This window comes from Bradyrhizobium sp. BRP56 (genome assembly GCF_020194035.1).
In the GTDB taxonomy this organism is placed as follows: Bacteria; Pseudomonadota; Alphaproteobacteria; order Rhizobiales; family Xanthobacteraceae; genus Bradyrhizobium; species Bradyrhizobium australafricanum.
Genome location: NZ_JADYVV010000002.1, coordinates 1 through 111,359 on the forward strand (window position 1 = coordinate 1; position 111,359 = coordinate 111,359).

The window sequence follows — 111,359 nt, forward strand, 5'->3', positions numbered from 1 at the left end:
ACAACTTCGGCCTGCTCCTGCGATGGCTCGCACAACTCCTGTGTGCCATCATCCGGGCCATCGCCGAAACTGTCCCGGCTCAAAAGATCGCTTAAATCAGCGCTCGTCCGCGTTCTTCACGGCGGACCATTGCACCGCGCCTTCGGCCGCGATCCAGTCCGAGCAGCCGGGGCCGCAGGCATCAGGCGCACCATGCGCGACGTAGAAGATCATGGCGCCGGGCGCCGAATTGACGCCGCCGACCGGCGGTCGGGTCTGTGCCTGCGCCCCAGCCGCGGCCAGCAGCGCGATGCCAAGAACAATGCCTTGCCTGAAGTAATGGTTCATTCCGATCGCCCTTGAAAGGCGCGATCATCCATGCGTCGCGAGCGTGGCGCAAGCATCCGGCCGCACAGATGAGGCCGAGCCCTCATTACAGGCTCGCATCCTCTCTGCGCATGAACCGTTTCACACTTTTCCGGTCCGGTCTCAGACCGCGATGTTGTCGATCAGGCGCGTGCTGCCGAGCTTTGCCGCCACCAGCATCCGCATCGGGCCGTCCTTCAGCGAGCCGATCGGCGCCAGGGAGGCGGCGTGGCGCACTTCGAGATAATCGAGCACGAAGCCGGCCCTGGTGATCGCCGCGGCGCCGTCAGCCATTGCGGTCGCGGTATCCTCGCCGGCGCGCAGGCGGCCGGCCGTTTGCTTCATCACCCGATGAAGCTCGGGGGCGGCGTGCCGTTCCTCCGGCGAGAGGTAGACGTTGCGTGACGACATCGCGAGACCGTCGCGCTCGCGCACCGTTTTGGACCCGATCACCTTGACCCCGAGGTCGAGGTCCGCGGCCATCTGGGTGACGACCCGGAGCTGCTGAAAGTCCTTCTCGCCGAAGATCGCGACGTCGGGCCGGACCTGGGTGAACAGCTTGCCGACCACGGTTGCGACGCCGCCGAAGAAATGCGGCCGGAAACGATCCTCGAGCCCGGCGGTGGCCGGCCCCTCCGGCACGATCCTGGTGGCGAAGCCGTCCGGGTACATCGCCTTCACCTCGGGATGCCAGATCAGGTCGACGCCCTCGGCGGCGAGCTTGGCGACGTCGGTTTTCCAGGTGCGCGGATAGGAGCCGAAATCTTCGGTCGGCGCGAACTGGGTCGGGTTGACGAAGATCGAGACGACGACCCGCTTGGCGCGGCGCTTGGCGAGCCGCACCAGCGACACATGGCCGTCATGGAGCGCTCCCATGGTTGGGACCAGCGCGACGGTTGCCTTCTTGGCGCGCAGCGTGTCGACGGCGCGACGAAGGGCGGGGACGGTACGGACGACGGTGGGATTTCTCGGCATCTGGTCTCGGCTCGTGGGGCAATCCGGGTGGGAACGAATCTGGGCGGGACGGGTTGGCGTTCGGCAGGTCACGCAGCTTACCAAGTCCGAACCACGATCGGCAAACCGGCCGATAAGCCTTACACGATCTCGAACGCGCACGGATCAAAGGCGCGATCGACGCAGCAGTCTCGCTTGATCGATTCATCGGCACGGCCGCAATTGATTTCCTGTCGCAGCGATGCATTTCACTTGACCGCAGCGGCGCTCGCTTTGAAGATCATTGCGGGGATTTGAATCATGTTGGTGCAGGCTCGTCAGGGTCAATCCGGCTCCGCACATGTCATCGTGCTGGGCAACGAGAAGGGTGGATCGGGAAAGTCGACCACCGCCCTGCATATCGCCGTCGCGCTGCTGAAGGCCGGGCAGCGCGTCGCCAGCATCGATCTCGACTGCCGCCAGCAGAGCTTCACCCGCTACATCAGCAATCGCCAGGCCTGGGCGCGACGCACCGGGCTCGACCTCGAACTCCCGGCACACCACTGCATCAAGTACGGCGAGACGATGCAGATCGAGGAGAACGAGAACGCGGAATTCCAGCAGTTCATGGCCGCGGTGAGCGCGGTGGAACGCGCCTATGATTTCATCGTCATCGATACCCCGGGCGCGGACAGCTACCTGATGCGGCTCGCGCATTCGATGGCCGACACTTTGGTGACCCCGATCAACGACAGCTTCCTCGATTTCGACGTGCTCGGCACCGTCGATCCCGCGACCTACGCGGTGACCGGCGAGAGCCATTATGCGGAGATGGTGCGCGACACCAGGCGCAAGCGCCGCCAGCTCGATGGCGCCTCGACCGACTGGATCGTGGTGCGCAACCGCCTGTCGATGCTCGGCTCGCGCAACAAGCAGCTGGTCGCCGACGGCTTGAAACAGCTGTCGCTGCGGCTCGGGTTCCGTGCGGTCGACGGCTTTGCCGAGCGGGTGGTCTATCGCGAATTCTTCCCGCGCGGGCTGACGGCGCTCGACGACATCGACGAGGCGACGCTCGGCACCCGTCCGAGCCTCGGCCACGTCACCGCCCGTGAGGAGGTGATGAGCCTGCTGCGCCAGCTCAAGCTGCCGCTCGACGAGCGCGGCCGCCGCAGGGCGGCCAACCGGGCCGAATGGTTCAGTCAGGTCGACAAGCCGCTGGAAGTCGACGACATCATCGGCAGCTAGGCCGCCGGGCACTCCCTGGGGCAGGTTCCAGGCGGCAGGCGCGCAGCAGGTGACGATAGTCACTTCCTGGACCGTGCAGAAGCACGGTAGTCTTGCGGGTTTTCGGCCACTCCGTCGCCAATATGCCGGAACAAAGCTGGCCAGATCCGGTTTTCCCAAGCCAGCCGCGTTTCCGCTCCCCGTCGGCTGGTCTTGAGGTATTATCGTGCCGCAGAGCCATGGCGCCAGAAGCGAATGCACAAAGGTTGTGTGCACCGCACAATGAACGTGCTGCGAAGTCCCAACTTTTAGACTTCCTGTCACAGCGCTGTGACATATATTCTCAAAAGGAGGCCGAAGAGTCTCCGGCCAAGAATAGCCCTGAAAAGGCGGGCACCTCGAGGACGTCATGAAGCGTGGAATTCTCGTTCTGCTTTCTCTCTCCGTGGTGATCACGGCGGCCTATTTCACCGCGAGCAAGTGGGCGATCCGTCACGAAACTCTCATGTTCAAGGACCCGACGCGCGATGAGCGGCCGGTCGCGGTCGACGTTGCCGTGCGCTTCGACAAGGAGATGCAGGCCGACGCTGGCATGATCACGCTGCCGGTTGCGATCCTCAATCATGGCAATACCGTCAAATTCACCGAATATTCCTTCCTCGCAAACGTGTTCGCGGCGCGCGGCTATCTGACCATCAGCATTCAGAACGACCTGCCGTCGGACGGACCGATGGTGACCAAGGTCGGCGAGCTCTATGTCGGCCGCCTGCCGCAGTACCAGCGCGGCATCACCAACATCAAGTTCGCGATCGAGGAGATGAAGAAGCGCCAGCCGAACGCGGACTACAGCAAGCTGACGATGGTCGGCCATTCCAATGGCGGCGATATCGCGATGTATTTCGCCAAGCAATATCCGGACGAGATCAAGAAGGTGGTGACGCTGGACAATCTGCGCGTGCCGTTCATGACTGACGGCAAGTTCAAGATTCTTTCATTCCGGTCTCACGATTCGCAGTTCAAGCCGGATCCGGGAGTCGTTCCCGATGCCGACGAATGCGAGAAGGCCGGCATCACCGTGGTGAACACCAACTTCCAGCACAACGACATGCGTGACACCGGGCCCGAGAAGGCCAAGGACTCGATCCAGGCCATGCTCGATAAATTCCTGGCCGATACCGACAGCGCTGTCGCGCCGGTCGACACCAGGAATGCGCCGCCGAAGATTCTGGAGCCCGGTCCCGTCTCGCTCTACGTGCCGGTCGAGAAGCCTCAGACCTTGACCGATAAGCTCAAGAAGTCGCTCTCGCTGACCAAGACCGAGACGAAGAAGGATCCGTCAGTCACGAATTGACCGGGCGGCCCGCGGTCCAGGCTGGCCTCTCACGTTGACCAATCCACTGCCGCGGCCCACATAGTGTTTGCTGTACGAGGCAAGCGCTGATGGCCGGCAAGACGATCAAACCGACATCCGGAAGCGATGTACGCCCGGCCCACGCGCCTGGCGTGCCGGCATCCAGCGCCAACGACATCGCGGCATTCGTCGCCAAGGCGCGGGCGATGTCGCCGCATCGCGCCGGCGCCCGCGGAAGGCTGGTGTTCGCGCTCGACGCCACGATGAGCCGGCAGCCGACATGGGACATGGCGTGCACGCTGCAGGCGGACATGTTCCGCGAGGCCGGCGCGCTCGGCAGTCTCGATATCCGCCTCGTCTATTATCGCGGCTTCAATGAGTGCCGTGCGTCGGGCTGGATCTCCGACAGCGCGCAGCTCGCGCGGCTGATGAGCAAGATCGATTGCCAGGGCGGCAATACCCAGATCGGCAAGGTGCTGTCCGAGACGCGTCGCGAAGCGGTCGAGGCAGGGGTGCGCGCCTTGGTGTTCGTCGGCGACGCGATGGAGGAGAGCGCCGACGATCTCTGCGCCAAAGCCGGCGAGCTCGGCCTGCTCAAGGTGCCGGTCTTCATGTTCCAGGAGGGCAGGGATGCGACCGCCGAGCAAACGTTTCGCGAGATCGCGCGGCTGACCGGTGGGGCATGGTGCAGGTTCGATCCCGGCGCGGCCGCGCAACTCCGCGAATTGCTGCGTGCCGCCGCAGCCTATGCCGCCGGCGGACGCGAGGCGCTGCTGCAACTGGCGAAGACGACGAGCGGCGCGGCGAAGCTGATCGGTCAGATGAAATAGCGCCGCGTCGCGTCAGGCTCCGCCTGATGCCGGTGAGACGAAGCTTCGCATGCTTTTTGCCGCCGGGCCGCCTATATTCCGGACATGCCAACCCTGATCGCTGGCGTCGTCGCCGTTGTCGTCCTTTATTCCGCGCTGCAGATGTTTCGTGCGGCCAATCCCGCCGTGCTTGCGCGCGCGATCAAGATCGGTGGCGGGGTGCTCGCGCTGGCGGTCGCGGCCTTTACCGGCGTGCGGGGCGAACTGGCGGTGGCAATTCCGCTCGGCATTTTCGGCGCCGGACTGCTCGGCTGGTCGCCGTTCGGAAGCACCGGATTTCCCAATCTCGGCGGCATGTTCGGCGGTTCGCGCAGCCAGGGACAAAGCTCGCGGGTGCGCTCGCAATATCTCGATATGACTCTCGATCACGGCAGCGGCGTGCTCAGGGGCCAGATCGTGGCCGGACCGCAGGCCGGCCACATGCTCGATGAGTTCGACCTGTCGCAGCTATTGGCGATGGTCCCGAGCTTCGACGCCGAGAGCGTCGCGCTACTTGAAAGCTATCTGGACCGCCGCTTTCCCGCCTGGCGTCAGGACGCACAGGGCGACCGGGCACGGGGGCAGGGCCGTGCGGCGTCGGGCGGCAAAATGACGAACGAGGAGGCCTATCAGATCCTTGGCCTGCAGCCGGGAGCGTCGCGCGACGACATCAGCCGGGCTCACCGAACCCTGATGAAGAAACTCCATCCCGACCAGGGGGGCTCGACGTACCTCGCGGCCCGTGTGAACGAGGCCAAGGACACTCTGCTTCGCACGCATCTCTAACTCCGGCTACGCTACCAACGCCACAGCCGAGAGCTGCCTTCCGTTTCTGATTGATGCCCCGTCTGGCCCGCCGCTGTCCGGCGTGGCCGATCGCTCTTTCGGGAAAACTTAACCGTAAAAGCTTGACGAGAAGTTTCATGGTTGCGCCGCGCTCTGACGGCCGGCCGTTTCCGCGGCGGCAAAAACAAAACGGCCGGCGCTTGCGGCGCCGGCCGTTCGAAATCAGAAGATGCTGACGATCAGTTTCGAACGGTGATGCAGGAGATCTCGGCGCGCTTCAGCGTCTTGCAGGCCGCCTCGGCCTGATCGCGCTCGAGGCCGGCAAAGCGGGCGCGATAGAGCTTGCGATTGTCCTTGGCGACCACCTCGGTGAACGGATCCGCCTTGCTGAGCAGGCCGCGGGCCGAGCTGCGCGCCAGGTCGATACGCTTGTTGGCCTCGCCCTCGGACTCCAGCGCGCCAACCTGGATGATCCAGCCGGTATGCGCGGCGCCCGGCCTTGCTGAGCTGGTCGGCGGAGCGGCCTGCACGCTGCGGGTTGCGGGTTCGATCGACGCCACGGCCTGTGGCGCCGGGGCAGCGGGTGCATGCACGGCCGAGGCCGGCAGCACGCCGAGGATGCCGTTGCCGGTGCCGAAATTGGCCGGCTGCGGCGGCATTTCCGGCCTCGAGGTCTCGGCGGCCCGCGCCATCATCGCATTGGAGGTCTCGGGGACTTCGCCGCGCGAGGGGATCGTGTTGGTGATCGGAGGCGCGGACTGCGCCGGGCCGGCCGCGGCGAGCTTGATCTGGCCGGCCTTGACCTGCACCGTCTTCACCTTGACCGGCTTCATCGGTTCGGCCGAGCCGGGGATCGCGGCGATCGGCTGGGTCTGGATCACGCCTGAGGTCAGCGGCGCCGGCTCGGGCTTGGCCTGCGGCTCCGGCTTGGCCGGAAGCGGCGGCAGCGCGGCGGCGGCGGCCGCCATCAGCGAGGGTTTGCTGGCCGGGCGCGGCGCCTGGATCGCGGCAGCTGCAGCGGCGGGCTCCGATGCCGCGACCGGCGAAGTGTCCGGCGCGCGCGCATTATCCGCGTCGGCGACCTCCACATTGGCATCGGCCGGATTGCGTTCGGTGATAGCGGCGGCAGTGCGGGTGGTCGCGGCCTTCCCGACGTTCTCGGCGAGCAGGTTGCGCATGATGGCGTCACGCGAGCCGCCGCTGCGGCCGCCTAGCACCACGCCGACCAGGAAGCGATTGCCGCGGCGCATCGAGGTCACGAGGTTGAAGCCGGAGGCGCGCGTGTAGCCGGTCTTGATACCGTCAACGCCCTCGACGTTGCCGAGCAGATGGTTGTGGTTGCGGATCGATTGGCCGCGGAAGTTAAACACCGAGGTCGAGAAGTAGCGGTAATAGCGCGGGAAGCGGTCCTGGATCGCGCGGCCGAGGGTCGATTGATCGCGCGCCGTCGTCACCTGCTCATCGTTGGGCAGGCCGGAGGCGTTGCGATAAACGGTTCGGCTCATGCCGAGCGCACGGGCCTTGCGGGTCATCATCCGGGCGAAATCGTCTTCGCTGCCGCCGATCGCCTCGGCGATCACGACCGCGGCGTCATTGGCGGAGCGGGTGACCAGGCCCTTGATGGCGTCTTCGACCTTGATGGTCGAGCCGGGCCGCAGGCCGAGCTTGGTCGGGTCCTGTTCGGAGGCGTGCTCGGACACCGGCATTTCGGTGTCGAGCTTCATCTTTCCGGAATCGAGGCGCTCGAACAGCAGATAGAGCGTCATGATCTTGGTCAGCGAGGCGGGGTGGCGCAAGCCGTCGGGACTGGTGGCGGTGAGCACCGAACCGGTGTTGCCGTCGACGATGATCGAAGCGAATTGCGGGCTGTAGCTCTCGCGCGCTTCCTGGCTGTGGTGGTGACGGGCGTAGTGGCGCCGGTGACGGCGCGCCTCGGCGCTATCACTCGTGATCAGGATCGCCGTCGTGACGGTAACGAGCCCAAGTACGCCAACTCGCAGCGCCCGCGAGGAGGCCAAGGTTGTTCGAAGCATCTACTTCCCCGTCCCAATTTCTATCTAGATCACTGGCTCGTGAGGCGAAATTGTGCCCGGCGGCCATCGATCCTTGCCTGCGCAACAAACCACTTCGGGCAGAACCATCGGCCGAGGTGGCGGCTCAGGTCGCTCTTCTAGCTAAGGTGTTGTTCACAAACAGCTTTCGAGGCTGTCTGTCGGAAGGCGAACAAAGTCCGGGAATCAGGTTAGGCGGACCGAGTTTCCAAAAGATTAAGCAACCGTTGCGTAGTCCCCCGGGGTTTATCGCAAATGCCGGAGATTCGGGGTTGTGTGATTGTGCGATGCACAATATTCATTGACTCTATTGTGCGATGCGATATGGCTATCGGCGTCAGGGGGCCGGGAGCTTCCCGGCAATGGGAATTTGCGCCTTCAAGTCTGGGAAAAGGAATTCCATCCATGGTCAAGATCGAAGACATTCAGAACTACGGCAAAGAGCATTTCGAGTCGGTCACCGCGTCGGCGAACAACCTGCAGAGCGGCGTTCAGGCCATCGCCACCGCCTATGGCGACTATGCCAAGAAGTCCTTTGAGGACACCAAGTCGTTCGTCGAGAAGCTGTCGGGCGTGAAGTCGCTGGACAAGGCGCTCGAGGCGCAGACCGAGTACCTGCGCTCGTCCTACGAGACCTTCGTCGCGGAATCGCAGAAGATCGCCGGCCTGTACAGCGACTGCGCCAAGCAGACCTTCAAGCCCTATGAGGGTCTGGTCTCCAAGTTCGCGCCCGCTGCTCAGTAAGCGCAGCCGAACAAAGACAAGCGAAAAGCCCGGCCGTTTGGCCGGGCTTTTTTTGTTGTGCCTGAAGCGGGCGGCTATTTGGCCAACCGCAGCTTGCTGAGGGCGGTTCCGATCGTGTTGAACGTCGTCAGGATCTGGGTCGAACTGGTCAGCATGAAGAATTTGTCGGGCGTGCTGGCGCAGTTCTTCAGGACGGTCGAGGTCGGATCGGCGGGCGAGTGCGTGTTCACCTGGATCGTGTAGATCGTGTACAGCGGCTGGCCGCTTGAGTCCTTCGCGGCCTGCAGATTCTGGCACAGCAGGGCCTGCCTGGCGTCGATCGGGTTGCCGGAGGCCTGCGTGCGGCCGTCGCCGTATTCGGGCCAGCGGTCCTCGGTGTTCAGACCGTCGGACAAGAGAATGATGACCCGGTTGTAGGTCGTGTTGGAGTCCTCCGCCGGCGTGCTCAACGGGCCGCCCACCAGCAGCGACTGCCATGCCCACGCCAGGCCGACCGCCTGGTTGGTGCCGCCGGTCGGCTGCATCGCGTTGACCGCATTTTTGAGCGCGGTCCAGTTGTAGCTCAGCGGAATGATCGGCTCGAGTTGCGGCGAGGAGTTGCTGCTGCAGTAGGAGTAGCCGTTCTCAAAGAGCTCGTTGGCCGGGAACAGCGTGGTGACGTCGGACGACGCCGGCAGCACGCCGGTCGCATCGTTCGGCTGGGTGCGGTCGGCGATGCAACCCGTCCAGTTGCCGATCGGGTTGGTGGACGCTTGCCGCCAGTCGTTCTTCACGGTGGGGATCTGGTTGGTCGAGGTCCATTGATTGTTGGTCCATCCGACGACGGCGTTGACCCGGGGCTGGCCCTGATTGTCGGCGGTGTCGTTGGGGCCGGGCTGCGTCCAGTCGTGGGTGTACAGCTTGCCGGTGCATTGATAGACGCCGCCGGAGGTGCCGCAACTGCAGCCGGAGACATCGTTACCGGAAGAATTCTTCGGACAGCTGCACGACGTCGAACCGCTGCAGAACACGCCGGTGCCGACCTGCGTGCTCACCCAGCAGCCATTGTAGCGCGTGTAGGAGTTCGCATCGACGCTGGGGCAGATGTAGCCTGAATAGGTCCCGCTCGAGGGGATGTAGTTCGCGTTGCCGGTATTGGTCGGGCTCTTCTGGCAGGTGAAGCCGCCATTGCTGGTTGTCCACGGGCATCGCGCACCGGGTCCGACCGCGTGCCAGTTCATCGGCAGACTTGCCTGCATCGTGCCGTTGGCGGGCTGCGTGGTCGGCGGGTTGAGCCAGTCGGTCCAGTCGATCCAGCTCTGGCCGACATTGCTGCTGCCGACATTGACGACCTTCTCGAACGGAATGATGGAGATATAGACGTCACCATTGTTCTTGCTCAGCGCGCTGAGCTGGTCGATCAGTCCGCCGGTTCCGGCCACCGCGTTGCGCAGCGCGGTGATCTTGTTGTCGTCCGACATCGATCCCGTGTTGTCGAGGGCGAGGGCGACGCGCATCTTGACGTTGCCCCAAGTGGTGGTCGTCGAGCTCTTGAAACCCAGCGTCGGAAAACCGGCCAGCTGCATGAAATCGGATTTGATGTGGCCGGATCCGCCCAGCAGGATGGTGGCCGCTGCGCTCGAGGTCGGGGTGGTATAGTTGGCCGTGACGGAAATGCCCTGGCCGTCCTTGTTGGTGTAAAGCGCGGTGAAATAGGTCTGCGCCTTGCTCGGGATCTCCGCAGCCGTGATGTTGCCCATGGTCAGATCCTTGGACAGCATCAGCGCGGTCGAATCGAGCGCCGCCTGCATCGCGGAGCGGGCGTTGTTGGCGCGGGTATAGTCGATCGCGGCTCCCACGAAAGCGAGGAGGGGCAGCATCGCGAAGGTGAAGATCACCGCGACATTGCCGTTATTTGCCCTGGAAAACCGGCGAGCAACCGCGCAGACGCGATCGGAAATGGCTGAACCAAGCATGGCACTCTCGTCGAAATGAATTGCGGTGGCATCTCGACCGGCGCCGCTAAACAGATGGTGAATCGGGCGCCGGAAACCCGGCAGGGCGGCGTGGGGCAGGCTCAAAAGCCGGGCAAAAGCGCTCGCTATCCTCAATGACGTCTAAATTGGCGGCCCGACTCCTTTGTCAAATCGGGCAGAAATGATTAACCTTCCGAGGGTTGCCGCGCCGGGAATCGGACCGGTGGGCCGCGCCGGGTCTGCGCTTGCGGCAGGACCTCGCGAGGCCCATATTCGGGAAGTCGATCCGGCCGCCGGATCGGACCGGGAGCGGCAATCTGGAAAGCATTGCTGGGGGTTCCGCGATCAGTCTTGCGGCAATCGCGACCACCATCCAATTGCCATCCGGTTTCCCGCCATCCGGTTTCCCTTGGGGAATTCGAACGCCTGAGCCATGTTGCGATCCACGTTGACAGTCCCGATTTCCGAGCCGGTTTCGTCGATGCCGGCGGTGGCCGCCGCGCCGGCGCCGAAAATGAACAATGATGACAACCGCAATGGGACGGGCAACGGCCCGTCGACCTCGGTCATCACCAAGGTCAAGCCGAAGACCAAGCGCCCGAACCTGTACCGCGTCCTGATCCTGAACGACGACTACACGCCGATGGAGTTCGTCGTTCACGTGCTGGAACGATTCTTCAACAAGGACGCCGAGGCGGCGACCAAGATCATGCTGCACGTTCATCATCACGGGATCGGCGAGTGCGGCGTTTTTACCTACGAGATCGCCGAGACCAAGGTGACGCAAGTCATGGACTTCGCGCGCAAGCACCAGCATCCACTGCAGTGCGTGATGGAAAAGAAATAGGTCGCTGGAACGACTGACCCGGCGCGAGGCGCGGAACGGGTCTTGCATCGCGGTTTTTGACGGTGGTGAACGGCGTTCCCGTACGATCACGGGCGTCGCCGCGCGACGCCCCGATGCCCCGAATTTAGAAGAAAACCATCATCGCGGGACCGGTCTTTCGCCACGATCCGTCGTAACTATATCAAAGGCGATCACGAAGGTTGTTATTGCCTGACCCGGTAATGGCGATCATGATGGCAGGGGGCCATAGAGGACGCGAATGCCAACTTTTTCCCAAAGCCTTGAACAGTCGCTGCACCGTGCATTGGCGATCGCAAACGAGCGTCACCATCAATACGCGACGCTCGAACATCTGCTGCTGTCGCTGATCGATGACTCGGATGCGGCGGCTGTGATGCGGGCCTGCAGCGTCGATCTCGACAAGCTCAGGACCAGCCTCGTTAATTATCTCGAGACCGAATTCGAAAACCTGGTGACTGACGGCGCCGATGACGCGAAGCCGACCGCCGGGTTCCAGCGCGTGATCCAGCGCGCGGTGATTCACGTCCAGTCGTCCGGTCGCGAGGAAGTGACCGGCGCCAACGTCCTGATCGCGATCTTCGCCGAGCGCGAGAGCCATGCCGCGTACTTCCTGCAGGAGCAGGACATGACGCGCTACGACGCCGTCAACTACATCAGCCACGGCATCGCCAAGCGGCCCGGCGTGTCCGAGGCGCGGCCGGTGCGCGGCGTCGACGAGGAAACCGAGACCAAGGGCAACGAGGACGCCAAGAAGAAGGGCGAGGCGCTCGAGACCTATTGCGTCAACCTCAACAAGAAGGCGCGCGACGGCAAGATCGATCCGGTGATCGGCCGCAATGCCGAGATCAACCGTGCGATCCAGGTGCTGTGCCGCCGCCAGAAGAACAACCCGCTGTTCGTCGGCGAAGCCGGCGTCGGCAAGACCGCGATCGCCGAAGGCCTCGCCAAGCGCATCGTCGACAGCGATGTGCCGGAAGTGCTGGCGGCCGCGACCGTGTTCTCGCTCGACATGGGCACGCTGCTTGCGGGCACCCGCTATCGCGGTGATTTCGAGGAGCGGCTCAAGCAGGTCCTGAAGGAGCTGGAGGCGCATCCGAACGCCATCCTGTTCATCGACGAGATCCACACCGTGATCGGCGCCGGCGCCACCTCCGGCGGCGCGATGGATGCGTCCAATCTGCTGAAGCCGGCGCTGGCCTCGGGCACGATCCGCTGCATGGGCTCGACCACGTACAAGGAGTACCGTCAGCACTTCGAGAAGGATCGCGCATTGGTGCGGCGCTTCCAGAAGATCGACGTCAACGAGCCGACGGTGGAAGACGCGATAGCGATCCTCAAGGGCCTGAAGCCCTATTTCGAGGATTACCATCGGCTGAAATACACCAATGAGGCGATCGAGGCGGCGGTGCAGCTGTCGTCGCGCTACATCCACGACCGCAAGCTGCCCGACAAGGCGATCGACGTGATCGACGAGTCCGGCGCGGCGCAGATGCTGGTCGCCGAGAGCAAGCGCAAGAAGACGATCGGCATCAAGGAGATCGAGACCACGATCGCGACCATGGCGCGGATCCCGCCGAAGAGCGTGTCGAAGGACGATGCCGAGGTGCTGAAGCATCTCGAGCAGACCCTGAAGCGCACGGTGTTCGGCCAGGACAAGGCGATCGAGTCGCTGGCGGCGTCGATCAAGCTGGCGCGAGCCGGCCTGCGCGAGCCGGAGAAGCCGATCGGCAGCTATTTGTTCTCGGGTCCGACCGGCGTCGGCAAGACCGAGGTGGCCAAGCAACTGGCGGCGTCGCTCGGTGTCGAGCTGCTGCGCTTCGACATGTCCGAATACATGGAGCGGCACACCGTGTCGCGCCTGATCGGCGCGCCTCCCGGCTATGTCGGCTTCGACCAGGGCGGCCTGCTCACCGATGGCGTGGACCAGCATCCGCATTGTGTCGTGCTGCTCGACGAAATCGAGAAGGCGCACCCGGATCTCTACAACGTGCTGCTGCAGATCATGGATCATGGCCGGCTCACCGACCACAACGGCAAGCAGGTCAACTTCCGCAACGTGATCCTGATCATGACCACGAATGCCGGCGCGGCCGATCTTGCGCGGCAGGCCTTCGGCTTCACCCGCTCGAAGCGGGAAGGCGACGATCACGAGGCGATCAATCGCCAGTTCGCGCCGGAGTTCCGCAACCGGCTGGATGCGATCGTCTCGTTCTCGCACCTCAATGCCGAGGTGATCGGCATGGTGGTCGAGAAGTTCGTGCTGCAGCTCGAGGCGCAACTCGCCGACCGCGACGTCACGATCGAGCTGTCCGAGCCTGCAAAGGCCTGGCTGATCGAGCACGGCTATGACGAGCAGATGGGCGCACGTCCGATGGCGCGCATCATCCAGGAACACATCAAGAAGCCGCTCGCGGATGAGGTGCTGTTCGGTCAGCTCAAGGGCGGCGGACACGTCCGCGTCATCCTGGTCAAGGACGAGGCGACCGCCAAGGACAAGATCGGGTTCGAATATGTCGAGGGCCCGGTCACGCCGAAGCCCGAGAACCTGCCGCCGCGCAAGCGCAAGCCGCCGAAGGGTGGTCCCAATGGTGGCGGAGGCGGCACCAAGGGGCCGGCCTCAAAGGGGCCGATGGTCAAGGTCTGAGGCGCGAGCGAACAACCAAACGAAAAGGCCGGCTGAACAGCCGGCCTTTTTGTTTCTGGCGGTGGGCGGCGCGTCTCCGCGCCTTCACTCGCCCTTCAGCCGCTGACCCTCCTGGACCCGCACCCGGTCGGCGCCGCGGCTGCCGGCGGAGGACAGCCGGAGCGTGCTGAGCACAGCCCCCACCACGGCAAAGCCGACGCCGACCATCAGCGAGATCCGGGTGCCGTCAGCCGGATAGCGCGCCAGCAGCATCGCCACCAGAGCGGCGCCGATGGTCTGTCCGAGCAGGCGCGCGGTCCCTAGCATGCCGCTGGCGCCGCCCGAGCGCTCGCGCGGGGCGGCGGCGATCATGGTGCGGTTGTTCGGGGTCTGGAACAGGCCGAAGCCGGCGCCGGCGAGCGCCATGCGCCAGATCACGTCGATTGGCGTCGCGTTGGCCGGCATCAAGGCCAGCGTGCCCAATCCCGTCGCGAACAGTAGCAGGCCGATGCCGCCAAGCAGGCCGGCCGGATAGCGTTCCACCAGCCAGCCCGCGAGCGGGGCGGCGAACGCGACCGCGATCGGCCACGGCGTGATCAACAGGCCGATCTGAACCGCCGAATATCCGAAATGGTTTTCCAGATAGAACGGCATCGCGACAAAGGCCAGCATCTGGCCGCAGAACGAGGCGATCGAGGTGCCGATCGAGAGCGCGAAGATCGGAATTCGCAGCAGGTCGACGGGCAGCAGCGGCGAGGGCAGATGCTGCTGCCGCCGGTACAGCAAATGCGAGGCGACCGCGGCGACCGCGAACTCCAATGCGCAGAGATACAGCGACCCGCCATGGCCGGCGCTATCGATCGCGCTGATGCCGAATCCGAACGCGATGGCGCTCAGCGCGGCGCTCTGCCAGTCGAAGGCGTGAACCGCCGGCTTGGTGTGCGGCAGGAAGCGCCCACCCAGCGCCAGCGTGACAATGCCGAGCGGGACATTGATGGCGAACAGATACGGCCAGGTCCCCACCGCCAGGATGAACGAGGCGATGGTCGGACCGACCGCGGCAGAGATCGCGACCACCAGCGCGTTGACGCCGATGCCGCGGCCGAGCAGCGAATGCGGATAGATGAAGCGGACCAGCGCGGTGTTGACGCTGAGGATTCCGGCAGCGCCAAACCCCTGCAGGATGCGGGCGACCGTCAGCAGCGGCAGCGTGTGCGACAGCGCGCAGAACAGCGAGGCCAGCGTAAACAGCAACAGCCCCGCCAGATAGACGCGGCGATAGCCGATGATTTCGCCGAGCGAGGCCAGCGGTAGCAGCGAGATCGTGATCGCCAATTGATAGCCGTTGACGATCCAGATCGAAAACGCCGGGCTGGCGTTCAGATCCCGGGCAATGGTCGGCAGCGCAACGTTGGCGATCGAGCCGTCGACGACGGCCATCACGAGGCCGAGCGCGATCGTGAGAATGGCCCAATTGCGCTGCGGCTGCGGCAGCCCGTCGGGATGCTCAATGATCGCGGACGACATGTCGTGGAGTGGCTCTCGGTTCCGGCGTTGCGGGGGTTACCGCATGCTGGATTAGCCCGGCCTTTGCAACCCCGAATGCCGGATGCCGGCCGCGACTGGAACGAGGGCTCCGAGCCGAGATGGCTCAGCCTTGGCCGAGCAATTCATTGATGCGCCGCTGAAGCTGCCGCTTCTTGATCTCGCTGCGGCGGACCCGCTCGTCGAGATCGCTGAGCGGCGTGTCGGAGGTCATGATCCGGAAGGCGAGGCCGACCTTGTTAGCCTGGCGCCAGATCAGGCGGGCCAGGAACGAGCGGCCCTTGCGTGCGACGCTGAGATTCATCTCTTCGGGCAAGTGCGCGGCATCGCTAAATTCAACGCAGGCACCGCCTTCGCTGATATTGCGGACGACGCAATCCATCGTCGAGCCGCGTCCATTGATCTCCGCAACCGCACCATAGAACACCTTCTCGCGTACGTTCTGGCGCCGGTCCTGCATGGGAAATCCTCCAAATGAACGGCACGACTGTACCGGTCCGCCCCAGCGAAAAGAAGGGCGCCGGGGAACCCGTTGCAGTTAGTGTAAATATTTGCATCCGTGAGGGCGTGGATTCCCGGCTATTTTGCGCCGCAAGAGACCTATGGCTTCCCTCAAAAGCTTTAGTTCGGCAGCTGGCTTTGCCGCCAGTCGCGCGGCGACAGGCCGTAGTGGTCGCGGAACACGCGGCCGAAATGCGAGAGATCGTTAAAGCCCCAGGCGAATGCAATCTCGCCGATGTGGCGATGCGCGTGCGCCGGTGAGGCGAGGTCGCGCTTGCAGCGCTCCAGCCGCTGCGCCAGCACGAAGCGCTGGAACGAGGTGTCTTCGTCGGCCAAAAGGCTGTTGACGTAGCGCGGCGAGATGCCGAGCGCGGCGGCGGTCTCGGTGAGGTTGAGCTCGGGGTTCGGCAGATGCGCAAGCACATGCGCCTTCAGCCGGTAGAGCAGCGCGGAGCGGTGGGTCGAGGCGGGCAGCGCGGCGCCGCCGAGTCGCTCGCTCATCGCCATCGCCAGCAGGTCGGCGGCCTGGTCGGCAAGGCGGATCGCGTTGTCAGGATCGAGCTTGTCGGCGATCTCGGAGAGCCCCGCGATGAACTGCCAGGCGAGCCGCTGCACGGGACGATCCGATGTGAACGTGGTCGCAGTTAAGCCCTGGGTGCCGGCAAAGCGCCGGTGCAGCATGGCGCGCGGCACCTGGAAGATGGTCTGCGTGAAGTCGGCGTTGAAGCGCAGCTCATAGGGCCGGGTGGTGTCGTAGAATGCGAACTCGCCGGGCTGGATCACGGTCTCGCGGCCGTCCTGCAGCACGGCGCCCGCGCCACTCCGGCCGAGGGCGAACAGAACAAAATCCTCGCTGGCGCGAGCGATCCGCGACGGCGTACGCAGCACCCGTTGCTGGCTCGACGAGACAGCGGAGCATTTCACCGCGCCCAGCTGCGCGCTGGTGATGGCGCCGTGGAAGGCGGTGCCGAGATCGGACTTGCAGTCGAGCTGCACGAACACGTCGCAGACGATGTCCTGCCAGAGCGCAAGGCGCCGATGGGTGGGCGCGTCTTCCGTGGTGAACAGGGCCGGCATGATTTCCTCCCTTCACGAGTGCAAACGCTGGCCACGAAAACAAAGCAAGCTTCATACCGGGGACGGCTGGGGAATCTCCTCCGCAGTCGAATTTTCCTTCCGTCCTGGTCGAACGGCGTGCCCGGTCCCGGGGCAGCATGATGTCAGAGGCCGCCATGGCCGATCAAGCACGAACCGGCCGCAAGCGTCGGCCGCGAGGAGGACATCATGGGCATCGAACATCCGAAATACCGCGTTGCGGTGGTGCAGGCGGCACCTGCCTGGCTCGACCTCGACGCCTCCATCGCCAAGTCCATCGCGCTGATCGAGGAGGCCGCCGCCAAAGGAGCGAAGCTGATCGCGTTTCCCGAGGCCTTCATCCCCGGCTATCCCTGGTACATCTGGCTGGACTCGCCGGCCTGGGCGATCGGGCGCGGCTTCGTGCAGCGCTATTTCGACAACTCGCTGAGCTACGACAGCCCGCAGGCCGAGAAGCTGCGGCTCGCGGTGAAGAAGGCCGGCATGACCGCGGTGCTCGGCCTGTCCGAGCGCGATGGCGGCAGTCTCTATCTCGCGCAATGGTTGATCGGGCTCGACGGCGAGACCATTGCGAAGCGGCGCAAGCTGCGGCCGACCCATGCCGAGCGCACCGTCTATGGCGAGGGCGACGGCAGCGACCTTGCGGTGCATGACCGTCCCGGCATCGGCCGGCTCGGCGCGCTGTGCTGCTGGGAGCATCTGCAGCCGCTGTCGAAATACGCGATGTACGCCCAGAACGAGCAGGTCCATGTCGCGGCCTGGCCGAGCTTCTCGCTGTATGATCCGTTCGCGCCGGCGCTCGGCTGGGAGGTCAACAACGCGGCCTCGCGGGTCTATGCGGTCGAGGGCTCGTGCTTCGTGCTGGCGCCCTGCGCCACGGTCTCGCAGGCGATGGTCGACGAGATGTGCGACCGCGACGACAAGCACGCGCTGCTGCATGTCGGCGGCGGACATGCCGCGATCTACGGGCCGGACGGCAGCTCGATCGCCGAGAAGCTGCCGCCCGAGCAGGAGGGCCTGCTGCTCGCCGATATCGATCTCGGCGCGATCGGGATCGCCAAGAACGCCGCCGATCCGGCCGGGCACTATTCGCGCCCCGATGTCACGCGTCTGCTGCTGAACAAGAAGCCCTCGAAGCGCGTCGAGCATTTCGCGCTGCCGCTCGACAGCCTTGAGGAGATCGACGCGGCCGCGAGCTGAACAGACTACGGGCATGATCTTTTCGGAAAACCGCTTCGCACTTTTCCGGATCATGCCTTGGGCGACATCCAACCGGAGGCGACTGCCATGGAATCCGCCATTCCTTCTCATCTGCAGACAGCCCGATCGCGTCATCGGCGTGTGCCCGACGATTACGCGCCGCCTTATCCGTCCTTCGTTGCGCGCCACAAGCCCGCGATCACGCGCGTGATCATGGCCTATTTCGGCGTGCAATATCGCGGTGAGCGGAGCGCGGCGGCGACCGACGCGCTGGCATCGATCGCAAAACGCTTTGCCGGCGAGAACGGCCCGACGCATTGGGACCGCGCGCAATATGTCGATCAGGCCGGCTACACCAACGTCGTCTCGGTCGCCTATTGGGACGACGCCGGGCGTTTCGACGCCTGGTTCGACGGCGCGCGCGAGGCCTGGACCGGCAGTGGCGCCACTGAGGGCGTCGGCCGCTTCATCGAGGTGCTGCGGCCGCATGTTGCGCGCTACGAGACGCTGTTCTCGTCGCTCGGCCGTCCGGAGGGCGTCGCGGTGCTTGCCGACGGCATGAGCGGAGAGGTGCAGGAGCACGCCTATTGGGGTGGCATGCGCGACCGCATCCCGCTGTCGCAGACCGACGCGATGACGCCGGGCGGCGAGCCGCGCGTGATCCGCGACGGCGCACGCATCCGTGTGGTCGCGCATGACAATCTCTGCCTGATCCGTTCCGGACAGGACTGGAGCGATACCGAGGCAGCGGAACGCAAGATGTATCTCGACGATGTCGAGCCGGTGCTGCGCGAGGGCATGGATTTCCTGCGCGACGACGGCGTGCCGATCGGCTGCTATGCGAACCGCTACATGCGCGTTGTCGATGCGGAGGGCAGGCCAACCGAAAAGTCCTACGGCCAGAGCTGGTGGAAGAGCCTTGCGGCACTTGAGCGCTGGGCGGAATCGCACCCGACCCATGTCAGGATTTTTGGCGCGGCGATGAAGTATCTCTCGACCTTGGGGCCGAACGCCAAGCTCAGGCTGTATCACGAGGTCACGGTGGCTGCCGCCGACGAGCAGTTCTTCGAATATCTCGGCTGCCATGAACGGACCGGCATGCTCACCGCCATACAGGTCGCGGCGGCGCCATCCGCCTGAGAGCTCGCCTCAACATTGCTCCGTCATGGCCGGGCTTGTTCGCGCCATGCCAGCACGCCGCGGCTTCTCCGTGACTGACTGATGTCTCTGGAATACCGGATCGCCCGGTCGAGCCGAGCGACGACGCCTTGAGTTGGCTAAGTGCTCGTGTCTAGCGCCGAGCCTTACGCCACGCGCTCGCGCAGGCCCTTGGCGACTTCCTTCTGCGCGTCGAACTCGCGGCGCAGGCGGGCCAGCTCCTCGGCGCTGAGCGCATCGGCGTTGCTGTAGTCGCGCTTCCAGGAAGCATCCTCGCTCCAGCGCAGCGGTGACTGCACGGTGGTCTGCGGACCGGGCGCCTGCTCAAGCACGCGCAGCGCCAGCTCCAGCGTGAACGCCTGCGAGGCGACGTCCTGCGGCTTGCCGGCGGAATTGCCGAGCGGGAAATCGGAGAACAGGAAACGCGGCACCGCGGCATGCTCGACGATATCCTTGGCGCAGCCCATCACGACCGTGGAAATCCCGTTGGCCTCGAGATGCCGCGCCACCAGGCTGACGGTCTGGTGGCAGACCGGGCAGTTCGGCACCAGCACCGCGGCGTCGACCTTGTCGTCACGGCAACGCTTGAGGATTTCGGGCGCGTCGGTCTCGATGGTGACGCGGTGGCTGCGGTTGGTCGGGGCGCCGAAGAAGCGCGGCGCGACGTCGCCGATCGTGCCGGCCGCGGCGAGGCGCTTCAGCTGTGCCAGCGGGAACCAGGTGCCGTTGTCGGTCGCCGTGGTGTGGGTGCGGTCATAGGCGATGTGCGAAATCCGCAGATCGTGCTGCTTTGACGTGTCGCCGTCATAGACCGCATAGAACTTGGCCCCGCCGTTGTATTTCGCGCCGGGACCCTGGTCGCCCCGTGCCGGATCGAACGGCGCCGCGGTCGTGATGATGGCGACCCGGGACTGGTTCAGCGGCTTCTTCAGGGGCTGGAACGGGGCGGAGGTGTAATGCGCCCAGCGGTAGGGGGTGGTGTAGCCGATCGCCGCGTAATAATCGCGGGTTCGCTTCATATAGCCGATCGGGGCGTCGTCATCGGGGGCAAAGCCGAGTTGATCGTCGGATGCTGCGGCCATTTTGCGCTCCCTTTTGCGCGCCATCATTTCAGTCCATAGCTAGACCACGAGCTTGCGGTGTCAAGCCGCGCCCGCACGGGAACAGAATTGCCATGCGAACCGGTCGTTGCGCCGCATTGGTCATGCTTGTGCTGCTGGTGCCGCCGGCCGGGGTCGGCGCGGAGGACGCTCCGGCCGCGGCTCCGGCGCCGCCGCGAGGCGCCGAGCAGCCGGCAGCGCCGCCCCCGGACAAGCCCGCTGAGCAGCCTGCGGCCGCGCCGGGGGAGCCGCCTGCGCCACCGCCGGGAGAGCAGGCCGCGCCATCGGCCGAGAAACCTGCCGCGCCCCCGGCGGATACGCCCGCGGCGGCAACTGACAAGCCCGCGGATGATGCGCGCGAGAGCGATCCCCGCGAGGCGATGTGCCTGATGATCGAGTCGGCGGCGCGGGCCAACGATCTGCCGCTCGAATTCTTCGCGCGCGTGATCTGGCAGGAGAGCCGCTTCCAGGCCGATGCGGTTGGTCCGATGACCCGCAACGGCCAGCGCGCGCAGGGCATCGCGCAATTCATGCCGGGCACCGCGAACGAGCGCGGGCTGCTCGATCCATTCAATCCGGTGCAGGCGCTGCCGAAGTCGGCCGAGTTCCTCAGTGAGCTGCGCAACCAGTTCGGCAATCTCGGCCTCGCGGCGGCGGCCTACAATGCTGGCCCGCGCCGGGTCCAGGACTGGCTCGCCGGCTCCGGATACGTGCCGCAGGAGACGCGCAATTACGTCTCCGCGATCACCGGCTCTAGCGTCGATGACTGGGCCGCCGCCGGGCGCAACGGCAAGATGCCACAGCGCGCGCCGACCAAGAGCTGCCGCGAGCTGATGGCGTTGCTGAAGCGCGCGCCCAACCCGTTCGTCGCAGGGCTCGAGCAGCACGTCACGCTGTCGGCGGCCAAGGTGTGGGGCGTCCAGCTCGCCGCCGGCTTCAGCCGCGACAAGGCGCTCGCGATGTATGCCCGCGCCATCAAGCGGCTGTCGAACGTGATCGGCGATCAGGATCCGAGCCTGCTTTCTTCGCGGCTGCGCACCCGCGGCAGCGCGACCTTTTACCAGGTGCGCATCGGCGCCGACACGCGCCCCGAGGCCGACGGCCTATGCAACCGCATTCGCAAGGCGGGCGGGGCGTGTTTCGTGCTGAAGAACAGGGCGTGATTGCTTTGATCCCGTAGCCCGGATGAAGCGAAGCGCAATCCGGGACAGCTCTCGCCGGTTGCAAAAGCGGCCCCGGATTTCGCTGGCGCTTCATCCGGGCTACCGAGGCGCATACCGGACCTGTGCCGTCTCTTGCTTGACCCTGCGTTGTCAGCGCCCTAAGCCGCCGCGATTGCAAAACCATCCGGTTCCCCGTGGCGCTTCCTCCGCTCGATTCTCCGCAATGGCACACCTCGTTCCGCGCCTTCCTTTGGGGCGCGCGGTCGATCGGCGCGACCGTGCTGACCCTGGTGCTGTTTGCGACCTATCTCGGCATCGGCGCGCTGGCGCATGATTCCGGCTTCTCGCTGGGCTGGACGCTGGCGAGCACGGCGTTCGTCTGGGCTGGCCCTGCGCAGATCATCGTGATCACGACACTCGGCTCCGGCGCCACCGTGCTGCAATCGGCAATCGCGGTCACCGTCAGCGCGATCCGCCTGTTCCCGATGGTGGTCTCGGTGTTGCCGATGATGCGCACCGAACAGACCAAGCGGCGGCATCTGATCCTGGTGGCGCATCTCACCGCCGTCACGCTGTGGGTCGAGTGCTTCCGCTTCCTGCCGCAGGTGCCGCGCAACCGGCGGATCGCCTTCATCCACGGGCTCGGCTGCGGGCTGGTCACGGTCTGCCTGATTGCCAACACGATCGGGTACATGCTCGCGGCCAACCTCACGCCGCTGTTCGCCGCCGGAATGCTGATGCTGACGCCGCTCGCCTTCCTGTTCTCCACGGCGCGCAATTGCCGCGAGCTCGCCGATGTCATCGCGCTGGTGCTTGGCCTATTGCTGTTCCCGCTGGCGGCGATGCTGAACAGCGGCGTCGACATCCTGGTCAGCGGGGTCGTCGCGGGCACCATCGCCTATGCCGTGCACCGGGCGAGGGCAGGCATCGTCGGGGCGCGCGCATGAGTACCTTTATCGGCGACTGGCACGCACTGGCGATCCTGTTCGTCGCGGGCGTCATTCCGAACCAGATCTGGCGCATGCTCGGCCTGTGGTTCGGCGGCGGCATCGACGAGAACTCCGAACTCTTGGTCTGGGTGAGGGCGGTCGCCACCGCGATCCTCGCCGGAATCATCGCGCAGATCGTGGTGCAGCCGCCGGGCGCGCTCGCCAGCGTGCCGGACTGGCTGCGTTACGGCGCGGTCGCCGCGGGCTTTGTCGTGTTCATGCTGGCGAGGAAATCGATCTTCGCCGGCGTGATCGCGGGCGAAGTCGTCATGATCGCAGGCAAATACTGGCTCGGCTGATTGCGGCGTCCGCATTATCCGCTACTCTCGCTCCCCAAGAACAAGACAACGGGGAAACGGCATGCAGCGGCGCGCATCATCGCTATTCATTGTTGCTCTGATGGCGTTGCTGGCGGCGACGCTGCCGGCGCGTACCGCGGATTATCCAACGCGGCCGATCAAGCTCGTGGTGCCGTATGCCGCGGGCGGGCCGACTGACGTGCTTGGCCGCATCGTCGGCGAATATCTCGGGCGCGATCTCAAGCAGGTGGTCGTGGTCGAGAACAAGGCCGGTGCGCAGGGTGCGATCGGTGCCGAGGCGGTGGCGCGCTCCGATCCCGACGGCTACACGCTGTTCGTGACGGCCGCCTCGATCTTCGTGCTCAATCCGCTGCTCTACAAGAAGCTGCCCTACGATCCGGCCAGGGATTTTCGCCTGCTGTCCGTCGTCACGGACGCGCCGATGATCATGGAGGTGCATCCCTCCGTGCCGGCAAAGTCGATCGCGGAGTTCGTCGCCTACGCGAAGAAGAATCCCGGAAAACTCAATTTCGGGTCGGCGGGCACCGGCGGCACGGTTCATCTCGCCGGCGAGATGTTCAAGCAGATGGCCGGCGTCGAGATGACCCACGTGCCCTACAAGGGCGCGGGTCCGGCGCTGACCGACCTGCTGTCAGGCAACATCCAGCTGATGTTCGACACGCTCGGCACCGCGCTGCCGCCGGTCAAATCGGGCATGCTGCGGCCGCTCGGCGTCAGCTCGACGGAGCGCATCCCCGATCTGCCCGATCTGCCGACGATCGCCGAGAGCGGTTATCCCGATTATGCGGTCAGCGTCTGGTATGGTATCGCAGCGCCGTCGAAAGTGCCTGACGACGTCGCCGACAAGATCAAGGCTAGCCTCGACCGGGCCTTGAACGACGAAGCGTTCCGCGCTTCGCTGCTCAAGATCGGCTTCCCGCCGCTGCGCGCGAAGAGCCAGGCCGAGATCGACAAGTTCGTGAATACCGATCGCGCGCGATGGGCGGGCGTGGTCAAGGCGCTGAACATATCGCTGGATTGAGACATGGTACGTGAAATGGAACTGCGCCAGGGCGAGGTGGCCGTCGACATGCCGACGGCGCGCGATGCCGGGCTGGTCTTCATCGGCCGTATCCGCACGCCCTGGACCTCGCGGCTGGCGACGCCCCGGCAGGGGCGCCATGACGGCCCGGTGTGCCGGCTCGAGATTTTCGAGCCCTGGGTCGCCGCGATCAAGGGCGTCGATTTCTATTCAAATCTCGAGGTGCTGTACTGGCTGCACCAGTCGCGCCGCGACATCGTGCTGCAAAGCCCGAAGAACAACGGCACCACCCGCGGCACCTTCTCGCTGCGCTCGCCGGTGCGCCCCAATCCGATCGGCACCGCGATCGTCAAGCTGGTCGGCGTCGAGCGCAACGTCATTTTGGTGCGCGGCCTCGACTGCCTCGACGAAACGCCGCTGATCGACGTCAAGCCCGACCGTTGCGAGTTCACCCCGCTCGCCCCGCCGCAGGCCGGGGACTTCGAGACGGAGTAGAATCTCTCAACCGTCATTCCGGGGCGATGCGAAGCATCGAACCCGGAATCTCGAGATTCCGGGTTCGCGCTCCGCACGCCCCGGAATGACAGCGGTGGGATTACTTCAACGCTGCGCTCAGCTTTGCCGCGCTCGCCTCCAGCACCTTGCCATCTTCCTTGTGGCTCGCAGGCGGCAGCAGTGCGACGCCGTCCTTGCGTGGCATGACATGCATGTGCAGATGGAATACGACCTGGCCACCGGCGGGCTCGTTGAATTGCTGCACCGTGATGCCGTCGGCTTCGAACGCCTTCATCGCGGCGGCGGCGATCTTGTGCGAGGCGCGCGCGACATGGGCGTAGTCGTCGGGCTTGATGTCGAGGATGTTACGGGCAGGGGCCTTCGGAATGACGAGCGTATGCCCCGGCGAGCGCGGCATGATGTCGAGGAAGGCGAACACGTGCTCGTCTTCATAGACCTTGTAGCAGGGCAGCTCGCCGCGCAGGATCTTTGCGAAGATGTTGTTGCTGTCGTAGGCGGCGGGCATGGTGGCGGCTCCTCGATGATGCTGCTTTTATTGCCTAGGTGGCGGCGGAGACGTCAAGCGTCGTCGTCGACCGTCTTGCGAAACGGGCCGGCCTCGGCGAGCTCACGGCCGACCTCGGCGACATAGTCGCGCTCGCGCTTGAGGTAATCGGCGATCGCCCGGCGCAGTCCGGGGTCGGCGATGAAATGCGCCGAATAGGTAGTCTGCGGCAGGTAGCCGCGCGCCAGCTTGTGCTCGCCCTGCGCGCCGGCCTCGACCACCTTGAGCCCGCGCTGAACCGCGAAATCGATCGCCTGGTAGTAGCAGACCTCGAAATGCAGGAACGGATGGTGCTCGATGGCGCCCCAGTTGCGGCCGAACAGTGTGTCCGAGCCGATGAAGTTGATCGCACCGGCGATCCAGCGGCCGTTGCGCTTGGCCATCACCAGCAGCACGTCGCGGCTCATGGTCTCGCCGATCAGCGAGAAGAATTCTCGGGTCAGATACGGCCGGCCCCATTTGCGCGAGCCGGTCTCCATATAGAACTCGAAGAACGCATCCCAGGCGTCCTCGGTGATGTCCGAGCCGGTGAGCCAGTGGATGGTGATCCCGGCGGCGACCGCCTCGCGGCGCTCGCGCTTGATGCCCTTGCGGTGGCGCGAGTTCAGCGAGCCGAGAAAGTCGTCGAAGGTCTTGTAGCCCTGATTGTGCCAGTGGAACTGCTGGTCGGTCCGCTGCAGGAAACCGTGGGCGCCGAGGAACCTGGCCTCGTCCTCGCGGGCGAACGTCACATGCACGGAGGAGGCCTCGGTGGCGTTGCAGAGTGCCCGCAGGCCTCGCGCCAGCGCCGAGCCGATCACCTCGCGGTCGACGCCGCCGCGGATCAACAGACGCGGCCCGGTCGCGGGCGTGAAGGGGACGGACACCTGAAGCTTCGGGTAATAGCTGCCGCCGGCGCGATGATAGGCCTCGGCCCAGCCGCGATCGAACACGTATTCGCCCTGCGAGTGCGATTTCAGATAGCAGGGCACGACGCCAACGATCCGGCCATCGAGCTTCGCGATCAGATGCCGCGGACCCCAGCCGGTTCGCGGGCAGGCCGAATTGGAGGCTTCGGCGGCGGCGAAAAAGGCGTGGGAAACGAATGGGTTATAGCTCGAACTTGCGGCGGTCTGGCAATCCTTTGCGGAACCGGGCGAGGCCAGCGTGTCGAGGTGATGGATGCTGTCCGCATCCGCCTTGGGATTGGCGCAGGCGTCCCATTCGGCGGCCGGAATGCCGCCGACGTCAGCCACCGCCTCTAGGGTGATTTCAGAAGACGCCATCGAGAATGAAGACCGGTGCCTCGTTTGAGCATGATCTTTCCGGAACAGCTGGCTCCACTTCCGGATCATGCCCCGCATTCCGCCATCGCCGATGACGACCAACCCTCGCCAACATCGTGCGTCGCTGCGATGAGTTCAAGACTGCAAGGGGCATGTCTCGGACATGTCAGGTTCCCGGCACGAACCCCTCGAAAATCATCTGGTCGGCGTAGCGCGCCGCGCGCTCGCGCTGTTCCACCGTCCGCACGGTCCAGGCCAGCAGCGGACAGCCGAACACGTTGCGGGCGATCCACGGCTCCGGCGCCGGCAGCTGGTTGACCCAATAGGCGACGAAATGCGGCTCGGTCGTAAAGCCGTGCCGCAGGTAGAGCATGCTGTCGCGCTGCGCCGGCGTCAGCTTGTCCCAATGGCCGTCGTCATAGGTGCGCTGGGCTGTGATGCCGCGCGGCAGGTTCGGCATGATCTCGCGCAGCGCCAGCACCTGGTCGGGATCGAAGGACATGCCGACCACCGGGCCGGAATAGGACGCCAGCACCTCGGCCATCCGCCGCACCAGCTTGCGGTCGCCGTCGAAATGGCTCTTCACCTCGACCACCAGCGGCACGCGGCCGGCGACCAGCGCGCAGAGATCGCCGAGCGTCATCATCTGCTCGGCGGTGTCCTTGAACTTGACGGCCTTCAGCTCGGCCGCGGTCCTGGTTGCCAGCAGGCCCGACCCCTCGGTGAGGCGGCCGAGCGCATCGTCGTGATGCACCATCGCCTCGCCGTCGGCGGTGAGCTGGATATCGCACTCGATGGCAAAGTTGCCGGCGACCGCGGCGGTGGCCGCGGCCGGCATGTTCTCGATGATGCCGCGCGCGGCATCATGCAGGCCGCGATGGGCGACCGGCCGTTTCGTCAGCCAATCAGGAGCGCGCATCGATCAGGCGACTTCGAACACGCCTTCGACTTCGACCGCAGCGTCCGCGGGCAGCGAGGCGACGCCGACGGTGGTGCGGGCATGGCGGCCCTTGTCGCCGAATGCTTCGACCATCAGGTCGGAGGCGCCGTTCAGCACCTTCGGCCCGTCGAAGAAGTCGGGCGCCGAATTGATGAAGCCGCCGAGCCGCACCACGCGGACGACCTTATCGAGGTCGCCAAGCGCGGCCTTGATCTGGGCCAGCAGGTTGATTGCGCAGCCGCGCGCGGCAGCGGCGCCCTGTTCGAGCGTGACGCCGGCGCCGAGCTTGCCCTTGGCGATCAGCTTGCCCTCGGCGTTGAAGCAGACCTGGCCCGACACGAACAGCAGGTTTCCGCTGCGGACGAAGGGGACATAGTTTGCGACCGGGGAGGTCGGCTCGGGAAGTGTGATGCCCTGTGACGCCAGTTTTTGTTCGACGGTACCCGCCATCTTTTGGTCCCCCAATTGGATTGCACGAAGCCTGAAACGCGGTCAGGGCCAAGTTTGTTTCGATTGTTTCGCGCATCGTGCCGCCGGTTGCAAGCGACGGTGAGGTGAGGACAACGCGGCCATGAGGTGCCGAATCGCACGGAAAGCTGCTGAAAATGACGGCATTTTCGCTGCGTACATTGCCATTTTGTCAGACTTGCCCCAGTTGCGGCGCAATACCACCGTCACTATTGTGGCGAATCCCTGCCTTGAGGAAACCATATGACCCTGCCGTTCCGGACTCCGTCGCGTGCCCTGGTGTTTGCGATCGCCGTTGCCGCAGGATCCGACTTGGTTCAGGGGTCCGCGGTCGCTGCGGCAAGCGGGCCGTTTCTCGCGCATCAGGCGCTCTATGACCTCAGCCTGGTGAAATCGCGCGGCTCCAACTCGGTCAGCGATGCGCGCGGGCGCATCCTCTACAATTTCTCCGGCAACTCCTGCGAAGGCTATACCTCCGAATTCCGCCAGGTGTCCGAGCTCGACAGCGGCGAGGGCAAGGTGACGCTGTCCGATCTTCGCTCCACGTCCTGGGAGGACGCGTCGGGCAAAAGCTACCGCTTCAAGATCGATACGCGGATGAACGACAGCGAATCGTCGCCGGTCGACGGCATCGCCGAGCGGGTCGGCGATCATATCACCGTGAAGCTGACCCAGCCGGTCAAGAAGACGTTCAATATCGACGGCAAGATCGTGTTCCCGACAGAGCAAATCCAGCACATCATCGCTGCCGCCCGCGACGGCAAGTCGGTGCTCGAGCAGACCGTCTATGACGGCTCCGACAACGGCGAGAAGATCTACAACACGCTGACCGTGATCGGCCGGCCGATCGCAGGCGACCGCGCGCCGTCATCGCCCGATCCGTCGACGGCGAGCAATGCGATGAGGGCCATGACGCGCTGGCCGGTGACGGTGAGCTACTACGACAGCGACGCGCGCGCGAAGGACGGCGAGCAGACGCCGGTCTACGCGATGTCGTTCGAGCTGTACGAGAACGGCGTCTCCCGCGCGCTGGTACTGGACTACAACGATTTCGTGATCTCGGGCGCGCTGGACAAATTCGACGTCAGGGATTCCAAGCCCTGCAAGTGAGGGCTGGCTATCGCCACCCACTCAGCGTCGTCCCGGGCAAGCGAAGCGCGACCCGGGACCCATAACCACAGGGTTGAGTTGTTGAAGGGGGCTGTGGCCCCAGCGTCGCACAACAATCACCTTCGGTGGTTATGGGTCCCGGCTTTCGTCGGGACGACGGCGGAGCAAGCCCGAGCACTCCACGACACCGCACTGGCCGGAACCGTCCGACACGAGTAGGCTTCCCACAAACACGCGTGTCAGGGAGGCACCTCATGAGCGAGCTCAACCACCTTCGCCCCAGCGGCCTGCATCACAATCCGGCTTACTCCCACGTCGTCGTCGCCTCCGGCGCGCGCACGATCTACATTTCGGGACAGGTGTCGGTCGACGAGGAGGGCCGCGTGGTCGGCGCCGGCGATCTTGCCGCGCAGACGACGCAGGTGATGCAGAACCTCGGCATGGCGCTGAAGGCCGCCGGGGCCAGCTATTCCAATATCGTGAAGATCACGACCTTTGTCGTCGGCTACAAGCCGGAGCTCCGTCCCATCATCGGCAAGGCACGTTCGGCGTTCTTTGAGGGCATGCAGCCGCCGGCCTCTACGCTGGTCGGCGTCACCGCGCTCGCGGCGCCGGAATGGCTGATCGAGATCGAGGCGGTTGCGGTCACGGATTGAAGGGCTGCGCAGTCGTCATGCGCGGGCTTGACCCGCGCATCCATCGCTTTTCAAAGAGTCCTTGTTGATGGATGGCCGGGTCAAGCCCGGCCATGACGACCGATTACTCCTCCGCGTTTTTCTGCGGCCCCTCATAGGCAATGCCCCTGATCACGGCGGCATTGCCGAATTTCCTGCGCAGATTGTCCATCGCGCGTTCGGCGTGCGCCGAGCGGCGGTCGAGCATGTCGGAATCGTTGGCCTGCGCGCCCGGGCGCAGCGCGCTGACGCCGGTGCCCATCAGGCGGAAGGCGGTGCCGTCGATCTCCTTCGCGAGCATCTCGCGCGACACCGCAAAGATCTTGGCGGCAAGCTGGGTCGGGGTCTGGATCGATTGCGAACGGGTGCGCTGGCGGAAGTCCGCGGTCTTCAGCTTCAGCGTGATGGTGCAGCCCGAGAGCTCGCTGGTCTTCAGCCGCGCCGAGACTTTCTCCGACAATTTCCAGAGCAGTCTTTCCAGCGTTGCGAAGTCGCGGATGTCGGTCTCGAACGTGGTCTCGCTCGAGATCGTCTTGGCGCCGCGATCGGCCACCACGCTGCGGTCGTCGATGCCGCGCGCGAGCCGCCACAGCCGGCGGCCTTCGCTCGCGAACTGCTTCATCAATTCGTTCTCGTCGGCGCGCTGCAGGTCGGCGATGATGCGAAAGCCGCGCTGCACCAGCTTCTCCTGGGTCGCAGGGCCGACGCCGTAGATGAAGCCGACCGGTTTGCTGGCGAGCATCTCGCGCGCCTCGTCCTGGTCGAGCGCGGCAAAGCCCCTGGGCTTGTCGAGGTCGGAGGCGATCTTGGCGAGGAACTTGTTGCAGGACAGGCCGACCGACACCGTGATGCCGATGTCGCGTTCGACATCGCGGGCGAATTTGGCGAGCACCTTGGCCGGGATCATGCCGTGGACGCGCTGCGTGCCGGCGAGATCGAGGAAGGCTTCGTCGATCGACAGCGGCTCGACCAGCGGCGTCAACGCCTGCATCGCCTGCCGCACCTCGCGTCCGACCCGGACATACTTCGCCATGTCCGGCGGGATCACGGTCGCGTCCGGGCAGAGTTCCAGCGCCTTGAACATAGGCATCGCGGAGCGGACGCCGTAGGTGCGGGCGATATAGCAGGCGGCCGACACCACGCCGCGCTTGCCGCCGCCGATGATGACCGGGCGATCGGCGATCTCGGGATTGTCGCGCTTCTCGACGGTGGCATAGAACGCGTCGCAGTCGATATGCGCCAGCGCCAGCGCGGGCAGGGCGCGATGACGCACCAGCCGCGGCGAGCCGCAATGGCTGCACCGCTTCACCTTGATATCGAGATCGCCGAGGCAGTCTCGGCAGAAACTGAGGGGGCCGTCGGAAGCTGCAGCTGCCGTCGTCACGGCACGTCGCGCTCCCATTTCGGGTCGCCCAGCGCCTGACGGGCGGCGGCGATGTTGGTCGGGTGCAGTTCCGAGGCCTTGGCAAACGCCTTCACAGTGGCGTCGTCGCGCATCACGAAATCGAGCACGCTCGCAAGAAATTGAGGATCGGACGCGGCGTTCCGCAGCGTCTCTGGACCGATTCCGGTTTCGGCCAGGAACAGGCCCAGCCGCTCGGGATCGCCGGCAATGAAACCGAGCGCCTGAATCGCAACGATTTCAGCAACTTCCCGGGGGTTGTGAACAGGCTTTTTCAACGCGCCGGTTTGCCTTTCCGTTAACTTATGGTCTCTATTGAGAGGCCCATCATGCCCGAGTCTTCCGCATGTGTTCAAGCAACGGAAACCACGCTGCGGAAGTTGGACTTCGGGTTAACGGGTTAGAGCGATTCTGGCGCTAGTTTGAATTCACATTTTCGACGCGCCCCGAGCGCGGTGCGTGAGGTACCGCAGCCGGGCCCGTCTCCTGGGTTTGGGAGGGACGGGATGGCCAAAACCGTCCTGATCGTGGAGGACAACGAGCTCAACATGAAGCTCTTTCGCGATCTGTTGGAAGCGCACGGCTATCAGACTTCGGGCACCAGCAATGGCTTCGAAGCGCTCGACCTTGTCCGCAAGCTGCGCCCCGACCTCATCCTGATGGACATCCAGCTACCCCAGGTTTCCGGCCTGGAGGTCACGCGCTGGATCAAGGACGATCCCGATCTGCGCGCGATTCCGGTGGTCGCGGTCACCGCCTTCGCCATGAAGGGCGACGAAGAACGCATCCGCGAGGGCGGGTGCGAAGCCTATTTGTCCAAGCCGATCTCGGTCGGCAAATTTATTGAGACTGTCCGACGCTTTATCGGATAGGGGAGTTGTGGTGCAATGTCCGCGCGTATCCTCGTGGTCGATGACGTTCCGGCGAACGTCAAGTTGTTGGAAGCCCGTCTGTCAGCCGAATATTTCGATGTGCTGACCGCCTCCAACGGGAGCGAGGCACTGGAAATCTGCGCACGCGCCGAATGCGACATCATCCTGCTCGACGTCATGATGCCCGACATGGACGGCTTCGAGGTCTGCCGCCGGCTGAAGTCGAATCCGGCGACCCATTTCATTCCGGTCGTCATCGTCACCGCGCTCGACAGCCCGGCCGATCGCGTGCGCGGCCTTGAAGCCGGCGCCGATGACTTCCTGACCAAGCCGGTGTCCGACGTCGTGCTGATCGCGCGCGTGCGCTCGCTGACGCGGCTGAAGATGATGACCGACGAACTGCGCATGCGCGCCATCACCTCGCTCGAGATCGGCATGCAGGCGCCCGAGCGCAGCGCAATCGCCGACAAGGGCACCGGCGGCCGCATCCTTCTGGTCGACGACCGGCCGTCGTCCTACGAGAAGCTGGCGCCGATCCTCTCAGCCGAACACACCGTCGACGTCGAGATCAATCCGTCGGAAGCCTTGTTCCACGCCGCCGAGGGCAATTACGACTTGCTGATCGTGTCGCTCAGCCTCGACAATTACGACGGCCTGCGGCTGTGCAGCCAGGCCCGCTCGCTGGAGCGCACGCGCCAGGTCCCGATCCTCGCCATCTCGGATGCCGACAACAACACGCGGCTGATGCGCGGGCTCGAGATCGGCGTCAACGACTACCTGCTGCGTCCGGTCGACAAGAACGAGCTCCTGGCGCGGGCACGCACCCAGATCCGCCGCCGCCGCTACACCGATCATCTGCGCGACAATGTGCAGAACTCGATCGAGATGGCGATCACGGATGCGCTGACCGGTCTCAATAACCGGCGCTACATGGAAAGCCACCTCGCGACACTGGCGGAGCAGGCCTCGATCCGCGGCAAGCCGCTGGCGCTGATGATCCTCGACATCGACTACTTCAAGGCGATCAACGACACCTACGGCCACGATGCCGGCGACGACGTGCTGCGCGAATTCGCCGTCCGCATCCGCAAGTCGATCCGCGGCATTGATCTCGCCTGCCGCTATGGCGGCGAGGAGTTCGTCATCGTGATGCCCGAGACCGACCTGCATGTCGCCGGCATGGTCGCCGAGCGGCTGCGCCGCTCGATCGCGGGCGAGCCCTTCACCGTCGACAAGGGCGGCAAGCGGATCACCGTCACGATCTCGATCGGTCTCACCACGCTGGAGCGCAAGGGCGAGCAGGTCACCGATGTGCTCAAGCGCGCCGACACCGCGCTCTATCGCGCCAAGCACGACGGCCGTAACCGCGTGGTGTCTGCGGCAGCGTAGCGCGATCTCGTAGCCCGGATGCAGCGAAGCGCAATCCGGGGTATCGCGCCGCTTGCACCAGCTTCCCGGATTTCGCTGCGCTCCATCCGGGCTACGAAGTGCCCTTAGCGGCCGCGCTTCACCGTGTCATACGCCATCCGCTTGAACTCGAACGAGAACGGATGGACGAACGCCATCTGGCGCTGCGCCATCATGACGCCGGCGATGCCCGTTTTGGGCGAAATCCACCACTGCGTGCCTGCGACACCGCCCCAATAGAGTTCGCCGGCGGCGTCGGGATGATCGATCGAGGAGGGGTTGAGGATCAATCCGCCGGCGAGACCGTAGGTCTTGCCGGGCTGCTCGCCCATCATCGCAAAGCGGATCCATTGGCCCGGTGTGAGTTGGTTGGTCATCGCCTCTGCGATCGTCTCCGGCTTCAGCAGCGTCGGCCCGCCGGGCAGCAGGCTGCGGATCAGCGCGACCATGTCATGCAGCGTCGAGACGAGGCCGCCGCCGCCATTGAAGCGCGGCACCGGGCGCAGATAGGCGCCCGGATAGGGCGCGTTGTCGGTGCGCGTCAGGCCCGGCTTCATCGGATCCATCAGATCAGCGCCGGCGTAATAGGCGACGAGCCGGTTGTGGTCCTTATCGGGAACATGGAAGCCGGAGTCGACCATGCCGAGCGGATCGAGGATCCGCACCTTGATGAACTTGTCGAACGGTTGGCCGCTCACCACCTCGACCAACCGTGCGACCACGTCGATGGCAACGGAATATTCCCATGACGAGCCGGGATGGAACACCAGCGGCAGATCGGACAGACCGTCGACCATGTCGGCGAGCGTCGTCATCGGATTGAGGATCTTGCGCTCGCTGTAGGCCTTGAAGATCGGTGTGCCCGGATCGAACAGACCGTAGCTGAGGCCGGCCGAGTGACTCAGCAGATGGCGAATGGTGATCGACCGCTGCGCCGGTTCGGTGTCGTCGATCGACGTCGCGCCCGGCCGCAGCACCTTCCGGTTTCTGAGTTGCGGGATGAAGGTCTCGATCGGATCGTCGAGCCGGAAGCGGCCTTCCTCGACCAGCAGCAGCGCCGCGCAGGAGGTGATCAGCTTGGTGTTGGAGAAGACGCGGAAGATGTGATCGGTGCGCAGCGGAATCTGCGCTTCCTTGTCGGCCCATCCGACGCAGCCCGTGTCAGCGATGTCGCGCCCGACCAGAACCGTCCAGGAGATGCCGGACAGGAGATCGTTGTCGATGTAGCGCTGCATGGCCGCGCGCGCCGGCGCGAAATCATAGCCGGTGGCCGTCACCTTCAGATCTTCCATGGTCGTTTCCCCTGTTGTGCCGCAGATCTTCTGTGTCGCAGGTCGTCGCGCGGTCGCTGTCAATCTCGCCGGACGGAATATCCAACCGGGAATACCGTGGCCTGCGGTCGGTGTTAACAACCAAACCTGACTTCCGCACGCAACCGGATTTATCCGGCGCGTTTCTTGCCCGCGGGGGCGGGGCTGCTAACCTTGACGCCTGCATTTGCCAGCAACACGCGCGCGGCTTCCCTGGCCGCGCGCGCCATCGCCGGATCGTCGCGCACCAGATCCTGCGCGATCGAGCCATCGACCAGCAGCGTGAGCTGGGTCGCAAGTCCCTCGGCATCGGCGACGCCGAGCTGTCGCAGCAGATCGCGAAACCAGAGCCGGCGGCTTTCCTTGAAGGCGATTGCGATGTTCCTGAAGGTGCGATCCTCGTCCTCCGGCCCGAGCTCGGCCACCGCGTTCACGAACGGGCAGCCGCGAAAATCCTTCGCCGAGAAGCGCCGCTCCAGCGAATCGAAGGTTGCAAGAATCTGCTCGGCCGGCGGCTTGTCGGAGGGACGCGGCTGCACGAAGCGGCGTTGCAGATAGGCTTCGATCAGCGCGTCCTTCGACGGGAAGTGGTTGTAGAGCGTGCGCTTGCTGATGCCGATCTCGGCCGCGATGGTGTCGACGCCGATGGCGCGAATGCCTTGCAGGTAGAACAGTCTGTCAGCGGTCTCGAGGATCCGCTCCTTCATGGTCTGTTTGGGAGGCGGGGAAGCCATGCGCCAGCCGTGATCCTCTTCGCTTGACAGTCAGCCCCCTGTATAGCCTAAGTACACAGGTCTGTGTAACCAAAACATGCATGAATCGCAGGCCACGGCACGCGTGCCGTGCCGTTACGGGAGAACAAGAACAATGCCCCTGTTGCAGGTCCTGCGTCCCACGCTTCCCATCCTGATCGGCGCCTCCATCATGCTCACGCTGAGCATGGGGCTGCGGCAGAGCCTCGGCATCTTCATGCAGCCGCTGACGCACGACATCGGCATCTCGATATCCCATTTCACGCTGGCGCTTGCGGTGCAGAACCTCGCCTGGGGCTTTCTGCAGCCGGTCGCCGGCGCGATGACGGTGCGTTACGGCTTCCGCCCGATCATGGTGGTCGGCGCGCTGGCCTACATCGCGGGCCTCGTGCTGATGACGACGGCGCATGGGCTCGTTGCCATCATGATCGGCGCCGGCGTCCTGATCGGCCTTTCGCTCGCCTGCACCGCGAATGCGATCGCAATGTCGGTCTCGGCGCGCGCGGTGCCCGAGACGGTACGCTCGACCGTGCTCGGCATGGTCTCCGCCGCGGGCTCGCTCGGCGCGCTGCTGTCGGCGCCGATCGGCCAGATCCTCAATGAAGGTTTCGGCTGGCGCGTCGGGCTTGCCGGTTTTGTCATTCTCTCGATCTTCATGATCCCGGCGGCGTTGTACGCCGGGCGCGTCGACAAGATTCCGCTGCCGAAGCCCGCTGGCGACGACATCGGCAACGCCACCGCGACGACTGCGGCGAAGACCGCGTTCAGCAACGCAGCCTTCGTGGTGATGACCTGCGCCTACATGGTCTGCGGCATGCAGCTCGTCTTCCTCACCACGCATCTGCCGTCGTATCTGGCGATCTGCGGGCTCGATCCGATGCTGAGCGCGCAGACGCTCGGCATGATCGGCGGCTTCAACGTGCTGGGCTCGCTGTTCTTCGGCTGGGCCGGCCAGCGCTGGAACAAGCTGGCGCTGCTCGGCGCGATCTACATCCTGCGCTCGCTGGCGCTCGCCTGGTACTTCATGCTGCCGGCAACGCCCGGCTCGACGCTGCTGTTCGGCGCCATCATGGGCTTTCTCTGGATGGGCGTCGGTCCGCTGGTCGCGGGTGCGGTGGCCGAGATGTTCGGCTTGCGCTGGCAGGCGATGATCCAGGGCCTCGCCTTCATGAGCCACCAGGTCGGCAGCTTCCTCGGCGCTTACGGAGGAGGGCTGATCTACGACTCGCTCGGCTCCTACACCATGGCCTGGCGCATCGGCGTCGCGCTGGGCCTCGCCGGCGGCATCATCCAGCTCGCCTTCGCGCTGATCCGGCCCGCGCAACCGCCACTGCTCAAGGCCGCTTAGCTTTCAGAATCCCTGCGAAGCTGGCGGCTGCTCCTTGCGAGGGCAGTCGCCAGATGCTGCCTAGTTTTTGACCGGCCACTTGCCGCAAGAGCGTGCAATGGAGCGCGATGCGGTTCCGGCTGCGGATCGAAGCGATAGCGTTTTCAAAGTGTTACGCGGCGCGCAGTGGTGGCACGCATCTTGTTTCAATTTGGCTAGAAATCGTGCCGGAAACCCTCGCTGAGGTTCCGGCCTGGGGACCTCTGGGAAGGGCTGGCCGCGATGGGGCTAGTCGCCGTCATTCTCCAGCCATCCGCGCACCACGGCCTTTGCCGCGCCGCCGAGCAGGAGGCCCTTGTGCCCTGCGTCGGGCCTGATGCCGCTGCGACTTCGCTGCATCCCGCCACCCGCACCGCGGCACTTCGAGACATCCCGATAGCCGGACGCGCGCTGTCCTTCGGCGCTCACGCTGCGAACGCGCCGCGCCCATTCGGAACGCCAGCATTTCTTTTGTGATGGGAGGTCGATGATGGAGTCTGCGACACACACGCGCCAGAAGCTCGTGAGAATCGTGGTTGCCTTGTTGGGCGTGGCGTTCCTTTGCCTGCTGTTCACCGATCTTGCGCTGGCCGAGGATGCGGCGGCGCCGCCTGCCTGTGGCGGCAAGATTCTCGAGAAGTGCACGCCGAATTCTGGCGACACCGCCTGGATGCTCACGTCAGTCGCGCTCGTCCTGATGATGACGATCCCGGGGCTCGGCCTGTTCTATGGCGGCATGGTGCGCAAGAAGAATGTCGGCGATACCGTGATGACCAGCTTCGCGGTCACCTGCCTGGTCACGATCCTGTTTGCCGTCCTCACCTACAGTCTGGCATTTCGTGCCGGCACGCCGTTCATCGGCGGCCTCGATCGCCTGTTCCTCAAGGACATCCTGAGCGACATCGGCAAGGGGGGCATCGGCAATCCCAATCCACTCGCCGCGACCATTCCTGAGTCCGTTTACATCTGCTTCCAGATGACGTTCGCCATCATCACGCCGGCGCTGATTGCCGGCGCGTTTGCCGAGCGGATGAAGTTCTCCGCGATGCTCTGGTTCATCGGGCTGTGGGCGATCTTCGTCTATGCGCCGATCGCGCACTGGGTCTGGGGCCCTGACGGGATCTTCTCGGCGGGTAACGACGCTGCGTATGTCAAAGTTCTCGATTTCGCCGGCGGCACCGTTGTGCACATCAATGCCGGCGTGGCCGGCCTGATGTGCGCCATCATGCTAGGCAAGCGCGTCGAGACGGGACCGGCGCACAATATGGTGCTGACCTTCATTGGCGCCTCGCTGCTGTGGGTCGGCTGGTTCGGCTTCAATGCCGGCTCCGCCGTCACGGCCGGAATGCAGGCGGGCATGGCCATGCTGGTGACCCAGATCGCAACGGCTGTGGCAGGCTTCACCTGGATGCTGGTGGAATGGGCGTTGAAGGGCAAGCCGACCGTCGTCGGCATCTGCTCAGGTGCCGTCGCCGGTCTCGTTGCGATCACGCCGGCCTCCGGTTTCGTCGGGCCGGTCGGCGCTTTCGCGATCGGCATCGCCGCCGGCGTCTGCTGCTACTGGGGATGCACCGGCTTGAAGCGCATGTTCAGCTACGATGATGCGCTGGACTGCTTCGGTGTCCATGCCCTTGGCGGCATCGTCGGGGCGCTGCTGACCGGGGTGTTCGCGGTCGAGCAGTATGGTGGAACGGCAGGTGTTCTGGAAGGAAATCCCGGGCAGTTCCTCAATCAATGCATCGGCGTTGCGACGGTTTTCGTGTATGATGCCGTGGTGAGCCTGATCATCCTGTTCGTGATCAATCTCTTCGTCGGGCTTCGCGTGACGCGGGACATCGAGCGCGAAGGGTTGGATCTTGCACTGCACGGCGAGGTCGTGCAGTAGACTTTGGCGGCATTCCGCGCAGCTGGCGATCTTCGCCCGCTGGCGCGGATCTAAGCTGTTCGAGGTGATCCGATGAACTGGTTCTATTGGAACACAGCGTGGTCGCTGTTCTTCAGCCTCATTTGGTTCATGACGATCACACACAATCCGGATGCAGAGATCGCAGACGCGCATCTGCGTGACGAGGCGTTCAAGGGTTAGCTCCGGTAGTAACGCCACATCCTGAGGAACGTCCGGTGGATCTCGTCGGGCGTCCGGTCGAATGGCTCCAGATTGACGCGGACCACGCCACGATGGTCCATGCGCCACGGCAGGCGCATCAACAGCCGGTAGGCCGGCCGCTTGCGCCAATCGGCCACCAGCGAGCTGCCGAGCGGTCCGTTAAGCGCGATCTGCAACTCGTGAACCGTCATCGCGCGCTCAGCGATCTCGACGAGGTCGATGCGCGTGATGGCGCGCCAGCGGATCAGCCCGAAGGCCTGGATGAAGATGCCGTACTGGTTGGCCCCGATCGTCGGACGACCAGCCTCCAGCAGGGGGATGTTGTAATAGGTGAAGCCGCCCGCTGCCGCTGCCGGCGCCAGCCAATAGATCGCGCCCGTGATCCAGGTCGCGGTCAGAAAGATCGCGGCGAGGGCTGCCGTGACATAGACCGGAAAGTAGATGTCCTCGCGGCCGTAAGCTACCGAGTAGCCGCCGACGTTTCCCTCGTCCAAGGTTGCGATCATCTGAGCCCTGCGCCCGGGACTGCTCCGGGAATCATGAGGGATGACGCAAGCCTAGAAAGCAAAAACGGGGCCGCGAGGGCCCCGTTTGAAACGTCGGAAGCAGCCGATCTTACTTGATCTTGGCTTCCTTGAACTCGACGTGCTTGCGCGCGACCGGGTCGTACTTCTTCTTGACCAGCTTGTCGGTCATGGTGCGCGAATTCTTCTTGGCAACGTAATAGAAGCCGGTGTCGGCCGTCGACACGAGCTTGACCTTGATGGTGACCGCCTTGGCCATGTGCAAAACCTCGAAAATCGGGGGAATTCGGGAGCCGGCCAAATCGGCCCGCGTTTGGCCGGGAAACTAGCCAGAAACAGCCCAAAGTCAAGGATTTCTCAGTCAAGATCATCCCGATTCCGGGCCTATTACCCCTCGAAGAACTGATTTTTCGGCCGCGGCAGGCCCAAATTCTCGCGCAAGGTCCGCCCCTCATACTCTGTGCGGAAAATCCCGCGCTTTTGCAGTTCCGGCGCCACCTTATCGACGAACTCGAACAGGCCCTGCGGCAGATAGGGGAACATGATGTTGAAGCCGTCGCTGCCCCGGCCGGTCAACCATTCCTCCATCTGGTCGGCGATGGTCTGCGGCGTGCCGACGAAGGCGAGCCCGCCATAGCCGCCGACGCGCTGCGCGAGCTGACGCACGGTGAGCTTGTCGCGCGCCGCGACATCGACAAGGCGCTGCCGGCCGCTCTTGCTGGCATTGGTTTCGGGGATCGGCGGCAACTGTCCGTCAGGATCAAAGCCGGACGCATCGGTGCCGAGGATCACCGACAGTGAGGCGATCGCGCTGTCGTAATGCACGCGGCTGTCGAGCAGTGCGCGCTTCTCCTTGGCTTCCTCAACGCTGTCGCCGACGACGACGAAGGCGCCGGGCAGGATCTTCAGATGCTCGGGATCGCGGCCGATCTTCTCCATGCGGCTCTTGATGTCGGCATAGAGCTTCTGTCCGTCGGCCAAGCTGCCGCCGCCGGTGAACACGGCTTCCGCGGTCTCGGCCGCCAGCTGCCTGCCGTCATCGGAAGCGCCGGCCTGCACGATGATAGGCCAGCCCTGCACGGGGCGGGCGATGTTCAGCGGGCCGCGCACCGAGAGATATTTGCCCTTGTGATTGAGCACATGCATCTTGTCGGGATCGACGAACAGGCCTGACTCGACGTCGCGCACGAACGCATCGTCGGCGAAGGAATCCCACAGGCCGGTGACGACGTCGTAGAACTCGCGGGCGCGCCTGTAGCGCTCGGCGTGCTCCATGTGATCGTCGAGGCCGAAATTCAGCGCCGCGTCCGGATTCGACGTGGTGACGATATTCCAGCCGGCGCGGCCGCCCGAGATGTGGTCGAGCGAGGCGAAGCGCCGCGCGACGTGATAGGGCTCGTCGAAGGTGGTCGAGCCGGTCGCGATCAGGCCGATGTTTTCGGTTACGGCCGCGAGTGCCGACAGCAGCGTGAACGGCTCGAACGATGTCACGGTGTGGCTGCGCTTCAGCGCGTTGATCGGCATGTTCAGCACGGCCAGATGGTCGGCCATGAAGAAGGCGTCGAACTTGCCGGCCTCGAGCTTGCGGATCAGCGTCTTGATGTGGTCGAAGTTGAAATTGGCGTCGGGCCAGGCCCCGGGATAGCGCCAGGCACCGGTGTGAATGCTGATCGGCCGCATGAACGCGCCGAGCTTGAGTTGACGCTTCGCCATTGCCCCGTTCCGTCCTTGATGTCGTTAGCGGAACAGATAGGGAGGTGTTTCGCGGCGCGCCATCGGGAAGATTATTTTGTTTTTGGCCGCTCTCTCGACAGTGTCATTCCGGGGCATCGCGCAGCGATGAACCCGGAATCTCGCGCCGCAATATCTCGGGATTCCGGGTTCGATGCTGCGCATCGCCTCGGAATGACGAGGATCATACTACGCCCCCAGCACGTCCTTCTGCATCTTGCCGCCGTAGAAATGGAAGAACGGCACCGGCGCGTCGTGGCGGAGCGGGCCGGTGGCGAGACGGCGGTCGAGCTCGGCGAGCACGTTCTTGGTCATGGCATGCGCGTCGGCGAGCGGCTCGGAGCCGATCTCGACCCAGACCAGCTCGACCAACTCGGCATCGGCATGCACCACGCCCTCGACACGATGCGCGATGGTCGTGGCGTCGGCAGTGAAGAAGCGCGTATCGAAGCGGCGGACGCGGCCGGGCGGGGTGATCGCACGCGCGATCAGGAACAGGCCGGACGGATCGGGCAACAGACCTGCATCGGCGAACGGCGCCCAGGGGCCGTCGAGCTTGTGCGGCTTCTCGACCTTGCGGCCGAGGCAGAGCCCGGTCTCTTCGCACGCCTCGCGGATCGCGGCGTTGGCAAGCGCACGCGCGCGGCCGGGCGTGATCTTCGGGCTGCCCTTCAACAGATTGGCTTCGAGCTCCGGCGTGATCGGCGCTGCGACCGGCACGCGGTTGTCGGCCTTGTCGACGCGGCCGCCCGGGAAAACAAATTTGCCGGGCATGAACACGACCTTGTCGTGACGCTTGCCGACCAGCACCTTCGGCTTGGCGCCGGAGCGATCGATCAGGATCAGCGTCGCGGCATCCTTCGGCCGGAAATACGCATGATGATCGGCTTCTTTTTCGCCTTGGTGGACGACAGCGGCGGGGGCGGCAGCTTCAGTCATTTCATCCCTTTCATTTCTTCTTGCGGCCCGGTTTAGCTAGACCGGCGGGATGTCGCTAGGGGGATTCTCGTCAAAGCCATGCATGCGCAGGGCCCATTCCAAGCCGATCACGGCTCCCTTCACCGGCTGCAACAGCGCCAGCGATGCGAACAGCGTGAACGGCAGATAGATCGCAAGTTGCAGCCACACCGGCGGCGAATAATTGGTCTCGATCCACAGCGCCATCGGTACCACGATATGGCCGACGATAACGATGACGAGATAGGCAGGCAGATCGTCGGCGCGATGCGGCGTGAAGTCGAGGTCGCAGACCGGGCAATGGCCGTCGCATTTGAGAAACTTGCGGAACAGTCTGCCTTTTCCGCAGCGCGGACAACGGCTGCGGAACCCGCGCTTCATCGCGCTCCACACGTCGCGCTTCTCGGGCTCGGCCGCCTCGCGAGTCCAGACCACCGTCGGCGGTGTCACTTCCATGACTTGCCTCGCTTCGATTTGCCGGACTTCTGCTGCGCCGGCTTGCGATCCTTCTTGTTGCGCGATTTCCGCTCCTTGTGTGCCTTCTTGCCCGATCCTTTTGGTTCCTTGCCAAATCCGGCGGCACGGCGCTCGGCCCTTACGCCGTCGCGTTTTCTGCCGCGCGGAATTGCCTGACCATCGGATAATAACTCAAACCGCAGCGCGCCCGCTATCGGCGCGGCCTCCACCAGACGCACATCGACGACGTCGCCGAGCCGATAGATGGTGTTGCTGCGCGTGCCGATCAGCGCGTGGCGGGTTTCGTCGTAGTTGAAATATTCGCTGCCGATGGTGCGGATCGGGATCAGACCGTCGGCGCCGGTGTCGTCGAGCTTCACGAACAGGCCGGATCGCGTCACGCCGGAAATGCGGCCCTGAAACGAGGCGCCGACCTTATCGGCAAGGAAATGCGCGATCAGGCGGTCGGTGGTCTCGCGCTCCGCCTTCATCGCGCGGCGCTCGGTGACGGAAATCTGCGCGGCGATCTCGGCGAGCGTCTCCACGGTTTCATCGGTCGGCAAGGCGCCTTCGCCAAGCCCGAGCGCGCGGATCAGCGCGCGATGCACGATCAGATCGGCATAGCGACGGATCGGCGAGGTGAAGTGCGCGTAGCGGCGCAGGTTCAAGCCGAAATGGCCGTAGTTCTCGGCGGAGTATTCGGCCTGCGCCTGCGAACGCAGCACCACCTCGTTGACCAGCGGTTCGTAGTCCTCGCCGGCAACCTGCGCCAGCACGCGGTTGAATTGGGTGGGACGCAGCGCGCCCTGCTTGGTGAAGGGCAGGTCGAGCGTCTTCAGGAATTCCTGCAGGTTGTGCACCTTCTCCTGGCTCGGCTCGTCGTGCACGCGGTAGATCAGCGGCAGCGCCTTCTTCTCCAGCATCTCGGCCGCGGCGACGTTGGCGAGGATCATAAATTCCTCGATCAGCCGGTGCGCGTCGAGCCGCTGCGGCACGATCACCCGATCGACGGTGCCGTCGGCTTTCAGCAGGATCTTGCGCTCGGGCAGATCGAGATCGAGCGGATCACGCTCGTTGCGTGCAAGCTTGACCAGCTCGTAGGCCGACCACAGCGGCTTGAGGACCGGATCGAGGATAGGGCCCGTCGTGTCATCGGGCCCGCCGTCGATCGCGGCCTGCGCCTGCGCGTAATGGAGCTTTGCGGCCGAGCGCATCAGCACGCGGTGGAAGGTATGCGAGCGCTTGCGGCCGTCGGCGCCGATCACCATGCGCACCGCGAGCGCGCCGCGCGGCTCGCCCGGCACCAGCGAACAGAGATCGTTGGAGATGCGCTCGGGCAGCATCGGTACGACGCGATCAGGGAAATACACCGAGTTGCCGCGCTGCAACGCGTCGCGGTCAAGCGCCGAACCGGGCCGCACATAGAAGGCGACGTCGGCGATCGCGACATGGACGATGAAGCCGCCCTTGTTGTTGGGATCGGGATCGACTTCCGCATGCACGGCGTCGTCGTGATCCTTGGCGTCAGGCGGATCGATGGTGACGAGCGGCACGTCACGCCAGTCCTCGCGGCCCTGCAAGGTTGCGGGCTTGGCGTCTTCAGCCTCGCGCAGCGCGGAAGTGGAGAACACCTGCGGGATATCGTGGGTGTCGATCGCGATCAGGCTGATCGCCTTTTCACTGGCAATCGAGCCAAGCCGCTCCTTGACGCGGGCGGAGGCGAGGCCATAGCCGCGGGTGCGGATCAGGTCGACGCTGATGAGATCGCCGTCCTCAGCGCCGCCGCTGTCGGCCTTGGCGATGTTGAGCTCGCGGCCGGCCTGCTTCTTGTCGACCGGGATCAGGCGCCCGCCGCCATCGGGATTGCGGCGGAAGATGCCGAGGATCCGGGTGCGCCCGTGATCGATCACCTTGATGACGCGGCCGCGATAGGGCGTACCGTCTTGCTCGTCCGTGACTTCGACGCGCAGCAGCGCGCGGTCGCCGACGCCGGCGGTGGTGCCGGGCTTCGGCCGCCGCGGCGTCTCGATGCGGATTTTCGGGGCGGTGCCGTTCTCGTCCGAATCCCACTCGGCGGGCGTGGCGATCAGCTCGCCGTCGCTGTCGCGGCCGGTGATGTCGGCCAGCACGGTCGGCGGCAGCGCCGCCGGCTCGTGGATCTTGCGGCCGCGCTTGGCAATCGTGCCGTCGTCGGCGAGCTCACGGAGGATCCGCTTCAGCTCGACGCGGTCGGCGTTCTTCAGGCCGAACTCGCGCGCGATCTCGCGGGTGCCGACCTTGCCTGGATTGGCGCGGATGAAGGCGACGATGGCATCCCGGCCCGGAAAGCCATTGTCGGGTTTTCGTTTCACTTATCCTCGTGCCTTGCCGGCGCTTTTCTTCGCGGGCGCTTTCGCTGGTGCCGATGATTTCGCAGGCGACGTCTTGGCACCGGAGGCGACCGGCGCGCGCGCCTTGCTGGTCGCATCCGTCTTCGGCTTCGCCGCGGCTTTCTTCGACGCAGCCTTCTTGGCGGGCTTGGCGTCGGCGTCGCCGTCGGCATCTTCAGCCTTTGCTGCCTTGGCCTTCGTGGCCTTGGCAGGCTTTTCCGCCTTCGCCTTCTTGGCCTTCTTGCCGCCGCCCTTGGCCGCGCGCTCGTCGATCAGCGCGATTGCCTCCGCGAGCGTGATCTGGTCGGGCGTGCGGTCGCTCGGGATCGTCGCGTTGACGCCGCCGGCCGCGACATAGGCACCGTAGCGGCCGTTCTTCAGCGCGACCGCGCCGAGCGTCGGGTGATCGCCGAGCGGCTTGCCGGGGTCGGCGCCGAAGCGTCGACCGCTCGGGCCCTTGGCAATCTTCTCCGCGATCAGCGTGACCGCGCGGTTCAAACCGATGTCGAACACCTCGTCGCCGGCCTCGAGGCTGGCATAGGTCTTCTCGTGCTTCACGAACGGCCCGAACCGGCCGAGGCCGGCGGTGATCGGCTGCCCGGTTTCCGGATGCTTGCCGATCTCGCGCGGCAGCGACAGCAGCTTCAGCGCCAGTTCGAGGTCGACATCGGCCGGCGAGGTGCCCTTCGGAATGCCCGCGCGCTTCGGCTTCTCGCCTTCGGCGTAATCCTTCTGCTCGCCGAGCTGGATGTAGGGGCCGAAGCGGCCGGCCTTCACCGTGACATCGAAGCCGGTGTCGGGATCGGTGCCGAGCACGCGGTCGGCGCTCTCGGCGCTGTCGGCCGCGAGCGGACGGGTGTAGCGGCATTCCGGATAGTTCGAGCAGCCGACGAAGGCGCCGAACTTGCCGGCCTTGAGGTTGAGCCGGCCGGTGCCGCAGGTCGGGCATTGCCTGACATCGCCGCCATCCGCGCGCGGCGGATAGATGTGCGGGCCGAGCATCTCGTCGAGCGCGTCGAGTACCTCGGCGACGCGCAGGTCCTTGATGTCGTTGACCGCGCCGATGAAGCCGCGCCAGAAGTCCTGCAGCACCTGCTGCCAGGCGATCTCGTTGTTGGAGATGCGGTCGAGCTGCTCCTCGAGATCGGCGGTGAAGTCGTATTCGACATAGCGCGAGAAGAAGTTCTCCAGGAACGCGACCACGACGCGGCCTTTGTCTTCGCCGTGCAGCCGCTTCTTCTCGAGCTTGACATAGCCGCGGTCCTTCAGGACCTGCAGGATCGAGGCGTAGGTCGAGGGGCGGCCGATGCCGAGCTCTTCCATCCGCTTCACCAGCGAGGCTTCCGAGAAGCGCGGCGGCGGCTCGGTGAAATGCTGGGTGACGGCGAGGCTCCGGCGCTTCACGGCCTCGCCCTCGCTCATCGCGGGCAGGCGGCGCGAATCCTCGTCCTCCTCGTCGTCGCGGCTTTCCTGATAGAGCGCGAGGAAGCCGTCGAACTTGATGACCTGGCCGGAGGCGCGCAGGTCCAGCACGCGTGAGCCGGCCTTGGCCTCGATGTCGACGGTGGTGCGCTCGAGCTCGGCCGACTCCATCTGGCTCGCAATGGTGCGCTTCCAGATCAATTCATAGAGCCGCGCCTGATCGGCATCGAGCCTGCGGCCGATGGTGGCCGGGCGACGCGACAGATCGGTCGGGCGGATCGCTTCGTGGGCTTCCTGCGCGTTCTTGGCCTTGGCCTGGTACTGGCGCGGGGCGTCCGGCACGTAGGCGTTGCCATAGTCCTCGCCGATCACCTTGCGCGCCTGCGTGATCGCTTCGGGCGCGATCTGCACGCCGTCGGTTCGCATATAGGTGATGAGGCCGGTGGTCTCGCCGCCGATGTCGATGCCCTCATAGAGCCGCTGCGCGATGCGCATGGTGTGCGCCGGCGCGAAGCCGAGCTTGCGGCTCGCTTCCTGCTGCAGGGTCGAGGTGGTGAAGGGCGCCTGCGGATTGCGCCGCGCCGGCTTGGCCTCGACGGTCGCAACCTTGAACAGCGCGGCCTCGATTGCCTTCTTGAAATCCTCGGCTTCCGCGCCGGAGCCGATGTCGAGCCGTGCGATCTTCTTGCCGTCGGCGCCGACCAGCCGCGCCTCGAAAGCGTCGCCGCGCGGCGTCAGCAGCGTCGCGACCAGCGACCAGTACTCCTTAGGCACGAACTTCTCGATCTCGAGCTCGCGGTCGCAGACCAGCCGCAGCGCGACCGACTGCACGCGGCCGGCGGAGCGGGCGCCGGGCAGCTTGCGCCACAGCACGGGAGAGAGGGTGAAGCCGACCAGATAGTCCAGCGCACGACGCGCCATATAGGCGTCGACCAGCGCGCCATCGATCTGGCGCGGCGCCTTCATCGCCTCGGAGACGGCCTGCTTGGTGATGGCGTTGAACACCACGCGCTCGACCTTCTGGTCCTTCAGCGCGCGCTTCTCCTTCATCACCTCCAGTACGTGCCAAGAGATCGCCTCGCCCTCGCGATCGGGGTCGGTTGCGAGGATCAGTCGGTCGGCCCCCTTGAGCGCCTTGGCGATGTCGTTAAGCCGGCTCGCGGCCTTGGCATCGACCTCCCAGATCATCTGGAAATTGGCGTCGGGATCGACGGAACCATTCTTGGCCGGGAGGTCGCGAACATGGCCGAACGACGCCAGGACCTCATAGGAGGACCCCAGATATTTGTTGATCGTCTTGGCCTTGGCCGGCGACTCCACAATGACGATATTCATGTCATTCCAATAGCTTACGGGAAAACTTGAAGGTGGGTTCCGCTAGACTCGCGGCCCGCCATGTCGGGGCGAACATGGGTGCTGGGGCGGTCCCTGTCAAATCGCCAGATATTGAAGGGACGCGCCAAGCTGTGGAGTTTCTATCCCAGGGGTTGCAAAATGCGTCCTAGAGTTGCGGCCGGAAAGGGCGTATCACTTTATATATAGGGTCGGAATCGGATTAGGCCTTTTGAGCAGCACAGGGGGCGGCCGAAAGCGCAAGGTGTCCGGCCGGCAGCGACCGGCGGACGACGAGACAGCTGGGGAGGGCGGCCCGGACGACGCCCTCGTCCTGATCGCAGCAGCCGCGACCGAACTCGCCAAACTCGCCCGGCGCCACAAATTCGAAGTCCTCAAGCGCCTGTTCGCGATGGCCCGCCTGGAGGCCGACGAGCAACTGCGTTCGCGCAGCCGGAGGAAGCTGTCGTAAGGGGCGTCGCGGGATGCAGGGGCGCCTATGAGGACTCATAACCACCGCAGTCGGTGATGAACGGGATCGCGGCCCCAGCGTCGCGCAACAACTCTCATTTTGGGTAATGGGTCCTGGCTTTCGCCAGGACGACGGTGGGGATGGATCGCAATTCAAGATGTCAAACAGCGCGGTGCGGCGAAACAGAAGTCGTGATTTGCGACCCTTCCTGGAGAAAGGAAGAACGCTAGCTCGCGCCACATCCACCGCCGTCGTCCCGGCGAAGGCCAGGACCCATACGCCGCGGCGGGTGTTGAGAACGGGACTCGTCGTCTCAGCATCGTTCAACAACCGGCATTTGTGGTTATGGGTCCCTGCTTTCGTGTTTGGTCCCTGCAGATTGGTTGGATGGAATCGGTGTAGAACGAGGCGTGGCCTTTTGCGCAGGGACGACACCCAATATGGGTCGTCGTATGTGAGTCATACATCCGCATCCTCGCGACGCGAGGCATATTCGGATAAAGCGAAATATTTTCGCAGGCGAGGATTGACAAGTTTTTGGTGAGTTGCCCGTCGTGTCGCATCAGCAACACCCATCCTACGCACTCGCGAGGCGCCGCGCGCGCTTCGCTACACGCCGCGGCTTCAGCGCCGTGTCGGCCGCGCCAAGCACGCGTCCATCCTGCGAATAGAGCGTGAGCTTCTTCACCGGCTTGCCCTTGTCGCGGTCGACCAGGATGGTCGCGATCTCGTCCGGATGCTCGTCGAATTCCTCGGTCCATTGCCGCAGCGCGACCAGGATCGGAAAGATGCCGTGGCCCTTCGGCGTCAGCACATATTCCTGATAGGCGCTGCCGTCGGAGGCGGGGACCGTCTTCAGGATGCCGCGCTCGACCAGCGTGCGCAGCCGTGTGGCAAGGATGTTCTTGGCAAGCCCGAGGCTCGCCTGGAATTCGCCGAAGCGGCGCCGGCCGAGGCTGGCGTCGCGGATGATCAGGAGCGACCACCAGTCGCCGAACACGTCGAGCGCGCGTGCGACGGGACAGCTGTCGCCTGCAAGGCTGGTTCGTTTCACCGGCTGTCTCCAGGAGTTTGGGCCATCACGACCTTGTGTGGTTGCAATATTAAACCGTATGCCCTAGCTAGGCAACGAAGTTTAATAATGCAACCAACTGGAGGCGGACATGAGACTGGCGAACAAGACGGCGTTGATCACCGGCGGCAACAGCGGCATCGGGCTCGCGACAGCGAAGCTGTTCGTGGCGGAGGGCGCCAAGATCGTCATCACCGGGCGCAACAAGGAGACGCTTGCGGCGGCATCCAGGGAGCTCGGGCCGAACGCGCTCGCGGTGGCGGCTGATGCCACCGACGTCGCGGCGCTGGAAGCCGCGGTGAAGCAGGGCGCCGAGAAGTTCGGCAAGTATGACGTGCTGTTCGCCAATGCCGGCATTCCCGGCCAGACGCCGGTGGGCGGCACCACGCTGGCCGCATTCGAGAATGTGATCCGGACCAATCTCACCGGCGTGTTCTTCACGGTGCAGGCGGTCGCGCCGTACCTCAACGACGGCGCATCGATCATTCTCAACGGCTCGGTGATCTCCGTGCTCGGCAATCCCGGCTACTCGGCCTATGCCGCGAGCAAGGCCGGCGTGCGCGCGATGGCGCGGGTGATGGCGTCAGAATTCTCGCCGCGCAACATCCGCGTCAACGTGGTGGCGCCGGGCGCGGTGCGCACGCCGATCTGGGGCGCGGCGATCGCGACGCCCGAGGCCGAGAAGATCTTCGAGCAGCGGATCGGCAAGACCACGCCGCTCGGGCGGATCGGCGAGCCCGATCACATTTCAAAGACCGTGCTGTTCCTGGCGTCCGACGACGCCGCGCATGTGCAAGGGCAGGAGCTGTTCATCGATGGCGGTGCAACGGCATCACCGGCGGGCGCACCGATCTATCGCGGATAGAGCCTTTCCGTTCCGATTAAATCGGAACGCGGCTCTGGTTTTATTCTGACGCGTTTTCTTCACGCGAACCGGTATCCACTTCGCTCGAAAACGCTCTGGTTTGTTTCTCATTGTATCGAACGGCCGGTGTGAAGCGTTTCATACCGGCCGGTTTCGCTTGCGACTATCATCGCGCGCATTGAACCTTTGGCGTACTGCCCGGACTCCTGATTGGGCGGGGAATTTTTCACCACGGAATCATTTGGAGTGCCGCCATGCCGAAAGCAGCCCGCATTTCGACGTCGATCCCGGTTTCGCCCGCATCCGAAAGTTCAGATACGACGCAGTTCGTGACGGTCGCGCTGTTCTCCGGCATCGGCCTGTTGATTTCGCTGGTCGCCGTCATCCTCGGCATACAGGGCGTCTGGTTCTGAGTTCCTCCACCTGAACGGCCTGCCGCCGCCAAGCGACGGCAGGCGCTTTGAATCACATCAGGCTGCGTTCAGATTGCCGGCGGCCTGCAGCGCGCCCGCAACCGCCTTTTCGCGATGCTCGGGGCCGACCTGGATGCCGTCGGCGGGGATGAACTCAACATTCCTGACGCCGATGAAGCCGAACACGCCACGCAGGTAGGTCTCGAGGTGCTCGAGCGCGGCCATCGGCGTGTCGGCGCCGTAATAGCCGCCGCGCGAGATCGCGATGATGACGCGCTTGTTGCCGGCCAGTCCCTCGACGCCGCCGGCGCCATACTTGAACGTCTTGCCCGCGACCAGGATGCGGTCGATCCAGGCCTTGAGCTGGCTCGGAATCGTGAAATTGTACATGGGCGCGCCGATCACGACGATGGCGGCGGCGAGGAACTCGTCCAGCACCGCCTGGCCGGTCGCGATGTCGTCGCGTACCGACGGGTCCGGCGCCGCGCCCTGACTGGCGGCGAGGTGCAGGCCGGAGAGGTGGGCGAGCGGGGTCTGGCTGAGGTCGCGATAGCTGACGACGAGGCCCGGATTGGCCTGGCACAGCCGCTCGACGGCAGCGGCCGAGACCTGGCGGCTGACGGAGTGGGGGCCGAGGACCGAGGAATCGATGTGCAGAAGTTTCATGGCTGAGGTCACCTTTGGTATAGGTTTGTAACTGGCGCTATATGAGTGACCGCCCTAAATCTCCGCAAGAACGCACATTTTTGAAACCCGAGCACACCAATGGAACCCGAGCACATCGATGTAACCGCCGAAACCGGCCTGCCGCGTGGCCCCGGGACGCATCAGGACTGCCGCGGCGTGGCCTCGGTGCTGTCGCGGGTCGGCGACAAATGGAGCGTGCTGGTCATCATGCTGCTGCGCGATGGACCGCGCCGCTTCAACGAGCTGAAGAGGATGATCAACGGCATCTCGCAGCGCATGCTGACCTTGACGCTGCGCGGCCTGGAGCGCGATGGCCTGGTGACGCGCACGGTGTTTCCGACCATTCCGCCGCGGGTCGACTACGAGCTGACCGATCTCGGGCGCGGACTGGCGGTGCCTGTGATGGCGCTCGGCGAATGGGCGTTCGCGCATCTGCCGGAAATCGAGGGCGCGCGAAACGACTTCGATGCGCGGAATGGCGAAGGCTGAGTTCGGAGCCTTCGCGTTCGGACAAGCAGACCCGTCATCCTGAGGAGCCTGCGTAGCAGGCGTCTCGAAGGATGCACGGCCACCAGTCGGGCCGTCGATCCTTCGAGACGCGCTGCGCGCTCCTCAGGATGACGGACAAGCGTTTGCGCGAGCGAGATATTCAGATCGTCAAATCATCGACACCAGCCCGCCGCCGTGGCGTTCGAGCCTGCCGGCGAGCTCGAGCTCGAGCAGCACGGCGCGGACAACGGCCGGCGACACGTCGGCCATCCGGATCAGATCGTCGAGGCTGATCGGGCTCGGCCCGAGCAGATCGATGATGCGGGCGCGATCGCCGCTATCGGTGGCAAAGTCCAGCGGCTCGTCGTCCTCGCGCACGCCGAGCATCACCGGCCGTTCCATGATCGGCGTGACCGCGCTGATGACGTCGGCGGCTTCGGTGACCAGCGTGGCGCCTTGCTTGATCAGATCGTTGGCGCCGGCGGCGCGCGGATCGATCGGCGAGCCCGGCACCGCGAACACCTCGCGGCCCTGTTCGGCCGCCATCCGCGCCGTGATCAGCGAGCCCGAGCGATGCGCGGCCTCGACGATCACGACGCCGAGCGAGGCGCCCGAGATCAAACGGTTGCGACGGGGAAAGTCGCGCGCCCGCGGCACATGGCCGAGCGGCATCTCCGAGATCGCCGCGCCGTGTTCGAGCAGGGCCGCAAGCAGATCCTCATGCTCGGGCGGGTAGATCCTGTCGTGGCCGCCGGCGAGCACGGCGACCGTGCCGCTGGCAACGGTGGCGCGGTGCGCTGCCTGATCGATGCCGCGGGCGAGGCCCGAGATCACGACAAAGCCGGCATCGCCAAGATCGCGCGCGAGCTGGCCTGCAAATTTCAGCCCGGCGCCGGAGGCGTTGCGGGAGCCGACGATCGCGATCATCGGCCGCATCAGGGTGTCGCGCGCGCCGCGCACGGCAAGCAGCGGCGGCGCGTCGTCGATGGTGGCAAGCCGCGCCGGATAATGCGCTTCCTCCGGCGCGACGAGATCGATGCCGAATTTGCGGCAGGCCGCGAGCTCGGCGGCGGCGTCGGCCTCGCTGCAGATCCGTCCGGGGCCGGAGGCGCCGCCGCGGCGGGCGAGGTCAGGCAGGCGCTCCAGCGCGTGCGCCGCATCGCCAAAATGGCGGAGCAGCGATGCAAAGGTGCGCGGGCCGACATTGTCGGAGCGGATCAGCCGCAGCCGGTTGAGCCGTTCGGTGTCGGTGAGTTTTGGAGGGCTGGGCGAGCGGTCATGCATGCGGGGCGCAGCTTCGCCCAACCTGAGATTGTGATCAACTGCGACATTGGCGCAGCCGCGCGCGACGCGCTAAAAGCGCTTGGCAAGAAGCCGCCAAAAACCGTCAAGAAACAGGAAGTCCGCCGATGATTTCGCTTGCCGATCTCCAACGCCGCATCGCCTCCGGCGAATTGTCCACCGATGCCGCCATCACGCAGACGCGGGACGCCATCGCGGCGCAGGACAAGACTATCGGCGCCTTCGTCCGCCTCGACGAGACGGCGCGTGCGCAACAGGCCGGGCCGTTGCGCGGGATTGCGGTCGGCATCAAGGACATCATCGATACCGCTGACCTCCCGACCGAGATGGGCGCCGCGATCTATCGCGGGCATCAGCCGCGCGCCGACGCGCCGGTCGTGATGGCGCTGAAGCAGGCCGGCGCCACCATCATCGGCAAGACCACGACGACGGCGTTCGCGGCGAACGATCCGACCGCAACGCTCAATCCGCACAATCACGCGCACACGCCGGGCGGCTCGTCATCGGGCTCGGCCGCAGCGGTCGCGGCCGGGATGATCCCGCTGGCGCTCGGCACGCAGACCGGCGGCTCGGTGATCCGGCCGGCCTCGTTCTGCGGCGTAGCCGCGATCAAGCCGAGCTATCGGCTGCTGCCGACCGTCGGCGTGAAATGCTTCTCCTGGACGCTCGACACCGTCGGGCTGTTCGGCGCCGGCGTGCGCGATGTCGCGCTGGGGCTCGCTGCGATGACCAGGCGGCCCGAGCTGGTGGTGCCGTCGAAGGTTTCCGCGCCGCGCATCGGCGTGGTCGCGCAGGCCTTCGCCGGTTCGCCGGAACCTTCCGGAGCGGAGGCGTTGCAGAAGGCCGCGCGTGCGGCGGAGCAGGCCGGTGCGACCGTGCACGAGTTCGCTGTGCCCGAGATCATCGCCGAGGCGTGGCGGATCCATCCGGTGGTGCAGGATTTCGAGGCGCATCAGTCGTTCGCCTGGGAATACGGCCAGAACTACGATGCGATGCCGCCGCTGCTGCGCGGCCGGCTCGACGAGAGCAAGGGCGGCACGCCGGCGGAGTACGACGCTGCAATGGACGTCACGCTGCGCGCACGGCTGGCGCTGGCCACGATCCTCACCGAGGTCGACGTGCTGCTGACGCTGTCGGCACCGGGCGCGGCACCCGAGGGTTTGGCGTCGACCGGCGATCCCCGTTACAACCGGCTCTGGACCTTGATGGGCGTGCCCTGCGTCAACGTGCCGACGCTGACCGCCGAGGGCGGATTGCCGGTCGGCGTGACCGTGATCGCGGGTTTTGGCGATGACGCGAAGGCGCTGGCGGCGGCGAGCTTTGTCGAGGACGCGTTGAAGCGGTAGGCTTGGTCATTCCGGGGCGATGCGCCGCATCGAACCCGGAATCTCGCCCACAACTTCTGGATTCCCCGATGCGCAATTGCGCACCTGAGGCTCATCGCTGCGCGATGCCCCGGAATGACATACGTCACTTCCGCTCGCCGATCTTGCCCTCGGTACCGGCCTGCAGGCGCTGGATGTTCTCGCGGTGCATGTAGAACAGCAGCAGCGTCAGCACGGCGAACAGCGAGGCGAGCGCGTTATGGCCGAACCACCACAGGAACAGCGGCGTCACGAACGCGGCGATCAGCGCCGACAGCGACGAGTAGCGCGTGGTGTAGGCGGTGCCGAGCCAGATCACGGCGAAGATCAGCGCCGCCGGCCAGAACAGGCCGAGCAGCACGCCGAGATAGGTCGCGACACCCTTGCCGCCGCGAAACTTCAGCCAGACCGGAAAGAGGTGGCCGAGGAACGCCCCCAGCGCCGCCAGCATCGCCGCGTTCGGGCCGTCGATGGTGCCGGCGATGATGACGGCGACGGTGCCCTTCAGCATGTCGCCGAGCAGCGTCGCCGCGGCGAGGCCCTTGCGGCCGGTGCGCAGCACATTGGTGGCGCCGATATTGCCCGAGCCGACCGTGCGCAGATCCTGCGTGCCGGCCATCCTGGTCAGCACCATGCCGAACGGGATCGAGCCCAGCAGGTAGCCGATCAGGAAGGCGAGCGGCAGCAGCCCATCAGCAGACATCGCGGTGGTTCCCTGGAGCGGTCCCGCCCGAACCGGGCAGCGCCGTCAATGAAATATTAACCATAAATCCGCACCATGGCCTTGGTAATGAGGGAGCTTATCATGGCTTCTGTTCGCAGGCGGCTGGAGCAGTTTTTCTTTGTCGTTTACGTCGCGGCCATCGTCGTTGGCACAACGATGGAAGCGATGTCGCAACTCGCGTCGCGCTGAGTTCCACCCCAGTTTCAGACGTGCTCGTACACGGTCCGTCCGCCGACGATCGTCCGCGTCACGCGGCCCGAGAAGCGGGCGTCGTCGAACGGCGTGTTCTTGCACAGTGATTTGAGATCGTCGCGGTCGAGCACCCAGGGCGTGTCGGCGTCGATCACGATGACGTCGGCCGGCGCGCCCGCGCGCAGCGTGCCGCCGGGCAGGCCCAGCAGCTCCGCCGGCCGCGTCGACATCGCCCGGATCAGCGTCTTGAAATCCATCTCGCCATTGTGGATCAGCCGCAGCGCCGCCGGCAGCATGGTCTGCAGACCGACTGCGCCGCTCGCCGCTTCCGCGAACGGCAGCCGCTTGACCTCGACGTCCTGCGGATTGTGGTCGCTCATCACGACATCGATCAGCCCGGAGGCCAGCGCTGCGACCAGCGCCTTGCGGTCCTCCTCGGTGCGCAGCGGCGGCGCCAGCTTGAGGAAGGTGCGGTAGGGGCCGATGTCGTTTTCGTTCAGCGTCACGTGGTTGATCGAGACCGAGGCCGAGACATTGTGGCCGGAGTCGCGGGCGCGCTTGAGGATCTCCAGCGACTCGATCGAGGTCAGCGACGCCGCGTGATAGCGCCCGCCGGTCAGGCCCGCGAGGCGCATGTCGCGCTCGAGCATGATCGACTCGGCCGCGGTGGGAATCCCTGCGAGACCGAGCCTCGTGGCGAATTCGCCCTCGTTCATCACGCCTTCGCCCACCAGATTCGGATCCTCGGTGTGATGCACGATCAGCGCGTCGAAATCGCGGGCATAGGTCAGCGCGCGCCGCATCACCTGGGCGTTGGTGACGCTGCGGTCGCCGTCGGTGAAGGCGACGGCGCCGGCAGCCTTGAGCAGGCCGATCTCGGTCATCTCCTGGCCCTGCATGCCCTTGGTCAGCGCCGCCATCGGATGGATGTTGACGATCGCGGTGTCGCGGGCGCGGCGGAGCACGAAGTCGACGGTCGCCGAATTGTCGATCACCGGCGAGGTGTCGGGCTGGCAGATGATGGTGGTGATGCCGCCGGCCGCGGCGGCCTGGCTGGCGGAGGCGAAAGTCTCGCGATGGCTGGCGCCGGGCTCGCCGACAAAGGCGCGCATATCGATCAGGCCGGGGGCCACGATCTTGCCGGCGCAATTGACGATGTCGGTGCCTTCGGGGACGCCGGCGGCGCCGATGCCGCGCTTGGCGTCACGGATGACGCCATCGGCGATCAGGACGTCGCCCGGACCGTCGAAATCGCGCGACGGATCGATGACGCGGGCGTTGGCGAGCAGGATGGGGCGGCGGTCGGTCAGCATCGGTCTCACGCGTTTGGCAGGTTGCGGGCGAGCGCTTCCAGCACCGCCATACGTACTGCCACACCCATTTCAACTTGTTCACGGATCAGCGACTGCGCGCCGTCGGCGACGAAGGTGTCGATCTCGACACCGCGGTTCATCGGGCCGGGATGCATCACCAGCGCATCCGGCTTGGCATAGCCGAGCTTCTTCTGGTCGAGGCCGAAATAGTGGAAATACTCGCCCGACGACGGCACGAAGGAGCCGTTCATGCGCTCACGCTGCAGCCGCAGCATCATCACGATGTCGGCGCCGTTCAGTCCCTCGCGCATGTCGCGCGCGACCTCGACGCCCATCCGCTCGATGCCGGGCGGCAGCAGGGTGGAGGGGGCCACCACGCGGACGCGCGCGCCCATGGTGTTGAGCAGGAAGATGTTGGAGCGCGCCACCCGCGAATGCAGCACGTCGCCGCAGATCGCGATCGTCAGCCCCTCGAGCCGGCCCTTGTTGCGGCGGATCGTCAGGGCGTCGAGCAGCGCTTGGGTCGGGTGCTCGTGGCTGCCGTCGCCGGCATTGATCACGGAACCGTCAACCTTGCGCGCCAGAAGCTCGACCGCGCCGGACGCGTGGTGGCGTACCACGAGGATGTCCGGGTGCATCGCGTTCAGCGTCACAGCAGTGTCCATCAACGTCTCACCCTTGCGGGTCGACATCGACGACACCGACATGTTCATGACGTCGGCGCCCAGGCGTTTTCCGGCGATCTCGAACGAGGACTGGGTCCGGGTCGAGGCCTCGAAGAACAGATTGACCTGGGTGCGGCCGCGCAGGGAGGCGCGCTTCTTGTCGACCTGGCGGTTGAGCTCGACATACTCCTCGGAGAGGTCGAGCAGGCCCGTGATGTCGTCAGCGGAAAGGCCCTCGATGCCCAGCAGATGCCGGTGACCGAGGACAAAAGTCGATTTCAATGATGGGGTCATTAAAGCGAGAGCTATAGGCGCGGATGGCCGGTGGGGCAAGCGCGAAGAGGGCTCGCGGGAGTTTTCCCCGAGTAAGATGTCGCCGCCTTCTCGGCGGTCCTGCCGGGGTTCGCCGGGGGACATCCGCGCCTTGCTTTTGCGGGATTTTCCGGAACAAGACGTGGATGGCCGGGCATAGGCGGAGCGGCAGCGACGCCGTCCTCCTGACGGGCTATACCCGGCCGTGACGCCGGAGCGAGACCTCGTGAAAATTGTCGTGATCGCATGGATGACCATCGCGTTGATCCCGGGGGCGATCTCGCCTGCCTTCGCTCAGAACTTGCCCGGCGACTTCGCGTTCCTCCGCGACATCGATCCGACCATCATCCAGGACATCCGCTACGCCGGCGCGAACAATTTCATGGGCCGGCCGCTTGCGGGCTATGGCGCGGCGGAATGCGTGGTGAAGCGGGAGGTCGGGCTCAGGCTCAAGGCCGTGCAGCAGGAACTGGCCCGGCAAAGACTGTCGCTGAAGATGTTCGATTGCTACCGGCCGGCCCGCGCTGTCGCCGACATGGTGGCATGGTCGAGGAACGGCACCGAGACCGCCGCCGAGCGGCGCTATAACCCGGCCTTCTCGAAGGCGGACCTGTTCCGCCTCGGCTACATCGCCACCCATTCGGGACATTCGACAGGGGCCGCGGTCGATCTCACGCTGGTCGATCTTGGCGCCGACAATTCGCGCAAGTTCGATCCGGCCAGGGACTATGCCGACTGCACCGCGCCGGCCGCCACGCGCGCTCCGGAGGGCAGCGTCGACATGGGCACCGGTTACGATTGTTCCGACCTGAAGGCCCACACCGCGACGGGCTCGATCACGCCTGCGCAGAGGCGCTGGCGCGCCATGCTGGTCGCGGCGATGGCCCGGCAAGGGTTCGCGAATTATGCCAAGGAATGGTGGCACTTTTCGCTGCCGCGGGCAGGCGGGCCGGCCTACGACTTCCCGATCGTCCGGGCGCGGTAGCGCGTTTTCGAGAAGTGGACGCCGGTTCGCGTGAAGAAAACGCCTCAGAACAAGAGACTGGAGCTTCGATTCTGTTTCAATCAGAACCGAAACTCTAGGGCAGGATTTTCCTCAAATCCGAAGCATTTTCGCAAGACGACGCTTGCCATCGCAAAAGTAGCCGAGCGCGCTTTCAACACTCCTTAATTGTGGCCGTATGAAGTGCGGGCAACACGGGAGCATGCAGCATGCGTTTCGCAGCCATTGCAATTGTTGTCGTCGGCGTCGCCGGCGTCTTGATTTACGATCGACACGACAAGAGCGCGAATTATCAGCGCGTCGATGCCACATCAGCGGCGTCAGCGAGCAATGCTATCTGGAAAAGGTCGACCGCGGGGTCATCACCAAGACGACATCGACCTCCGATCTGACCCGCTGCGAGATTGCCGAGCTGCTGCGCAAGGAGCACCCGAAGTGGCAGGGCTATGACGTGAAGCACAAGATCGAGGTGAAGGTCATCTATGTCTCGCCGGTCGACGGAGCCACCCACCAGTCGAGCCTGCAGATGTCCTATTTCCCCAACGGCAAGCCGCTGCGCGCCGGGGACGTGTTTCCCGTCCTTGCCTCCAAGACCAAGGCGGACAAGACGCGTTCGATCTGACCGCCGCGGTCCGACAGGACGGAAGCACAACCATGCGCCTTGGCCTCTACGCTATGATCGCTGTCGCCGTCGCGAGCTTCTATGTCTATAGCGAGCTCGACAAGCGACTGAACTTCCGGCCGATCGACGCGCGCGTCAGCAGCGTCAAGGAACAATGCTACATGGAGAAGACCGAGGGGTCGCGAAGCTCGACCTCCGATCTGTTGCCGTGCGAGCTTACCGAGCTGCTGGCACGCCATCATCCGAAGTGGCAGGGCGCCGACATCAAGCACAAGATCGAGATCCGGTTTGCCTACATCTCGCCGGTGGACGGCGCCGCGCATGAGTCCAACCTGCAGTTGGCGGCCTATCCCGATAACCGGCAATTGAGCAGCGGCGACATTTTTCCTGTCCAGGCTTCCAGGAAGGAGGCGAACCGGACCCGCGTCAATGACTGGGTCGACCGCTGGCTCGGCCGCCATGCGCCCAAGCGCGCAAGCATCTAAAGCATGGAAGCATCCAGCGGACGTGTACTTTTCGCTGCCCCGCGTCGGCTCGCAGGCTTATGATCCTCCGATTCCATTGCGCAGCGGCTGGCCCGTGATCCCGGCCGGAAGAGGCCGGTTGTCCAGGCCGCATGCGTGCAGACCAGTTGCCGAGGAGACCATGACGCAGGCTCCGTTTGCCACCCACGACGTCTTCAACCAGTCGCCGCCGTTCGAAAATGTCGACCTGTTCACGGTGGACGCGCCGCTCGCCGCGGCGGTCGCTGCCAATGGCGGGGCGGCGGCAACGGCGGAGCTGTCGGATTTCGGCAAGCATTGGGGCTCGGACGCGATGGCGGAGCGCGGACGCATCGCCAACGAGAACACGCCGAAACTGCGCTTGTTCGATGCCAGGGGCAATCGCCGCGACGAGGTCGAGTTTCACCCGGCCTATCACGAGCTGATGGCGCACTCCGCGCATGCCGGCGTGCACAACTCGACCTGGAGCGCCGACGGCAAGCCGGCCGGCGGAGCGGCCGAGGTGGTGCGTGCGGCAAAGTTCTACATCGCTTCCCAGGTCGAGACCGGCCATCTCTGCCCGATCACGATGACGCGCGCCTCGGTCGCGGCGCTGGCCTCGCAGCCGGATATTCTGGCGAAGACGATGCCGGTGATCGGAACGCGCGCCTACGATCCCACCTTTGCGCCGTGGTGGACCAAGCGCGGCATGACCCTCGGCATGGGCATGACGGAAAAGCAGGGCGGCACGGATGTGCGCGCCAACATGACGCGCGCCGAGCGCGACGGCGGGGCCTGGCGTGTCACCGGGCACAAATGGTTCATGTCGGCACCGATGTGCGACGCCTTCCTGGTGCTGGCGCAGACCATGAATGGGCTGAGCTGCTTCTTCATGCCGCGCTTTGCGTCCGACGGCGCGGTCAACGCGATCCACTTCCAGCGCCTGAAGGACAAGCTCGGCAACCGCTCCAATGCCTCGTCGGAGGTCGAATTCCACGGCGCTTATGCCGAGCTGATCGGCGAGGAGGGCAAGGGCATCCGCACCATCATCCAGATGGTGCAGCTGACGCGGCAGGATTGCGCGATCGCATCCGCCGGCCTGATGCGCTCGGGGTTGGCGCATGCGCTCCATCACGCGCGGCACCGCAGCGTGTTCCAGAAACACCTCGCCGACCAGCCGCTGATGCAGGCGGTGCTGTCGGACATGGCGCTGCATGTCGAGGCGTCCATCGCGCTGGTGATGCGGCTCTGCCGTGCCTTCGATCGCGCGCCGGCCGATGCGGGCGAGGCCGCCTATATGCGGCTGCTGACGCCGGCGATCAAATACTGGACCTGCAAGAGCGCGCCCGGCTTCCTCTATGAGGCGATGGAGTGCCTCGGCGGCAATGGCTATGTCGAGGAAGGCATTTTGGCGCGCCACTACCGGGAGTCGCCGGTCAACGCAATCTGGGAGGGGTCCGGCAACGTGATGTGCCTCGACGTGTTGCGCGCGCTCGGCCGCGAGGCTGACGCCGCACTCGCGGTGCTGCGCGCGCTTGCCGAGGAGACCAAGGGCCTGCCGGGCGCCGCCGAGGCCGTTGCCTCGATCGGGCAGTCGTTCCGCCGGCCGGACAGCGAGCGCGTCGCGCGGCTTGCGGTCGAGCAGCTGGCGCTCCTGGCGGCAACCGCGGCGCTCAACCAGGTCTCGCCGAAAAACGCCGAGCTGTTCGCGGCGACACGGCTTGCCGAACGCCACGCCGGCATGTACGGCGCGGTGGACTTATCCGATGCCGATCAGCGCGCGCTGCTGGCGCGGGCGCTGCCATGACCACATTGACCACCGTCATGCCCGGCCTTGTGCCGGGCATCCACGTCTTTGCTTCGACAGGGCAGGGAAAGACGTGGATGGCCGGGACAAGCCCGGCCATGACGAATTGATAGAGCCGAGGTTCGCTAATGGATTCTCTCACGCCGCAAGACGCGACTGCCGCGATCGAACCGCCGCCGCTCCCCCCGCGGGTCTGGAAATTCTGGGGCACCGCGCTGTGGGGCCTGTTGATCTTCGCCGCGATGTTCGTCGGCCAGGTCACGGTCATCGTCTGGCGCATCGTGGCGCAGGGCGGCGAGGTGTCGACGGCCGGCATCACCCATGTGGTCGCCGACGGCCTGACGATCTCGCTCTCGGTCCTCGCCGGCCTGCCGATGGTGTTGCTGGTGCTGTGGTTCGCGATCCGCCGGACCCGGATCCCGTTCGCCGATTATCTCGGGCTGCGCGGGACGTCGTGGAAGAACGTGATCATCGGCGTCGTCGCGCTCGTCGTGCTGGTCGGAGCCTGGGACATGGTGTCCCGCGCCGCCGGCCGCGAGGTGTCGCCGGGCTTCATGGGCGACGTGCTGAAATCGGCGCAGGAGCACAGTGCACTGTGGCTCCTGGTGATCGCCTTCGCCGTGGCCGCGCCGCTCTGGGAGGAACTGTTCGCACGCGGCTGGCTCTACCGCGGCTGGTCGGAATCCGCGCTCGGACCCTATGGCGCGATCCTGCTGTCGTCGATCGTTTGGACCGTGATGCACCTGCAGTACGACTGGTTCTTCCTCTGCCAGGTGCTGACGATCGGCCTCCTGTTCGGCTATTTGCGCTTCCGCACCGGCTCGACCTGGCTGACCATCCTGCTGCACGGGCTGAACAATTTCGCTGCGACGATCCAGACCTGGTGGCTGGCGGGCTGAGAGTTCCCTATGCTAGGTTGAAGCTAGGCCCACCTTCGCTGCAACGTTGTTGCAGAAGAATCCCATATGTCGAACTTCGAGAATGCCAACGCGCCGGTCCCGGCTTCGGCGAAATCGCCGCGGGTATGGGATTTCCTGGAGACGACGCTTGTTGGCCTTCTCGCCTACGGCGCGTTTCTTCTGACGGGAGGGCTTGGTGTTCTTGTCCTTATGCACGCGCAGTATGGGACAATCCCGATTGCTCAGGCCGGGCTCGAGGGACGCTGGCAGGGTGCAGGTCTGGTGCTCGGAAGTCCAGCCGCTGTTGCGGTGCTTTGGGTCGCCGTCCGTAAGCTCGATCGGGACTTTTCCGAATACCTTGCGCTCAATTGGCCCAGTTCAAGAGAGCTTTTTCTCGCATTCGCCATCGCGGCAGTTCTGCTGATTGTGGAGAGCTGTTTTCTAGCTTTCGTAGGAGCAGACACGAGTTGGGCCGCTCCCAATCTGAACGTGCAGGGGCGGGTTGGCTTGCTCACCTTCCTGATCGGCTGCTGCTTGGCCGCGCCGATCATGGAGGAGTTTGTTTTCCGCGGCTTTTTGTTTCGAGGATGGTCGCAGTCCTTCGTCGGACCAGTCGGTGCCATCGTCTTGACATCACTGGTTTGGGCTCTCAACCACACGCAGTACGATTGGTCCTATCGTTTTTGTCTATTCGTTTTCGGCCTCGCTCTGGGCTACTTTCGTTGGCGCAGTAATTCGACCTGGCTGACTGTGATCGTTCACTCGGCCTTGAACATAGTCAGCTGCTTCACGATAGGCCCTTACGCTTAACGCCCCATCGCGACGATCACGATCGGCATCGTGATGGCCGCCGGAGCCGTCTGCAGCGCGATGATCCGGAACAAGCAGTGGCGCATCGCCGCCCATCGGAAGGTTGACGAAGGGGATGCCAGCGGCCCCCTCGAGTGCTATGATCTAGATCAATGAATGAGCGCGGGCCGGACTGAAACCAGGCAGCGGCGGCTGCCGTCGTGCGAGCTCTTCTCATGGCTATCTTGATCCGAGCAATCCTGGCCAGCGTCGTCGCGCTGGCGTCTCTCGGCGCCATCACGCAGCAGGTGCGCGACCAGGGCGTTACCGACACCGAAATCCGGATCGGCAATGTCATGCCGTATAGCGGCGCGCTGGAGATTTTCGGCCAGATCGGCAAGGCGGAAGCCGCCTATTTCGAGATGATCAACGAACGCGGCGGCATCAATGGCCGCAAGATCCGCTTCATGTCCTATGACGATCTGTCGGATCCCTCCAACGCCATGGATCTCACGCGAATTCTGGTCGAGACCGACAATGTGCTCTTGATGTTCGGTTCGTTCGGCACGCCGGGGAATCTCGCCGTGCGGAAGTATCTCAACGAACGCAAGATCCCCCAGCTTTTCGTTGCTTCCGGCGATCACGAGCTCAGCGAGCCGTCGCTCTATCCGTGGACCATGGGCTGGCAACCCTCGTACCGCGAGGAGGGGCGCATCTACGCCAACTACATCCAGGCTTTCTATCCCGGCAAGAAAATCGTGGCGCTTTGGGAGAATGACCAGTTCGGGCGCGAATTGTTCAAGGGACTGGTGCAAGGGCTGGGCGACGTCGCCCACAACATCAGGGTCGACATCGCCTATGATGTCGACGATCAGCACCTGGACGGTCACGTCTCGATCCTGAAGCAATCGGGCGCCGAGGTCTTTGTGTTTGCCGGAGTTCCGGAAAATGCCGCCAAGGTGATCCGCGCCGCGGCCGATCACGGCTGGCGGCCGGTGTTCGTCGTGAACCAGATGGCGTCATCGATCGAGACGGTGCTCAAGCGGGCCGGCACGGAGAATGCGACCGGCGTCATCACCGCCGCGTTCCTGAAGGATGCGAGCGATCCGGCCTGGAGAGCGGAGCAGGGCGCCTGGTACAGTTTCCTGGACAAGTATACCAAAGCCGGCGGCAAGGATGACGCGGCCGCAGTCTACGGCTATGCCGCCGCCGAAACGATGGTCGAGGTGCTCAGGCAATGCGGCAACGACCTGTCGCGTGAGAACGTCATGAAGCAGGCCGCGGCGCTCAGGGATTATCAGGCGTCCGCTCTGCTCCCCGGCATCAAGATTAACACCGCTCAGTTCCGACCGGTCGAGCAATTGCGGTTGCTTCAGTTCGATGGCCGTAGCTGGCAGCCGATCGGTGATGTGCTCGATACGGCGTTCGTCGGTTCGTCTGGAAAATAGCGACGACCAGGAGAAGCCATACGAGCCGCGCCAGTTGTTGCGGGCCTTCGCTGCTTGCTGAAGCGCAAGGGCGCGTTGTGGCGCTAAGTAGCCGCGACCGGCGGGCCGGTCGATCGCGGGAGAGCGCGCGCCGCTCGGCGCGACGCGGCTTCGAAAGAAATGACTTGTTGCGCGGATGGCACAGGAGCCCGCGGCCAAATCAGGTACATTGATACTGTATTGAAAGACTTTTCATCACCCGGAGCATTGCGTTGGCGTCAGACGCAGTCAGTCTGGCTGATACAACAAGCGTAGCGGACGCGGCGGCTGCTACAGCGCCTTTTCGCGTAAAGATCGTGACGCGCGACGAAATCGCCGGTTGTCCCGCTTGGGCTGCCAGCTTCGCCGATCTGCGCAAGGATCACCGCTACTACGAGATCCTGGAGGATACGCTCCGCGAGCGCGTCGAGTACCGGTACTTCGCGATCATCGACCGGGCGGGCTGTCTCCACGCCGTCCAGCCGTTCTTTCTTCTCGACCAGGACGTTCTCGAGGGACTTGGAGCGGAATGGCAGCCGCTGCTGGCGCGCATCCGAGACTTCGTTCCCGGGTTTCTCAAAATGCGAACCCTGATGGTCGGATGCTTCGCCGGTGAAGGGCATCTTGCCGGATCAAGCACGGTGCCGTCCGGCAAGATCGCCGAGATTCTTTGCGGCGAAATCGTCACGCTCGCCCGATCGTGCGGGGCGCAACTCATCGTCCTGAAGGAATTCCCCGCGCGCTACCGGCCGGTGCTGGATTGCTTCGTCCGGCGCGGCTTCGCCCGCGCGCCGAGCATGCCGATGACGGCGCTCAATATCGAGCACGACGACTTCGATGCCTACATGCAAAATGCGCTGCCGCGGTCGGCGCGCTGGCAGCTCCGCAAGAAATTCAAGGCAACCGACGGTGAAACCATAGCTCTTACCGTCACCGACGACGCAAGGGATGCGGTCGACGAGATCTATCCGCTCTACCTGCAGGTCTTCGATCGCTCGAAATTCCGTTTCGAGAAACTGACAGCCGACTATCTCCGCCGGCTCGGCAGCGACATGAAGGACAAGGTTCGCTTCTTCATCTGGCGCCGTGGCGGCAAGGTGATCGCCTTCAGCCTTTGCATGGTGGAAGGCGACAGTCTGTTCTGGGAGTATGTCGGCCTCGACTATGCTGTCGCGCTCGACCTTCATCTTTATTACTACACCATTCGCGACATGATGAATTGGGCGATCGCCAACGGTTACAGGTGGCTTCGAAGCACGGGTCTCAGCTACGAACCGAAATTCCGGATGCGGCATGACCTCGATCCGCTCGACCTCTATGTGCGGCTTCGCTCTCCGCTTCCGAACGCGATCTTCAGGCTCCTGTTGCCCTGGATCGTACCGGCCCGCTATGACAAGACCCTGCGCAAGTTCGCGAACTATCGCGAAGTCTGGTAGAGACCGATCGCGCGGCGCTATTCAAGGCCGATCGGGTGCGCCTTCTAAAGCCCCACCGCGGCAATCACGATCGGCATCGTGATCGCGGCCAAAATCGTCTGCAGCGTGATGATCTGGGCGAGCAGCGGCGCGTCGCCGCCCATCTGGCGCGCCAGCACATAGGCTGACGGCGAGGTCGGCACCGCGGCGCAGGCCGCGACGATGGCGAGATTGGACCCGGTGACGCCGAACCACACCGCGAGCGCGACGGTCAGCGCCGGCATCAGGACGAGTTTCAGCACCAATGCCGCGCTGGCAGCGAGGCTGGGCCGGAAGATGCCTTCCAGATGCAGCCCGGCCCCGGTGACGAGCAGGCCGATCGCCAGCGACGAGCCGCCGAGCGCGTCGGCGACGTCATACCAGATCTGTGGCAGCGGGATGTGCGCGACATTGATGACGAGCCCGATGACGCAGGCCCAGATCAGCGGGTTCTGCACGACAGTCATCACGATGGCGCCGGTCGAACGCTTCTCGGACGAGGCATATTTCGCCAGCACGGCGACGCTGAACACATTGACCAGCGGGATGATCGCGACCATCGCGACCGAAGCCAGGGCAAGGCCTGTGCTGCCATAGAGATTGCGCGACACCGAAAGCGCGACATAGGTCTGCCAGCGCGTCGCGCCCTGGAAGATCGAGGTGAAGGCGGGGCCGTCGACGCCGGCGCGCGCCAGCGGGCCGCGCAGCGCGAGGCAGAATAGCGACATCACCAGCGCCGCGAGCAGCAGCGCGCCGCCGACGCCCGCGACCGGCACCGTGGTCAGGTCGGCCTTGACCAGTGTCTGCACCAGGAGCACCGGGAACAGCACGTAATAGGTCAGCCGCTCCAGCCCGTGCCATTGCGTATCGAGCGGCATCAGCGTGCGCTTCAGGACGAAGCCGAGCACGATCAAGAGGAACACCGGCAGCAGCGCCGCGATCACCACGACCATGGTCAGCGCTCACCGCGCAGCTTCGCGAGCCGGTCCAGTGCGCCCTGCAGGATGAAGATCGCGGCGTGCTCGTCGATCACCTCGGCGCGCCGGGCGCGGCTGACGTCCATCCCGATCAGCTCGCGCTCGACCGCCGCGGTCGAGAGCCGCTCGTCCCACAGTCCGATCGCAAGCGCGGTGAGGTCGGCCAGGTTGCGGGCGAAGGCCCGGGTCGATTGCGCGCGCGGGCCTTCGCTGCCGTCCATGTTGATCGGCAGGCCGAGCACGAAGCCGACGGCATTGCGTTCGGCGGCGATCGCGAGCAGCCGCGCCGCATCGGCCTTGAACTGCTTGCGCTGGATGGTCTCGACGCCGGTCGCCAGCCGGCGGTCCGGATCGGAGGCGGCAACCCCGATGGTCTTGGTGCCGAGGTCGAGGCCGACAAGCGCGCCGCGCTCGGGCCAGTGCGGCGCAGCTTCGATCAGGGGAAGGATGGGGGCGGGCATGACGCTAGCGCTTAGCACGCACCCGCGCGCCGAGGCAAAGCCCGGCACTGCCGTGGCGTCCATGCGAAAACGCCTCAGCGCGGGGAGCGGGCGGCCCGCGTAAGTCGGCGACCGGCTCGGGTCACGGTCACATCAACCGGCTTGGCCGCATACACCCAAAACGTTCGTGTTGTGACAAACTTCCGTTGTGATTGTGGTTCAGTTTGTGAGGGAGGTCACATGATACGCGTGAATTTCTGTTACGATATTACGTCAAGTTATGATCCGGGGGCAGCAATCGACCCGTTTCGGCCGGTCGTTTCATTGACGTGAATTCGTAAGGCTTTCGCGGCGCGCTATTTATTTTTGATTTTGAACGGAGAGCATCATGCTGATCAAGCCGACACTCATTACCGCATCGGAGCAGCGTCTCAAGCAGGCGGATTTCTCGCCGGCAGTAGACTTTCGATTGACTCCAGATCTGCGATCGCGATGAGTTCAAGTCATGTGCTGAAGCAATCGCAGCCTTGCACATAATTTCTCCAGGAGTGAAAATGATTGAGAACCGCAAATCCTCTGAATTGAGGAAAACCTTCCGATCAGCGCAAGCCTCAAAGTTTCTCTCTAAGCATCATCTAACGCCAGAAGGCATCGATCGATATCTAGATGCGCGCGATACGTTCGATACAGCGACGATTGTCAGCACTCCGCCAAACGTCAAAGAACCAGACTTCCCGATCGTCGGAGCTAACACCGATCCGAAGACTCGGCGTACCGTCAACGATAGCAATTTCGAGGCCGACATGAGCGCGGCTCTGAGCGGTTTAGGCGTCGCCGGGTACTCTATGCGCGTGCGTCGCCGCGGACAAACTGTCTTCACCCTAAATGGCGGGTCAGCAAGGATTTCGCCTGACTCAGATGCAAAGAACTGGGACACGACTATCAAAATGCACGTGGCCAGCGTCAGCAAGCTTGTTACGTCGATGGCGGTTACGAAGCTCCTACTCGACAAGGGTATCGATGTCGACACCTCGATAACAAACTTTCTGCCACGCCATTTTCGGGTTGCTCCGACCTCGCGGCAGATCACCCTCCGCCATCTGCTCACCATGACTTCAGGCTTTCGCCAGATCCAATATGGAGGACTAAACGACGGCTATACTTATTATGATTTTAAACAGTACGTCGAACGCGGCGTCGATCCGGCAAATTTCGGTCAGTGGAGTTATCATAACGGCAACTTCATCGGTCTTCGGATCGCAATGGCAGTCATGTCAGGCATGATCGATCCTAATGCTGAGTTTGGCGTTCCAGAAGACCCCGATGCACATGATACGCTTTGGGACGCCCTCTCGGTTGATGATTACGTCAAATACGTGAGCCGCAATATTCTGAGGCCCGCCTCCGTCACTGCAAAAATCCATCCCGCCGACGAGGACAGCCTAGCCTATTCCGCATCACTTCGAGCGCCAGGCTGGAAGGCCGACCCCTGGTTAGGTGCCGGTACCGACGCCTGGTGGTTCTCTGTCGATGAGATTCTTAACATCATGTCGGCTTATTGGGACGGTGACGGGATTGTTCGCAAGTCCGCATCGCATCAAGCTCTTCGCTATAACTTCGGTCTTGACGACACGAAGGAGTGGCAGCTCTCGGACGGCGTACAGGACTGCTTCATGAAGAGCGGTTACTGGTCAGATGGCATGAGTCGAACGCAACAATGTTCGGTCACCTTCGCGCCAAATGATACTTTAATCGCTGTCTTCGTGAATTCACCCATTGCCTCGACGAACATCCCAAGCATCGTCGAAAGGCATCTGCAGGCAAACATCAGTTAGCGGTCCAACGAACAAGAGCGCGCCACCGCAGCCGGCTGCGAGCGGAGCGGCTGGCGCCCGTCGCCTTCCAGGCGCTCGTCCACAGAGACAACGGATCCTCTCCTCAATGAGACTTGCAGTAGTTCTGTTTTGTGTGAAGACCGGTCGGGGAACGAGCGGCAAATCGCCACGGTCAACAGATGTCTGCCTCGGTTAGAATCAGCCCGGGCATGACGAGTTTTTGGAGACACTGATCGTGCCGATCCCCCAATTGTGATTGCCCCGCCGGTCAGGCGGCGATCACCCGCTCGTCGCCACCGAGGCACGCGGCCAGCCCCTGCAACGCGCTGTACTGATGCGCGGTGCGGCGCTGGATGAACAGTGTCTCGACATGCGCATGCTGCGGATTGAGCTTGTGGATGTTGATGTCGCGCTGGACATGGTCGCGCTCGACGACGGCGCGCGGCAGCAGGGTGACTCCCATGTCGGCGGCGACGCAGCCGACCATGCCGTCCAGCGTGCCGAACTCGAAGCGGACGGCCGACGGCCAGCCGAACTCGGTGAACACCTGTTCGAGACGCTGCCGGTAGGTGCAGCCGGTGCGGAACACCAGCGCGGTCGGGCCCGACTCCGGCGTGCCGGCGCGCAACGCGGCCAACGATTTCCAGCGCTGCGCGGTGACCAACACCAGTTCCTCGGTGAAGGCTGATGTCGCTGACAGTTCGGCATGCTCGATCGGACCGGCAACAAAGGCGCCGTCGAGCGAGCCGTCGAGCACGGCGGCAACGAGGTCGGCGGTCGGCGCGGTGCGCAAGGTCAGGCGCACCGCGGGATAGCGGCGATGAAACTCGGCGAGCAGCGTCGGCAGCCGCACCGCGGCGGTGGTTTCCATCGAGCCGATCGACAGTGGACCCTTCGGCTCGCCATCGTCGCGCGCCGCAAGCACGGCTTCGCGCGACAACGCCGCCATGCGCTGCGCATAGGGCAACAGGCGGCGGCCGGCGCCGGTCAGCGACATGCCGCGGCTGTGGCGCTCGAACAGCGTCGTGCCTATCTCGGCCTCCAGCGCCTTGATGCGCTGGGTGACGTTCGACTGCACGGTGTTCAGCTCGTCGGCGGCCCGGGTGATGCCGCCGAGCCGGGCGACCGTGGAAAAGGTGAGCAGGTCGGTTAATTCCATCTGGGACCACCGTTCTGATTTAGAGATGGTAGCGTTCTCTAGTATTCATTATCCGAGAATGTTAGGCCCGCTTAGGCTGCAAGTCCAGAACAGCAAGTCCAGAACAGGGAGCAAGCGCATGCCGATCAGCACCGAATTGACGGCACGTCTGGACATCGAGCATCCGATCCTGCTGGCGCCGATGGACACGATTGCCGGCAGCGGGCTGGTCAAGGCGGTCAGCGTCGCCGGCGGCTTCGGCATTCTGGGCGGCGGCTACGGCGACAAGACGCGGCTGCAGACCGAGACCGCGAAGCTGAAGGGTTTTGCAAAGCCGTTCGGCATCGGCTTCATCACCTGGAGTCTCGCCAGGCAGCCCGAGCTGATCGACATCGCGCTGGATGCGCGGCCGCGCGCGGTGATGCTGTCATTCGGCGATCCCGCGCCGTTCGCGCCGAAGATCAAGGCCGCAGGCGCGCTGCTGATCTGCCAGGTGCAGAGCGAGGAGATGGCGCGGCAGGCGCTCGATTGCGGCGCCGACATCCTGATCGCGCAGGGCACGGAGGCGGGCGGTCACGGCGCATCGCGCACCACGCTCGACATCGTGCCGGCGATCATCGATTTCGCGGCGGGGCGCGTGCCTGTGGTTGCGGCCGGCGGCATCGCGGACGGGCGTGGCCTCGCGGCGATGATGATGCTCGGCGCGTCCGGCGTGCTGATGGGAACGCGCTTCTACGCCAGCGTCGAGGCCGACGCGGCCGAGCAGGCCAAGCAGCTGATCTGTGCGGCAAAGAGCGGCGAGACGGTGCGCGGCGTGGTGTTCGACTGGTCGCGCAAGCTGATGTGGCCGGCGCCGTTCACCGCGCGTTCGCTCGCCAACGATCATCTGCGGCGCTGGAGCGGGCGCGAGATCGAGCTGATGCAGCGCGCCGACGACATCGCGGTGGAGTATGCCGCCGCGAAGGCCGCCGCCAATTTCGATGTCGCCGCGGTGTTTGCCGGCGAGTCCGTCGGCCTGATCCATGATATCGTTCCGGCGGCCGAGATCGTCGGACGCATCGTCGCCGAGGCCGAGCAGTCGTTGCAGGGCCGGCGCAACTCTCTTTCCTCTTTGACCTGAACAAGCGTGAGACGCACCATGTGGCCGGACCGTCGATTGATCGATCGTTTCAAGACCGAATTCCCGATCGTGCTGGCGCCGATGGCCGGCGTGATGGATGCGGAGCTGGTGATTGCGGTGGCGCAGGGGGGCGGGCTCGGCTCGCTGCCATGTGCGATGCTGTCGGCCGAGAAGGCGCGCGAGCAGGTCAACATCATCCGTCAACGCGTTTCTGCGCCGGTCAACCTCAACTTCTTCTGCCACAAGGCGGTCGACGCCGATCCGGCGCGCGAGGCGAACTGGCGGCAACGGCTGGCGCCATACTATCGCGAGCATGGTCTCGATCCGAATGCGCCGATCAATGCGGCGAACCGCGCGCCGTTCGACGCGGCGTTCTGCGCGGTGGTCGAGGAGCTGAAGCCCGAGGTCGTCAGCTTCCATTTCGGCCTGCCGGAGCCAAACCTGTTGCAGCGGGTGAAAGCCACCGGCGCCACCGTGATGTCGTCGGCGACGACGGTGAAGGAAGCGATCTGGCTCGAGGAGAACGGCGCCGACGTCATCATCGCGCAAGGCGCCGACGCCGGCGGCCATCGCGCCATGTTCCTGACCGATAACATCGCCGAGCAGCCCGGGACGTTCTCGCTGCTGCCCCAGGTAGTGGATGCGGTCAAGGTGCCGGTCGTCGCGGCCGGCGGCATCGCCGACGGGCGCGGGATTGCCGCGGCATTCGCGCTCGGCGCCTCCGGCGTGCAGGTCGGCTCGGCCTATCTGCGCTGCCCGGAGTCCAAGGTGACGGCGCAGGCCCGCGTCGCGCTGGCGCAGGCGAGCGACGAATCCACCGTCATCACCAATGTGATGACCGGCCGCCCGGCGCGCGGCGTCGCCAACCGTGTGATGCGCGAGGTCGGGCCGATCTCGCCGGACGCGCCGGCGTTCCCGCACGCAGCGACCGCCCTCGGACCGCTGAAGGCGGCTGCCGAAAAGCAGGGCAAGGTCGATTTCACCAATCTGTGGGCCGGGCAGGCGGTGCGGATGGGCAAGGAAATGCCGGCGGCCGAGCTGACCCGGGCGCTGGCCGGCGCCGCGCTGGCGCGGATGGCGGCTCTGTCTCAGACCTGACGCGCGGCCTCGTTCAGATCAGGCAGGCCACGTAGAGGATCGCGACCCCCAGCGCCGTGCCGATCGACCAGAGGGCCGGGTCCCAGCCCTCCGGGCGGGGGCTGCCGTTGAGCATTGACATGACGCGCTCCGAACTTTTCTGCTTGGGGTCAGTAGGCGCCGTGAATGTTTCGGGACGACTTCGCGGCGGCCGCGAACTGGTTTCGCCGTGCGTTTCGCAGCCGGAATCCGTGGCAGGGTGTCTTGTCCGGTCGCCGGATGGGCTCCAAAGCCCCGTTGGGCGGGCAAATCCGCGCGGTTGCGGCGCAAAACCGGCCTCTGCTATACGGCAGGCTGACCTTTCAGCCCCGAGGCCCTATATAATGTCCGTAGACGCTACGACCGTCCGCCGCATCGCGCATCTGGCGCGGATCGCGGTCAGCGACGCCGAAGTTCCCCATCTCCAGGGCGAGCTGAACGCGATGCTGGCTTTTGTGGAGCAGCTGTCGGAAGTGAATGTCGACGGCGTCGAGCCGATGACCTCGGTGACGCCGATGGAGATGAAGAAGCGCGCCGATGTGGTCAATGACGGCGAGATCGCCGACGTCATCGTCCGCAACGCGCCCGACACCGTGAACGACTTCTTCCTGGTGCCGAAGGTGGTCGAGTAACGCAAGCATCGCGTTTTCGAGTGAAGTGGATACTGGTTCGCGTGAAGAAAACGCGTCAAACAAAAGCGACAAAGTTCAATGTGTCTGCTGTGCGACGATGAGAAGGCCTACAAGGCCTATATGGACTTCCTCGATGCCATGGAGCGCAAGGGGAAGGTCGCCGATCCCAACGCGGCGATGGACGCCGTGCTCGACCATCTCGAGGCGCTTGACGCCGCCCGCGCCAAGGAAAATGCCAAGGCAAATAACCTGGCGCGCCAAGACGACCCCGCCAACGACAAGACCCTGTCTTCGTTCTTCTGCAGCCCGATCAATAAATGACTGATTTGACATCGCTGACGATCGCCGAGGCCCGCGAGGGCCTGGCGAGCAAGTCTTTCACCGCCGTTGAGCTGACCGATGCGCATCTCGCCGCGATCGAAGCCGCGCGCGTGCTCAACGCCTATGTGCTCGAGACGCCCGACCGCGCCCGCGAGATGGCCAAGGCCGCCGACGCGAAAATTGCAAAAGGCGAGGGCGGACCGCTCGCCGGCATCCCGCTCGGCATCAAGGACCTGTTCGCGACCCGCGACATCAGGACCACGGCGTGCTCGAATATCCTCGGCAATTTCATTCCGCCCTACGAGTCGACGGTGACCTCGCAGCTGTGGCGCGACGGCGCGGTGCTGCTCGGCAAACTCAACAATGACGAGTTCGCGATGGGCTCGTCGAACGAGACCTCGTGCTTCGGCCCGGTCACCAACCCGTGGCGGCGCGAGGGCTCCAATACCACGCTGGTGCCGGGCGGCTCGTCCGGCGGCTCGGCTTCGGCGGTGGCGGCTGCTCTCTGCATGGGCGCGACCGCGACCGACACCGGCGGCTCGATCCGCCAGCCCGCCGCGTTCACTGCAACCGTCGGCATCAAGCCGACCTATGGCCGCTGCTCGCGCTGGGGCATCGTCGCGTTTGCATCCTCGCTCGACCAGGCCGGCCCGATCGCGCGCTCGACGCGCGATGCCGCGATCCTGATGCGCTCGATGGCGGGGCACGATCCCAAGGACACCACGTCGGTGGACATCGCCGTGCCGGATTACGAGGCCGCGATCGGCAAGTCCGTGAAGGGCATGAAGATCGGCATCCCCAGGGAATATCGGCTCGACGGCATGCCGGCCGAGATCGAAAAGCTCTGGAGCGAGGGCGCGCAGTGGCTGAAGGCCGCCGGCGCCGAACTCGTCGAGGTGTCGCTGCCGCACACCAAATATGCGCTGCCGGCCTATTACATCGTGGCGCCGGCGGAGGCCTCGTCGAACCTCGCGCGCTACGACGGCGTGCGCTACGGGCTGCGCGAACCGGGCAGGAACATCATCGAGATGTACGAGAACACCCGCGCCGATGGTTTTGGCGACGAGGTGCGCCGCCGCGTGCTGATCGGCACCTATGTGCTGTCGGCCGGTTACTACGATGCCTATTATCTGCGTGCGCAAAAGGTCCGGACGCTGATCAAGAAGGACTTCGAGGACTGCTTCGCCAAGGGTGTCAACGCAATCCTGACGCCGGCGACGCCGTCGGCAGCGTTCGGCATCGGCGAGAAGGGCGGCGCCGATCCGGTCGAGATGTATCTCAACGACATCTTCACGGTGACCGTGAACATGGCGGGCCTGCCGGGCATCGCCGTGCCCGCCGGCAAGGACTCGCAAGGCCTGCCGCTCGGCCTGCAACTGATCGGCCGTCCGTTCGATGAGGAGACGCTGTTCTCGCTCGGCGAGGTGATCGAGCAGGCGGCCGGCCGGTTCACGGCGCCCAGATGGTGGTGAGCGATGGCGGATTTCCGCGCCAGTCTCGCTGACACCGCGCCCGATGCGGCGCTGTCGCCGCCGCTCGCCGCGTTGTGGTGGGCGAAGAAGGGCGATTGGGACCAGGCGCACCGCATCGTGCAGGACGAGGGCGACGCCAATTCGGCCTGGGTGCATGCCCATCTGCATCGCGTCGAGGGCGATCTCGGCAATGCCGGCTACTGGTATCGCCAGGCCGGCCAGCCGGTCGCAAAGGACACGCTTGAGGCCGAGTGGGAGCGGATCGTAGCCGCGCTGCTGGCGCAGCGCGGCTAAAGGACGCCGGTGCGGAGGCACCGCGAGCATTAACCCTGTTTCGGCCGCCATGCCGCCGCCCAGATTGGCCGTGATAGGCTAATGGAACCGGGCGGGGGCCAGCGGCAAAAGAGAGTATTCGTGCGTGGGTCGGGCATAGGGGGATGGCTGTCAGCAATGCTGGCGGCCGTGGTGGCGGCGGGCCTTGCCGGCTGCGCCTCCGTCTACAATCTGCCCGGCAATGTGCCGCTCGGTGCCGCGCTCGCCGACAACAGCAGTGCTCGCGACATTCCGGCCTATGAAGATGATCTGCTGCTCGCGCTGTCGTTCTCCGGCGGCGGCACCCGCGCGGCGGCGTTTTCCTTCGGCGTGCTGGAGGAGCTTGACCACACGCGTTCGAGTGCGGCGGGCACCAAGACGCTGCTCGACCGCGTCGACTTCGTCTCCGGCGTCTCCGGCGGATCGGTCACCGCCGCCTATTTCGGGTTGAAGCGCCGCGCGGCGCTCGACGATTTCCGCCAGCGCTTCCTGCTGCGCAACGCCGAGGAGGGACTGAAGACCCGGATCTCCCTCGGCAATATCGGGCGCGCGCTCGGCGGCGGCGTCAACGACAGCCAGTTCACCGACTGGCTCGATCAGAATTTGTTCGACGGCGCGCGGTTCGACGCACTGGCCGACGATCGCCGGCCGCGGGTCTGGATCAACGCGTCTGATATCTACAACCGCACGCCGTTCGTGTTCGGCAAGACGTCGTTCGATGCCTTGTGCAGCGACATCAGATCGTATCGTGTCGCCGAAGCGGTGGCGGCATCCGCCGCGGTGCCGCTGGCGTTCGCCCCGATCGTGCTGCAAACCTATCCAGGCGGTTGCGCCGCGCCGCTGCCGGCCTGGCTCGAGCGGGTGCGCAACGATCCGAACGCACAGCCGTTGCTGCGCGCCTACGCCGAGGCCCAGGCACATTACCGCGACGGCTCGATGCGCTACGTCAAGCTGCTCGATGGCGGCCTCGTCGACAATTACGGTCTGTCGGGGCTGAGCATCGGCTTGCTCGCCGCGCAGCGTCCCTACGAGCCGCTGAACGAACGGCAGGCAGCCAAGCTGAAGCGCATCCTGTTCCTGGTGGTCGACGCCGGCCGCGGCATCTCAGGCGACTTCGTGCAGACGCTCGAAGGGCCGAGCGGCGTCGAACTGGTGTCCGCAGCCGCCGACACCGCGATCGATGCCAGCGTGCGCTCCAGCTACGCCGCCTTCACGGCGCTTGCCGAGGACTGGTCCGGCAAGCTGAAGCGCTGGCGCTGCGGGCTGTCGGCGGCGGAGCGCAGCCGGCTCGGCGTCGGCGCCGGCTGGAAATGCGGCGACGTCGCGATCTATGTCGAGCGGCTCGGCTTCGACCGGCTCGGACCGGACCGCGCCGGCATCCTGAACGCCATCCCGACGCGGTTGTCGCTGCCGCCGGAGCAGGTCGACCAACTGATCGCGGGCGGCGCCGACGCGCTGCGTTCGAGCAAGGCCTACCAGCAGTTCCGGCGCGGGCTCTGATCCCGCCGCAGGCGACGGCGGCGGGCCGCAAGAGGACAGGAAGGCGGCTTGACTGGCGCGATTGGTTGCGCGAAGCCCAATCCATCCCAGATATCCTTTATCCGGAAACCGAGATCCATGACCGCATCTGCCTCCCCGCACAAACTGATCAAGAGCGCCACCGGCGATTGGGAGGTCGTGATCGGCATGGAGATCCATGCCCAGGTCACCTCGAACGCGAAGCTGTTCTCCGGCGCATCGACCGCGTTCGGCGGCGAGCCCAATTCACATGTCTCGCTGGTCGATGCCGCGATGCCGGGCATGTTGCCCGTGATCAATGAGGAGTGTGTCCGCCAGGCGGTGCGCACCGGTCTCGGGCTGAATGCGCAGATTAACCTGCGCTCGGTGTTCGACCGCAAGAACTATTTCTATCCGGACTCGCCGCAGGGCTACCAGATCAGCCAGTACAAGTCGCCGATCGTGGGCGAGGGCGAGGTGTCGCTCGAGCTCGACGGCGGCCGCAGCGTCACGATCGGGATCGAGCGGCTGCACCTGGAGCAGGACGCCGGCAAGTTGCTGCACGATCAGTCGCCGACGATGTCCTATGTCGACCTCAACCGTTGTGGCGTCGCGCTGATGGAGATCGTCTCCAAGCCCGACATCCGCGACGCCGAGCAGGCCAAGGCCTACGTCACCAAGCTGCGCTCGATCCTGCGCTACCTCGGCACCTGCGACGGCGACATGGAGAAGGGCAATCTGCGCGCCGACGTCAACGTCTCGGTGCGCCGTTACGGCGAGACCGCGTTCGGCACCCGCTGCGAAATCAAGAACATGAACTCGGTCAACTTCATCGGCCAGGCGATCGAGTACGAGGCGCGGCGTCAGATCGAGATCATCGAGGACGGCGGCTCGATCGACCAGGAAACCCGGCTGTTCGACCCGAACAAGGGCGAGACCCGCTCGATGCGCTCCAAGGAAGAGGCGCACGACTACCGTTACTTCCCCGATCCCGATCTGTTGCCGCTCGAGTTCAGCCAGGCCTTCGTCGACGATCTCAAGGCGCAGCTGCAGGAACTGCCGGACGAGAAGAAATCCCGTTTTATTACGGGCTTCGGCCTGTCGCCCTATGATGCGAGCGTGCTGGTTGCCGAGCGCGAGAGCGCGGAGTTCTACGAGACGGTGCTGTCGGGTCTTGCCGACAAGGCACGCGACGGCAAGCTCGCCGCCAATTGGGTGATCAACGAATTGTTCGGTCGTCTCAACAAGGAAGGCGTCGAGATCGCAGCCTCGCCGGTGTCGGCGGAGCAACTCGCCGCGATCGTCGACCTGATCGGCGAGGGAACGATTTCCGGCAAGATCGCCAAGGACTTGTTCGAGATCGTCTGGCAGGAGGGCGGCGATCCGCGCGCGCTCGTCGAGGCGCGCGGCATGAAGCAGGTCACCGACCTCGGCGCGATCGAGAAGGTGGTCGACGACATCATCGCGGCCAATCCCGACAAGGTCGAGCAAGCGAAGGCGAAGCCGCAACTGGTCGGCTGGTTCGTCGGTCAGGTGATGAAGTCGTCGGGCGGCAAGGCGAACCCGCAGGCGGTCAACGACCTCTTGAAGTCGAAGCTCGGCATCTGAACAACAGGACAATGATGTTGTCCTTGGCGCATGATCCAGCCGGATCATGCTCCCTTGCATGCTCCTTTGCCGTCACCTTCGGTGTCGTCGCGCGCGCGTGAACGCGGCGTGATCCTGCCTCACACCCTCCGTTCGTGGCGCGCCGGCGCCACCGGCGCCGAATCGCAGAAGCCGCGATTCGTTCGCAAATCCGGTTCGGATGACCTCAAACGAGGCAAAACCCGTCTTACCCACGAAATTTTTTTCGTTGCCAAAAATTACGACTCGGCGTCGGCGTCGCGCCGCTTTTCGTCGCCGCTCGCGACTCAACGCAATGACGGTCGCGCGTCGATCGCTTCAATGCGAATTCAAGAAAGGCCTGCAATACAAGCGTTTCCTGCAACGTTGACAAATGCCGATGTCGGCGGCTGTTGCACTTCTTGCATCGTCGCGCGATTGCATCGTCGATTTGAACGGCGACGCGCGCTGTGCGCGTTGCCACCGCTGCGTCAACACTTCCTTAAGCGGGACACTGTTTTTTTCGGTCTGTTGGTGTATTCGGGAAGTAGTGCATATCGATTCCCGAGTGCACGCAGCGAAGTAGAGCCATCTCACATACTGGAGGGCAACATGGCTAAGAAGGCAAAGAAGGCGAAGAAGGCGAAGAAGGCGAAGAGCGCAGTGAAGAAGACTGCGAAGAAGACCCGCAAGGTCGCCAAGAAGAAGTAAGCCTCTCGCCTCGAGAGGATTGCCGGCGGCTTGACGCCGGCACGTCGCGAGAGCCAGCGGACGGACTGCTGAGAGGCACATCCCACCCCCAAGGCTCTGGCTGACGAAAGAGGGTGTCGGCGAGACATCAGGTCAAACGGCTGGATCGAATTTCGGAGAGGGCAACCTTCCCAAAACCGGTCCGGCAGAAGAAACAGAGATTTCTTCGTTCGGTGCGGAGCCCGCTTGGTTCCGCAATTTCACCGGCGAGAATGCCGAGCTGAAATCTGGTCCTGACGTGTTCGCCGACCCCCTCGTTCCGGCGGCCCGCGCAGTCCGCGCCCGGCAGCCACTTTCCCCATCCCCGTTCCGGATCGACGTTGGGCCTGACGGCCTCGCGTTGCTTTTGTCTGTGCACCCGACCGCACGCCGCTCCGCGGCTCGTCCATGGTCGCGCGGCCCCTCCGTCAATTTCGAAACTGATTGCCTGGTGGGACCCGCCGGCGCTCGCGGCCAATGTCCGCCATGGTTATCGTTGTCCCAAACACCAGGGTAAACCGGCGTTCACGAATGCAAGGAAGTGCCTGCGGCACAGGCACTTCTGCGATTCCTCGATGCGCCCTCGGCGACGCCGATTTACATCCCGTTCATCGCGATACTTAAACCGCTCTTCAAATTTGATGGGCCATGATCATCCCAACAAGCCGGCAAACGGCACGCGGCGATCCCAAGGATCAGCGCGGGGCATGATCAGGAGATCAGCCCGGGAATGACAGGGTAGTTTAACAGTGGACGGGGGCCGCGCTCGGGGGAGGGCGGCCAACAACAAAAAGGGGATTGAGAATGTTTCAGGGGGTCATCGATCAGGAAAGCGCTGTCCCGGTTGCCGCAACGGCGATCCAGGACGTGCTGTTCGAACGTGGCATGTATTGGGCGAGCGGCCGCTCCGGCGTGGTCAACCTCGTCGCGGCGCACAAATGGTTCAACCTGGCGGCGCTTAAGGGACGTACTGACGCGATCGCGCACCGCCGCGAAGTCGCCGAGCAGATGTCCGATGTCGAGATCGCGGCCGCTCAACGTGAAGCCCGCGCCTGGATGACGACGCACTAAGCCAACCGATGTCGATGGGAGCCTCGGCTCCCTCGCTCCACCTAGAACCAGTATCGCGCCGCGTAGACCACCGTCGTCACCGCTCCGGCCACGATGACGAACTGCCGGACGATGTGGCCGGGAAGGATCCGGATCAGGAAACCGCCGGCATAGCCGCCGACCATGGCGCCGAGCAGCATCGCCAAGGTCTCCCGCCACCGCACCACCCCCTGCAAGACAAAGATCAATGTGGCAGCGAGCGACACGCAGGTCGCGAGCAGGTTCTTCAACGCCTTGATCGCCCTGATGTCGTTGGGCTCGGTGATCGACAGCACCGCGGTCAGGATGACGCCGAGACCGGCACCGAAGAACCCTCCATAGACGCACGCCAATCCCAGGATAGCACCGCTCGCGCCGGTCGAGGGCAGCGCTGCGGCCCTCTCGCACCCGATGGTCCATCCCTGGATCTGCGGCGCGAAGCCGAACAGCAACGTTGCGAACGCAATCAAGGCCGGCACCGGCAGGACGAACAGGCGTTCCGGAAGCAGCAACAGCACGCCGGCGCCGACCGCGCCGCCCACCGCGGCGATCACGACGTAGCTGATCGTGCGCCGCGTCGGCGGCGGCAGCTTGCCGCGATCGGCGAGCGCGGCGATCAAATGCCCCGGCGAGATCGCCACTGCATTCGACGCGTTGGCGATGACGGCCGGCAGGCCCGCCGCGAGCATCGCCGGAAAGGTGATGAGCGTCGCGCCGCCCGCCAGTGCATTGATGATCCCTCCGGCGACCCCGGCCGCCAGCAGCAGAAGACTTGTCTGGGCATCCATCTTTCACCCTCTTGAGGGTGAGCAGGCTAGCGGGCGGCGCGCCAATCGGTCTGGAACGTCTGTGATGTCACTTCAGCCGCGCCAGTAGACGCCCGGCGTCGTGCCAAAGGTGCGGCGGAACAGCCGGGTGAGGTGGCTCTGGTCGGAAAAGCCAGCATCGGCCGCGACTGCTGCGATCGGCTCGCCGGCGCGCAGCAATTGCCGGGCAAGATTGAGGCGGGCCAGCAGGCGGAAGGTATGCGGCGGGATGCCGAGCTCGCGGCTGACCATGCGGCTGAACCCTTCGCGGCTTTGCCCGAAGCCGGCGGCAATCGCGCCGATCGGCGCGACGCTCTCGGTCAATGCGATACCAAGCTTCGTCCTGTCGGTGCAGCCGGCGGGGTGAGATGGCGCGCACGACAGGATGTCGTCGGCGATCTCGCTGACGTGCTCGGGCGAGATCTCGCCGACGTTCCGCCAACGCTGCCCGAAACGGATGATCCGCACCGACGAGCAGACGCGGCCGGCTGGAACGTAGGCGTTGAGGCAGACCGTTTCCTCATCCGACATCGTCATCGGCGCATGCAGCATTCCCGCCGGAATGAGCGCGGCATGGCCGGCAGGCACGGTGACGGTGGCGCCGCCGATGCGAAAGGCGCGCGACCCCGACAGCACCAGCACGATCTGGCTCTCGTCATGGAAGTGCGGCTTGAGGCCAAGCGAGCCGGCGCCGCGCCACGATGCCAGTTCGACGATGTCTTCCCTGTCGGTTCGCCGATAAGTCCAGGCATTGGTCATGGCGAGGCGCGTGATCACAGAGGTCTCGAACCGATGGGGTGGGTGATCCCAAGCGTAGCACGGGGGATCACCGCCCGTCATGGGACGTCACCGCTGCGCAACCGAGGCGATCGGCGAGGCCGTTCGCATGGTCGCCATTGCGATGAGGGCGGCGACGAGGTTGGCGGCTGCACTGATCGCCACCGGAATGAAGTAGCTGTGGCTGATGTCGTAGGCGAAGCCGGCGGCGCTCGGGCCGAGCAGCGTGCCCACCGCGACGCTGGTGTAGAGGATGCCGATGATGCCGCCGACATTGCGGCCGCCGAAATGGTCGGTGACCACAGCGGGCAGGATCGCGACCCAGCCGCCATAGAACAGGCCGAACAGCAGCGCGAAGGCCGTGAGCGACCAGAAGGTGCCGGCGATCGCCCAGATCGCCAGCGAGACGGCCATGCCGAGATACATCGCGACCAGGAATGCCTCGCGGCCGACGCGGTCGGCGATGCCGCCGAGGAAGAACCGGCCGGCCGTGCTGCCGACCCCGATCATCCCGAGCAACAGCACGGCCAGCGTCGGCGCGACCTGATGATCGACCGCAAACGGCACGAGGTGCACGAAGGGCACGAACACGCCGAACGCGCTGATCAGGCAGGCGGCATAGAGCCCGGCGAAGCGCGCGCTCCGTACCGCAGCGCGGATCGAGACGCCCTGGCGGAGCGGCGCGCCCGAAACCGTCTCGAGCGGTTCGCCATCCGGTCCGGTGCCGTAGCGGCGCGGATCGTCCGCGATCAGCAGCGCTGCACCGATCCCGGCGACGGCGGCGACAACGCCCAGCACGACATAGGCATCGCGCCAGCCGAGGCTCGTGATCAGCCAGGTCGCGAGCGGCGGCATCACCAGTGTGCCGACCCCGATCCCGCTGACCGCGAGGCCCGACGCAAAACCGCGCCGCCTGACGAACCAGCGCTGCACGGCGCCCAAGGTCGGCACGTAGGCGCAACCGACGCCGGCGCCGATCCCGATGCTGTAGGCGGCATAGACCTGGAGGATGGTCTGGGCCTGTCCCGCCAGCACCATGCCGAGACCGACCAGCGCCATTCCGAGGCCGGCGAGCCTGCGTGCGCCCCAGCGATCGGCAAGCGGACCGGAGATCACTCCCAGGCCGAAATACAGGAAGCCCGCGAAGGAGAACACCAGCGACACCGAGCCGCGCGAGGCGCCGAACTCCCGCTGCAGGGACTCGACGAAGGACGAGAATGTGTAGGCGCTGCCGAAGCCGATCAGCGTCACGACGAAGGCTGCTGCGACGACGTACCAGCCATAGAACGGCTTGGCTCGTTGATAACCGGCGTGCATGACGGCGTTCCTCATGATCGTTCTCCCTGTGCCGCATGACCACCGGCCTTGCTCGGCGGGTAGAGCAGCATCTGCGTGCAGCGAAACAGCGCGATGGTCTTGCCTGTCGCCTCGCTGCCGATCTCGGCGTCCCACACCTGGGTGGTGCGCCCGGCGTGAACGAGGCGGGCCTCGCAGCTCACGCCGCCTTCGCGCGCGGCGCCGATGAAGTTGGTCTTCAACTCTCCGGTGGCGAAGCCGATGGCGCCGTCCGGCAACGACGCAAGGCAGCCGAACCCGCATGCGGTATCGGCCAATGCGACGATGCTTGCGCCGTGCAGCAGCCCGTGCGGCGAGAAATGGTTTGCGGCAATCTCGAAGCGGCCGCGGATGTGGCCGCGTCCGGCTTCGAGCCATTGAAAGTCCAGCAGGCCGGGCAGGCTGCCGGCTTGCGACGCATTGATGCGCTCGACGAGCGGGCCGGTCTGACCGCCTGCAGCGATCTCGCGGATGGCAAGCTTGCTTGCGACCTCAGTCATGGCTTGCTCCATCAAGAAAACGGAGCCGTCGGGAGCGGCAAGGAAGGTTAGAAAATCTAAGTTCCATGGTTCGACTTTCTCTGCGTTGACGCGGCTTTCAGCATCGGATTAGGCTGATAGGGCGCCCGTAACGACGAATTGGCAAACCAGATTTGCTGCGCAATTGAGATTAGAAAATCTAAATCATGGAAAGCAGGCTTCCACCGCTGAACGCGCTCAAGGCGTTCGAATCCGCCGCTCGCCATCTCTCGGTGAAGCTCGCGGCCGAGGAGCTATGCGTGACGCCGGGCGCGGTCAGCCAGATGCTCAAGACGCTCGAAGCCGATCTCGGCGTGAAGCTGTTCGAGCGGGTGCCGCGCGGCATCTATCTCACCGACGCCGGCCGCGACTATCTGCCGTCGATCCGCAACGCCTTTCGCCAGATCGCGGATGCCTCGCGCCGCGTCGCGGCATCCGTCGATGTCGGTACGCTGACGGTGAGCGTCACGCCGTTCTTTGCATCGGCCTGGCTGGTGCCCCGCATGGCCTCGTTCCAGGGCGCGCATCCCGAGATCGATCTGCAGATCGTCACCAGCAACACAGTGGTCGATTTCTCGCGCAGCGGCGTTGACGTCGCGGTGCGCCACGGCCTTGGCCGTTATCCGGGGCTGCGCAGCGACCGCGTCGTCACCGTGGAGATGGTGGCGGTCGCATCGCCGTCGCTGGTGGAGCGACTCGGCCGGCCGGCATCTCCGGGCGAGCTCGCAAGCTGGCCGCAGGTGCATGACGCCGATCGCAAGGGGTGGAGCCTGTGGTTTCAGGCCAACGGCATCGCGGAGGTTCGCACGCCGCGCGGACCCTCGTTCGATGACAGCGGCCTTCTGCTGAAGGCCGTGCTGACGGGGCAGGGCGCGGGCCTGCTGCCGGCCGCGATGGTGGCACATGAGATCGCGAGCGGTGAACTGGTCCAGCTGCTCGAGACCGCGCATCTGGAGGAGTTCGCGTACTATCTCGTCTGTCCCGACAACCGGCAGTCGCTTCCGAAGATCGCGGCGTTCAGGGAATGGATCCTGGGACCGGAGGCTCAGTCGGCGGCGGAGCACTAAACGCGACGAGATTATGCCAGGTCGAGCAACGGACTCTGCTTCACCTCGCCCCGTGTGGGGGGAGAGGCCGGATCGCATGGAGCGAAGCGCAATGCGATCCGGGTGAGGGGGAATCTCCGCGAGTCTAACTCGAAGTTGTTTTGCGGATGCAGCCCCTCACCCCAACCCTCTCCCCGTAAGAACGGGGAGAGGGAGCACAGCGGCAGTGGACGGCTTACCGATAGAACGCGTTTGGCGGCACGCCAAAATGCTTGCGGAACATCGCGGTGAAGGCGCTCTGGCTGGCATAGCCGGCATCGAGCGCGACATCGACCACGCGGGCGCCGCGCGCGAGGCGTTCGAGCGCGAACAGCAGGCGGGCCTGCTGACGCCATTCGCCGAACGTCATGCCGGTTTCCCGGGCGAACAGACGATGGATGGTCTTCGACGTCAGCTTCAGCCGGCGCGCCCATTGCTCCGCCGTGGAGCCATCGTTCGGGTGGGCCACCAGCGCGGCGCAGATCCGCGCGAGCCTTTCGTCGCGCGGCATCGGCAGGTGCAGCGGCAGCACATCGACTTCGCGCAGCTGGTCGAGCAGCACGCGCATCAGGCGCTCGTCGGAGGTCGCGGGCGCATAGTCCAGCGGGACGCGCATCGCGGCGACGAACAATTCGCGCAGCAGCGGCGAGACCGCGAACACGCAGCTGGCCCGCGGCAGATTGGGAGCCGCGTCGGCGTCCACGAACACGGTGCGGATCTTGACCGCGCCGCACATCCGGACCTCGTGCGCGAGATCGGCCACGAGCCACACCGCCCGGTTGGGCGGCACCACCCAGGTGCCTTCAGCGCAGCGCACGACCATCACGCCCTCGATCGCATAGAGCAGCTGGCCGCGCGGATGCGCGTGCAGGCCGGTCGACGCGCCGCTCGGATAGTCGATCTCCATCGCCGCCATCGGCCGCGCCGTGGCGTGATAGTCGAGGTGCCGTGTGATCAGCTCGTCCAACACGTCTTCGTCTCGAATGTCCCAATCTCGCTAGGTGGGGTCACTCTAGCGTGAGACGGACGTTAGGGCGACAGGTAGTTGCTGGAGTGTCCTTCACCAACGCGCTGCCGGGTCATGTTCAAGCAGAAAGTCGCACTTCTCTATCCCTTCGTTGCCATCGTGCTGTGGGCGGGCAACGTCATCGTCTCTCGCCTCTCGGCGCACACGATCGGTCCGCAGGCGATCACCTTCTATCGCCTGCTGGTCGCGGTGCTGCTGATGTCTCCGTTTGTGGCGCGCGGCGCCTGGCGCAATCGCCGTGCGATCTGGCCGCATCTCGGTCCGCTCGCGATCCTCGGCTTCCTTGCGATGTGCCTGTTCCAGAGCCTGTCGTATCTGGCGGCCGAAACCACCACCGCGACCAACATGGCTGTCTTCACCGCGCTGACGCCGCTGTTGACGGTCGCCCTCAGTGCCGCGCTGCTCGGCGAACCGCCGACGCTTGGCATGATCTGGGGCGCGCCGCTGTCGTTTGCGGGCCTCGTCTATCTCGTCAGCGGCGGCCACTTGTCGTCGTTATTGCAGAACGGCGTGCATGCGGGCGACGCGCTGATGCTGCTGGCCGCGATCGTCTATGCGCTGTACGGCGTGCTGCTGAAACGCTGGAATCTGCCGATCACTGGATGGCAATCCACCTACATGCAAGCGCTGTGCGCGCTGGCCGTGATGTTTCCCGCCTTCCTCGCGACGTCGGCGCCGCTGCGTCAGGTCAACGCCGAGACTTTGCCGCTGATCGTCTATGCCGGCGCGCTCGCCTCGGTCGTGCTGCCGTTCCTCTGGATCCGCGGCGTCGCGCAGCTCGGCCCGAACCGCTGCGCGATCTTCATGAATCTCTTGCCGGTGCTGACCGCTGTGGCCGCGATCGTGATGCTCGGCGAGCCGGTCAGGCCATTCCACGTCATCGGCGGCGGCCTCGCGCTGCTCGGTGTCGCCTGTGCGCAAGCCTTGCCGCGGCCGCTAAAGACCGCGATCGGTGCGCGATAACGAAGTGACGGATCGCCGATCTCGCTGTTTTGATCGCATGTGAGAAGCCAAGGCAGAATACAGCGCTACGCTCGGCGATCACCTGTTCGGTGAAACGGAGTGATCGCGATGCGTGTTGCCTTGCGTCTATGCTTGCCTATTTCCTTGGCCTTGGCGTTGCCGCTTGTGATACTGTGGAGCTCGGTTGCCGGCGCCGCAACGGCGCATCATCGTCGCGTGCGACAGCACCTCATCATCCGTCCAAGTGAACAGGTCGTGCCTCCGGACCGGTACGTATATCCGGGCTTTGGCCCGATCCCGCCCGGCGAGAACCGAAACCTCGATCCATCCACCCGCGGCAGCGGCTGACGTCGTCACCGCCGCACTGAGCTTCATTACGTCGATGGCTCTGCCCGCGTGCAAGAAGTTGGTCAAGGACCGAGCTATGCTGCGTCGGTCACCAGCTTGTGCTGAGATCTCTCGGCGACACGCTTTTCGAGCGTGGCAATCGTTCCCTTGAGATTGGCGTGCCGCTCATTGAGCGACCTTGCCAAAATCGGGTACCTCGCGTCCGATCGGTCATAAATTCCCACGCGCGCTTCTTCGGTCGCGATGTCGGCTTCGATCTGCCGGCAGGCCAGGACGAGATCGGACAGCATCTTGCTGACCGTCGACTCGCGTCCGCTACGTCCGCCAGCTGTCTCAAAACGATGATGCATGTTCATTTGCGTGCTCCGAATGTCTGAGTTCGGCACACCGAGAACAGCTGGCGCCGAACTACTCACGGATACATCGCAAGTTCCCTGCCAGTTGGGGGTCCGTAAGAATACTGTCGGGGCGGTGCGGCGCGGCGTGTGCCGCCGGGTGGCGACAGTCTGATGGCTCGGACTATTCTCGCCGCCACGCCGGAACGCAAGCACCTAGCGTGACGCGCTTGTAGTCTCGCGCGGCGTCCTGATCTCCTGCCTGTTCGGCAAACCTGACCGCTGCTTCCATGTCTTGAGCGGCGGACGCGCTGTCGCAGAATTGGCTGCGAATTTCAGCCCGGTATCGATATGCCCTGTAGTTCATTGGGTTGTACTGAAGCGCAAGGTTGTAGCTGTTTTGCTCCTCGGTGGCGCCTCGACGTGCTTCATCCGACTGACTGCCGAAATTGGTTTGGCGATTGAGCGCCTGGAGAGTCCCGAGCTCCGTGTAACGCAGAGACATCGCACCGAGACTCGCAGGAAGTGCGTCACCCGACGAAGAAGGTTGCCTCGCCGAGGTACGTTCAATTTCGATCTTCTTGTACTTGATGGCGTTGCCGTAGTCTCGCAAGCCTTGGAAGGTGCTCGATATTTCGCCGGTGATCGACGCAAGATAAGCGGTCGGGAGGCGTCGATCGCTCAGCAGGTTGAGACACGCCCGTATCTTTGCCTGTGCAGGCAAGACGTCGCGGCATTCCTTGTCAACCACACGCCACTCGTCCCGCGAATGCAGCGTCGGCGGCGTCTGCGCAGCAGGCAGAACGAGAACCAGCGCGAAACAGATCGCTGACCTGAGACCGCGACTTGGGCCATCCATCTATTTCTTCGCCTTCAGCTCGAGCTCGACCGGCCGACGGATTCTTCGCGCGGGCGCCTTGATCATTTGATGCCAAATAACCAAGCCGAGGGAAAGCTGACGCGGTTCATGGATGGGCCTAAAAGTGGGGCCGTTCGTGACTGGGAAAGACCGAACGGCCCCAGCCGGCCCGTAGTGCCAAAATGGAAGAAATAGGCCGGCGCTCCAGTTACGGAGTCGCCGGACAAATGGTTTCACCAGAGCCAATTGATGTCGCTACCGTACGTCCCCAATGCGGCTGCTTGCTATGAACGGGCAGGGTCGGCTTGACGGCAGGTCGTCAGGACAAACGCAGCCTTGCTACATTGCCACTCGCTGCCAAGCGCAGCGCTCGAGACCGGCCGCGGGGCAGCAGCGATCGCCAGCACAACAACCATGCAAGCCAGCGAAGTTGCGACCACGAGCCTGCCTGCCTTGGATGAGAAGCGCTGCCGTAACCAGGGACCTAAGTCGGCGGATCGGCGAAGCTGGGCGTTACGCAGAACCTGGTCGGTATCCTGGAAGTGGATGCCACTGTGTTGCTGCATGGCGTTACCCCGGAAATGTTCAGGTGAAATAAACAATGCGGGGATAGTGGGCGCGGTTTGTTGCGTGCTCGCTTCGCGGCGCCGGGAATGATGTTTCATTCACGCGGAGGTGACAACCGGTCCAGGCCAGGGGCCAATGCCGGCATTCCTCCACGACGACCCTCTTAGGACCGCCGCTCATGAGAGGGTAAAGGGCCGCTTTTTCTGTGGCTTGGGGACAAGACCGGACGAACAAGAGCTCTGGAAAATACTTTCGAAGTCACAGTCGGCGCGTCGCACGCCAACACCGTTTTGGAGAGAATACGGGCGATTTGCCTCGGCGGTCCTCCATTTCGAATGGAGCGACGTCGAGTACGGCGAAGGCGCCATCAGGCGCGGGCGCCATCAAAGGTGCGGCGCTCGCCGTGTTGGTCGCTGGCCTGCTCGATAGGCCGCTTCCGGATCGTCTGCCCGGCTGGGCAACCGACTGGATCTGGTCGAATCCCCAAAAAGTACGCCGCCGGTCTCAAAAATACACGCCCGGCGGCGTTTCCTTCCTGAACTGGGACACTGAAATCCCCAGCACGGTCAAAAGTGCAGGCACTATGCCATCGCGGTTCGCGCCGGGGCGGCTAAGTACCCATGCCGCGTCGCTGGATTGCTTGACCTAGATCAAACCCAACGACCGAAAAACAGCCTCGCATGCGCTCCTCCTGTAATTTCAATGGAGGGTAGCATGGCAGTAGTCGTGCAGTACGTGGTCAAGCCGAATCCAGGCGGTGACCTCGCAGGAATACTGGAATTGGCAAAGGAGAGTGCCGGGCTTTGGCGCAAGCATGGTGGCAAACCAAGGTTCTGGTCTGTCGCCGTCGGTGAAGCCGGCAATTTCGTTTTCTCAGTAAATTTTGAGACGTTTTCGGCTTATGGCGCGGCGGTTGACAAGCTAAACGCCGATCCAGCTTTCCAGACCTGGCAAGCGAAGAGATTGAAAGCGGGCTTGACCACCCTTGTGCGCGCGAACATGGCGATCGAGATTGAACTTTAAGGGAGCGCCGTTCAGCACGCCAAAAGTACGCCGCCGGGCTCGAAATGGCATTGTCCCGGCGGCGCTTCTTTATCCAGCCTTGGTCATATTTGCAGTAACGGTCGAACTGATCGCCGTCTCAAGTTTCGGAAAATCGGCTCGATTCTGAGAGATGAATTTGACCACGCTCTCGCACGAGGCTGTCACCCATGTCTTAGGTACGACCTGTTACCCATGTCTCCGGCCTGGACAAATAGTTGGCTGGCGGAGACGGAGGGATTCGAACCCTCGATAGGCCTTTACAAGCCTATAACGGTTTAGCAAACCGCCGCCTTCAGCCACTCGGCCACGTCTCCAATGGCGCCGATATGCCCGAGAGGGCGCTGAGCCGCAAGCGGCAGATTCAGATTGCGCCAAGGTGATTTGAGGGCAGCTCGGCCGCCGGCCGTCCCCAAGCCTTTATAAACCGCGCCGATCGGCTCGTATCGGAGCGCGCGGTTGCTTAAAATGCAAGATATAACAATAGATTAGCTGGATTTTTGGTCGAGGCTGGAAGCTGCGGTCGCCGAGCCTGTTGAAAACCGGTTGCGCCGGCTCATTCCACGCTGGCGCCGCGTCGCAAATCGGCCTCGATCTGCAATTTGGTGCCGCCGCCGAACCGGGCGCGATAGACCTGCAGGTTTTCCATGATCCGCTGGACGTAGTTCCGCGTCTCCGAGAACGGAATCAGCTCGACCCAGTCGACCGCGTCGACCTTGGGATCGCGCGGATCGCCATAGCGCTCGATCCACTTCCGCACGCTGCCGCGGCCGGCATTGTAGGCGGCGAAGGTCAGGATGTAGGAGCCGCGATAATCCTCGAGCAGGCCGCCGAGCTCGGCGGCGCCGAGCATCGCGTTGTAGACCGGATCGGTCTTCATCCGGTTGAGGTCGAAGCCGATGCCGGCGCGCTTGCAGACGTAACGTCCGGCGTCCGGCGTCACCTGCATCAGGCCGTAGGCCTGGGCCGGTGACACCACCGCAGGATTGAACGCGCTCTCCTGGCGCGCGATCGCGTAGACGACGCTCTGCTCGACCTCCGGCCCGACCTGGCGGAACGAGGGGATGCCGTTCACCGGATAGGCGTAGTGGTCGAACGGCAGTCCGCGGTTGAGCGCGGCCTTGCCCATCAGCAGCATGCCGCGGGCATCGCCGTGGCGCGCGGTGAGCTCGCCGAGGCCGGCAAGGGCCTCCGGATCGCCATTGTCGCCCATGTCGCCGAAGATCGGGATCGCGAGCTCGCGCGCGTCGATTTCGTAGAGCAGCGCCACCGCACGCACGATCTCCAGCCGCTCGGCGCCGCGGCCGCGCGGCGCGCTGTTCAGCTCGATCTGCGGCAGGCCGAGCTTGGCGCGCGCGAGCTGGCCGTAATAACTGGTGGACTGCTCGGCAGCGCGTCCGTAGGCGGCGCGCGCCTCCTGGCCGCGGCCGGCGGCCTCGGCGGCGCGGCCCTGCCAATAGCCGGCACGCGCCAGCGCGGTTGGGTTGGCGCTGCCGACGCCGATCCGCGCGAAATGCTGGGCGGCGAGGGCGGGATCGTTGAGGAAGCGCAGCGCGATCCAGCCCGAGGTGAATTCCTGCTCGGTCTTGTAGATGTCGCGGGCCGGCAGCGCCGCGTCGCGCGCGATCAGATAGGCGGTGCGAAACTCGTTGGTGTCGATCATCTTGCGCGCCAGCAGCCGGCGCTCGATCCACCATTCGTCGACATTGTAGAGGCGGGAAGCTTCCTTCGGTGCGCTCAGCATCAGCCGCGCGGCTTCGGAGAATTTCTCCTCGCGGCGGAGCAACTGAATCTTGGCGAACAAGTAGCCGGTGTCACCGGAGAGCTCGCTCGGCACGGCTTCCAGCAGCGCGCGCAGGTTCGAACCCTTGCGGGTGGCGGCGATGCGTGCCTTCGCGAGCGCCACGTAGCCGGAGCCAAGGCGCTTGGCTTCGCGCATGCCGGCGGCCTCGTTGTCGGTGCCGTACAGCATGGTGTCCATGCGTGCCTTGTGGTCGCCGGCAGTCAGGAAGGAGCCGAACAGCTCGAGCGCGGTGTTTTCGGTATCCTCGCTCATTCCGTCGTTGCGCCAGGCCTCGCGGACCAGGCGCTCGGCATTGCCGCGGTCGCCGCGTCCGATCATCACCTTGGCGAGCGCGAGCCGGCCCTTGGCCGAGACCGGCGATTCATTCTGGAACCAGGCCCAGACCGCGGAGTCGTCGCGGTGGTCGTCCCACAGCGAAGCCTCGATGCGGCGACGCAGGAAGGTCTGCGACGGCCAGCTCGGATTGGCATCGAGGAAGGCGCGGTAGCGCTCGACCGAGGCGCCGTTGTCCTCGCTGCGCAGGATCAGCCATTCGGCAAGCTTGCGCGCGACCGGATCTGAGATCGAGGCCTCGGCCTCGGTGGCGTCCGCCGGCTTGCGCTTGCGCAGCAGCTCGACGACGCTTGCAAGCGCTTCCTTGTCCGAGTGCGACGTCGAGGATGTCGCGGCCACGGCCGCAGGCAGCACCGGCTTGCGCGCGATCGGCGCGGCATGCTGGCGGGTTGCCGGAACCAGTGCGGGCGCGGGCACCGACCTGTTCGATACAGTTCCGGTTGCAACCGGAGAGGCGGGCTTTGACGCGGTGGTCTTTGACGTGGCGCCCTTGGATTCCGTTGTCTTCGGAGCCGTTGCCTTGTGAGCTTCGGTCTTGGCAGGAGCTGCCTTGGCTCCGTCTGTCTTGACCGCACCGGGCTTGGGCGACGTTGTCTTGTGAGCCTCGGTCTTGTGAGTTTCAGTCTTTTCAGCGCTGGTCTTGGCAGCGTCAGTCTTGGCAGCGCCGGGTTTGATTGCCGCTGGCTTTGAAGCCGCCGCCTTCGGAGCCGTGGACTTCGGCGTGGTCTTGGAGGCGGCGCCCTTGGAAGCCGCGTCTTGGGCAGCCGGCTTCGCGGTTGGAGCATCCTCGGCGGCCCAGGCATCTGCCGTGATGGCGGCAAGGCCAACAACGAGCGCCAGGCTCGTCGCCAGCGCCGTCGACCGCAATGTGCCTGCACGAACGGAACGGATCACAGAAGTCCTCTGCGGCCCCGAATCATCTGGTCGTTTGGGCCATGGGTTCTTATTTGATTGAAAACGTACACAAAATACTAAGAAGCCTGCCGGTGCGGCTGTTTGCGCCAGCACAACGGCAAAATCGCGGCTGGAAACGATTTCGCGCGCCGCAGATTACCGTTGGGAATAGGTACGGTACGGCCCTTTCGCCTGTCGGCCAGACCCGATATGAATTGCCTTTCATGGCGTTTCGCATCAACCGGGTGCCGGTCGCACGGACGTGAAGCACGCCAACAACAAAGGTCCGTCGACCTAGCCTTTAGCCTGAAGCGTTTGGAGGAAGTCCATGGCAGCCAAGACAAAATTCCGGGGATCATTCACTGCCTTGGTGACGCCCTTCAAAAACGGCTCGGTGGACGAAGTCGCCTTCCGCGGCCTTGTGAACTGGCAGATCGCCGAGGGCACCCACGGCCTGGTGCCGGTCGGCACCACAGGCGAGAGCCCGACGCTGAGCCATGACGAGCACAAGCGGGTGGTCGAGTGGTGCATCGAGGAGGCCAAGGGGCGGGTGCCCGTGATCGCCGGCGCCGGCTCGAATTCGACCAAGGAGGCGATCGAGCTCGCCGAGCACGCCGAGAAGGCCGGCGCCACCGCGGTGCTGGTCGTGACGCCGTACTACAACAAGCCGACCCAGGAAGGCATGTACCAGCACTTCAAGGCGATCAACGATGCGATCGGCATCCCGATCATCATCTACAACATCCCGCCGCGCTCGGTGATCGACATGTCGGTCGACACCATGAAGCGGCTGTTCGAGCTGAAGAACATCGCCGGCGTCAAGGACGCCACCGCGAGCATGGTGCGGGTCTCGCAGCAGCGCGCCGCGATGGGCGAGGATTTCAACCAGCTCTCCGGCGAGGACGCCACCATCATCGGCTACATGGCCCATGGCGGCCATGGCTGCATCTCCGTGACCTCGAACGTCGCGCCGCGGCTGTGCTCGGAGTTCCAGACCGCCTGGCAGAAGGGCGACGTCACCACGGCACTGAAGATCCATGACAAGCTGATGCCGCTGCACACCAACCTGTTCATCGAGAGCAATCCGGCGCCGGTGAAGTACGCGATGTCCCTGCTCGGCAAGCTGGACGAGAAGCTGCGCCTGCCGATGGTGCCGGTCACCGAAGCGACCCGCCAGGCGGTCCGCAGCGCGATGGTCCACGCCGGCCTGATCAACTAAGCCGGACCGCGACCGCCGTGAACAGTGCCGTGCGCAACGTCGAGCAGAAGGGGATGGGCATGCTGAAGGAATTCCGCGAATTCGCCATGAAGGGCAATGTCGTCGACCTCGCCGTCGCCGTCATCATCGGTGCGGCCTTCGGCGCGATCGTCACCTCGCTGGTCGGCGACATCATCATGCCGATCATCGGCGCGATCACGGGCGGACTCGACTTCTCCAACTATTTCACCGGGCTTTCCAAGGCCGTGAACGCGACCAACCTCGCCGACGCCAAGAAGCAGGGCGCGGTGCTGGCATGGGGCAGCTTCCTGACGCTGACGCTCAACTTCCTGATCGTCGCCTTCGTGCTGTTCATGGTCGTCCGCTTCATGAATCAGTTCAAACGCAAGGATGAGGCCAAGCCCGCCGAACCGCCGAAGCCGTCCGACGAAGTCGTGCTACTGACGGAAATCCGCGACCTCCTCAAGAAGAGCTAAAGTGGCCGAGAAGAACGAACGCCCGATCAAGGTTGTTGCCGAAAACCGAAAGGCCCGCTTCAACTACGCAATCGAGGACACGATCGAGGCCGGCATTTCGCTGACCGGCACCGAGGTGAAATCAATCCGCAACGGCAAGAGCACGATCGCGGAATCCTATGCGGATTCCAAGAACGGCGAGATCTGGCTGATCAACGCCAATATTCCTGAATATCTGCAGGCCAACCGCTTCAACCACGAGCCGAAGCGGCCGCGGAAGCTGCTGCTGCATCGCAAGCAGATCAACAAGCTGCTCGGCGCGGTCGACCGCGAGGGCATGACGCTCATTCCGCTGAAGCTGTATTTCAACGAGCGCGGCCGTGCCAAACTGCTGCTTGCGGTCGCCAAGGGCAAGAAGCTGCACGACAAGCGCGAGACCGAGAAGAAGCGCGACTGGAGCCGCGAGAAGGGCCGCCTGATGCGGGCGCGGGGATAGCACGGTGCGGAACGGCGTCATTGCGATGACGGCGGATGGAGAGGGTCCGATGAGCCAAAGCAGCCTCACTGACGTCGACTGGAGCAAGATCCCGGCGCCCACGGATGACGGCGGTGCGGCGCATCTGACCGGCATGACGATCCCGCCGGTCAGGCTGCGCGCCACCGACGACACCGCGGTGGCGCTGTCGGCGCTCAAGGGCCGCACCGTGGTGTTTGCCTATCCGCGAACCGGCGAGCCCGGCAAGATCGGGCTGGTCGACGATTGGGACATGATCCCGGGCGCCCGCGGCTGCACGCCGCAGACCTGCGCGTTCCGCGACCTGTTCGCCGAGCTGAAGGCGGCCGGCGCTGCCCAGGTGTTCGGGCTGTCGACGCAAAGCAATGCGTACCAGACCGAGATGGCATCGCGGCTGCATCTGCCGTTCCCGGTGCTGTCCGACGAAGCACTGGAACTGACGCACACGCTGAAGTTGCCGACGATGTCGGTGGCGGGGCTGACGCTGATCAAGCGGCTCGCGCTGATCATCGACGACACGCGCATCAGCCACGTGTTCTATCCGGTGTTCCCGCCCGACCGGAACGCCGGAGACGTGCTGGAATGGCTGAAGGCCAATCCGCCGACGGACTAGAGAAGTCATAGGGGCGTCGCAGGGGGCGCTGCCAAAATATCGAGAACAACCCCATGCAAAGTAGCCGGCGGCGGCCGGCGTTCACCCAGGCAACTTGACACGTCGGGCAACTCAGGGATATTTTCTATTATTCCGAAGTCGCGCGAGCGTCCTGTAGCATTTGCAGACTTTGGATAGCGGTTCGCTAAGCGGATACCGGAAGGGGCGCTAGCCGAGCTCCTTGCGCACGGTCGCGAACACCTTGCGGAACATATCGGTCGTCAACACGCCGGTGTTCGTGTTGTAGCGCGAGCAATGGTAGCTGTCGTAGAGCTTGAATTTGCCCGCGCTATGCACGGCACCGTGCACAAAGGGCGCGGCCGCCAAGCGAACATCCAATGCCTTGAGAGTCGATTCGTGGGCGATTCGTCCGAGCAGCACGATCGCGCGCAGCTTCGGCATCGTGGCGATGGTGGCGCGGAGGAATTGCCGGCAGGTGTTGATCTCGGCCGGCAGCGGCTTGTTCTGCGGCGGCACGCAGCGCACCGCATTGCTGATCCGGGCGTCGACCAGCTTCAGGCCGTCGTCCGGCCGCGCCTGATAGACGCCGCTGGCAAAACCATATTCGAGCAAGGTCGCGTAGAGCAGATCACCGGCGTAGTCGCCGGTGAAGGGACGGCCGGTGCGGTTGGCGCCCTGCATGCCCGGCGCGAGGCCCACGATCAACAACCGCGCATTCGGATCGCCGAACGATTCCACCGGCGAGTTGAACCAGTCCGGATGCAGTGCGCGCGCCTGCGCGCGGAAGTCGGCCAGCCTGACACAAAGCTGACAGTTGCTGTCGGGGCGCGTAGCAGCAGCGACGAGATTACTCGTCGAAATCGTCATCGGCTCCCCGTGGGGCCATGGTGGTCGCGCGCTGCAGGAATTGCGGGGAGTGGTGACGCGGTTCGCGCGGGGCCGGGCGTTCGGACGGATCACGGCCAAGCTTGGATTGCAACTCGACAAGGTCGGTGAAGACGTCGGCCTGGCGGCGCAGCTCGTCGGCGATCATCGGCGGCTGGCTGGCGATGGTGGAGATGACCGTGACGCGAACGCCGCGGCGCTGCACTGCTTCCACCAGCGAACGGAAGTCGCCATCGCCGGAAAACAGAATCATCTGATCGATGTGCTCGGCGAGTTCCATGGCATCGACGGCGAGCTCGATGTCCATGTTGCCCTTCACCTTGCGGCGGCCGCTGGCGTCGATGAATTCCTTGGTCGCCTTGGTGACGACGGTGTAGCCGTTGTAATCGAGCCAGTCGATCAACGGGCGGATCGACGAATACTCCTGATCCTCGATGATCGCCGTGTAGTAGAACGCACGGAGCAGGGTGCCGCGACTCTGGAACTCCTTGAGGAGGCGCTTGTAGTCGATGTCGAAGCCCAGCGTCTTTGCGGTGGCGTAAAGATTCGCTCCGTCGATGAAGAGCGCGATCTTGTTGGAAACAGGTGACGACATCAAAGTGTTCTCGCGTGGTTGTTAGTGTTCTTAGCGCGGCGGTGATCAACCGCGCGCAATTTCCGGCGTTGCTGCCTAAAGTTCTGTGAATCTTTCCCCACGACAGTCACCACCGCAATTATGGTGAGGCGAGGGCAAAAAGCCTAGACCCTTGACATTGCAATGAAGAGATTTACTCGCCTGGGACAGCAACCTGGCCATGTCGTCAGACGCTCCGGCCCTTCTGGCCCCCGTCAGACCGGGTTATCAGAGCCTGTTCGGAAGGCAAATCACAAATTTTACCTTGCGAAACCGGGGCTAGGCCTATAACTAACCCTCATAACCTACATGTTCGGTCCCTTTTACCACGGAGCGCCTCGAGATGGCTCGCGTCACCGTCGAAGATTGCATTGACAAGGTCGACAATCGTTTCGACCTCGTCCTGTTGGCCGCGCATCGCGCCCGGATGATCTCGTCGGGATCGCAACTCACGGTTGATCGCGACAACGACAAGAATCCGGTCGTCTCGCTGCGCGAGATTGCCGATTCGACGATCTCGCCGGAAGACCTGAAAGAGGAACTCGTGCACTCCCTGCAGAAGTTCGTCGAGGTCGACGAGCCCGAGCCCGACACCGTGCCGCTGATCGGTTCCGCCGGTGCCAGCGTCGACGCCGACGACACCGAGGTCGCGGTCGAGCGGATGACCGAGGAAGAGCTGCTGAAGGGCCTCGAGGGTCTGGCGCCCCCGGAGGAGCAGCCCGAGGAAGACGAGTAAGCTCGCCGTCGTTTCGAACAGATTTGCCGAAGGCCCGGACATTGCTCCGGGCCTTTGCTTTTGTTGACAATTTTGCTGTTACGGTGCGTCCTATGCGGACGCGGGAAATTGAATGGTTCCAGGGCCCGCGCGGGGTGCTGCTTCATTGGAAAGCGCACTAGATTGAGGAAAGGTGGGACGTTCCGGTCCCGCGCGAGAGGCAGCGAGTTCATGGCGTATCGACGCCGCAGTTCCATCCAGATGCAGGCTGCAACCGAAACGGTCGCGGTGGCGCCGACGTCGTCCACGGCGGAGAGGCCGGCCAAGCCGCGGACGCGAATGATGCGACAATATGACCTTGTCGAGCGCGTCCGCTCCTACAACCCTGACACCAACGAAGACCTGCTCAACCGCGCCTATGTCTACGCCATGAAGGCGCACGGCACGCAGACCCGTGCCTCCGGCGATCCCTATTTCTCGCATCCGCTCGAGGTCGCCGCGATCCTCACCAACCTCAAGCTCGACGACGCCACGATCGTGGCGGCGCTGCTGCACGACACGATCGAGGATACCGAGGCGACGCGGGCCGAGATCGACAATGTGTTCGGCCACGAGATCGGCGCGCTGGTCGAAGGCCTGACCAAGCTGAAGCGGCTGGAACTAGTGTCGCGCGAGGCCAAGCAGGCCGAGAATTTGCGCAAGCTGCTGCTTGCGATCGCCGACGACGTCCGCGTGCTGCTGATCAAGCTCGCCGACCGGCTGCACAACATGCGCACGCTGGAATTCGTGCCGCCGGCCTCGCGCCGCCGCATCGCCGAGGAGACGCTGGATATCTATGCGCCGCTGGCCGGTCGCATGGGTATGCACGAGATGCGCGAGGAACTCGAGGACCTGTCGTTCTTCGTGCTCGATCCAGAGGCCTATGCGGTGGTCAAGCAGCGGCTCGACTCGCTGGCCGAGCGCAACCGCAATTTGATCGGCGAGATCGAAACCCAGCTCTCCAAGAACCTGCAGAAGAACGGCATCACCGCGCGGGTATTCGGCCGCCGCAAGCAGCCGTTTTCGATCTGGACCAAGATGGAGCGCAAGTCGGTCGGCTTCGAGCAGCTGTCCGATATCTACGGCTTCCGCATCATCCTCGACGATGTCGGCGCCTGCTACCGCGCGCTCGGCATCGTCCACACCACCTGGCCGGTGGTGCCGGGCCGCTTCAAGGACTACATCTCGACCCCGAAGCAGAACGACTACCGCTCGATCCACACCACGGTGATCGGGCCGGGCAAGCAGCGCGTCGAGCTGCAGATCCGCACCGAGGACATGAACCAGATCGCCGAGTTCGGTATCGCCGCGCATGCCTTCTACAAGGAAGGCGCGGGCTCGCCGCACGAACGGCTGAAGCATGAGTCCAACGCCTTCGCCTGGCTGCGCCACACCATCGGCATCCTCTCGGAAAGCGCCAATCCGGAAGAATTCCTCGAGCACACCAAGCTCGAGTTGTTCCACGACCAGGTGTTCTGCTTCACGCCGAAGGGCAAGCTGATCGCGCTGCCGCGCAACGCCAACGTGATCGATTTCGCCTATGCCGTGCACACCGGCGTCGGCAACAGCGCGGTCGGCTGCAAGATCAACGGCAAGTTCGCGCCGCTGTCCTCCGAGCTGCAGAACGGCGACGAGGTCGAGGTGCTGACCTCGAAGGCGCAGTCGGCGCCGCCGTCGGCCTGGGAAGCGCTCGCCCGCACCGGCAAGGCGCGGGCCGCGATCCGCCGTGCCACCCGCGACGCGGTGCGCGACCAATATGCCGGCCTCGGCCGCCGCATCGTCGACCGCCTGTTTGCCCGCGCCAAGATCGAATACGCCGACGACAAGCTGAAGGGCGCGTTGCCGCGGCTCGCGCGCGGCTCGATCGAGGACGTGATGGCCTCGGTCGGGCGCGGCGAGATCAAGGCCTCCGACGTCGCGCGCGCGATGTATCCCGATTACAAGGAAGAGCGGCTGGTGCGCTATGGCGCCAAGAAGGGTCTCGCCGCCAAGCTGAAGACGCAGAACCCTCCGCATCCGGCGCGCGCCACCTCGGTGATCCCGGTGCGCGGCATCAATTCCGACCTGCCGGTGAAGTTCGCGCCGAACGGCGGTGCGGTGCCGGGCGATCGGATCGTCGGCATCGTCACGCCGGGCGAGGGGATCACGATCTATCCGATCCAGTCGCCGGCGCTGAAGGATTTCGAAGAGGAGCCGGAGCGCTGGCTCGACGTGCGCTGGGATATCGACGAGACCATGCCGCAGCGTTTCCCGGCCCGCATCCTGGTCCATAATGTCAACGAGCCCGGCAGCCTCGCCCAGATCGCGACCGTGATCGCCGAGCACGACGGCAATATCGACAACATCCACATGTCGCGCCAATCGCCTGATTTCACGGAGCTGACCATCGATCTTGAGGTCTATGACCTCAAGCATCTCAGCGCTATCATCGCCCAGTTGCGCGCCAAGGCCGTCGTCGCTCGGGTCGAGCGCGTCAATGGGTAACGTCTCGTCGTTGCCGGGCTTGACCCGGCAACCCATCTTTCCAAAAGGATGGATGCGCGGGTCAAGCCCGCGCATGACGGGCTAGATTGCAGGTCAAAGAGATGTCCAAAACTCCGCCGCTGCGTCTCGGTATCAATGTTGATCACGTCGCCACTCTGCGCAACGCCCGGGCCGGAGCGCGGCCCGATCCGGTGCGGCTGGCGCTTGCCGCGATCGCGGCCGGCGCCGACGGCATCACCGCGCATTTGCGCGAGGATCGCCGCCACATCCGCGATGAGGACATGGCGCGGCTCAAGGCCGAGATCTCCAAGCCGTTGAATTTCGAGATGGCGGCGACCGATGACATGTTGCGGATCTCGCTCGCCACCAAGCCGCACGCGGTTTGCCTGGTGCCGGAACGGCGCCAGGAGCTCACCACCGAAGGCGGCCTCGACGTCGTCGGCCAGCACAACGCGCTGGCGCCGTTCATCGCGCGGCTGGGTGACGCCGGCATCCGCGTCTCGCTGTTCATTGCCGCCGATCCCAGGCAGATCGAGATGGCCGCGAAGCTGAAGGCGCCCGTGATCGAGATCCACACCGGCGGCTGGTGCGACGCCGTGGTCGACGGTCACAAGGACAAGGCGGAGGCCGAATGGAAGCGCATCGTCGCCGGCGCCAGGCTCGCGCAGGCGGCCGGGCTCGAGGTCCATGCCGGCCACGGGCTCGACTATGACACCGCGGAGACGATTTCCGCGCTGCCCGAAATCCGGGAGTTGAACATCGGTTATTTCATGATGGGCGAGGCACTGTTCGTCGGCATCGCCGGGACGGTGCGTGAGATGCGTGCGGCGATGGACCGCGGCCGCGCCAGGGCGCAGGGTGGCGTCAGCGCATGATCATCGGCATCGGCTCCGACCTGATCGACATCACCCGGGTGGCCAAGGTGATCGAGCGCCATGGCGAGCGATTCCTCGATCGCATCTTCACCGACGCCGAGCGCGCCAAGGCGATGCGCCGCGCCAACAACGAGAAGATGGTGGTCGCAACCTACGCCAAGCGCTTTGCCGCCAAGGAAGCTTGCTCCAAGGCGCTCGGCACCGGTATCCGGCGCGGGGTGTGGTGGAAGGACATGGGCGTCGTGAACCTGCCGGGCGGGCGGCCGTCGATGCGGCTGACCGGCGGGGCGCTGGCCCGGCTGCAGGAACTGACGCCCGAGGGCATGCAGGCGCAGATCGACCTTTCGATCACCGACGATTGGCCGTTGGCCCAGGCCTTCGTCATAATTTCGGCGGTTGCCCCCGCCAGATGATCCCGCGGTGCCGGATTCTGCCGGAAAACTTCAGCAAACTAAAAAATCATTGATATTTCAATGAATTGCGAAGTTTTGAGGCGGCGATTGATTGCGCCCCTGCGAACAACCGTCTAAAACGCCGCAGGGTTATATCGAGCGAGACGCTGATTCCGGGTTTAGGCCGGAATTTGCCCTCAAGATCAGAATCAAGGCCATTTTCCTCACGCGAAGGCCGAACGCTTCGCGCGAAGAGAACGTTCTGCCACCGCGTGGACATCAGTCCACGGGAATTGGGAAAGCAATGAGCGTGACCACCGGGACCAAATCTGAAAGCGGCTTGGGCGAGACCATCCGCGTCGTCATCCATGCTCTTCTGATCGCGCTCGTCATCCGCACCTTCCTGTTCCAGCCGTTCAACATCCCCTCCGGGTCGATGAAGGCGACGCTCCTGGTCGGCGACTACCTGTTCGTCTCGAAATATTCCTATGGCTACAGCCACTATTCGATCCCGTTCTCGCCGAACATTTTCTCGGGCCGCATCTTCGGTTCGGAGCCGAACCGCGGTGACATCGTGGTGTTTCGGCTGCCGCGGGATGACTCCACCGACTACATCAAGCGCGTCATCGGGCTGCCCGGCGACCGCATCGAGGTCAAGAGCGGGCTGCTCTACATCAACGATGAGCCGATCAAGCGGGAGCGGCTGAGCGACTTCGTCGGCGAGGATCCCTGCGGCTCGGCGGATGCGACCGCCCGCGTCAAGCGCTGGAAGGAGACGCTGCCGAACGGCGTCAGCTATGAAACGCTCGACTGCACCGACAACAGCTACATGGACAACACCATCGTCTACACCGTTCCGCCCGGGCATTTCTTCATGATGGGCGACAACCGCGACAACTCCACCGACAGCCGCTTCCTGTCGCAGGTCGGCTACGTGCCGTTCGAGAACATCATCGGGCGAGCCCAGATGATCTTCTTCTCGATCGCCGAGGGCGAGCAGGCCTGGATGATCTGGCGCTGGCCGCTTGCCGTGCGGTGGAATCGCCTATTCTCTATCGTGCGATGAACGACGATACCGCATCCATCAACGATCCTGCGCCGACCGGCGAGCCGAGCCAGACGCCTGCCGCCGACAGCACAGCCGCGCCGAAGAAGCGGCGCAGCAAGGCGGTCAAGGCCGCTGAGGAGAAGGCCGCGATCGCGGGCACCGAGGCGCGGATCGGGTACACGTTCCAGGATCCCGCGCTGCTGACCACTGCGTTCACCCACGTGTCCGCGCTGAAGCCCGCCACCCGCAACCGCGCCGACAGCTACCAGCGGCTGGAGTTCCTCGGCGACCACGTGCTCGGGCTGATCGTATCGGACATGCTGTTCCGGTCGTTCCCCAAGGCCGACGAGGGCGAATTGTCGAAGCGGCTCGCCGACCTCGTGCGCAAGGAGAGCTGCGCCGACGTCGCCAAGGCGCTCGGGCTGCTCGAGGACATCAAGCTCGGCATGGTGAAGGCGGTCGAGGGCGCCCGGCTGCGCAAGTCCGTGCTCGGCGATATCTGCGAAGCGGTGATCGGGGCGATCTTTCTCGACGGCGGCTATGATGCCGCACGCCAGTTCGTCGAGCGCAACTGGACCGAACGGATGCACAAGCTGCGCCGGCCGCTGCGCGATCCCAAGACCGTGTTGCAGGAATGGGCACAGGGCAAGGGGCTGCCGACGCCGGTCTATCGCGAGGTCGAACGCACCGGCCCGCATCACGATCCACAATTCCGCGTTGCGGTCGACCTGCCGGGCCTGGCCTCCGCCGAGGGCCTCGGCGGCAACAAGCGCGCGGCCGAGAAGGCGGCGGCATCCGCGATGATCGAGCGCGAAGGCGTCGGCACCAATGACTGACGAGGCCAAAGGGCAAGGGGACGCGACGCGCTGTGGCTTCGTCGCGCTGATCGGTGCGCCCAATGTCGGCAAGTCGACGCTGGTCAACGCGCTGGTGGGCTCCAAGGTCACGATCGTCTCGCGCAAGGTGCAGACCACGCGCGCGCTGATCCGCGGCATCGTGATCGAAGGCAACGCGCAGATCATCCTTGTCGACACGCCCGGCATCTTCGCGCCGCGGCGCCGGCTGGATCGCGCCATGGTATCGACCGCCTGGAGCGGCGCGCACGACGCCGATCTCGTCTGCGTGCTGCTCGATGCGAAGTCGGGCCTCGACGAAGAGGCCAACGCGATCCTGACCAAGCTCGAAACCGTCGCCCATCCGAAGATCCTGGTGCTCAACAAGGTCGATCTCGTTCAGCGCGAGAAGCTGCTGGCGCTGGCGCAGGCCGCCAACGAGCGGATGCGCTTCGAGCACACCTTCATGATTTCGGCGCTGTCCGGCGACGGCGTTGCGGATTTGCGCCAGACGCTGGCCAAGCTGGTGCCCGCAGGGCCGTTCCTCTATCCCGAGGACCAGATGTCGGATGCGCCGATGCGGCATCTGGCGGCCGAGATCACGCGCGAGAAGATCTACAGCCATCTGCATCAGGAACTGCCGTACCAGTCGACGGTCGAGACCGACAGCTGGACCGACCGCAAGGACAAGTCGATCCGCATCGAGCAGACGATTTTTGTCGAGCGCGAGAGCCAGCGCAAGATCGTGCTCGGCAAGGGCGGCGCCACCATCAAGTCGATCGGCGCGCAGGCGCGTGCCGAGATCGCCGAGATCATGGGCGTCCCCGTGCATCTGTTCCTGTTCGTCAAGGTGCGCGAGAACTGGGGTGACGATCCCGACCGCTACAAGGAAATGGGACTGGAATTCCCCAAGGAATAAGAGTCGACGCTTGCATGAACGTGCCCAGAAATGTGCTGTGGTTTGAGGTTCTGCTCTATATGTCGCTGACGCTGGATGCGCTGTCGGTGGCGTTCCAGGACCGCACGCCGACCGTCCTGAAGACCGAGCAGGTGATCATGGGTGAGACCCTGACGGCCGGCTGCATGATCCTGCTCCTGATGTATTTCGTCCGGCTTGCCGCGCAGCACCGCAAGAACTGGCCGCGCTGGGCGCTGCTCGCAGTGCTCGTCTTGTCGGTGATGTCCCTGCTGCAGGTCATCGGCGCAAGGGGCATGGAGATCGACAGCGCCATCGAGGTGGTGTCGTGCATCCTGACCACGGCCGGGCTGTATTATTCCTTCACCGGTGACGCGCGGGGCTGGTTCAACGCGTAGCGAATGACGCGTGCGGAAAGCTGCGTTCATCCGCGGAATCCTGCTAGACTCCGCGCATGGAATGGACCGACGAAGGCATCGTGCTGGGCGTGCGGCGGCATGGCGAATCCTCCGCCATCGTCGAGCTGTTGACGCGCGAGCACGGCCGCCATCTCGGCCTGGTGCGCGGCGGCGCCAGCTCGCGGATGCGGCCGCTGCTGCAGCCCGGCAACAGCGTCACCGCGGTGTGGCGGGCGCGGCTCGACGAGCATCTCGGCATGTATGCGCTGGAAGGCACGCGGCTGCGCGCGGCGACGCTGCTCGGCTCGTCGCATGCGGTCTATGGTGTCACGCATCTGGCGGCGCTGGCCCGGCTGCTGCCCGAGCGCGATCCGCATGAGGACATCTACGAGATGCTGCAGGGGACGCTCGACGATTTCGAGGACGCAGGCGTTGCCGCCGTGCACCTGATCCGGTTCGAGCTCGCGATGCTGACCGAGCTCGGCTTCGGGCTCGACCTGGAAAACTGCGCGGCCACCGGGGAGACGTCGGACCTGATCTATGTGTCTCCGAAATCCGGCGGCGCCGTGTCGCGCGCGGCCGGCGAGCCATGGCGCGACCGGCTGTTGCCGCTGCCGGCGTTCCTGCGCGAAGGCGAGGGCGGCGCCAACAGCTGGTCGGACCAGGACCTGCTCGACGGCTTCCAGATCACCGGCCTGTTCTTGCTCCGCCACGTGCTGGAGCCCCGCGGCCAGGGCCATTCCGACGCCCGCGACGGATTTATCAACGCCGTGACGAGGCGACGGGGCCGGAGCGCGGTTCCGTAAGGCCGATTCGGGCCTTAAATTCCCGCTGATTCGCGGCTTGCCCGATTCACCGCCAAGGTTTAACGCCTCCCCATGGGAAAACGACAGATTCCGCCGGAAGAGCCGGCCGAAATTCACGAGGTGCCGCTGCGTGATGCGCTCGAGGAGCGCTATCTCGCCTATGCGCTCTCGACCATCATGCACCGCGCGCTGCCGGACGCCCGCGACGGGCTGAAGCCGGTGCACCGGCGCATCCTCTACGGCATGGACCTGCTCGGGCTCGACCCGCGCGCCGCATTCAAGAAGTCGGCCAAGATCGTCGGCGACGTGATGGGCTCGTTCCATCCGCACGGTGACCAGGCGATCTATGACGCCATGGTGCGCCTGGCGCAGGATTTCTCCTCGCGCTATCCGCTGGTCGACGGCCAGGGCAATTTCGGCAATATCGACGGCGACAACCCGGCCGCCTACCGCTACACCGAAGCGCGCATGACCGAGGTCGCGCGCCTCTTGCTCGAAGGCATCGACGAGGACGGCGTCGAGTTTCGTCTCAACTACGACGGCCAGTCGAAAGAGCCTGTCGTGCTGCCGGGCGGCTTCCCGAACCTGCTCGCCAACGGCGCGCAGGGCATCGCGGTCGGCATGGCGACCTCGATCCCGCCGCACAACGCCGCCGAGCTCTGCGACGCCGCGCTGCATCTGATCGAGAAGCCCGACGCCAAGTCGAAGGCGCTGCTGAAATGGGTCAAGGGCCCGGACTTCCCGACCGGCGGCATCGTGGTCGATTCCAAGGAAGCGATCGTCGAGGCCTACACCACGGGGCGCGGCTCGTTCCGCACCCGTTCGCGCTGGATCCAGGAGGAGGGCGCCCGCGGCACCTGGGTGGTCGTCGTCACCGAGATCCCGTGGCTGGTGCAGAAGTCGCGGATCGTCGAGAAGATCGCCGAGCTCATCAACGAGAAGAAGCTGCCGCTGGTCGCCGACGTCCGCGACGAGTCGGCCGAGGACGTCCGGCTCGTGATCGAGCCGAAATCGCGCACCGTCGATCCGGCGCTGATGATGGAGTCGCTGTTCCGGCTGACCGAGCTGGAAAGCAAGATCTCGCTGAACCTCAACGTGCTGATCAAGGGCCGCATCCCCAAGGTGGTCGGCCTTGCCGAGTGCCTGCGCGAATGGCTCGACCATCTGCGCGACGTGCTGGTCCGCCGGACCAAATTCCGCAAGACCCAGATCGAGCACCGCCTGGAAGTGCTGGGCGGCCATCTCGTCGCCTATCTGAACCTCGACAAGGTGATCAAGATCATCCGGACCGAGGACGAGCCGAAGCCGGTCTTGATGAAGACCTTCAAGCTCACAGAGATCCAGGCCGATGCCATCCTCAACATGCGCCTGCGCAATCTGCGCCGGCTGGAGGAGATGGAGATCCGCACCGAGGACAAGGATCTTCGCAAGGAGCTGAAGGGCATCGAGGGCCTACTCGCTTCCGAGACGGAGCAGTGGGCCAAGGTCAGCGATCAGGTGCGCAAGGTCCGCGACATCTTCGGGCCCAAGACGCCGCTCGGCAAGCGCCGCACCACCTTCGCCGATGCGCCCGAGCATGACCTCGCCGCGATCGAGGAAGCGCTGGTCGAGCGCGAGCCCTGCACCGTCGTGATCTCAGAGAAGGGCTGGGTGCGGACGCTGAAGGGCCATGTCGAGGATCTCTCGGGGCTTGCCTTCAAGACCGACGACAAGCTCGAGCACTCGTTCTTCGCCGAGACCACCTCGAAGCTGTTGCTGTTCGCGACCAACGGCAAGTTCTACTCGCTCGACGTGGCAAAACTGCCGGGCGGCCGCGGCCATGGCGAACCAATCCGCATGTTCATCGACCTCGAGCAGGACGCCGCGATCATCTCGCTGTTCGTCAACAAGGGCGAGCGCAAGTTCCTGATCGCGAGCAGCGAAGGGCAGGGCTTCATCGTCAAGGAAGAGGACTGCGTCGGCAACACCCGCAAGGGCAAGCAGGTGCTCAACGTCGAAATGCCGAACGAGGCCCGCGCGATCACGACCGTGAACGGCGACACCGTCGCGGTGATCGGCACCAACCACAAGATGGTGCTGTTCGGTCTCGACCAGGTGCCGGAGATGGCGCGCGGCCGCGGCGTGCGCCTCCAGAAATACACCAGTGCGTCGCTGTCTGACGTTGCGGTGTTCGATGCCAAGGCCGGCCTGACCTGGAAGGATTCCGCCGGCCGCGAGCACAGCATGACCATGAAGGAACTGGCCGACTGGCGCGGCAACCGCGCCGACGCCGGCCGGCTCGCCCACGGCCTGCCGAAGTCGAACAAGTTCAATCGCGGCGTGGAGTAGCGGTGTTGTAGCCCGGATGAAGCGAAGCGAAATCCGGGGCCGCTTTCGCGTTTGGCAACGATCCCGGATTGCGCTGCGCTCCATCCGGGCTACGCGGTTAACTTGCGCTGTGTGATAGTATCCACATTTCAACGCGCTATAACCGTCGCCGACGACATCGGGCGACGGTTGCCATGGCGCACAATCACGACCACGACCACAGCGGTCATTCTCACGGACATGCCGGGCATTCCCATGCGGGGCACAGCCACGCGCCCGACAGTTTCGGCACGGCGTTTGCGGTCGGCGCGTCGCTGAACACCGCCTTCGTCGTCGCGGAGCTGATCTGCGGCTATTCCGCCAACTCGCTGGCACTGGTCTCCGACGCGATTCACAATCTCTCCGACGTCATCGCGCTGCTGCTGGCCTGGGGCGGGGCATGGCTCGCCGGCAGGCGGCCGACCGATACCCACACCTATGGCTACCGGCGCGCCTCGATCCTGGCGGCGCTGTTCAATGCCGGGTTGCTCCTGATCGCGGTCGGCGGCATCGCGGTCGAGGCGATCAATCGCTTGCGCGAACCGGCGGAGGTCGCAAGCTGGACCGTGGTCTGGGTCGCGGCGCTCGGTATCCTGATCAATGGCGGCACCGCGCTGCTGTTCATGCGCGGCCGCGACAGCGACCTCAATGTCCGCGGCGCCTATCTGCACATGGCGGCGGATGCCGGCGTCTCGCTCGGCGTTGTGATCGCCGCGCTCCTGATCATAGCGACCGGCTGGCAGTGGCTGGATCCGGCGATCAGCCTGGTGATCGCCGTGGTGGTGCTGCTGAGCGGCTGGGAGCTCGCCCGCGACAGCGTCAACCTCGCGCTCGACGCGGTGCCGAGGGGGATCGATCTCAAAGAGGTGAGGGACTATCTCGCCGCGCTCGAAGGCGTCACCGAGGTGCACGACCTGCACATCTGGGCGATGAGCACCAGCGAGACCGCGCTGACCGCGCATCTGGTGCGGCCCGGCGGACACGACGATGTCTTCCTGCATCACGTCTGCGCCGAGCTCTCGGAGCGGTTCAGCATCCACCACGCGACGCTGCAGGTCGAGATCAGCAGCGAGACCTGCCGGCTGGCGCCGGCGGAAATGGTCTAGCCGACGCGGCCGCCACGCACTCGCATTCAATTGATCGATCGACCCATGTCCACGTCTTCCACGGGCGGCGACGACACGGCACATTGCGACCGCGCGAATGGCTGGCGTAATCAACGGAGGGCGACGTGAAGAAGGCAATCGGTCTTGCAATGTTGTTCTTCGCCGTGGGCGCGCTGCCGCATGCGCATGCCGAGCCGGCGAAAGCAGGCGTCGAGAAGCTCTACATCCTCAACTGCGGCGAAGGCGTTGCCGGCGACATTTCACGCTGGTCGCCCGGCGTCAATGAAGGCAAGTCGATGGACTTCGTCGACAATTGCTACCTGATCAAGCATGCCCAGGGCTGGTTCCTGTGGGACACCGGGATTCCCGACGCGGTGGCGGCGATGCCGGACGGCCTTGCGCCGGCCGATCCCAAGGCGGTCACCTGGCGGCGGCCGAAGACGCTCGCCGCGCAGCTCGACCAGCTCGGCGTCAAGCCGTCGGACGTTAAGGCGATCGCCGTGTCGCACACCCATCCCGATCACATCGGCAATGTCGAGCTGTTCCCGGCCGCGATGCTGTATGTGCAGAAGGCGGAATATGAATGGCCGGGCGCCAACAACGCGCCGCGCTTCAAGGCGGAGCATCCCGTGACGAAGCTCGAAGGCGACCGCGACGTGTTCGGCGACGGCAGCGTCACCATCCTGTCGACGCCGGGCCATACGCCCGGTCACCAGTCACTGCTGGTGAAGCTGCCGAAGACCGGTGCGATCGTGCTGACCGGCGATGCCGTTCACTTCAGGGATAATTGGGACAATCGGCGCGCGCCGAGCATGAACGCCAGCAAGGAGCAGACGCTGGCCTCGATGCAGAAGATCGCCGACACGCTGACGAAAGAGAAGGCGCAGCTCTGGATCAACCACGACAAGGCGCAGCGCGACGGGCTGAAGCTGTCGCCGGACTTCTACGATTGAGCGGCCTTGGCGGCGTTCGCTTTCGACCAGTTTCGAAAAATATGCGCGGTCTGATCATCCATCGGGAAGAAGCTTTCGATGCGCAGCTCCTGCAGCGTGACGTCCTGGGGCGTCCCCAGCGTCGCGATCGTGGTGAACAGTTGCAGGCTGACGTCGCCCTTGCGGAATAGCATCGGCAGCACCGGCCCGGATGTCGGCCCCGGCGGCGCGGCCAATGCGGCCTCGACACCGTCATAAGCCAGCAGGCGCTTGAGCAATTCCGCCGTCGCGGTGGTGCCGTCGGCGGCGGCGTCGGCCTCGACGCTGCGGAGGAAGTAGCCGGCGACCTCGGTCCAGTTGGTGAGATAGGGGCGCAACACACCGGGCGCGACCAGCGCATCGGCAAGATTGACCGCCGTGCCTGATACCAGCGGCCTGACCAGGAATTCCACCAATTGCCCGGCGCCTGAATTGGCGAGCAGCAGATTCCAGTGCCGGTCGACCACGACCGCCGGGAAGGGCTCCTGCTGTGCCAATATGAAATCGAGCGCGTAGCGGATCTGGGCGAGCTCCGGCGCGGCGAGGTCGGTTTGCCGCCAGACCGGCGCGAAGCCGGCCGCGACCAAGAGCGCGTTCTGCTGGCGCAACGGCACGTCGAGCGCCGCGGCAAGCCGGATCACCATGTCGCGGCTCGGTGCGGCGCGGCCGAGCTCGAGGAAGCTGAGATGGCGCTGGGAAATATCCGCGCGCCCGGCGAGTTCGAGTTGCGAGTGCCCCTTGCGTTGCCGCCACCAGCGCAGGCTGGCTGCAAAATCGCGCTGCTGCGACATGGGTACCTGCCAAATACCTGCCAAGTAGTTGCCGGAATGATCTCGACGGGCAAGATGCCACAAGCGAATGCAAAACGCATGGGGATCGGCATGGGCGAGTGGATCGGCGTTGCGATTGCCTTGGTCTCGAGCTGCCTCGGCGGCACGGCGGCGGCGATCACGCGTTATCTGGCAGGCAATGCCGACCCGATCACGCTGGCGATCCTGCGCTGGGCAATCGGCTTTCTCTGCGTGCTGCCCGCCGCGGTCCTGCTCGGGGCGAAGTGGCCGCGGCGCGAGGACTTGCCGGCGGTCGCGACGCTCGGCGTTGCCTTCTTCGGCGTGTTCTTCGTGCTTTATAATCTCGCGATGTCCTACACGACTGCGGCACGCGCCAGCCTGGCGCTGGCGACCTTGCCGCTCTCCACCATGGTGGTCGGCGCCTTGCTCGGCATCGAGCCGCTGACGATGCGCAAATCGATCGGGGTCTCGATTGCGGTGCTCGGCGTGGCGGCGGCGCTGGCATCCGGGCTGGCGGCGGCGCCAGTGGGCGCATGGCGCGGCGAACTGATCATGGCCGCCGCGGTGCTCTGCATGGCCTTCTACAACGTGCTGTCGCGGCCGTTCATCCGTCGCTCCAGCGCGCTCGG

At 64.7% G+C, this 111,359-nt stretch carries 109 protein-coding genes, 1 tRNA gene and 1 pseudogene (1 of these 111 running past the window's edge); 66 read left to right on the forward strand and 45 right to left on the reverse strand.

The genetic code is table 11. The features are described from left to right. Nucleotides 1–126 precede the first annotated feature (126 nt). Nucleotides 127–327 (reverse strand): annotated as a pseudogene (locus I6F38_RS01685) (hypothetical protein); the annotation flags it as partial. A 141-nt stretch (nt 328–468) separates the two neighbouring features. Further along, on the reverse strand, nt 469–1,320 hold the full coding sequence (gene panC, locus I6F38_RS01690) for a pantoate--beta-alanine ligase (RefSeq protein WP_225158841.1): 852 nt from the start codon (nt 1,318–1,320) through the stop codon (nt 469–471). A 279-nt stretch (nt 1,321–1,599) separates the two neighbouring features. Here panC and I6F38_RS01695 point away from each other — a divergent pair, with 279 nt between their 5' ends. From I6F38_RS01695 to I6F38_RS01710, 4 genes are all read left to right on the forward strand, one after another. Beyond that, nucleotides 1,600–2,523, forward strand: coding sequence for a division plane positioning ATPase MipZ (locus I6F38_RS01695; RefSeq protein WP_225158842.1), 924 nt, complete (start codon nt 1,600–1,602; stop codon nt 2,521–2,523). A 388-nt stretch (nt 2,524–2,911) separates the two neighbouring features. Further along, nucleotides 2,912–3,853: an alpha/beta fold hydrolase gene (locus I6F38_RS01700; RefSeq protein ID WP_050999547.1), complete on the forward strand. Its 942-nt coding sequence runs from the start codon at nt 2,912–2,914 to the stop codon at nt 3,851–3,853. Nucleotides 3,854–3,942: 89 nt separating this feature from the next. After that, entirely contained in the window at nt 3,943–4,683 is a 741-nt protein-coding gene (locus I6F38_RS01705; RefSeq protein ID WP_225158843.1) for a VWA domain-containing protein, read from the forward strand. An 84-nt stretch (nt 4,684–4,767) separates the two neighbouring features. Further along, entirely contained in the window at nt 4,768–5,487 is a 720-nt protein-coding gene (locus tag I6F38_RS01710; protein ID WP_038385795.1) for a DnaJ domain-containing protein, read from the forward strand. Between the two features lie 239 nt (nt 5,488–5,726). On the opposite strand, the gene I6F38_RS01715 is transcribed toward I6F38_RS01710, so the two are convergent. Continuing rightward, nucleotides 5,727–7,520 carry a D-alanyl-D-alanine carboxypeptidase gene (locus I6F38_RS01715; RefSeq protein ID WP_092078257.1) on the reverse strand — a complete coding sequence of 598 codons (1,794 nt, stop codon included), beginning with the start codon at nt 7,518–7,520 and terminating at the stop codon, nt 5,727–5,729. Between the two features lie 423 nt (nt 7,521–7,943). On the opposite strand from I6F38_RS01715, the gene I6F38_RS01720 reads away from it, so the two are divergent. After that, entirely contained in the window at nt 7,944–8,282 is a 339-nt protein-coding gene (locus I6F38_RS01720) for a phasin family protein (protein WP_016844841.1), read from the forward strand. 74 nt (nt 8,283–8,356) lie between these two features. Here the strand turns inward: I6F38_RS01720 and I6F38_RS01725 are convergent, their stop codons facing one another. Continuing rightward, nucleotides 8,357–10,237, reverse strand: coding sequence for a pilus assembly protein (locus tag I6F38_RS01725; protein ID WP_225158844.1), 1,881 nt, complete (start codon nt 10,235–10,237; stop codon nt 8,357–8,359). 345 nt (nt 10,238–10,582) lie between these two features. Further along, on the reverse strand, nt 10,583–10,759 hold the full coding sequence (locus tag I6F38_RS01730; protein ID WP_156436563.1) for a hypothetical protein: 177 nt from the start codon (nt 10,757–10,759) through the stop codon (nt 10,583–10,585). Here I6F38_RS01730 and clpS point away from each other — a divergent pair. Together clpS and clpA are read left to right on the forward strand one after the other, a co-directional pair. After that, nucleotides 10,752–11,084, forward strand: a complete 333-nt coding sequence (gene clpS, locus I6F38_RS01735) for an ATP-dependent Clp protease adapter ClpS (protein WP_038385792.1) — start codon at nt 10,752–10,754, stop codon at nt 11,082–11,084. The two genes, I6F38_RS01730 and clpS, sit on opposite strands and share 8 nt — an antisense overlap. 259 nt (nt 11,085–11,343) lie before the next feature. Next, nucleotides 11,344–13,749 carry an ATP-dependent Clp protease ATP-binding subunit ClpA gene (gene clpA / locus I6F38_RS01740; RefSeq protein ID WP_076834521.1) on the forward strand — a complete coding sequence of 802 codons (2,406 nt, stop codon included), beginning with the start codon at nt 11,344–11,346 and terminating at the stop codon, nt 13,747–13,749. Nucleotides 13,750–13,833: 84 nt separating this feature from the next. Here the strand turns inward: clpA and I6F38_RS01745 are convergent, their stop codons facing one another. The 3 genes from I6F38_RS01745 to I6F38_RS01755 form a co-directional block, all read right to left on the reverse strand. Then, nucleotides 13,834–15,255, reverse strand: coding sequence for an MFS transporter (locus I6F38_RS01745; RefSeq protein WP_225158845.1), 1,422 nt, complete (start codon nt 15,253–15,255; stop codon nt 13,834–13,836). 124 nt (nt 15,256–15,379) lie between these two features. Next, a complete protein-coding gene (locus tag I6F38_RS01750) occupies nt 15,380–15,733 on the reverse strand; it encodes a PilZ domain-containing protein (RefSeq protein WP_225158846.1) in 354 nt (117 codons plus the stop codon). A gap of 161 nt (nt 15,734–15,894) precedes the next feature. Further along, nucleotides 15,895–16,851: a helix-turn-helix domain-containing protein gene (locus I6F38_RS01755; RefSeq protein WP_225158847.1), complete on the reverse strand. Its 957-nt coding sequence runs from the start codon at nt 16,849–16,851 to the stop codon at nt 15,895–15,897. A gap of 207 nt (nt 16,852–17,058) precedes the next feature. On the opposite strand from I6F38_RS01755, the gene I6F38_RS01760 reads away from it, so the two are divergent. Next, nucleotides 17,059–18,069 (forward strand): carbon-nitrogen hydrolase family protein, encoded by a 1,011-nt coding sequence (locus I6F38_RS01760; RefSeq protein ID WP_225158848.1) that lies wholly within the window; start codon nt 17,059–17,061, stop codon nt 18,067–18,069. Nucleotides 18,070–18,156: 87 nt separating this feature from the next. Continuing rightward, nucleotides 18,157–19,209 carry a phenylacetaldoxime dehydratase family protein gene (locus tag I6F38_RS01765; protein ID WP_225158849.1) on the forward strand — a complete coding sequence of 351 codons (1,053 nt, stop codon included), beginning with the start codon at nt 18,157–18,159 and terminating at the stop codon, nt 19,207–19,209. Between the two features lie 164 nt (nt 19,210–19,373). Here the strand turns inward: I6F38_RS01765 and I6F38_RS01770 are convergent, their stop codons facing one another. Next, nucleotides 19,374–20,309: a glycine/sarcosine/betaine reductase selenoprotein B family protein gene (locus tag I6F38_RS01770; RefSeq protein ID WP_038385790.1), complete on the reverse strand. Its 936-nt coding sequence runs from the start codon at nt 20,307–20,309 to the stop codon at nt 19,374–19,376. Between the two features lie 92 nt (nt 20,310–20,401). Here I6F38_RS01770 and I6F38_RS01775 point away from each other — a divergent pair, with 92 nt between their 5' ends. From I6F38_RS01775 to tsaA, 5 genes are all read left to right on the forward strand, one after another. Further along, nucleotides 20,402–21,490, forward strand: a complete 1,089-nt coding sequence (locus I6F38_RS01775; protein WP_225158850.1) for a lytic transglycosylase domain-containing protein — start codon at nt 20,402–20,404, stop codon at nt 21,488–21,490. 194 nt (nt 21,491–21,684) lie between these two features. Next, nucleotides 21,685–22,437 (forward strand): AzlC family ABC transporter permease, encoded by a 753-nt coding sequence (locus I6F38_RS01780; RefSeq protein WP_028336401.1) that lies wholly within the window; start codon nt 21,685–21,687, stop codon nt 22,435–22,437. Further along, complete coding sequence (locus tag I6F38_RS01785; protein ID WP_092078229.1) at nt 22,434–22,778, forward strand: AzlD domain-containing protein; 345 nt, start codon at nt 22,434–22,436, stop codon at nt 22,776–22,778. Before I6F38_RS01780 ends, I6F38_RS01785 begins: the two co-directional genes overlap by 4 nt. A 61-nt stretch (nt 22,779–22,839) precedes the next feature. Then, the gene (locus tag I6F38_RS01790) at nt 22,840–23,820 is read left to right on the forward strand and encodes a tripartite tricarboxylate transporter substrate binding protein (protein WP_225158851.1); all 981 of its coding nucleotides are present in this window, start codon (nt 22,840–22,842) and stop codon (nt 23,818–23,820) included. A gap of 3 nt (nt 23,821–23,823) precedes the next feature. Beyond that, nucleotides 23,824–24,315 (forward strand): tRNA (N6-threonylcarbamoyladenosine(37)-N6)-methyltransferase TrmO, encoded by a 492-nt coding sequence (tsaA, locus tag I6F38_RS01795; protein ID WP_225158852.1) that lies wholly within the window; start codon nt 23,824–23,826, stop codon nt 24,313–24,315. A gap of 100 nt (nt 24,316–24,415) precedes the next feature. Here tsaA and I6F38_RS01800 read toward each other — a convergent pair whose 3' ends face one another. The 4 genes from I6F38_RS01800 to I6F38_RS01815 all read right to left on the reverse strand — a co-directional run bounded on the left by I6F38_RS01800 (nt 24,416) and on the right by I6F38_RS01815 (nt 27,535). After that, on the reverse strand, nt 24,416–24,841 hold the full coding sequence (locus I6F38_RS01800) for an HIT family protein (protein WP_168857445.1): 426 nt from the start codon (nt 24,839–24,841) through the stop codon (nt 24,416–24,418). Between the two features lie 53 nt (nt 24,842–24,894). Beyond that, the gene (locus I6F38_RS01805) at nt 24,895–26,145 is read right to left on the reverse strand and encodes a GNAT family N-acetyltransferase (RefSeq protein ID WP_225158853.1); all 1,251 of its coding nucleotides are present in this window, start codon (nt 26,143–26,145) and stop codon (nt 24,895–24,897) included. 166 nt (nt 26,146–26,311) lie between these two features. Continuing rightward, complete coding sequence (locus I6F38_RS01810; RefSeq protein WP_225158854.1) at nt 26,312–27,064, reverse strand: glycerophosphodiester phosphodiesterase; 753 nt, start codon at nt 27,062–27,064, stop codon at nt 26,312–26,314. A 3-nt stretch (nt 27,065–27,067) separates the two neighbouring features. Continuing rightward, on the reverse strand, nt 27,068–27,535 hold the full coding sequence (locus tag I6F38_RS01815; protein ID WP_016845428.1) for a RidA family protein: 468 nt from the start codon (nt 27,533–27,535) through the stop codon (nt 27,068–27,070). Between the two features lie 261 nt (nt 27,536–27,796). Here I6F38_RS01815 and I6F38_RS01820 point away from each other — a divergent pair, with 261 nt between their 5' ends. Both I6F38_RS01820 and I6F38_RS01825 read left to right on the forward strand, forming a co-directional pair. Further along, a complete protein-coding gene (locus tag I6F38_RS01820; protein ID WP_225158855.1) occupies nt 27,797–28,663 on the forward strand; it encodes a cell envelope integrity EipB family protein in 867 nt (288 codons plus the stop codon). Nucleotides 28,664–28,917: 254 nt separating this feature from the next. After that, the gene (locus I6F38_RS01825; protein WP_225158856.1) at nt 28,918–29,319 is read left to right on the forward strand and encodes a RidA family protein; all 402 of its coding nucleotides are present in this window, start codon (nt 28,918–28,920) and stop codon (nt 29,317–29,319) included. Between the two features lie 103 nt (nt 29,320–29,422). Here I6F38_RS01825 and I6F38_RS01830 read toward each other — a convergent pair whose 3' ends face one another. Both I6F38_RS01830 and I6F38_RS01835 read right to left on the reverse strand, forming a co-directional pair. After that, complete coding sequence (locus I6F38_RS01830) at nt 29,423–30,739, reverse strand: DNA polymerase IV (protein ID WP_225158857.1); 1,317 nt, start codon at nt 30,737–30,739, stop codon at nt 29,423–29,425. After that, entirely contained in the window at nt 30,718–31,017 is a 300-nt protein-coding gene (locus tag I6F38_RS01835; RefSeq protein ID WP_092078203.1) for a DUF3572 domain-containing protein, read from the reverse strand. The genes I6F38_RS01830 and I6F38_RS01835 overlap by 22 nt, the downstream gene beginning before the upstream one ends. 228 nt (nt 31,018–31,245) lie before the next feature. On the opposite strand from I6F38_RS01835, the gene I6F38_RS01840 reads away from it, so the two are divergent. Both I6F38_RS01840 and I6F38_RS01845 read left to right on the forward strand, forming a co-directional pair. Beyond that, nucleotides 31,246–31,611 (forward strand): response regulator, encoded by a 366-nt coding sequence (locus I6F38_RS01840; RefSeq protein ID WP_028336390.1) that lies wholly within the window; start codon nt 31,246–31,248, stop codon nt 31,609–31,611. Nucleotides 31,612–31,626: 15 nt separating this feature from the next. Next, the gene (locus tag I6F38_RS01845; protein ID WP_225158858.1) at nt 31,627–33,000 is read left to right on the forward strand and encodes a PleD family two-component system response regulator; all 1,374 of its coding nucleotides are present in this window, start codon (nt 31,627–31,629) and stop codon (nt 32,998–33,000) included. A gap of 104 nt (nt 33,001–33,104) precedes the next feature. Here I6F38_RS01845 and I6F38_RS01850 read toward each other — a convergent pair whose 3' ends face one another. Further along, nucleotides 33,105–34,310 (reverse strand): serine hydrolase domain-containing protein, encoded by a 1,206-nt coding sequence (locus tag I6F38_RS01850; RefSeq protein ID WP_225158859.1) that lies wholly within the window; start codon nt 34,308–34,310, stop codon nt 33,105–33,107. Nucleotides 34,311–34,459: 149 nt separating this feature from the next. Further along, nucleotides 34,460–35,062: a TetR/AcrR family transcriptional regulator gene (locus tag I6F38_RS01855; RefSeq protein ID WP_225158860.1), complete on the reverse strand. Its 603-nt coding sequence runs from the start codon at nt 35,060–35,062 to the stop codon at nt 34,460–34,462. A gap of 133 nt (nt 35,063–35,195) precedes the next feature. Between I6F38_RS01855 and I6F38_RS01860 the strand changes: the two genes are divergently transcribed. From I6F38_RS01860 to I6F38_RS43910, 3 genes are all read left to right on the forward strand, one after another. Continuing rightward, nucleotides 35,196–36,428: an MFS transporter gene (locus tag I6F38_RS01860; protein WP_225158861.1), complete on the forward strand. Its 1,233-nt coding sequence runs from the start codon at nt 35,196–35,198 to the stop codon at nt 36,426–36,428. Nucleotides 36,429–36,933: 505 nt separating this feature from the next. After that, nucleotides 36,934–38,331, forward strand: coding sequence for an ammonium transporter (locus I6F38_RS01865; protein WP_276573464.1), 1,398 nt, complete (start codon nt 36,934–36,936; stop codon nt 38,329–38,331). 72 nt (nt 38,332–38,403) lie between these two features. Next, nucleotides 38,404–38,532 (forward strand): hypothetical protein, encoded by a 129-nt coding sequence (locus I6F38_RS43910; protein WP_256527872.1) that lies wholly within the window; start codon nt 38,404–38,406, stop codon nt 38,530–38,532. Here I6F38_RS43910 and I6F38_RS01870 read toward each other — a convergent pair. From I6F38_RS01870 to topA, 7 genes are all read right to left on the reverse strand, one after another. Beyond that, entirely contained in the window at nt 38,529–39,059 is a 531-nt protein-coding gene (locus I6F38_RS01870; protein WP_225158862.1) for a hypothetical protein, read from the reverse strand. The genes I6F38_RS43910 and I6F38_RS01870 overlap by 4 nt on opposite strands. A gap of 109 nt (nt 39,060–39,168) precedes the next feature. After that, nucleotides 39,169–39,336, reverse strand: coding sequence for a 50S ribosomal protein L33 (rpmG, locus tag I6F38_RS01875; RefSeq protein WP_018271988.1), 168 nt, complete (start codon nt 39,334–39,336; stop codon nt 39,169–39,171). 128 nt (nt 39,337–39,464) lie between these two features. Further along, nucleotides 39,465–40,790: an LLM class flavin-dependent oxidoreductase gene (locus I6F38_RS01880; RefSeq protein WP_225158863.1), complete on the reverse strand. Its 1,326-nt coding sequence runs from the start codon at nt 40,788–40,790 to the stop codon at nt 39,465–39,467. Between the two features lie 207 nt (nt 40,791–40,997). Continuing rightward, a complete protein-coding gene (locus tag I6F38_RS01885) occupies nt 40,998–41,747 on the reverse strand; it encodes an NUDIX domain-containing protein (protein ID WP_225158864.1) in 750 nt (249 codons plus the stop codon). A gap of 36 nt (nt 41,748–41,783) precedes the next feature. Then, nucleotides 41,784–42,221, reverse strand: a complete 438-nt coding sequence (locus I6F38_RS01890; RefSeq protein ID WP_225158865.1) for a DUF983 domain-containing protein — start codon at nt 42,219–42,221, stop codon at nt 41,784–41,786. Then, complete coding sequence (rnr, locus tag I6F38_RS01895) at nt 42,212–44,572, reverse strand: ribonuclease R (RefSeq protein WP_225158866.1); 2,361 nt, start codon at nt 44,570–44,572, stop codon at nt 42,212–42,214. The genes I6F38_RS01890 and rnr overlap by 10 nt, the downstream gene beginning before the upstream one ends. Then, nucleotides 44,573–47,347, reverse strand: a complete 2,775-nt coding sequence (gene topA / locus I6F38_RS01900) for a type I DNA topoisomerase (RefSeq protein ID WP_225158867.1) — start codon at nt 47,345–47,347, stop codon at nt 44,573–44,575. It abuts the gene before it with no gap. Between the two features lie 262 nt (nt 47,348–47,609). Between topA and I6F38_RS01905 the strand changes: the two genes are divergently transcribed. Then, nucleotides 47,610–47,816: a hypothetical protein gene (locus tag I6F38_RS01905; RefSeq protein WP_225158868.1), complete on the forward strand. Its 207-nt coding sequence runs from the start codon at nt 47,610–47,612 to the stop codon at nt 47,814–47,816. A gap of 577 nt (nt 47,817–48,393) precedes the next feature. On the opposite strand, the gene I6F38_RS01910 is transcribed toward I6F38_RS01905, so the two are convergent. After that, a complete protein-coding gene (locus tag I6F38_RS01910; RefSeq protein ID WP_225158869.1) occupies nt 48,394–48,870 on the reverse strand; it encodes a helix-turn-helix domain-containing protein in 477 nt (158 codons plus the stop codon). 109 nt (nt 48,871–48,979) lie between these two features. Between I6F38_RS01910 and I6F38_RS01915 the strand changes: the two genes are divergently transcribed. Both I6F38_RS01915 and I6F38_RS01920 read left to right on the forward strand, forming a co-directional pair. Continuing rightward, complete coding sequence (locus I6F38_RS01915; RefSeq protein ID WP_225158870.1) at nt 48,980–49,753, forward strand: glucose 1-dehydrogenase; 774 nt, start codon at nt 48,980–48,982, stop codon at nt 49,751–49,753. Nucleotides 49,754–50,007: 254 nt separating this feature from the next. Next, entirely contained in the window at nt 50,008–50,166 is a 159-nt protein-coding gene (locus I6F38_RS01920; RefSeq protein ID WP_092078167.1) for a hypothetical protein, read from the forward strand. Between the two features lie 57 nt (nt 50,167–50,223). Here I6F38_RS01920 and I6F38_RS01925 read toward each other — a convergent pair whose 3' ends face one another. Then, entirely contained in the window at nt 50,224–50,832 is a 609-nt protein-coding gene (locus I6F38_RS01925; protein ID WP_225158871.1) for an NAD(P)H-dependent oxidoreductase, read from the reverse strand. A 99-nt stretch (nt 50,833–50,931) separates the two neighbouring features. Between I6F38_RS01925 and I6F38_RS01930 the strand changes: the two genes are divergently transcribed. Then, the gene (locus tag I6F38_RS01930) at nt 50,932–51,342 is read left to right on the forward strand and encodes a helix-turn-helix domain-containing protein (RefSeq protein ID WP_038380388.1); all 411 of its coding nucleotides are present in this window, start codon (nt 50,932–50,934) and stop codon (nt 51,340–51,342) included. A 168-nt stretch (nt 51,343–51,510) separates the two neighbouring features. On the opposite strand, the gene dprA is transcribed toward I6F38_RS01930, so the two are convergent. Continuing rightward, nucleotides 51,511–52,626 (reverse strand): DNA-processing protein DprA, encoded by a 1,116-nt coding sequence (gene dprA / locus I6F38_RS01935; protein ID WP_225158872.1) that lies wholly within the window; start codon nt 52,624–52,626, stop codon nt 51,511–51,513. Here dprA and I6F38_RS43915 point away from each other — a divergent pair. After that, a complete protein-coding gene (locus tag I6F38_RS43915) occupies nt 52,621–52,755 on the forward strand; it encodes a hypothetical protein (protein WP_276573465.1) in 135 nt (44 codons plus the stop codon). The genes dprA and I6F38_RS43915 overlap by 6 nt on opposite strands. Continuing rightward, on the forward strand, nt 52,752–53,990 hold the full coding sequence (locus tag I6F38_RS01940) for an amidase (RefSeq protein WP_225158873.1): 1,239 nt from the start codon (nt 52,752–52,754) through the stop codon (nt 53,988–53,990). The genes I6F38_RS43915 and I6F38_RS01940 overlap by 4 nt, the downstream gene beginning before the upstream one ends. Before the next feature lie 124 nt (nt 53,991–54,114). Here the strand turns inward: I6F38_RS01940 and plsY are convergent, their stop codons facing one another. From plsY to I6F38_RS01955, 3 genes are all read right to left on the reverse strand, one after another. Beyond that, the gene (gene plsY / locus I6F38_RS01945) at nt 54,115–54,711 is read right to left on the reverse strand and encodes a glycerol-3-phosphate 1-O-acyltransferase PlsY (protein WP_076834465.1); all 597 of its coding nucleotides are present in this window, start codon (nt 54,709–54,711) and stop codon (nt 54,115–54,117) included. A 224-nt stretch (nt 54,712–54,935) separates the two neighbouring features. Continuing rightward, nucleotides 54,936–56,237 (reverse strand): dihydroorotase, encoded by a 1,302-nt coding sequence (locus I6F38_RS01950; RefSeq protein ID WP_225158874.1) that lies wholly within the window; start codon nt 56,235–56,237, stop codon nt 54,936–54,938. Between the two features lie 5 nt (nt 56,238–56,242). Then, nucleotides 56,243–57,196: an aspartate carbamoyltransferase catalytic subunit gene (locus tag I6F38_RS01955; RefSeq protein WP_026192854.1), complete on the reverse strand. Its 954-nt coding sequence runs from the start codon at nt 57,194–57,196 to the stop codon at nt 56,243–56,245. A 268-nt stretch (nt 57,197–57,464) separates the two neighbouring features. On the opposite strand from I6F38_RS01955, the gene I6F38_RS01960 reads away from it, so the two are divergent. The 8 genes from I6F38_RS01960 (at nt 57,465) to I6F38_RS01995 (ending at nt 65,718) form a co-directional block, all read left to right on the forward strand. Further along, a complete protein-coding gene (locus I6F38_RS01960) occupies nt 57,465–58,199 on the forward strand; it encodes a M15 family metallopeptidase (protein ID WP_225159045.1) in 735 nt (244 codons plus the stop codon). A gap of 220 nt (nt 58,200–58,419) precedes the next feature. Continuing rightward, nucleotides 58,420–58,839, forward strand: coding sequence for a hypothetical protein (locus I6F38_RS01965; RefSeq protein WP_225158875.1), 420 nt, complete (start codon nt 58,420–58,422; stop codon nt 58,837–58,839). Between the two features lie 32 nt (nt 58,840–58,871). Beyond that, nucleotides 58,872–59,324, forward strand: coding sequence for a hypothetical protein (locus tag I6F38_RS01970; RefSeq protein WP_028341011.1), 453 nt, complete (start codon nt 58,872–58,874; stop codon nt 59,322–59,324). 160 nt (nt 59,325–59,484) lie between these two features. Beyond that, the gene (locus I6F38_RS01975) at nt 59,485–61,128 is read left to right on the forward strand and encodes an acyl-CoA dehydrogenase family protein (RefSeq protein ID WP_225158876.1); all 1,644 of its coding nucleotides are present in this window, start codon (nt 59,485–59,487) and stop codon (nt 61,126–61,128) included. A gap of 128 nt (nt 61,129–61,256) precedes the next feature. After that, nucleotides 61,257–62,027, forward strand: a complete 771-nt coding sequence (locus tag I6F38_RS01980; RefSeq protein ID WP_076834453.1) for a CPBP family intramembrane glutamic endopeptidase — start codon at nt 61,257–61,259, stop codon at nt 62,025–62,027. 66 nt (nt 62,028–62,093) lie between these two features. Next, complete coding sequence (locus I6F38_RS01985) at nt 62,094–62,837, forward strand: CPBP family intramembrane glutamic endopeptidase (protein WP_225158877.1); 744 nt, start codon at nt 62,094–62,096, stop codon at nt 62,835–62,837. Between the two features lie 215 nt (nt 62,838–63,052). Continuing rightward, nucleotides 63,053–64,264: an ABC transporter substrate-binding protein gene (locus I6F38_RS01990; RefSeq protein ID WP_225158878.1), complete on the forward strand. Its 1,212-nt coding sequence runs from the start codon at nt 63,053–63,055 to the stop codon at nt 64,262–64,264. Between the two features lie 335 nt (nt 64,265–64,599). Beyond that, the gene (locus I6F38_RS01995) at nt 64,600–65,718 is read left to right on the forward strand and encodes a GNAT family N-acetyltransferase (RefSeq protein WP_225158879.1); all 1,119 of its coding nucleotides are present in this window, start codon (nt 64,600–64,602) and stop codon (nt 65,716–65,718) included. 44 nt (nt 65,719–65,762) lie between these two features. On the opposite strand, the gene I6F38_RS02000 is transcribed toward I6F38_RS01995, so the two are convergent. Together I6F38_RS02000 and ruvX are read right to left on the reverse strand one after the other, a co-directional pair. Further along, on the reverse strand, nt 65,763–66,689 hold the full coding sequence (locus tag I6F38_RS02000; RefSeq protein WP_225158880.1) for an AEC family transporter: 927 nt from the start codon (nt 66,687–66,689) through the stop codon (nt 65,763–65,765). Between the two features lie 2 nt (nt 66,690–66,691). Next, the gene (gene ruvX, locus I6F38_RS02005; RefSeq protein WP_225158881.1) at nt 66,692–67,174 is read right to left on the reverse strand and encodes a Holliday junction resolvase RuvX; all 483 of its coding nucleotides are present in this window, start codon (nt 67,172–67,174) and stop codon (nt 66,692–66,694) included. Nucleotides 67,175–67,707: 533 nt separating this feature from the next. Between ruvX and I6F38_RS02010 the strand changes: the two genes are divergently transcribed. Next, a complete protein-coding gene (locus tag I6F38_RS02010) occupies nt 67,708–68,988 on the forward strand; it encodes a serine hydrolase domain-containing protein (RefSeq protein WP_225158882.1) in 1,281 nt (426 codons plus the stop codon). A gap of 268 nt (nt 68,989–69,256) precedes the next feature. Here I6F38_RS02010 and I6F38_RS02015 read toward each other — a convergent pair whose 3' ends face one another. Further along, entirely contained in the window at nt 69,257–70,147 is an 891-nt protein-coding gene (locus I6F38_RS02015) for a LysR family transcriptional regulator (protein ID WP_225158883.1), read from the reverse strand. Nucleotides 70,148–70,205: 58 nt separating this feature from the next. On the opposite strand from I6F38_RS02015, the gene I6F38_RS02020 reads away from it, so the two are divergent. The 10 genes from I6F38_RS02020 to I6F38_RS02065 all read left to right on the forward strand — a co-directional run bounded on the left by I6F38_RS02020 (nt 70,206) and on the right by I6F38_RS02065 (nt 80,001). After that, nucleotides 70,206–71,246, forward strand: a complete 1,041-nt coding sequence (locus I6F38_RS02020; protein ID WP_225158884.1) for a nitronate monooxygenase — start codon at nt 70,206–70,208, stop codon at nt 71,244–71,246. Nucleotides 71,247–71,264: 18 nt separating this feature from the next. Then, nucleotides 71,265–72,344, forward strand: coding sequence for a nitronate monooxygenase family protein (locus tag I6F38_RS02025; protein WP_225158885.1), 1,080 nt, complete (start codon nt 71,265–71,267; stop codon nt 72,342–72,344). Nucleotides 72,345–72,706: 362 nt separating this feature from the next. Next, on the forward strand, nt 72,707–72,994 hold the full coding sequence (gene gatC / locus I6F38_RS02030; protein WP_225158886.1) for an Asp-tRNA(Asn)/Glu-tRNA(Gln) amidotransferase subunit GatC: 288 nt from the start codon (nt 72,707–72,709) through the stop codon (nt 72,992–72,994). A gap of 78 nt (nt 72,995–73,072) precedes the next feature. After that, nucleotides 73,073–73,315 carry a hypothetical protein gene (locus I6F38_RS02035; RefSeq protein ID WP_225158887.1) on the forward strand — a complete coding sequence of 81 codons (243 nt, stop codon included), beginning with the start codon at nt 73,073–73,075 and terminating at the stop codon, nt 73,313–73,315. Beyond that, nucleotides 73,312–74,787 (forward strand): Asp-tRNA(Asn)/Glu-tRNA(Gln) amidotransferase subunit GatA, encoded by a 1,476-nt coding sequence (gene gatA, locus I6F38_RS02040; protein WP_076834438.1) that lies wholly within the window; start codon nt 73,312–73,314, stop codon nt 74,785–74,787. The genes I6F38_RS02035 and gatA overlap by 4 nt, the downstream gene beginning before the upstream one ends. A gap of 3 nt (nt 74,788–74,790) precedes the next feature. After that, the gene (locus I6F38_RS02045) at nt 74,791–75,081 is read left to right on the forward strand and encodes a hypothetical protein (protein WP_225158888.1); all 291 of its coding nucleotides are present in this window, start codon (nt 74,791–74,793) and stop codon (nt 75,079–75,081) included. Between the two features lie 156 nt (nt 75,082–75,237). Then, nucleotides 75,238–76,599: a patatin-like phospholipase family protein gene (locus I6F38_RS02050; RefSeq protein WP_141341875.1), complete on the forward strand. Its 1,362-nt coding sequence runs from the start codon at nt 75,238–75,240 to the stop codon at nt 76,597–76,599. A gap of 117 nt (nt 76,600–76,716) precedes the next feature. Then, nucleotides 76,717–78,204, forward strand: a complete 1,488-nt coding sequence (gene gatB / locus I6F38_RS02055) for an Asp-tRNA(Asn)/Glu-tRNA(Gln) amidotransferase subunit GatB (RefSeq protein WP_225158889.1) — start codon at nt 76,717–76,719, stop codon at nt 78,202–78,204. A 30-nt stretch (nt 78,205–78,234) separates the two neighbouring features. Next, entirely contained in the window at nt 78,235–78,912 is a 678-nt protein-coding gene (locus I6F38_RS02060; protein ID WP_225158890.1) for a hypothetical protein, read from the forward strand. Nucleotides 78,913–79,734: 822 nt separating this feature from the next. Beyond that, nucleotides 79,735–80,001, forward strand: a complete 267-nt coding sequence (locus tag I6F38_RS02065; protein ID WP_021078341.1) for a hypothetical protein — start codon at nt 79,735–79,737, stop codon at nt 79,999–80,001. Between the two features lie 41 nt (nt 80,002–80,042). Here I6F38_RS02065 and I6F38_RS02070 read toward each other — a convergent pair whose 3' ends face one another. The 4 genes from I6F38_RS02070 to I6F38_RS02085 form a co-directional block, all read right to left on the reverse strand. Next, a complete protein-coding gene (locus I6F38_RS02070; protein ID WP_225158891.1) occupies nt 80,043–80,807 on the reverse strand; it encodes a sulfite exporter TauE/SafE family protein in 765 nt (254 codons plus the stop codon). A gap of 72 nt (nt 80,808–80,879) precedes the next feature. Further along, nucleotides 80,880–81,602, reverse strand: coding sequence for a helix-turn-helix domain-containing protein (locus I6F38_RS02075; RefSeq protein ID WP_225158892.1), 723 nt, complete (start codon nt 81,600–81,602; stop codon nt 80,880–80,882). 69 nt (nt 81,603–81,671) lie between these two features. Further along, nucleotides 81,672–82,934: an MFS transporter gene (locus I6F38_RS02080; protein WP_225158893.1), complete on the reverse strand. Its 1,263-nt coding sequence runs from the start codon at nt 82,932–82,934 to the stop codon at nt 81,672–81,674. Continuing rightward, nucleotides 82,931–83,437 (reverse strand): PaaI family thioesterase, encoded by a 507-nt coding sequence (locus I6F38_RS02085; protein ID WP_225158894.1) that lies wholly within the window; start codon nt 83,435–83,437, stop codon nt 82,931–82,933. Before I6F38_RS02085 ends, I6F38_RS02080 begins: the two co-directional genes overlap by 4 nt. 185 nt (nt 83,438–83,622) lie before the next feature. On the opposite strand from I6F38_RS02085, the gene gcvA reads away from it, so the two are divergent. Further along, nucleotides 83,623–84,522, forward strand: coding sequence for a transcriptional regulator GcvA (gene gcvA, locus I6F38_RS02090; RefSeq protein WP_225158895.1), 900 nt, complete (start codon nt 83,623–83,625; stop codon nt 84,520–84,522). A 214-nt stretch (nt 84,523–84,736) separates the two neighbouring features. Here gcvA and I6F38_RS02095 read toward each other — a convergent pair whose 3' ends face one another. After that, on the reverse strand, nt 84,737–85,507 hold the full coding sequence (locus I6F38_RS02095) for a helix-turn-helix transcriptional regulator (RefSeq protein ID WP_225158896.1): 771 nt from the start codon (nt 85,505–85,507) through the stop codon (nt 84,737–84,739). A 114-nt stretch (nt 85,508–85,621) separates the two neighbouring features. Here I6F38_RS02095 and I6F38_RS02100 point away from each other — a divergent pair, with 114 nt between their 5' ends. Further along, entirely contained in the window at nt 85,622–86,530 is a 909-nt protein-coding gene (locus tag I6F38_RS02100) for a DMT family transporter (protein WP_225158897.1), read from the forward strand. 422 nt (nt 86,531–86,952) lie between these two features. Here I6F38_RS02100 and I6F38_RS02105 read toward each other — a convergent pair whose 3' ends face one another. Then, on the reverse strand, nt 86,953–87,234 hold the full coding sequence (locus tag I6F38_RS02105; RefSeq protein ID WP_141341851.1) for a hypothetical protein: 282 nt from the start codon (nt 87,232–87,234) through the stop codon (nt 86,953–86,955). 163 nt (nt 87,235–87,397) lie between these two features. Beyond that, nucleotides 87,398–87,964: a hypothetical protein gene (locus I6F38_RS02110; RefSeq protein WP_225158898.1), complete on the reverse strand. Its 567-nt coding sequence runs from the start codon at nt 87,962–87,964 to the stop codon at nt 87,398–87,400. A 1,389-nt stretch (nt 87,965–89,353) separates the two neighbouring features. Between I6F38_RS02110 and I6F38_RS02115 the strand changes: the two genes are divergently transcribed. Beyond that, nucleotides 89,354–89,662 carry a hypothetical protein gene (locus I6F38_RS02115; RefSeq protein ID WP_157340985.1) on the forward strand — a complete coding sequence of 103 codons (309 nt, stop codon included), beginning with the start codon at nt 89,354–89,356 and terminating at the stop codon, nt 89,660–89,662. Between the two features lie 241 nt (nt 89,663–89,903). Here the strand turns inward: I6F38_RS02115 and I6F38_RS02120 are convergent. Both I6F38_RS02120 and I6F38_RS02125 read right to left on the reverse strand, forming a co-directional pair. Further along, nucleotides 89,904–89,997 (reverse strand) — tRNA-Ser (locus tag I6F38_RS02120). Nucleotides 89,998–90,236: 239 nt separating this feature from the next. Then, on the reverse strand, nt 90,237–92,630 hold the full coding sequence (locus I6F38_RS02125) for a transglycosylase SLT domain-containing protein (RefSeq protein ID WP_225159046.1): 2,394 nt from the start codon (nt 92,628–92,630) through the stop codon (nt 90,237–90,239). Nucleotides 92,631–93,039: 409 nt separating this feature from the next. On the opposite strand from I6F38_RS02125, the gene dapA reads away from it, so the two are divergent. The 4 genes from dapA to I6F38_RS02145 are packed head-to-tail and all read left to right on the forward strand — an operon-like array spanning nt 93,040 to nt 95,512. Further along, nucleotides 93,040–93,930, forward strand: a complete 891-nt coding sequence (gene dapA / locus I6F38_RS02130; RefSeq protein ID WP_225158899.1) for a 4-hydroxy-tetrahydrodipicolinate synthase — start codon at nt 93,040–93,042, stop codon at nt 93,928–93,930. A gap of 59 nt (nt 93,931–93,989) precedes the next feature. Further along, complete coding sequence (mscL, locus tag I6F38_RS02135) at nt 93,990–94,406, forward strand: large conductance mechanosensitive channel protein MscL (protein ID WP_057020874.1); 417 nt, start codon at nt 93,990–93,992, stop codon at nt 94,404–94,406. Nucleotide 94,407: 1 nt separating this feature from the next. Next, nucleotides 94,408–94,881 (forward strand): SsrA-binding protein SmpB, encoded by a 474-nt coding sequence (smpB, locus tag I6F38_RS02140; RefSeq protein WP_076834415.1) that lies wholly within the window; start codon nt 94,408–94,410, stop codon nt 94,879–94,881. 49 nt (nt 94,882–94,930) lie between these two features. Beyond that, a complete protein-coding gene (locus tag I6F38_RS02145; protein WP_225158900.1) occupies nt 94,931–95,512 on the forward strand; it encodes a peroxiredoxin in 582 nt (193 codons plus the stop codon). Nucleotides 95,513–95,719: 207 nt separating this feature from the next. Here the strand turns inward: I6F38_RS02145 and I6F38_RS02150 are convergent, their stop codons facing one another. Together I6F38_RS02150 and I6F38_RS02155 are read right to left on the reverse strand one after the other, a co-directional pair. Beyond that, nucleotides 95,720–96,379, reverse strand: a complete 660-nt coding sequence (locus tag I6F38_RS02150; protein WP_225158901.1) for a uracil-DNA glycosylase — start codon at nt 96,377–96,379, stop codon at nt 95,720–95,722. Next, on the reverse strand, nt 96,360–96,992 hold the full coding sequence (locus tag I6F38_RS02155; RefSeq protein ID WP_016844002.1) for an NYN domain-containing protein: 633 nt from the start codon (nt 96,990–96,992) through the stop codon (nt 96,360–96,362). The genes I6F38_RS02150 and I6F38_RS02155 overlap by 20 nt, the downstream gene beginning before the upstream one ends. Nucleotides 96,993–97,353: 361 nt before the next feature. Between I6F38_RS02155 and rpoZ the strand changes: the two genes are divergently transcribed. From rpoZ to I6F38_RS02215, 12 genes are all read left to right on the forward strand, one after another. Continuing rightward, nucleotides 97,354–97,746, forward strand: a complete 393-nt coding sequence (rpoZ, locus tag I6F38_RS02160) for a DNA-directed RNA polymerase subunit omega (RefSeq protein WP_016844003.1) — start codon at nt 97,354–97,356, stop codon at nt 97,744–97,746. A 210-nt stretch (nt 97,747–97,956) separates the two neighbouring features. Then, complete coding sequence (locus I6F38_RS02165) at nt 97,957–100,248, forward strand: bifunctional (p)ppGpp synthetase/guanosine-3',5'-bis(diphosphate) 3'-pyrophosphohydrolase (RefSeq protein ID WP_057020754.1); 2,292 nt, start codon at nt 97,957–97,959, stop codon at nt 100,246–100,248. A 101-nt stretch (nt 100,249–100,349) separates the two neighbouring features. Then, on the forward strand, nt 100,350–101,123 hold the full coding sequence (locus I6F38_RS02170) for a pyridoxine 5'-phosphate synthase (RefSeq protein WP_225158902.1): 774 nt from the start codon (nt 100,350–100,352) through the stop codon (nt 101,121–101,123). Beyond that, nucleotides 101,120–101,536, forward strand: coding sequence for a holo-ACP synthase (gene acpS / locus I6F38_RS02175; protein ID WP_021078359.1), 417 nt, complete (start codon nt 101,120–101,122; stop codon nt 101,534–101,536). The genes I6F38_RS02170 and acpS overlap by 4 nt, the downstream gene beginning before the upstream one ends. Before the next feature lie 283 nt (nt 101,537–101,819). Next, a complete protein-coding gene (gene lepB, locus I6F38_RS02180; RefSeq protein ID WP_028333840.1) occupies nt 101,820–102,581 on the forward strand; it encodes a signal peptidase I in 762 nt (253 codons plus the stop codon). Further along, complete coding sequence (gene rnc, locus I6F38_RS02185) at nt 102,578–103,399, forward strand: ribonuclease III (RefSeq protein ID WP_225158903.1); 822 nt, start codon at nt 102,578–102,580, stop codon at nt 103,397–103,399. The genes lepB and rnc overlap by 4 nt, the downstream gene beginning before the upstream one ends. Beyond that, nucleotides 103,392–104,315 carry a GTPase Era gene (gene era / locus I6F38_RS02190; protein ID WP_057020751.1) on the forward strand — a complete coding sequence of 308 codons (924 nt, stop codon included), beginning with the start codon at nt 103,392–103,394 and terminating at the stop codon, nt 104,313–104,315. The genes rnc and era overlap by 8 nt, the downstream gene beginning before the upstream one ends. Before the next feature lie 14 nt (nt 104,316–104,329). Beyond that, nucleotides 104,330–104,710, forward strand: a complete 381-nt coding sequence (locus I6F38_RS02195; RefSeq protein ID WP_225158904.1) for a hypothetical protein — start codon at nt 104,330–104,332, stop codon at nt 104,708–104,710. Between the two features lie 56 nt (nt 104,711–104,766). Beyond that, nucleotides 104,767–105,516 carry a DNA repair protein RecO gene (recO, locus tag I6F38_RS02200; protein ID WP_225158905.1) on the forward strand — a complete coding sequence of 250 codons (750 nt, stop codon included), beginning with the start codon at nt 104,767–104,769 and terminating at the stop codon, nt 105,514–105,516. 72 nt (nt 105,517–105,588) lie between these two features. Continuing rightward, on the forward strand, nt 105,589–107,844 hold the full coding sequence (parC, locus tag I6F38_RS02205) for a DNA topoisomerase IV subunit A (protein WP_225158906.1): 2,256 nt from the start codon (nt 105,589–105,591) through the stop codon (nt 107,842–107,844). Between the two features lie 173 nt (nt 107,845–108,017). Continuing rightward, entirely contained in the window at nt 108,018–108,968 is a 951-nt protein-coding gene (locus I6F38_RS02210) for a cation diffusion facilitator family transporter (RefSeq protein WP_225158907.1), read from the forward strand. Nucleotides 108,969–109,117: 149 nt separating this feature from the next. Then, a complete protein-coding gene (locus tag I6F38_RS02215) occupies nt 109,118–109,921 on the forward strand; it encodes an N-acyl homoserine lactonase family protein (protein WP_225159047.1) in 804 nt (267 codons plus the stop codon). Here the strand turns inward: I6F38_RS02215 and I6F38_RS02220 are convergent. After that, complete coding sequence (locus I6F38_RS02220; protein WP_225158908.1) at nt 109,912–110,730, reverse strand: helix-turn-helix domain-containing protein; 819 nt, start codon at nt 110,728–110,730, stop codon at nt 109,912–109,914. The two genes, I6F38_RS02215 and I6F38_RS02220, sit on opposite strands and share 10 nt — an antisense overlap. 90 nt (nt 110,731–110,820) lie before the next feature. On the opposite strand from I6F38_RS02220, the gene I6F38_RS02225 reads away from it, so the two are divergent. Next, nucleotides 110,821–111,359 carry the 5' portion of a DMT family transporter gene (locus tag I6F38_RS02225; RefSeq protein WP_225159048.1) on the forward strand. 340 nt of this gene lie beyond the right edge of the window, so 539 of the gene's 879 nt are visible here — the first part of the coding sequence; it begins with the start codon at nt 110,821–110,823; its stop codon lies beyond the right edge, outside the window.

Bases quoted from the DNA above. Each gene is read 5' to 3' on its own strand.
- panC (WP_225158841.1), bottom strand. From the start codon at position 1,320: ATGCCGAGAAATCCCACCGTCGTCCGTACCGTCCCCGCCCTTCGTCGC.
- I6F38_RS01695 (WP_225158842.1), top strand. From the start codon at position 1,600: ATGTTGGTGCAGGCTCGTCAGGGTCAATCCGGCTCCGCACATGTCATC.
- I6F38_RS01700 (WP_050999547.1), top strand. From the start codon at position 2,912: ATGAAGCGTGGAATTCTCGTTCTGCTTTCTCTCTCCGTGGTGATCACG.
- I6F38_RS01705 (WP_225158843.1), top strand. From the start codon at position 3,943: ATGGCCGGCAAGACGATCAAACCGACATCCGGAAGCGATGTACGCCCG.
- I6F38_RS01710 (WP_038385795.1), top strand. From the start codon at position 4,768: ATGCCAACCCTGATCGCTGGCGTCGTCGCCGTTGTCGTCCTTTATTCC.
- I6F38_RS01715 (WP_092078257.1), bottom strand. From the start codon at position 7,520: ATGCTTCGAACAACCTTGGCCTCCTCGCGGGCGCTGCGAGTTGGCGTA.
- I6F38_RS01720 (WP_016844841.1), top strand. From the start codon at position 7,944: ATGGTCAAGATCGAAGACATTCAGAACTACGGCAAAGAGCATTTCGAG.
- I6F38_RS01725 (WP_225158844.1), bottom strand. From the start codon at position 10,237: ATGCTTGGTTCAGCCATTTCCGATCGCGTCTGCGCGGTTGCTCGCCGG.
- clpS (WP_038385792.1), top strand. From the start codon at position 10,752: ATGAACAATGATGACAACCGCAATGGGACGGGCAACGGCCCGTCGACC.
- clpA (WP_076834521.1), top strand. From the start codon at position 11,344: ATGCCAACTTTTTCCCAAAGCCTTGAACAGTCGCTGCACCGTGCATTG.
- I6F38_RS01745 (WP_225158845.1), bottom strand. From the start codon at position 15,255: ATGTCGTCCGCGATCATTGAGCATCCCGACGGGCTGCCGCAGCCGCAG.
- I6F38_RS01750 (WP_225158846.1), bottom strand. From the start codon at position 15,733: ATGCAGGACCGGCGCCAGAACGTACGCGAGAAGGTGTTCTATGGTGCG.
- I6F38_RS01755 (WP_225158847.1), bottom strand. From the start codon at position 16,851: ATGCCGGCCCTGTTCACCACGGAAGACGCGCCCACCCATCGGCGCCTT.
- I6F38_RS01760 (WP_225158848.1), top strand. From the start codon at position 17,059: ATGGGCATCGAACATCCGAAATACCGCGTTGCGGTGGTGCAGGCGGCA.
- I6F38_RS01765 (WP_225158849.1), top strand. From the start codon at position 18,157: ATGGAATCCGCCATTCCTTCTCATCTGCAGACAGCCCGATCGCGTCAT.
- I6F38_RS01770 (WP_038385790.1), bottom strand. From the start codon at position 20,309: ATGGCCGCAGCATCCGACGATCAACTCGGCTTTGCCCCCGATGACGAC.
- I6F38_RS01775 (WP_225158850.1), top strand. From the start codon at position 20,402: ATGCGAACCGGTCGTTGCGCCGCATTGGTCATGCTTGTGCTGCTGGTG.
- I6F38_RS01785 (WP_092078229.1), top strand. From the start codon at position 22,434: ATGAGTACCTTTATCGGCGACTGGCACGCACTGGCGATCCTGTTCGTC.
- I6F38_RS01790 (WP_225158851.1), top strand. From the start codon at position 22,840: ATGCAGCGGCGCGCATCATCGCTATTCATTGTTGCTCTGATGGCGTTG.
- tsaA (WP_225158852.1), top strand. From the start codon at position 23,824: ATGGTACGTGAAATGGAACTGCGCCAGGGCGAGGTGGCCGTCGACATG.
- I6F38_RS01800 (WP_168857445.1), bottom strand. From the start codon at position 24,841: ATGCCCGCCGCCTACGACAGCAACAACATCTTCGCAAAGATCCTGCGC.
- I6F38_RS01805 (WP_225158853.1), bottom strand. From the start codon at position 26,145: ATGGCGTCTTCTGAAATCACCCTAGAGGCGGTGGCTGACGTCGGCGGC.
- I6F38_RS01810 (WP_225158854.1), bottom strand. From the start codon at position 27,064: ATGCGCGCTCCTGATTGGCTGACGAAACGGCCGGTCGCCCATCGCGGC.
- I6F38_RS01815 (WP_016845428.1), bottom strand. From the start codon at position 27,535: ATGGCGGGTACCGTCGAACAAAAACTGGCGTCACAGGGCATCACACTT.
- I6F38_RS01820 (WP_225158855.1), top strand. From the start codon at position 27,797: ATGACCCTGCCGTTCCGGACTCCGTCGCGTGCCCTGGTGTTTGCGATC.
- I6F38_RS01825 (WP_225158856.1), top strand. From the start codon at position 28,918: ATGAGCGAGCTCAACCACCTTCGCCCCAGCGGCCTGCATCACAATCCG.
- I6F38_RS01830 (WP_225158857.1), bottom strand. From the start codon at position 30,739: ATGGGAGCGCGACGTGCCGTGACGACGGCAGCTGCAGCTTCCGACGGC.
- I6F38_RS01840 (WP_028336390.1), top strand. From the start codon at position 31,246: ATGGCCAAAACCGTCCTGATCGTGGAGGACAACGAGCTCAACATGAAG.
- I6F38_RS01845 (WP_225158858.1), top strand. From the start codon at position 31,627: ATGTCCGCGCGTATCCTCGTGGTCGATGACGTTCCGGCGAACGTCAAG.
- I6F38_RS01850 (WP_225158859.1), bottom strand. From the start codon at position 34,310: ATGGAAGATCTGAAGGTGACGGCCACCGGCTATGATTTCGCGCCGGCG.
- I6F38_RS01855 (WP_225158860.1), bottom strand. From the start codon at position 35,062: ATGGCTTCCCCGCCTCCCAAACAGACCATGAAGGAGCGGATCCTCGAG.
- I6F38_RS01860 (WP_225158861.1), top strand. From the start codon at position 35,196: ATGCCCCTGTTGCAGGTCCTGCGTCCCACGCTTCCCATCCTGATCGGC.
- I6F38_RS01865 (WP_276573464.1), top strand. From the start codon at position 36,934: ATGATGGAGTCTGCGACACACACGCGCCAGAAGCTCGTGAGAATCGTG.
- I6F38_RS43910 (WP_256527872.1), top strand. From the start codon at position 38,404: ATGAACTGGTTCTATTGGAACACAGCGTGGTCGCTGTTCTTCAGCCTC.
- I6F38_RS01870 (WP_225158862.1), bottom strand. From the start codon at position 39,059: ATGATCGCAACCTTGGACGAGGGAAACGTCGGCGGCTACTCGGTAGCT.
- rpmG (WP_018271988.1), bottom strand. From the start codon at position 39,336: ATGGCCAAGGCGGTCACCATCAAGGTCAAGCTCGTGTCGACGGCCGAC.
- I6F38_RS01880 (WP_225158863.1), bottom strand. From the start codon at position 40,790: ATGGCGAAGCGTCAACTCAAGCTCGGCGCGTTCATGCGGCCGATCAGC.
- I6F38_RS01885 (WP_225158864.1), bottom strand. From the start codon at position 41,747: ATGACTGAAGCTGCCGCCCCCGCCGCTGTCGTCCACCAAGGCGAAAAA.
- I6F38_RS01890 (WP_225158865.1), bottom strand. From the start codon at position 42,221: ATGGAAGTGACACCGCCGACGGTGGTCTGGACTCGCGAGGCGGCCGAG.
- topA (WP_225158867.1), bottom strand. From the start codon at position 47,347: ATGAATATCGTCATTGTGGAGTCGCCGGCCAAGGCCAAGACGATCAAC.
- I6F38_RS01915 (WP_225158870.1), top strand. From the start codon at position 48,980: ATGAGACTGGCGAACAAGACGGCGTTGATCACCGGCGGCAACAGCGGC.
- I6F38_RS01920 (WP_092078167.1), top strand. From the start codon at position 50,008: ATGCCGAAAGCAGCCCGCATTTCGACGTCGATCCCGGTTTCGCCCGCA.
- I6F38_RS01925 (WP_225158871.1), bottom strand. From the start codon at position 50,832: ATGAAACTTCTGCACATCGATTCCTCGGTCCTCGGCCCCCACTCCGTC.
- I6F38_RS01930 (WP_038380388.1), top strand. From the start codon at position 50,932: ATGGAACCCGAGCACATCGATGTAACCGCCGAAACCGGCCTGCCGCGT.
- I6F38_RS43915 (WP_276573465.1), top strand. From the start codon at position 52,621: ATGCATGCGGGGCGCAGCTTCGCCCAACCTGAGATTGTGATCAACTGC.
- dprA (WP_225158872.1), bottom strand. From the start codon at position 52,626: ATGCATGACCGCTCGCCCAGCCCTCCAAAACTCACCGACACCGAACGG.
- I6F38_RS01940 (WP_225158873.1), top strand. From the start codon at position 52,752: ATGATTTCGCTTGCCGATCTCCAACGCCGCATCGCCTCCGGCGAATTG.
- plsY (WP_076834465.1), bottom strand. From the start codon at position 54,711: ATGTCTGCTGATGGGCTGCTGCCGCTCGCCTTCCTGATCGGCTACCTG.
- I6F38_RS01950 (WP_225158874.1), bottom strand. From the start codon at position 56,237: ATGCTGACCGACCGCCGCCCCATCCTGCTCGCCAACGCCCGCGTCATC.
- I6F38_RS01955 (WP_026192854.1), bottom strand. From the start codon at position 57,196: ATGACCCCATCATTGAAATCGACTTTTGTCCTCGGTCACCGGCATCTG.
- I6F38_RS01960 (WP_225159045.1), top strand. From the start codon at position 57,465: ATGACCATCGCGTTGATCCCGGGGGCGATCTCGCCTGCCTTCGCTCAG.
- I6F38_RS01965 (WP_225158875.1), top strand. From the start codon at position 58,420: ATGCAGCATGCGTTTCGCAGCCATTGCAATTGTTGTCGTCGGCGTCGC.
- I6F38_RS01970 (WP_028341011.1), top strand. From the start codon at position 58,872: ATGCGCCTTGGCCTCTACGCTATGATCGCTGTCGCCGTCGCGAGCTTC.
- I6F38_RS01975 (WP_225158876.1), top strand. From the start codon at position 59,485: ATGACGCAGGCTCCGTTTGCCACCCACGACGTCTTCAACCAGTCGCCG.
- I6F38_RS01980 (WP_076834453.1), top strand. From the start codon at position 61,257: ATGGATTCTCTCACGCCGCAAGACGCGACTGCCGCGATCGAACCGCCG.
- I6F38_RS01985 (WP_225158877.1), top strand. From the start codon at position 62,094: ATGTCGAACTTCGAGAATGCCAACGCGCCGGTCCCGGCTTCGGCGAAA.
- I6F38_RS01990 (WP_225158878.1), top strand. From the start codon at position 63,053: ATGGCTATCTTGATCCGAGCAATCCTGGCCAGCGTCGTCGCGCTGGCG.
- I6F38_RS02000 (WP_225158880.1), bottom strand. From the start codon at position 66,689: ATGGTCGTGGTGATCGCGGCGCTGCTGCCGGTGTTCCTCTTGATCGTG.
- ruvX (WP_225158881.1), bottom strand. From the start codon at position 67,174: ATGCCCGCCCCCATCCTTCCCCTGATCGAAGCTGCGCCGCACTGGCCC.
- I6F38_RS02010 (WP_225158882.1), top strand. From the start codon at position 67,708: ATGATTGAGAACCGCAAATCCTCTGAATTGAGGAAAACCTTCCGATCA.
- I6F38_RS02015 (WP_225158883.1), bottom strand. From the start codon at position 70,147: ATGGAATTAACCGACCTGCTCACCTTTTCCACGGTCGCCCGGCTCGGC.
- I6F38_RS02020 (WP_225158884.1), top strand. From the start codon at position 70,206: ATGTTAGGCCCGCTTAGGCTGCAAGTCCAGAACAGCAAGTCCAGAACA.
- I6F38_RS02025 (WP_225158885.1), top strand. From the start codon at position 71,265: ATGTGGCCGGACCGTCGATTGATCGATCGTTTCAAGACCGAATTCCCG.
- gatC (WP_225158886.1), top strand. From the start codon at position 72,707: ATGTCCGTAGACGCTACGACCGTCCGCCGCATCGCGCATCTGGCGCGG.
- I6F38_RS02035 (WP_225158887.1), top strand. From the start codon at position 73,073: ATGTGTCTGCTGTGCGACGATGAGAAGGCCTACAAGGCCTATATGGAC.
- gatA (WP_076834438.1), top strand. From the start codon at position 73,312: ATGACTGATTTGACATCGCTGACGATCGCCGAGGCCCGCGAGGGCCTG.
- I6F38_RS02045 (WP_225158888.1), top strand. From the start codon at position 74,791: ATGGCGGATTTCCGCGCCAGTCTCGCTGACACCGCGCCCGATGCGGCG.
- I6F38_RS02050 (WP_141341875.1), top strand. From the start codon at position 75,238: ATGCTGGCGGCCGTGGTGGCGGCGGGCCTTGCCGGCTGCGCCTCCGTC.
- gatB (WP_225158889.1), top strand. From the start codon at position 76,717: ATGACCGCATCTGCCTCCCCGCACAAACTGATCAAGAGCGCCACCGGC.
- I6F38_RS02060 (WP_225158890.1), top strand. From the start codon at position 78,235: ATGATCCAGCCGGATCATGCTCCCTTGCATGCTCCTTTGCCGTCACCT.
- I6F38_RS02065 (WP_021078341.1), top strand. From the start codon at position 79,735: ATGTTTCAGGGGGTCATCGATCAGGAAAGCGCTGTCCCGGTTGCCGCA.
- I6F38_RS02070 (WP_225158891.1), bottom strand. From the start codon at position 80,807: ATGGATGCCCAGACAAGTCTTCTGCTGCTGGCGGCCGGGGTCGCCGGA.
- I6F38_RS02080 (WP_225158893.1), bottom strand. From the start codon at position 82,934: ATGAGGAACGCCGTCATGCACGCCGGTTATCAACGAGCCAAGCCGTTC.
- I6F38_RS02085 (WP_225158894.1), bottom strand. From the start codon at position 83,437: ATGACTGAGGTCGCAAGCAAGCTTGCCATCCGCGAGATCGCTGCAGGC.
- gcvA (WP_225158895.1), top strand. From the start codon at position 83,623: ATGGAAAGCAGGCTTCCACCGCTGAACGCGCTCAAGGCGTTCGAATCC.
- I6F38_RS02100 (WP_225158897.1), top strand. From the start codon at position 85,622: ATGTTCAAGCAGAAAGTCGCACTTCTCTATCCCTTCGTTGCCATCGTG.
- I6F38_RS02105 (WP_141341851.1), bottom strand. From the start codon at position 87,234: ATGAACATGCATCATCGTTTTGAGACAGCTGGCGGACGTAGCGGACGC.
- I6F38_RS02115 (WP_157340985.1), top strand. From the start codon at position 89,354: ATGGCAGTAGTCGTGCAGTACGTGGTCAAGCCGAATCCAGGCGGTGAC.
- dapA (WP_225158899.1), top strand. From the start codon at position 93,040: ATGGCAGCCAAGACAAAATTCCGGGGATCATTCACTGCCTTGGTGACG.
- mscL (WP_057020874.1), top strand. From the start codon at position 93,990: ATGCTGAAGGAATTCCGCGAATTCGCCATGAAGGGCAATGTCGTCGAC.
- I6F38_RS02145 (WP_225158900.1), top strand. From the start codon at position 94,931: ATGAGCCAAAGCAGCCTCACTGACGTCGACTGGAGCAAGATCCCGGCG.
- I6F38_RS02150 (WP_225158901.1), bottom strand. From the start codon at position 96,379: ATGACGATTTCGACGAGTAATCTCGTCGCTGCTGCTACGCGCCCCGAC.
- I6F38_RS02155 (WP_016844002.1), bottom strand. From the start codon at position 96,992: ATGTCGTCACCTGTTTCCAACAAGATCGCGCTCTTCATCGACGGAGCG.
- rpoZ (WP_016844003.1), top strand. From the start codon at position 97,354: ATGGCTCGCGTCACCGTCGAAGATTGCATTGACAAGGTCGACAATCGT.
- I6F38_RS02165 (WP_057020754.1), top strand. From the start codon at position 97,957: ATGGCGTATCGACGCCGCAGTTCCATCCAGATGCAGGCTGCAACCGAA.
- I6F38_RS02170 (WP_225158902.1), top strand. From the start codon at position 100,350: ATGTCCAAAACTCCGCCGCTGCGTCTCGGTATCAATGTTGATCACGTC.
- acpS (WP_021078359.1), top strand. From the start codon at position 101,120: ATGATCATCGGCATCGGCTCCGACCTGATCGACATCACCCGGGTGGCC.
- lepB (WP_028333840.1), top strand. From the start codon at position 101,820: ATGAGCGTGACCACCGGGACCAAATCTGAAAGCGGCTTGGGCGAGACC.
- rnc (WP_225158903.1), top strand. From the start codon at position 102,578: ATGAACGACGATACCGCATCCATCAACGATCCTGCGCCGACCGGCGAG.
- era (WP_057020751.1), top strand. From the start codon at position 103,392: ATGACTGACGAGGCCAAAGGGCAAGGGGACGCGACGCGCTGTGGCTTC.
- I6F38_RS02195 (WP_225158904.1), top strand. From the start codon at position 104,330: ATGAACGTGCCCAGAAATGTGCTGTGGTTTGAGGTTCTGCTCTATATG.
- recO (WP_225158905.1), top strand. From the start codon at position 104,767: ATGGAATGGACCGACGAAGGCATCGTGCTGGGCGTGCGGCGGCATGGC.
- parC (WP_225158906.1), top strand. From the start codon at position 105,589: ATGGGAAAACGACAGATTCCGCCGGAAGAGCCGGCCGAAATTCACGAG.
- I6F38_RS02210 (WP_225158907.1), top strand. From the start codon at position 108,018: ATGGCGCACAATCACGACCACGACCACAGCGGTCATTCTCACGGACAT.
- I6F38_RS02215 (WP_225159047.1), top strand. From the start codon at position 109,118: ATGTTGTTCTTCGCCGTGGGCGCGCTGCCGCATGCGCATGCCGAGCCG.
- I6F38_RS02220 (WP_225158908.1), bottom strand. From the start codon at position 110,730: ATGTCGCAGCAGCGCGATTTTGCAGCCAGCCTGCGCTGGTGGCGGCAA.